Raw genomic sequence first — 115,343 nt, 5'->3', positions numbered from 1 at the left:
GAAGATCTTAAAAGACAACTGACATTCAAACTTAAAGGATATCAAGAATCTATCATAATACTTATTATAGGTATATTATTTTTAGGAATAAAAGAAATGGGTTCATCACTTTCTATAATACTTGCAATACAATTTATCGATGATTTTATAGATATTAAAAAAGATAAATTACTAGGAAATAAAAACTATGTATTAAAATTTGGTAAAATAGAAATTTTTATATTCACATTAATACTTATATTGATATCAATAAAGTTAAGTTTAGTAAAAGCTGTCACTTCTTTTGTAGTATTTTTCGTATTTCAATACTTAGAAAAGTTTGTATCATGGGGGAATCCTAATGAGTATAGTGACTAATGGTATATATATGCTTATTTGTATGTTAATAGGATATGGGCTAGGCAGAAGAATAGGTATAAAAGAAGGAGAAAAAAAGGGACTATTAATAGCCCCTCTAGAACTAAGAAAAGATATGCTAACTACAGGGAAATGCCCTATATGTGACCGATACAATTGAATATACTAATCGTATATGATAAAATACATAAGACAAATTATTAGTAGAGGTGGATAAAGTGATAGAAAATACTATAGAATTATTGGCGAAACAATTTGATATAAAAAAAGAGATAATAAACTACGTAATAGAAAGCGAAAAAATAGTAAAAGATAAGTATTTTAATATAATTGATGAAACTAAAGAATATAATCAATATAAAGTTATAGCTGCTATGCAAAAAGCTAAGTTAAATGCTACTCATTTCAACTGGACTACAGGATATGGATATGATGATGTAGGTAGAGAAAAGGTGGAAGAAGTTTATTCTTATATATTCGACACAGAAGACGCGTTAGTAAGACCTACAATAGTTTCGGGAACACATGCTTTAACATTAGTATTGTCAGGAATATTAAGGCCAGGAGATGAGTTAGTTTACATAACTGGAAGCCCTTATGATACTTTGCAAAAAGTAATAGGAGTAAAAGGAAACATGCCCGGAAATCTTCTTGAATATGGCATAAAATACAAAGAAATTCCTTTAACTAAGAGTAAAGAAATAGATTTAAAAAATGTAGTTAATAGTATATCTAAAGATACTAAAATGATAGCAATTCAAAGATCCACTGGTTATAGTGATAGAAATGCCTTTACAGTAAATCAAATAAAAGAAGCCATAGATTGCGTAAAAAAATATAATAAAGATATTATATGCATGGTGGATAATTGTTATGGTGAATTTATAGAAAAAATTGAACCTTCAAATGTAGGAGCAGATATAATGGCTGGCTCTTTAATAAAAAATCCTGGTGGTGGATTAGCTCTTACAGGAGGATATGTTGTAGGTAAAGAGAATTTAATAGAATTAGTATCTAATAGAAGTACTGCTCCTGGAATAGGAAAAGAATGTGGTCTTACTTTTGGTATGACAAGAACTGTACTACAAGGACTATTTTTATCTCCTCATATAGTATCAGAATCATTAAAAGGTGCTATTCTAACAGCTAATGTATACAAGAGTTTAGGCTTTAAAGTAATTCCAGATGTTGATGACAAAAGAAGTGATATAATACAAGGAATAGAATTTAAATCTAAAGATAGAGTCGTTAAATTCTGTCAAGGTATTCAAAGTGCCTCACCAGTTGATTCTTACTTCACACCAGAACCTTCAGAAATGCCAGGATATGAAGATGAAGTTATAATGGCAGCTGGAGCATTCGTTCAAGGATCTTCCATAGAACTAAGTGCAGATGCTCCTATAAGAGAACCGTTTTTTGCATATTACCAAGGTGGATTAACGTACGAGCATTGTAAGCTAGGTATCATGAAAAGTTTAAACAACTTATATGAAAATAATCTAGTGAGTATTTAATTTAGAATCCTATACTAATGTTATATCTTATTCTGAGATAAAATTAGAAAGCATCACGGAAGAGAATTTAAGTTTTGAATTAATCGGTAGCTAAGTATTGTTTCAAAAGAATAAAATGATATACTATAAATATTTTATGTAAACTTGTTTTAGTACACAACTCTAAATTTATATTGATAAAAACAATCCCCTAATAATATCATCAAAAGTAAAGAGGATTGTTTTTTATTACATTTTTCGAAATACTCCTACTACCTTGCCTAGGATAGTAACCTCATTGCTAATTATAGGAGCCATATGATCATTTTCAGGTTGAAGTCTTACATAATTTTTTTCTTTATAAAACCTTTTAACAGTAGCTTCTTGATTTAATAAAGCAACTACTATATCCCCATTAATAGCAGTATTCTGCTGTTGTACTAGTATATAGTCTCCATTCAAAATACCTGCATTTATCATACTTTCTCCTTTTACTTTTAACATAAAAGAAGTAATATTAGGAACAAAATCTACAGGTAAGGGAAAAGTATCTTCTATATTTTCAACTGCTAGAATTGGCTCTCCAGCAGTAACACTTCCTACTATAGGTATATCTACTGTTTCTTTCTTTATAACTTGAAAATCACTATATTTATCTAGTACTTCTATAGCTCTAGGCTTAGTAGGATCTTTTCTTATATAGCCTTTTTTCTCTAATTTTTCTAAGTGACCATGTACTGTAGAAGTAGACTTTAATCCAACAGCTGTACAAATCTCTCTTACAGCAGGAGGATAGCCTTTTTTTTGTATTTCATTTTTTATAAATTCTAATATTTCTAATTGCTTAGTAGATAAATCTTCATACATACTAGCACCTCTCTACTTTATTTTACATTATTATACCATATAAAAAAACCATAATCAAACACTCGTTCGTTTTTTTGCCAAAAACTATTGACAGGAACACATGTTCTTATTATAATGTTGTTATCGAACAGAAGTTCGGAACGAGTGTTCAAGGGAGGACTTATTATGTACATAAAAAAGATGAGGATAATTAGTAAAACTAGATTTACTATTTTTCTTACTTTATCTAGTTTAATATTATTTATATTATTGTCAAATATCTTTAATATAAATGTTTATAGTAAGAAAGTAGATAAACACAAAGAAGTCGTAATATCAGATGGAGATACAGTATGGCAAATAGCTAAAAAGTTTAATAATAATAATGAAGATGTAAGAATTATGGTTAATAGAATAATAAGAGCTAACGATTTAAAGAATCAATTCATAAAGCCAGGAGATACTATAAAAGTACCTTTATATTAGATTTAGAATTTTTTAATAGTTTATATAAAATTAGCATGATTAAATCTTTTAAAGTTCTTTAGTAATACTACTTAATTATAAAACATCATGATATTTAAGTTCATTTAGTTTTAATTCTCACTATGATAAAATCTCTTATAAACAAATAAACAAAATTGTAAAATGCAGAATACTAAATACTAATTTCTTAATCTTTAATTTTAGATGAAGTTTAAGGAAAATTTATTTATTTTTGTTAATTTTCAATGTGTTTTAACCCTCTTATAATATAACATACTCTTTAAAGCCTATAATAGGCTTATATTTAAAAGATACATGTTTAATATACTAATTATATTCTTCATGTTTTTAAAATAGCAGATAAGGGATTTTGAGAGGTCATTTTTTATTAGTCATAGCTTCTAAAAATAATATTATTTCATTTAAATAAAATTCTTTTCTAAAACAACGCCAAATTATTATTTGGCGTTGTTTTAGTTATGGAATTATGATAATATTCAAGCATTGAAAGAATTATCTGTTATTATGTCTATTCATACGACATATATAAAACATAATATAAGTTTTATTATAAAAGGAGGGAATTAATATTGGCAGTTCCAAAGATATTAAAAGACTTTTTAATATATACAACAGTAGTAAGAGGTAAATCTAAAAGAACTAGAAAAGAGTACGAATACGATATACTATTGCTTTTTAGATTTTTAAAAATGATAAGAGAAGATATAGATAATATAGAAGATACAAATGTAGATAACATTAATATAGATTTTATAAGTGAAACTTCATTAGAAGAACTTTATGCTTTCTTAGAATATTGTGAAGAAGTAAGAAATAATAGTCCTCATGCTAAAGCTAGAAAAGTAGCATCTATAAAATCTTATTTTAAATACCTATATAATAAAAGAAAACTCTTAGAAATGAATATAGCAGATGAACTAGAAACCCCTAAGATAGGAAAAAGATCCCCTGTTTATATGAATATAGATGAAGTAAAAGATTTCTTAAATGGCATAAATAAGAGACATTATTATAGAAACTATTGCATTATGATGCTATTTTTAAACTGTGGCCTTAGGGTATCTGAGCTATGCAACTTAGATGTCTCTTCTATAAATGAAAATATATTAAGAGTTATAGGGAAAGGGAATAAAGAAAGAATAGTTTATTTAAATGAAACTTGTTTGAACTCTATAGATGAATACATAAGGAAAGAAAGAAGTAAGTATCCTAACATTAAAGATAGCGAAGCATTATTTATATCTCAAAAGGGGAATAGGTTAAGTCCTAGAACTGTTCAAACTATAGTAAAAAAAATAAACAAAAACTCGATAAATAAAAAGAATTTGACACCACATAAGCTAAGACATACCATGGCTACAATGCTATATCAGAATGGTGCAGATTTAAGAAGTTTACAACAAATACTGGGTCATTCTTCAGTCTCTACCACAGAGATATATACTCATGTAAGTAACGAAAGAATTAAAAAAGTTATGGAGAACAATCCCTTAAATGAGAATTGAAGTTTATTATAAATGTATTATGTTAACTAAACTGCGGATTATTTTTTATTATTCACGATTTATGGAACTATATATAAGGGTAGTACCAGCGAAGTATTATTAGGGGCAAAGTAGTTGCCATATAATAAAAGTGGACTCCCGAATACCAGGAAGCCATTTTTATTTACTAGCTTGCCAATATATCAATAGGTAATCATAGACAAAGTGATAAGAACTTTGATAGTCTTAAATATCAAACCCTCAAAAGAAGTATACAATCAGGAAACCTGATGTTTATTAAATCACTAGATCGATTTGGCAGGATAAGATAGAAGTCGGAGAAATTATTTAATTCCTCCGACTTCTATTATACAAAAGAGATTTACTTTATATTTTCTTTATAGTATTTATATAATTCACCTATATCCGTACTAGATAATATATCTATAGCATTGTTAATATCTTCTTCTTTCCAGTCCCACCATCTCATTTCTAGCAACATCTCAATTTGCGCTTCAGTAAATCTTTTTTTGATGAATTTTGCAGGGTTTCCCCCTACGATTGTATAAGGTTCTACATCTCTTGTAACCACTGATCTTGAAGCAACAATTGCACCGTCACCGATTTTTATTCCAGGCATAACCATAGCTTCAGATCCAATCCACACGTCATTACCTACAATAGTATCTCCTTTAGATTTATATGATTCGATAAGTTTTTTCTTGAACGGATACACTGTAATCCAATTAGTATTATGATTTTGATTACCCCCCATCATAAATACGATTCCACTCGCTAAACAGCAATACTTACCAATTTTTATTTTATCAACGACCCATCCGTAATCATTAACCGGGTTATACATTTTTTGAGATTCTTCATCTCCCCAGATATATCGAACACAAATATCTTCAAATTTTCCTCCTGCATAATACCCTGAATAATAAGAGTAATCACCAACTTCAATAAGTGGATTTTTTATTTCTTCTTTTAAATATTGGATTTCCGTCCAATGTTTAAATGGATTTTTTCTCATTAATTTTATACCTCGTTTCTAAATAATTTTGTTTAACTAATGAATAAAATTATTTAGAAGTAATTTAAACAGCTACATTTTTTAATGTTTTCAATCGTTTAATCATTATAAGCATCCTCCTAAGTATGAATTATATCATAATTTCTTTTTTTATCTATTTTAGGAATCTATTTTAAATTCATTTAAATCTATAAATAAGAAATAAAACTCTGCGAATCAAATTGCAGAGTTTTATTTCTTATAACATTTCAGCTATATTGTATATAAGTTTTTCTGTCTTTTCCCATCCAAGACAAGGATCTGTTATAGACTTTCCATAAACTTCTGACGCATCTTGTCTTCCATCAACTAAATAACTTTCTATCATAAATCCTTTTATCAACTTATTCAAAGAAGCGGAGTATTGTTTGCTTTTCATTACTTCCATAGCTATTCTAGGCTGTTCATCAAATTTTTTCATTGAATTCGAATGATTAGTATCAACTATTATAGCTGGATTTGGATATCCTCTTTTTTCATATTCTTCAGATACTAAAGCTAAATCTTCATAATGATAATTTGGAATATTTTCTCCATGCTGATTTACAGCTCCACGAAGTATACTGTGAGCTAATAAGTTCCCCGAGGTCTCTACTTCATATCCATTATATATAAAGTTATGTGATATTTGCGCTGCTTTTATAGAGTTAAACATTACACTTATATCACCACTAGTAGGATTTTTCATACCAGCAGGTATATTCATACCACTTACAGTAAGTCTGTGTTGTTGATTTTCTACTGATCTAGCTCCTATAGCTACATAGCTTAATAAGTCTTCTACATAAGGATAATTTAAAGGATACAACATCTCATCTGCAGAAGTTAGCCCAGATTCTTTTATAGATCTTATATGAAGTCTTCTAATGGATTTTATACCTTCAACCAAATTAGGCTTTTCATTAGGATTCGGTTGATGCATCATTCCTTTATATCCTTCACCTGTAGTTCTAGGCTTGTTAGTATATATCCTTGGAATCATTATTATTTTATCTTTAACCTTTTCTTGTACTTCAGCCAATCTAGATACATATTCACATACTGAATCTTCAAAGTCAGCAGAACAAGGTCCTATTATAAGTATAAACTTATCACTTGTTCCTTCAAATACTTCTTTTATAATTCTATCTCTTTCAGCTTTTTTATCTTTAAGAGATTTTTCTAAAGGTATCATGTCTATTATTTCTTCCGGATTAGGGATCTTATTTATATATTTAAAACTCATAATTATGCCTCCATAACTTTTTATAGTATAACATTATAATTTACAATAATTAGATAAATGTTATTCATTAAATTATAATAATTTTCTGAAAACTTTGCAATAGATGTTAATTTAAATTGATAGAAAAGTGGATATATATTGAAACTTTCTACAGTATTTGATAAATTATAATTAATAACATAAAGATGAGGAGTGTTGTAATGAACGAAGTAGAAATTCTTTTAAACTATTTTAAAAAATTTAGGGTAGAATGCCACTTTAGACTCGATATGGTTGGAGGACCTATGAAAGATTTCCCTATGCACATTTATGAGGCAGCGTACAAGCAAGCTAAAGAAGATATAATAAAAGAATATAACCTTTCTAATGAAATGTCTGATAACATAGATAAAGTAAACAACTATTTTATAAAAACTTTAAAAGAGACAGATCACTATGGTAAAGCAGATGATCTTACCGTAAAGCTTATTGAATCAAAAGAAATATTTAACATATAAAAATAAGACCTTAGTTCAAGGTCTTATTTTTATATGTTGTTTTGTTTACATAATATATTTATAGTAAATTTATATATTTATTAATCACGACTTGAAAGAGGATTACTTTTAACGGCTGATCTCAATCTTTCATCATCAACATGAGTATATATCTGAGTAGTAGAGACATTTTCGTGTCCAAGTATTTGTTGTAAAGCTCTAATATCTACATTTCCATACTTATACATAAGAGTAGCAGCTGTATGTCTTAATTTATGAGTAGAGTACTTTTCTGTGTTTAATCCAGCTGATTGTATATACTTTTTAACCAGATACTGAACAGTTTTATCACTAATTCTATTTTTTCTTTTGCTTATAAACAATGCGTTAGGATCTTTTAATCCTTCTGTAGGCCTAACCTTCAAGTATTTCTCTATAGCATATAAGCAAGCTTCATTTAAGTATATAGTTCTTTCTTTATCTCCTTTACCTATAACTGTTAGTATATCTCCTTTTATTTTATCTATATCTATACTTACTAATTCCGATAAACGCAATCCACAATTTAAAAATAGAGTAATTATGGCATAGTCTCTTTCTTTAAAAGGACCCTCTATAGCATCTAATAATCTTTCAGCTTCATTTAAGGAAAGGTAAACAGGATGTCTAGTATTAGTTTTAGGAGATTCTAACTCTAAAGCAGGATTCTCATCTATAACTTTTAGCTTGCTATGCAAGAACTTGAAGAAGGATCTTATACTAGCAACCTTACGAGCTTTAGCATAATTTTTATTATCCCTATTTCTGTCTACAAAAGATATGAAGGCATAGAGGTCTTGAAGATTAACTTTTCTTATTATAGATTCATCTATGTCCAATATATCTATATCATCAAAAGGGGTATCCTTATCAACTAACCTATATCTTATTTTCAAAAATCTAAAGAAGGTTCTTAGGTCAAAATAGTATTCCTTAGCTGTATTTGGAGACTTACCTTTTATAGTTTCTATGTATACGAGAAAGTCTTCTAGCAGTAATGGCATATCTTCCACTTGTTTTCACTCCTTATTATACAAAATATACATTTTGTATAATAAGATTCTAGATATTTTCTTAAATTCCTGCTTTTAAATAAACTTTTTTCTACTTTTATATTTTTTGACCACGTATTTTTGATTGTAAGACTTTTAAAATCAACTTAATATACATTTATATATGCTTAATACTAAAACTTAATTTAAAGGCTTTTTCGACAGTTTAAACAACTCATTACTCATTAGTTGTAACTATATAATATAATTTATATAAAATATTTGTACTTTAGACATTTTTAATCATAAATCTATGTCTTAATTCTTTGTTGAATTTTGCTTCTCAATTAGACTTCTATAAACTTTAGAAAATTGTCGTTTATAAATAATACATTTATTTTTGTAATATGTTTTTCCTTTATAATGAAATTTGTTATATCTTGAATCACCCTTTCCCCCACCACCTCCTCTCGTAGCTTTATTTACAATAAATTTATTATGTAAAGTTTTCTGCGTTATATATGTTTATATGATAAAAATATCCTCTATTATAATATGTATATTTAATCTTATATATTTTTATTTTAATAGTTTTAAATTGTATCACTTTTTTATTATCTTTAAATTTAATAAATAATTTTTTCTATATATTCTTTATCCCGCTATATATTGAATGAATACTTTAATATTCATTATTTTTTTATTAGAATAATTTAAATCAAAGTATTCATATTTTGAATTATAAATACAGTTAAATGCTTTAGAGTCATTAAACAAAGTTTTCTATATTATTTTTATCTACGTCGCTTATCTCTTCCTCTATCTCTAAAACATTTCCATAAAGTGTTTTACCATTTTACTATTTTTCATTGTTTTGTAATACATTTTCCAATTTTGTTTCTATTTTGTAATTATTTGTTTGAATTTTCTTCCACATTTTGATATACTTAAAAATAAGGAATTTTTATCATGTAAATTAATTAAGGAGGTAACGTCTTGATTATTAATAAGATCAAAAATACTAAAGATCAGAAAGTAAAGTTATGTAAAAAAGTTCTAAGTATTTCAATAGCATGCTTATCAGTTATCACATCTTCGGTATTAGTTAATAACACAGTATATGCATCAAATTCAAAAACTGTACAAGCTGTAAATAGTGAAAGTAATGCATTTACATCTAAGATTAAAAATGAAGCTCTTAAATATTTGAATGTTCCCTATAAGAGTGGCGGAATTAGTCCTAATGGATTTGATTGTTCAGGATTTACTAAATATGTATTTGGTAATTTAGGAATCAATCTACCTAGAAGAGCTAGTGAGCAAGCTAATATGAATAAAACTGTTATTAATAGAAATAATATACAAACAGGTGATTTGCTGTTTTTTGAAAATACACCTGGTAAAGTAGGACATGTTGCTATTGCTTTAGATAATAAAACTTACATACACGCTAGTACCTCTAAGAAAAAAATTATAATAACTAATATGAGTAATACTTACTTTGTTAATAACTTTGTAAAAGCCATTAGAGTTCAATAGATATATTGTTTTATAATAAAAAGCCAACTTATATATAAGTTGGCTTTTTTTACTTTACTTATACTTCAAAAGCATTTTAAAATAAACTTCTCAATGCACTTTTATACTTTCTAAAATCAATCTTTATTTAATTAGTTTAGTTAAAAACAGTCTCTTTTCATCACACATTTTATAACACTTCTATATTTATCCTTTATATTTATATTTAAGTCTATCTACATTATATATTCTAAAAAGCATTAAACACCAATTAAATACTCCCGTCTATTTAATAATTATGTATTTTCTTATACTTCGACTAAGTATCGCAACCCTCAATATTCTACTATACAATTATATTCATTTATTATAAGATAACTATGATTCATATTTCTATCCAAAATAAACATTTAACTCTATAAAATTATTTTTTATATAATAGACTATCAAATAACTATTTATATTTTGTTGTTTTCATATTTAGTTATTCAAAAGGGAATTTTAAACTATATGTTACACGAGAAGAATCATAAATATGTGTGAGCCTAAACGAATGACTCCAAATGAAGCACTGAAATTATTAGATAAATAAAGTAAAGGAAAATTAAAAATCTTCTTAGGATATGCTCCAGGTGTAGGTAAAACTTTTGCTATGTTGGATGAGGCTAATGGAAGATTAGAAAGTGGCGAAGATATCATTATAGGTTATATAGAATGCCACGGTAGAAAAGAAACAAATTACCAAATTAAAAATTTAGAAATTATACCTAGAAAGCAAATAACTTATAATGGAATATCATTAGAAGAAATGGATACCGAAGCCATAATAAAAAGAAATCCCGAATCAGTATTAGTTGATGAATTAGCTCACAATAATGTTCCAGGTTCAAAATATAATAAAAGATATAAAGAAAATATTCAACGTAATAAGTACTTTAATATACAACATTTAGAAAGCTTAAATGATAGCATAAAGCATATAACAGGTATTAGAGTAAATGAAACTGTACCTGATTTAATTATAGAACTAGCTGATGAAGTAGAAGTTATTGATAATTGTAGCCACAGTTATAGGATTATCTCCTGTACACATTATTATCTTTATTCCCATAGATCTTAGTTTTTCAAATCTTTCTCTCATACCTGGTTTTACTGTATCCTTAAGATGGATAAGTCCATATATTCTATCGTCTACAGCAACAGCTAAGGGCGTTCCTCCTTGGGATGCTATTTTATCACTTTCGGCTTGAAGATTATATGGTATTTCTCCTCCCTGCTCCTCTACCCATTTTCTAATAGCATCTACTGCTCCCTTCCTAACTTTACGTCCATCTTTCAAATCTATGCCACTCATACGAGTTTCGGCTTTAAACTCTATAAATTCCCCATTCTCAGTAATTGACGCATCATATCTATTTTTCTTTTCTCTACTAGTTTAATAATAGATCTTCCTTCTAGAGTATCGTCATATATAGATGCTATAGCTGACCATACACTTATTGATTCAATATTTTCATCTCCTACTGGTACAAACTCATAAGCCATACGATTACCAAAAGTTATTGTACCTGTTTTATCTAAAATAATGGTATTTATATCTCCAGAAGCTTCTACAGCTTTACCTGACATAGCTATTACATTGAATTGAGTAACTCTATCCATTCCTGCAATTCCTATTGCGGGTAAAAGTCCTCCAATAGTAGTTGGTATCAAGCATACCAATAAAGAAATAAGCAATGGTATCTCTATCTGAAATCCTATATATTTTGTGAAAAAGGTAAAGTAATCACTACTATTAAAAATATAATTGTTAAACTTACTAATACAGTATTTAAAGCTATTTCATTTGGAGTTTTCTGTCTTTCCGCTCCTTCTACTAAAGATATCATTTTTTCTAAAAATGATTCTTCTGGATTAACACTTATTTTAACTTTAATTTCACCACTTACAACCAAAGTTCCACCTGTAACAGAAGAGAGATCCCCACTAGCTTCTTTAAGAACCGGAGCCGATTCTCCAGTTATTGCTGATTCGTCAATAGATGCTAGTCCCTCTATAATTTCTCCATCACCAGGTATCAACTCTCCTTTAGAAACTATAACTATGTCATTTTTCTTTAGCTTGTTGATGGTATCTTTTCTACGTTACCATTTGGCAATAATTTATTTACTATTATATCTTTCTTTGATTTCTTCAAAGAATCAGCCTGAGCCTTTCCTCTACCTTCAGCTATAGATTCTGCAGAATTAGCAAATAGAATTGTAAAAAATAATATTAAAGATATAGTGAAACTTAAAGAAGTATCTAATTTACTTGTTATAAAGTTAGGAAATATAGATGTTACTAAAGTTATTAGAAATCCTATTTCAACTATAAACATAATAGGATTTTTAATTATAAGCTTAGGATTTAGCTTTATAAAAGATTGTTTAACAGCTTCTTTTAAAATTTTATTACTTATGACTCGAGTAGATTTACTCATTTTAAATCCTCCCTAAACAATAATTAAAACTATATGGTTAGAAATTCAGCAATAGGTCCTAAAGCTATACTTGGAAAGAATGTTAATGCTCCAACTATAAAAATTATCCCTATTAATATACCTCCAAACAAAGCAGTATCTGTTCTAAAAGTTCCAACAGTATTAGGAACTGTCTGCTTATTCAGCATTGAGTAAGATACAGAAAGTAATGTTATCATAGAAAAATATCTCCCTATATACATAACTATTCCTGTTGTAATATTCCAAAATAATGTGTTATCAGCAAGTCCTTCAAATCCAGACCCGTTATTTACAGCTGAAGATGTAAATTCATAAAGAATTTGTGTTATTCCATGAAATCCTGGATTAGAAATACTTTCATTCCCTATATTCAAGAATAATGCTAGTGCTGTAAATTCTAGTATAAGTAGCGGATGAATTAATATAGTAACTGCTATTAGTTTCATTTCTTTACTTTCAATTTTCTTTTTCAAAAATTCTGGTGTTCTTCCTACCATTAATCCCGACATAAATACAGCAATCATTACATACATTAACACATTCATGAATCCTACTCCTCCAAATACCGTGTTAAGTAACATATTAGAAACTGCTAACATCCCTGTTATTGGAGTTAAAGTATCGTGCATGTTGTTTACTGCTCCTGTTTCAGCAGCAGTAGTAACCATAGAATAAAGAGTTGACATTCCAGTTCCGAATCTTACTTCCTTACCTTCCATACTTCCTATAGACTGATCTATTGGTAAAGATGCAAGAGCTGGATTTCCACTATATTCGACTTTGATTGCTATAGATACAAATACTATGAAAATTAATAGCATTGATATAAAAAGCACTCTACCTTCTTTTTTTGTTTCTGACCATTCTTCCATAAGTGAAAGGAAGAGATGTAGGTAAAAGAAACATAAGTAACATTTGAAGTAGGTTACTTAATGCATTGGGATTTTCAAAAGGACGAGAAGAGTTTCCTCCAAAAAATCCTCCTCCATTATTCCCTAATTCTTTTATAGAAAGAAATGAACCTATAGGTCCACGATTTATAACTTGTTTTGCTCCTTCTATAGTATTAGCTGTAACAGATCTTTCAAGTGTTTGTGAAACACCTAAAGCAATAAATATTAATGAAGCTATAACTGATACTGGTACGAGAATTCTAGTAATACTTCTTATAAAATCAACAAAAAAATTTCCTAAAGGTTTACCTGATAAACCTCTTATAAATGCAATAGCTACCGAAATTTCTGTAGCTGTTGCTGTAAACATTGTAAATATTATAACTATCATTTGCGAAAGATAACTTAGTCCTACTTCTCCACTATAATGTTGTAAGTTGGTGTTAGTCATAAAGCTTATGGCTGTATTAAAAGCTAATGATGGTTCCATATTCCCTATTTCATTATGATTTAAAGGTAAAAATCCTTGAGTTCTCAATATTAAATATATAATTCCTATCATTATTGTGTTTGTTATCAATAAAGATATAATATAGTTTTTCAAACTTTGATCATCTTTGTTTATATTACATATCTTATATATAAAGTTTTTAATAGGACTAAACACTTTATCTATCTTTGATGGACTAAGTGTAAATACATTATAAATATAGCTACCCATAGGTTTAGCCATTAATATTACTAATAATAAAGTTACAATAGTTGATAGTACCACAAATAACACTTTAATAACCTCCCTAATCTCAACTAAAATTTTTCAGGATATATCAATACATAAATTAGGTATATAACTATAAAAATTGATATTAAAAATAATAAAATCAAAATCTTCACTCCTTCTTGCTATTTATGAAGTTTAATGTTTCTTGTATCATTTTCTACTACTGCAGATGACCAGTTAATTAACCCATGCATAGCCGCATATAATATTAAAATTATGAAAATCATAACTATATCTATCATTTTTTCTCCTACCTCCTCATAAATAATGTAGTGATGTGATTTATAATGAAGCTTATTATAATACCAAAATAAAAAAACTAAAATACAATGGTATTTCATATAATTTTTTCTCTATACTATCAGGAACAGTTGTTTCAATTTATCTAATTTGGACATATGTTTTTTTCTTAAACCTTTCTTTTATCTTAGGTAGATAAGTTTGAACAAGATATATAGCTCATATATACTAATATTTAAATTATTTATATAAAAAAATAAGAAACAAAGAAGGCGATATTAATGAAGCTTCTAAAACAAAAAATATCTTTAGTTTATTTTTCATTAATTATAATGTTAGCTATTGTAGGAATTGTATCTGTTATAAATCTTTACGGTCTTACAAAGTCAATTGATGGATTAATAACAGACAATTATGAACGTCTAAAAATGGTAAGTAATATGATAAGTACACTTGAGAGACAAGACAGTGCAATCTTGACTTATATAAGTGGTGATTATGATACTAGAATAAAAACATTCAACAATAATGTAGACGAATTCTTCAAATGGTATTATAAAGAGTTTAATAATGTCACAGAAAACGGTGAAAAAGAGCTAGTTCAAAGTATAAAAAAAGATTATTTAAAATATATAGATTCTTTTAGTAATTTAAGTCAATATGGTAATGATAAAGTAAAATTAACTGAAAAATACACATATGATGTAAAACCACTTTTTTTAAAATTAAAAAAAGATTTACAGTCTATATGGAATGTTAATGAAACAGCCATGTTTCAAAGTAAATCTTTAGCTACAAATAATTCAAAAACGTCAATGTATGTAATATTAGTATTATCTATTTTTTGTGTTGTAGGTGGTTTTTTTATTTCTAGATTTTTTGCGAATAAGTTTACTAGACCATTAGAACAACTAATCAAATTAATGAAAGAAGTTAAAAATGGAAATATAAACAAGCAAATTGATATTGAATCTAACGACGAAATAGGACAGTTATCAATGGAGTTTAATAGAATAACAGAAAGGTTAGCGTTATTTGAAGAAAGTACTCTTGGAGAAGTAATAACAGAAAAGAATAGATCTTTAGCCATAGTAAAGAGTATATCTGACCCTTTAATGGTTTTAGACAAGGATTATAGGATTGTTCTTATAAATAAAGCCTTCGAAAGTTTCTTTAATACCAAGGAACATGTTGCATTTAAAAAACATTTTTTAGAGATAGTGAGAGAAGGAAAACTATATGATTATATATCATTAGTACTATCCAAATCCAATGACTATCATACAGAAAACATATTTTATATAAACTCAAATGAATCAAAATATTACTTTAATGTAGTTGTAACAAAAATAGAGGATACAAGTTCTAATTTAAATGGTGTCGTAGTTTTGTTTCAAAATATAACAGAACTTAAAGGGCTAGAAAAAATGAAAACAAACTTTATATCTACTATATCTCATGAATTTAAAACTCCTTTAACATCTATAATGATGGGATCTAGTCTTTTAAAAGATAAGACATTAGGCAATTTAAATACTGATCAAGAGAATACTTTGTTATCCATAGAGGAAGAATGTCAAAAGCTAACTAGTTTAATTAATAATTTATTGAATTTATCTAAGTTAGAATCTACAGATTTCGCTTATGATATGAAACTTACTTCTTTAGCTAGTATTATTGAGCATTGTATTAAACCGTTCTATATCCAAGCTGAAAATAAAGGCGTAAATCTTTATTATTTAGTTGGTGAAAATTTACCAAAGGTAAATATAGATAAAGAAAAAATAATATGGGTACTAAACAATTTAATTGGAAATGCCTTAAAGTATACTAATGCTGGGGATGAAATTTTGGTTCAAGCTTACATGTATAAAAATAAAATGCATGTCTCAGTTAAAGATACAGGAATAGGCATTCCAAGTGAGTATACTAAAAATATATTTCAGCAATTTGTCCAAGTGGAAAATTCAGAAATAGAAGTAAGAGGAGCTGATCCAGGGTTATCAATTGCTAAAAATATTGTAGAAGATCATGGTGGAGAAATTTGGTGTGAAAGCGAGTTGGATATAGGAAGTAATTTTATTTTTACTTTACCAGTGTAGTTAAACATTTTTTATTTTTTCTAATAATATTTGAAGGGAGTAATCTTATGAAAAAAGTGTTAGTTGCAGATGATACGAAGAATATTAGAAACTTATTAACCACATGTCTTAAACATGAAGGATTTGAAGTAACAAGTGTAGAAAACGGAGAAAAGGCTCTAGAGATATTTGAAAATCAGATTTTTGATTTAGCTTTTTTAGATATAAAAATGCCTAAAATTAGTGGTACAGAAGTATTAAGAAAAATTAGAGAACAAGGTGTTCAAACTCCTGTAGTTATAATAACAGCTTTTCCAACTATAAAAAATGCAATAGAATGTACACAAATGTGAGCTGTCGCATACTTGCAAAAACCTTTTACTACAAACAGAATTAAACAAACTTTAAAGAAAATTTCAAACTCTGTTGAGCACAACAAAGAATCTACCAACCTATTAAAATTAGCTGAAGAGAAAATTAATAAAAATGATGTAGATACAGCTCTAGAACTATTAAAAAAATCTCTATCGATAGATCCTTCTAATCCTTATGTCTATTATTTAATTTCTAAATATATATAATAAAAAAGGAGATTACTTAGAAGCTCAACGTTTTCTTGATGTATACAATATATTTAAAAAGAACACATAAATATTCCATTTTAATTTTTCATATTATTCCCGAATAGTATATGTAGCATTTTTTTAAATAAAAAGAACAACACTATGAATAGTATTACAAATGAAACTATCGCTATAACAGTGTTAACAACATTCAAGGACTCTGCTTTCATTAATACCTTATTGTTTGTAGTAGGAACTATATCCCATTCTAGTACTTTTCCGTCTTGTTTAACTATAGACGCATTATGTTCACTAGGCTTTATAGGCAAATCTAATATTAGTTTTAACTTTACGTCAGATAATATAGAATTTATCAATATTTCTTCTAGTCCATTAGAACGTATATTTTCTGTAACATTAATATTAGCATCTAAAGTATATTTAGTTTTAAACCACCCCTTTTCTACCCTAAACATTTCATTCTTCTTGTTATTACTGTTTTCGCTTGCAAATACTTCCATATTCTTAAACAAAGATAATTCCTGCTTTACATTTTCTACATGTTTAGTAGCATGAATACCCATCTTTTCTTCTCTTACTAAGTTACTTACCTTAAATCCCTTTTCTTCCAGCTTATCTTTTATAATATATATAGGATTATTATTATCATTAAGAAAACCGAAAGATTTTTTATTAGCTAATATATCTAAGTTTAAATCTACCGTGCCATTTATATTTACTTTAGCTTTTAGTGTCCCTTCAGCTCCTATATTCGTACAGCCTGATAAAATAGAAATTAGACACATAATAATCATAATTATAAATGCCCTATTATATTTTCTCATAATAACCATCCTTTCTTTTATATAGTATTATATCTAAATTTGAGTTTCATTAAAACAATATTATATATTTATTAATTTACTATCCTCATAATTAAAAAAGAATCTTTAATTAATTAAAGATTCTTTTTTAATATAATTCTATAGTCTCTAATATACATTTTTCAATACTACTCTCTTCTTAAAACCACCCCGTTGATTTTTCTTTTCTTCTCTTTTTTTCAATAAATCATCTATTGTATGTCCTAAATTTTCAGTTAATGCATACACTACTTCTAAAATATCTGCTAATTCTTCCAAATTTTCATCTTTATTAAATTCATCTACTTCTTCTATTAATTTTTCTTCTAAGAATGAAAGATATTCTGTTCCTGAAACTATTTCTATTTCGAACTTTTTACCACCTTTTTTCTATTATCTCAGGTATTTTATCTCTGACTAATTTATTATAGATCTTCATTTGTCTTTCCGAACCTTTCCTTTTATCTCTTAATATATAACTTATTATGTTTTTAAGATACTTTATCAAATAGTAAACAACTCTACAGTTTCTTCAATATAAATATATTTAAGAGACGATATTTTCTACTATAAATTTTAACATTTACTAATAATATTAGTTTTGATTGTTTGATTCTTCTAACTCTTTTAATTTTCCTTTTAAAAATTCTCGATTGTGTTTTACAGAAGGATGGTCTGGTACATATTTCGCTGCTTTTTCATTAAAAATATTAGCTTCTTCAAATTTATTTATTTTTGAATAACATACACAAAGTTGTAAAAGAGGTAACCAAGTGTATGTGTGATGGCTAACTAGGCCAAGGTTATCTTCACTAGGCTTATTACTAATTGCTGACAGATACCAAAATATAGCTGAATTTATATTATTCTCATTTAAGAACTTATATCCCAATCTACAACAAAAATCAGATCTAGGAACATCATATTCAAATGATTTGAATATATATTTCAACTCATTTTCTTTGTCACCTATACTATAATAATATTCAGATAAATTACTACATGCAGTTTTTATATCTTCTACCCAACCATCATTAGTGTCCAAAAATTTCTTATATTGAATTGAAGCTTCTTCTTTATAATCATTGTAATATAGCTCGTTTGCGTAGTAAAATATATCTCTTGTACTAAAAGGTACTTTTTCTTCTATCATTTTTTTGAATATTTTCAAGTTTCTATCTGTATGTGGCTTATTTTTCATATGAACCACCGATATATCACAATTGCGAATATTTCCATAAACATTCAAATACTCGTGTATTTTCCCTATCCATATAAAATTCTTTTCTCTTTTTACCAATCTATTCCTTCTTAAAGAACTAGTAGCATTATTGTTTTCATCTAGTCCTAAAATATATTTCATTGTTACAGAATCTACAGATCTATCTAGATTTGACTTTAACTCCTTAAATTTTTCAACGTCATCAGGACGCATAACATCATCTGCATCTAACCATAATATATAATCTTTAGTAGCTTTACTAAATGAATAATTTCTCGCCTTTGCAAAGTCATCTACCCATTCAAATTCATATACCTTCGCACCATATTGTTTAACCTTTTCTACAGTTGAATCATTAGAACCTGTATCTACTATTATTATTTCATCTACTATATCTTTTACAGAGTCTAAACATCTAGTAATAACATCTTCTTCATTCTTTACTATCATACACAAACTTATAGATATCATTTAAACACCTCATTACAGAAATTTCTCGGGTATAGTATATGATATGTTTTTTAAAATAATGGTTCCACTTTTCTTTAAAATTCATATTATGTTATTGTCACAGATACTAGACAAGCTCAAAACTTTTTAAGCATAATAATCTAATTCAATTGAAATCAAATATTCTTTAAATAATCATTCCACTTTTCTTTAAAAATTTATATCATGTTTGTCTTATATCTAGGACACATCAAATAGTAAAAAATTAGGAGTGAATCAATTTGAGTGATAAAAATATAACCGATCTAACTGACCAGGTTATTATAGCTCAAGTTGGTCCGACCGGTCCAACCGGTCCGACTGGTCCAACTGGACCGACTGGTCCAACCGGTGCTACTGGTCCGACTGGTGCTACTGGTGCCACTGGTCTAACCGGTGCTACTGGTCCGACTGGTCCGACTGGTGCTACCGGAGCCACTGGTATAACTGGTGCTACTGGTTCTACTGGCCCGGCTGGTATAACTGGTGCTACTGGTTCTACTGGTCTAACTGGTGGTACTGGTCCGACTGGTCCAACTGGTGCTACTGGTCTAACTGGTGCTACTGGTCCGACTGGAGCTACTGGCCCAACTGGTACCACTGGTGCCACTGGTCTAACTGGAGCCACTGGATCTACTGGTGCTACCGGAGCCACTGGTATAACTGGAGCTACTGGCCGTACTGGAGCTACTGGTCCAACCGGATCCACTGGTCTAACTGGTGCTACTGGCTCTACTGGAGCTACTGGAGCTACTGGTCCAACTGGACCGACTGGTCTAACTGGTGCTACTGGTCCGACTGGAGCTACTGGAGCTACTGGTCCAACTGGTCCAACTGGTCCAACTGGTATAACAGGTGCTACTGGACCGACTGGTTCTACTGGCCCTGCTGGTCCAACTGGACCGACTGGTCTAACTGGAGCTACTGGTGACATTGGTCCGACTGGTCTAACTGGAGCTACTGGTGACATTGGTCCGACTGGTCCAACTGGAGCTACTGGTGATATAGGTCCGACTGGCCCAACTGGTGCTACTGGTGACATTGGCCCAACAGGTCCGACTGGCCCAACTGGTGCTACTGGTGACATTGGCCCAACAGGTCCAACTGGTGCTACTGGTGACATTGGTCCAACTGGCCCAACTGGCGACACTGGTCCAACAGGTCCAACTGGAGCTACTGGTGACATTGGTCCAACAGGTCCGACTGGCCCAACTGGAGCTACTGGCGACACTGGTCCGACTGGTCCAACTGGAGCTACTGGTGATATAGGTCCAACTGGTGCTACTGGCGACACTGGTCCAACAGGTCCAACTGGTGCTACTGGTGACATTGGTCCAACAGGTCCAACTGGTGCTACTGGTGACATTGGTCCAACAGGTCCGACTGGCCCAACTGGTGCTGCTGGAAATGGAGCTATTATTCCATTTGCATCTAGTTCACCAGTTTCATTAACATCTATTGACGGAGGATTAGCAGGTCTGCCAGCCTTTATAGGTTTCGGAAGTTCTGCTCAAGGGCTTGCTGATTTAGGTTCTTCTATTGACCTTACAGGGTCCTCAGCAACATCAATTAACTTTGCATTCTCAGCACCTAGAGATGGTGTAATAACTTCTATAGCTGCGTATTTTAGTACGACTGCACCACTATCACTTGTTGGATCTACTGTAACAATTAATGCTCAGCTTTATTCTTCGTCTACACCAGATAACACATTCACACCTGTTGCTGGCACAAATATAACACTTTCACCAAGCTTAACAGGTGTTGTAGCAACTGGTACCATTTCTAATGGTATTCTTAGGGGATTAAATATCCCTGTAACCGAAGAAACTCGCTTGTTGTTAGTATTCTATATTACTGCTACAGGAGCATCACTAATCAACACTGTAGAAGGATATGCAAGCGCAGGATTAACAATTGTATAATTGATATAAAGGCTGTCGATAATCGACAGCCTTTATATTGTCAAAAATTTTTATTAAGATAAAATTCTATTTTAAAGTCTTGTATTTTATGCAAGTAATAATGTCTTCAATATTACAGTTTAGATCTTTATAAAAGTCAATTCTAAATATCTTTATAATGTATACTTTTTACATATTTTGTTTCCTGAATTTACTAAAACATTTTTATAATTGTGTAATGCAACATATTTATATAATAAAATATATCTTTTGCAATAAAATTTGTATTCTATCATCTGTTTTGTATAACTATAATATATAGTCTTTAATAAACTTGCAAAACAAATGATTTCCAAATTGTGGAAACTTGTCTACCCATTCTAATTTATATGCTTTTACACTATAATGCTCGACTTTTTCTTGAATAATTAGGATATTATATATACAACTATTATTTCATTTACTATCTTTAAAATAATTCTATTACCTCGTATAATATTACCTCATTTTTTATATCATATACAAACTTATGTATATCTTTTAAATATCTCACTCCCGAAGTGTCTTAGGTTATTATACAGTATGTCTTTAAAAAACTTGTTCCACTTTTGTTTAAAGCTCATATTATATATTGTCATAACTATAAGACAATCTTTTAAAGACTTAAAAATAATGTAATTATATATGCTAGTTCATCTTCATATATATCTAGTTTTCAGCCCGAAACTAATTTTGGTAATTCTAAAACTATATCTACTGGTTCGAGTAATATAGATTGTTATAAACGTAACATTTATAGAACATTAATTAAATTTGATATAAGTAAAATACCCTTCAATTTTGAAAAAATATTTTTATATTTATATGTTGAAGAAGTAAAATACCAATGTATAAACAACGTTATATCTATATACAAAAATACAGAAAACTTCGATGCTTTAACTGTAACTTGGAATGACGCTCCAAACTTTATAGAAACACAAATAGAATTTAAACTCGATAATTCAAGTTTAAAAAAATATAATGAATTTAATATAACTGATCTCGTTATAGAATGGATAAATAGTCCTGATCCAAACTTTGGTATAACCATTAAAGGTGGGGAATCTAATAATAACTTATCTTCTAGTACATATTCATCTATAGCTAAATTTTCATCTGTTAATGGAAGAAATTCTCCGTATATTTCATCTATAGCTTGTTCATGTGTTTGTCCAACTGGCCCTACCGGCTCGACTGGTCTGACTGGAGCTACTGGGGCCACTGGTCCCCAAGGTGCCAGGGGAATTACGGGACCTACTGGTGTTACTGGATCTCAGGGTAATATTGGTCCTCAAGGTGCTATTGGACCTACTGGATCAACTGAACCTATAAGTGGATATGGCTTCTTTGCCAACACATCACAATTTGTAAATGCCAGTGTGCTAGGGGCAAATATAACCTTTCCGAATGTTGATGTTAGTACTGCTAACATCAACATAAATGGAACTGGAGATATTATAACATTAACTGAAACTGGTGTATATCAAGTTGACTATAACCTGTATTTAGGAACAGGAGTATCTCTCCTTACTACTATACAGTTAAGATTAAATGGAACTGTTATACCTGGTTCTCAATCATTTATTTCTGTAGGATTATCCGCTGAATCAAATATCGTAGGTCAAGCAATATTCCAAGCTAATACTGGGGCACAACTAACACTATTCACTACAGGTATATTAACTCTTGGTTTAGTAAACACTAACTCAGCTGCTATAACTATAACTAAAATTGTTTAATATAAAATAAATTCACCAAAATTTTAGTATTGAATTAGTAATAAAAAATAGAAAATCTCCTTATGTAAATCATAAGGAGATTTATTATTAAGCTACAACTTAATAATAATCTTTTATAATATAGTAAATATTTTTATAATTTTCCTCTAGATATTATCAAAAACAGATATGATTGTTTTCTTTTCATTTGTATGTTATCAGAAACTAATATTATTATAATGATTTTCTTCTAACATTTTACGTACTTTTTTCATTACTCTAGTAACATACATTTTTGATACATTTTTTTATCAGCTATTTGACTCTGATTAAGTCCCTTTAAAACTATTTAAGTATATAGTAATTAATATTAAGTATCTTCATAAATATTTTTAATTGTGTTATAATTATACATAAAATAATTTCTTTATTTTGATACTTTATATTAAATTTAATATTTTTAGTTCTAATAAAATTTTTAATATACTCTTTACTAGTTTAAACTTTAAAATTTACTATATACTGGAGAGATTTTTATGACAAAAACTGCAAATATCGATTGGGATAACTTAGGATTTGATTACATTAAAACAGATCTTCGCTATATTTCAACATGGAAAGATGGAAAATGGGATGAAGGAAAGTTAGTTGAAGACAATAATCTAACCATAAGTGAAGCTTCAACTGCACTTCACTATGGTCAACAATGTTTTGAAGGACTCAAAGCTTATCGTAGAAAAGATGGCAAGATTCAGCTATTTAGACCTGATCAAAATTCTAAACGTTTAAATAGAAGTTGCAATCGTTTACTGATGCCAGAAATTCCAGAAGATAAGTTCATAGATGCATGTATACAAGTTGTAAAAGCAAATTCTGAATATGTGCCTCCATATGGAACTGGTGGAACGCTTTATCTGAGACCATTTATAATAGGCACTGGTGATAATATTGGAGTAAAACCTGCTCCTGAATATATTTTCTGTGTATTTTGTGTTCCTGTAGGTCCTTATTTTAAGGGGGGAGTTACACCTGTTAATTTCTTAGTTTCTGACTATGATAGAGCTGCACCTTTTGGAACAGGAGCTGCAAAAGTAGGTGGAAACTATGCTGCTAGTCTCTATCCTCATAAAGTAGCTTCAGAGGAAGGATTTGCTGACTGTATTTATCTTGATCCTATGACACATACTAAAATAGAAGAAGTAGGTTCTGCTAACTTCTTTGGTATTACTAAAGATAATAAATTCGTTACTCCAAAGTCTCCTTCTATACTTGCCAGTATAACTAGAATTTCACTTATGAACATAGCAAGTATGTATCTAGGAATGGAAGTAGAAGAAAGAGATGTATATATAGATAAGTTAGATGAATTTAAAGAAGCGGGAGCTTGTGGAACTGCAGCAGTTATAACTCCTATAGGTGGTATAAAGTATAAAGATAATCTTCATGTTTTTTATAGTGAAACAGAAGTAGGTCCTGTTACTAAAAAGCTTTACGATACTCTTTGTGGAATTCAATTCGGAGATGTAGAAGCTCCAGAAGGATGGATTGTAGAAGTAGAATAAATCTCACAAAATCATAAAACTTGCTAAGAATTAGCAAGTTTTTTTATATTTATATAATTTATTACTTCAAATAATTTTATTATATACTAAAATTAAAATTTATTAGTTTACTGAAATCTCTTTATCATTTATGATAACATTTTGTATGATAGTTTTATTTATATTTCACTCTAATATTCTACTAATTCAAAAATACACTCAAAGTCTTTCGATAAATATATCCCATAAATCTATTTTTTATGTAATTAATACTATTAAATAAATATTTACAATAAAAAACTCCTCTAGCAAAATTAAAATTCTCATTACCAAAGGAGTCTTAAAATATATTAATTTTATAAATATCTTTAAATATTACCTTTACACATTAAGCTCTATTTCTAGTCCCAGTACATCTTTATATTTACTTAAAATAGGATTTATACACTCTTCTATAAATTCTACAACTTGTTCTGGAGCTCTTCCTACAAAGTTTTCTGGCTTTAATACATTTTGTATTTCTTCTTTACTAAGGTTAAAATTACTGTTATTAAGTAATCTATCTATAAGATCATTTCTTTTTCCTTTTTCTTTAACTTCTTTACCAGCTTCCATAGATAATTGCCTAATAATCTCATGTAGTTCTTGACGATCTCCACCTTTTTTTACAGCTTCCATTATAATATTCTCTGTGGCCATAAAAGGAAGTTCGTTATTAACATGTTCTCTTATAACATTTTCATAAACTACTAAGCCACTAAATACATTTATAGCAATTTCTATTATAGCATCACATGCTAAGAATGTTTGTGGTATAGTTATTCTTCTATTTGCTGAGTCATCCAGTGTCCTTTCAAACCATTGAGTTGAAGCTGTCATAGCTGGATTTAAATTATTTGCAATTATTAATCTCGCTAAAGATGCTATTCTTTCACTTCTCATTGGATTCCTTTTATATGCCATTGCAGATGATCCTATTTGATTTTTTTCAAAAGGCTCTTCTATTTCCTTAAGATGTTGAAGTAATCTTATATCATTAGTTATCTTATGAAGAGTTTGAGCTATACTACTTAATACATGTAAAACATCTGAATCTAGCTTTCTGGGATATGTTTGACCAGTAACTGGATATGTTTTATCAAACCCCATTTTCTTAGACACAATTTTATCTAATTGTTTTACTTTTTCATGGTCTCCGTCAAATAAATTTAAAAAGCTTGCTTGAGTACCTGTTGTACCTTTAACTCCTCTTAATTTTATATTAGATTTAGTATATTCTAAGTTTTCATAATCCATATATAAATCATGTAGCCATAAGGTAGCTCTTTTACCAACTGTAGTTAATTGTGCCGGTTGAAAATGAGTAAAACCCAGTGTAGGTAAATCTTTATACTTTATAGCGAAGCGAGACATTTTATCCATAAAATTTACTAACTTTTTCTCTAAAATTTCAAGAGCTTTTTTCATTAATATAATATCAGTATTGTCTTGAACATATGCACTAGTTGCTCCCAAATGAATTATAGGCATAGCTTTAGGACATTGTACTCCGTAAGCGTGTATATGAGCCATAACATCATGTCTAAATTCTCTTTCCTTTTGAGAAGCTATATCATAATTTATATTATCCTTGTATAATTTCATTTCATCTATTTGTTCTTCCGTTATATTTAATCCTAATTCTTTTTCGCCTTCTGCTAGAGCTATCCAAAGTTCTCTCCAAGTTCCAAATTTTGAATCTGAAGAAAATAGTCTAGCCATTTCTTTGCTCGAGTATCTTGTTATCAATGGATTCTCATAAGTATCGTTCATATATTTATAAGTTACTCCTTCCAATATATTATAGTATCTATTCCAAAATACGCTCTATTCTTTCTAATCCTTCCTTTATATTATCTATAGAAGTGGCATATGATAGTCTTATAAAGTCATCTGCTCCAAATGCAATCCCAGGAACTATTGCTACATTAGCTTCTTCTAGTAACAATTTAGTAAAATCTAGAGAATCATTTATTAATCTACCTTTTATAGTTTTTCCTTTTACTTGAGATATATTGGCCATTATATAGAAAGCCCCTTTAGGATTCTTACATGATAAATATTTTATTGAATTTATTTTATCTACCATAAAATTTCTTCTTTCTTCAAAATGCTTTTTCATTTCTCCTATTACTTCTTGATCTCCCTCTAAAGCTTCTACACTTGCATATTGAGATATTGAAGTAGGGTTTGATGTCATATGACTTTGTAAGTTAGTCATTACTTTTACTATATCCTTATGTGCAGCAGCATATCCTATTCTCCACCCTGTCATTGCATATGCTTTAGACATACCATTTATTACTATCGTAAGATCTTTAATCTCTTCGTTTAATGAAGCTATGCTTATGTGATTTTCGTTATCATAAATTAGTTTTTCATATATTTCATCAGAAATAATAAATATATTATTTCTAACTGCTAAATCAGCTATACTTTCTAATTCCTCTTTAGTATATACAGTCCCTGTTGGATTACTAGGGCTATTTAGTATTATAGCTTTAGTCTTCTTTGTAATAGCCTTTTCTAGTTCCTTTATATCATACTTAAAGTTGTTTTCTTCTTTAGTTTCTACATAAACAGGTACGCCATCTGAAAGTTTTACAAACTCCGGATAGCTTACCCAATAAGGTACAGGTATTATTACCTCATCTCCTGGATTTAATATAGCATAAAAAGCATTAAAAATAGAATGCTTAGCTCCACTTGAAACTAATATATTCTCTGGCTCATATTCTAGTCCATTCTCAACTTTTAGTTTATTACATATAGCTTTTTTAAGTTCAGGTATTCCAGATGTTGCTGTATATCTTGTTTTTCCTTCTTTTATGGCTTTTATCCCTACATTTTGTATATTATCAGGAGTATTAAAGTCAGGTTCTCCTGCCCCAAATCCTATAATATCTATCCCCTTACTCTTAAGTTCTTGAGCCTTAGCTGTTATTTCTAAAGTAACAGATGGTGATATACTTATTGCTTTTTTTGATAGATTAAAACTCATTTAATAGTCCCCCAATCATAAAGTTTATATAAATATCAAAATTAGTGTTCTTCCTCTATATATTATAAATATCAGATAATGTGTTTTTTATTATAGTCATAGAATCTTCAAAGTTAGATTTATACATTAATTTTATTCTTTGATAGTGCTCATATCCTGTATCTGTTAATCTATAGTGTCTAATAGATCTCTTATCTGGTTCTTGCCACCATCCACTAATATAGTTATTTTCTTCAAGCTCCCTTAGTAAAGGATATATCATACCCGGACTTGGCTCCCATTTGTTGTGTAATCTAGATCTTATTTCTTCTATAATCTCATTTCCATAATAGCTTTTTTCTTTTAAAAGATGTAATATATAAAGTTTAACAAAAGAGGTCGTGCTTATTTTAGTAGGGAATTGCCTATTTCTTTCATTTTTATACGTTGTCATATTAATACTCCTTTGTATTTTATCTATATGATTCTGCCTTTTGTTTTAACAACTCTACTTGTTTAAAACCAATACAAAAATCTCCTAAAATAGGTTTTCCATCAACCATATACCCATGACAATCTGATCCTGCTGTTTGTATTAAATTAAGTTTATCGGCTAATTTCATGAAATTATATTTTTGTTCTTGTGAATGTGTGGAGTGTATAACTTCTACTCCATCTATCCCAAATTTTATTATTTCATCTATATACTCACTATTTTTTAACAGCCCAGGATGTGCAAGTACAGCTGCTCCACCTATAGAATGTATAAGATCAACACTTTCTTTAACAGATATCTTATATCTCTCTACATATCCAGGGCACCCTTTTCCTAAATATTTATTAAAAGCTTCTTCTACACTTTCAACTAATCCCTTATTTATAAGTACTCTAGCTATATGAGGTCGTCCTATCAAGTCTCCTTCAGATACATCTTTTACTTCTTTTATTGAGATATCTATGCCCTCACTCTTTAACTTTTCTACAATCTTAATCCCTCTATTTAACCTAGACTCTTTCAATGTATTTGTAAGTTTTAATAGTTTAGAAGATTTATAATCTATAAAGTATCCTAATATATGAACTTCTTCATCCTTAAATAAGCAACTCATTTCAATACCTGGAATTACTATAATATCATATAACTTTGCTCTTTCTATAGCTCTTTCTATTCCTTCAACAGTATCATGGTCTGTTATCGCAATAGCTCTTAATTTCTTTTTAACTCCCCAGTCTACAACTTCACTAGGTTCTAACATACCATCTGAAGCTGTAGTATGTATATGTAAGTCTGCATTAGGCATATTAACATCACCTCTCTATAGTTGTATTTATATTTTAACACATGAATCTATTTTTCTAAAATAGATTATATGATATATTATGCTATATTTTTTATTTTCTATATATTAGATATTGTTATCATTTATGATAAAATCAAATATGTTTTAAATTTTATAAATAAAAAAACCTGCACAATAAAACGGCAGGTTTTTTTCTCTTAATTGAGTCTATCTAGGCTCTACTATTAACTTTATAGCAGTTCTCTCTTCACCATCAATCTCGATGTCTGTAAAAGCCGGTATGCAAATTAAGTCAACACCACTAGGAGCTACAAAACCTCTAGCAATAGCTACTGCTTTAACTGCTTGATTTAGAGCACCTGCGCCTATTGCTTGAATTTCTGCAGCACCTTTTTCTCTTAATACTCCAGCTAATGCTCCTGCAACAGAATTTGGATTTGATTTTGCTGATACTTTTAATACATCCATTGAAAAAAGCCCCCTTTAATAATTGTATATATTTATATATATTTTTATATATGTATTTTAATATTCTACAAATAACAAAGAAATCCTCTTCTAAATTGAAATATTTTTAATAATTTTCCTATATTTACTATAGAAATGAAATTTTCTATCTATAATTATTTATATTAAAAAAGAGAAGACAAATTAATTATGTCTTCTCTGTTATTTTGCATATTCAATAGCTCTCGTTTCTCTTATTACATTTACTTTTATCTGACCAGGGTACTCCAATTCATCTTCAATTCTCTTAACGATTTCCCTAGCAGTATGAACAATCTGATCATCATTAACAGACTCTGGTTTAACCATTATACGAACTTCTCTACCAGCCTGTATAGCAAATGACTTTTCTATTCCATCAAATGAGTTTGCTATCTCTTCAAGCTTTTCTAATCTTTTAATATATGCTTCTAATGTTTCTCTTCTAGCTCCTGGTCTAGCTGCTGATATAGCATCTGCTGCTTGGACTAAAATTGCTTCTATAGTTTCTGGCTCTACATCACCATGATGAGCCTCTATCGCATGTATAACTTCTTTAGATTCTCTATATCTTCTAGCTAAATCTACTCCTATAGCAACGTGAGGACCTTCTACTTCATGATCTACAGCTTTTCCTAAATCATGTAAAAGACCAGCTCTCTTAGCTATCTTTATATCAGCTCCTATTTCAGCTGCCATTAATCCTGCTAAATGAGAAACCTCTATAGAGTGCTTTAATATGTTTTGACCATAGCTTGTTCTAAAAGTAAGCCTTCCTAATAATCTTATTAATTCACTATGAAGTCCATGAATACCTGTTTCAAACGCGGCTTGTTCCCCTTGTTCTCTTATATAATTCTCTACTTCTTTCCTAGCTTTATCAACCATCTCTTCTATTCTAGCTGGATGTATTCTACCATCTACTATAAGTTTTTCTAGAGCTATTCTCGCAACTTCTCTTCTTATTGGATCAAATCCTGAAAGAATAACCGCTTCTGGAGTATCATCTATGATCAAATCTATCCCAGTTAACGTTTCAAGAGTTCTTATATTTCTTCCCTCTCTACCGATTATTCTACCTTTCATTTCGTCATTAGGTAGTGAAACAACTGTTACAGTAGTTTCAGCAACATGATCTGCAGCGCATTTTTGAATAGCATAAGCGATTACTTCTCTTGCTTTCTTCTCAGCTTCCTCTTTTGCTTTAGTTTCTATTTCTTTTATCATCATAGCTGATTCTTGAGAAATTTCTTTCTTGATATCATTAAGTAATATCTCTCTTGCTTCATCAGAAGTAAGTCCTGAAATTTTCTCTAGTTCTTCAACTTGCTTTTGGTATAGTTCATTAATTGAAACTTCTCTTTCTTCTAAATCTTTTATCTTCTTAGATAAAACTTCTTCTTTTCTTTCTATAGATTCACTTTTTCTATCAATAGTTTCTTCTTTATGAACCAATCTTCGTTCCTGCTTTTGAAATTCTAGTCTTCGCTCTTTATTTTCTCTTTCTATTTCGTTTCTCATCTTATGAATTTCTTCTTTAGCTTCAAGAAGCATTTCTTTTTTCATTGTTTCATTTTCTTTTTTGGCATCATCAATAATTTTAGCTGCAACTGATTCTGCATTATTTATCTTGCCTTCTCCAATTATCTTTCTTATATAAAAACCAGCTAAAATACCGACTATTATACCGATTATAGTTATTGCAATTATACCTGCAGTTGAAATAATAAAGCACCTCCCCATATTAAGTTTTCAAGATTCGTTATCTTATTTCCAAGTCAAAGTTTTTAACTTTAAAATAGCTAATAAAAATATAAACCGAGCAATCTAAGAGTCGGTCTATGAAATTCTACATATCTTTTTGTAGAACTGTATAATTGTGGCAATATTAATTATATCTATATATTTCCACCCGATTTAATTGTATTACTTTTTATTTTAGATGTCAAGTTCTTTTGGAACACTTAAGAAAATAATGGTTAATATGTATATATTAATTTTATAATGATTTTTTTTACAAACAAAAAACTAGCTTGCAATAGCTAGTTTTCTTTTTTTGAATCATCTTTTTTATTTTCTTCCTTTAAAGTATCGTTTTTCTTAGATTCTGTATTAATATCTGTTGCAGATTCTTTTAGTTCAAATTTTTCTCTTATTTTAGTTTCGATTTCTTTTGCTATATCAACGTTTTCTCTTAAAAACTCCTTAGCATTTTCTCTACCTTGACCTAATCTGTGAGTTTCATAATTATACCATGATCCAGATTTATTTATGATATCTGATTCAACTCCAACATCTAACACATTACCTTCTCTAGATATCCCTGTTCCGTACATAATATCAAATTCAGCTTGTTTAAATGGTGGTGCTACCTTGTTTTTAACTACTTTGACTCTAGTTCTACTACCAATAACCTCATCACCTTGTTTCAATGATTCTATTCTTCTAACATCAAGTCTTACTGATGCATAGAACTTAAGAGCTCTACCACCTGTAGTAGTTTCTGGATTTCCAAACATTACTCCAACTTTTTCTCTTAATTGGTTAATAAATATTGCCAACGTATTAGATTTTTTAATAGCTCCTGCTAGTTTTCTTAAAGCTTGTGACATAAGTCTTGCTTGAAGACCAATATGACTATCTCCCATTTCTCCTTCTATTTCTGCTTTTGGAACTAATGCTGCAACCGAGTCTACGATTATTATATCAACTGCACCACTTCTAACTAAAGCTTCTGCAATTTCAAGAGCCTGTTCTCCTGTATCTGGTTGAGATACTATTAAATTTTCTGTATCAACTCCTAAATTTTTGGCATAAGCAGGATCAAGAGCATGTTCAGCATCTATAAATGCTGCTGTACCACCTATCTTCTGTGTCTCAGCTATAGCGTGTAACGCAACTGTAGTTTTACCTGAAGATTCTGGACCATATATCTCTACTATTCTACCACGTGGAAGTCCCCCTATACCCAAAGCTATATCTAATTCTAAAGCTCCAGTAGAAATTGCTTCAACATTTAACTTAGAGTCTTCTCCTAGTGTCATTATTGATCCTTTTCCAAATTGTTTTTCAATTTGACCAATGGCCATTTCCAAAGCTTTCTTTTTTTCTATCATACTCCCCCCAGTTATACTGGGAATCACCACCTTCTTTAATTGTTCGAACATTTGTTCCATATAGGTATTATAAACCAATTTTTAAATATAGTCAAATATAATTTTAATCAGATTTACAATAGTTATATCAGGTTTAATAGGTATTTTCTTAATAAGTTAAAAGCTATGTTTGAAGATTTATTCTGTATACTTTGTCTATCCCCTATAAGAAAATTTTCTTTAACTATATAGTCATCTTTATGTGCTAAACATATATAAACTAGTCCTACCGGCTTTTCTTTAGTTCCACCAGTAGGACCAGCTATTCCAGTCACTGATATTGCTATATCTATACTTTCACATTTTTTTAGTAATCCTCTTGCCATCTCTTTTGCAGTTTCTTTACTTACTGCTCCAAATGAAGATATTGTCTCCTCATTTACGCAAAGTTCTTGTATCTTAGAATTATTGCTATATGTAATTATCGATCTTTCTAATACCTTAGAAGCTCCTGATACCTTAGTTAACCTAGATGATATAAGTCCTCCAGTACAAGATTCACAAAAACCTATCTTTAGATTCTTATTTACTAGCATATCAAAAACAACCTCTTCTATACTTCTTTCATCAAAAGTATATATATCATCTTTTAATATATCTGTTATTTTCTTAGTAGCTTCTTCAATGTACTTATTACTATAATCCCTATTTTTATTCTTTGATGTAACTTTTATATCAACTATTCCATCTTTAGCATATGTAGCTATTTCAAGATAATCCTTATAACTTTTAATTACATCTTCTATTAAATTTTCAACCGTTGCTTCAACTATCCCAATGATTCTTAAAGTTGTAGAAGTTATCTTATCTGGTGACAAATATTCTAAAATAGGAATAACTTGATTTTCAAACATTCTTTCCATTTCATTAGGAGGCCCTGGAAGTAATATTATTTTCTTATTAATATACTCAATATATAATCCAGGTGCCGTTCCTATTTCATTTTTCAAAGGCTTACTTTCCTCTAATATAAATGCTTGTTTTTTATTATTCTCAGCCATACATATATTTCTTTTTTTGAAATAGCTTTCTATATTATTAAAGATATTTTCATCAAAAACTAATTCTTTCTTTAAGACTTCCCCGAACATTTCTTTGGTAATATCATCATGTGTAGGACCTAATCCACCTGTACATATTAAAATATCACTATTTTCTATAGAATTTAATATAGTTTCTCTTAAAATATCCTTATCATCACTTACCGTTATATGTCTATTTACACTTATTCCTAATTCCATCAATTTATTTGAAATATATTTAGAATTAGTATTCAGAGTATCTCCAGAAGAAAGTTCTGTTCCAACGCTTATAATTTCTGCTTTCATAAATCCTCCTTTAAATATTTAAAGAATTACTTATTGCCAGAAAGGAAAACTTCTTTATTTTTATATATATAATCTACTCCTGATACAATTGTAAATATTAGTGCAAGTGCTATAGCTATCTTATCAAACGGAAAATTTATCATCGAAAATGGAAAATTATCTAATAGTAATGATACTATAGCAACTATTTGAGTAATTGTTTTAAACTTTCCCCACCAACTTGCTGCTATAGTAATTCCTTCAGAGGCAGCAATAACTCTAAGTCCTGTTATAGCAAACTCTCTAGCAATTATAACAACAACTACCCAGGAAGACAATTTATTCATTTCAACAAGAGATATAAGGGCAGCTGACACTAATAATTTATCTGCTAAGGGATCCATAAATTTACCAAATTTAGTTACTTGATTTCTACTTCGTGCTATATATCCATCTAAGCTATCAGTAGTAGCAGCTAATATGAAAATTCCTACCGCTATATAATCTCCATAAGGTATGTTAACTAGTAAAAAAAACATGAAAATTGGAATCAAAAAAATCCTACCAATAGTTAACTTATTTGCTAAGTTCATCCAAAACATCTCCTATCAAATCGTATTCCAAGTAGTCTCTTACTTCTACATCAACAAAAGAACCTATTCTTAATTCTTTATCACTATTAACATATATAAGTCCATCTATTTCAGGACTATCCATATAAGTTCTTCCTAAGTATACAGAATCCTCTATTTTCTCTTCTATCAGTGATTTGAAGACTTTTCGAACTTTGTTCTGATTTTTTTCTATTGAGATTTGTTGTTGTAGCTTCATAAGCTTTTCTTGTCTTTCTATTTTTAAATTTTCATCCACCTGAGGTGTTAGAAGTGCTGCTGGTGTTCCCTCTTCCTTCGAGTAAGTAAATACTCCTAGTCTATCAAATCTCATATTTTTTATATAGTCATATAATTCATTAAACTGCTCTTGAGTTTCTCCTGGAAATCCAACTATAATTGTTGTTCTTATAATAATGTCAGGTATTTCTTTTCTAAGTTTAATTATTAATTCACTAATCATCTCTTTACTAGTATTTCTATTCATCCTTTTTAACACCATATTATTTATATGCTGTATAGGAATATCTACATACTTTACAACTTTTGAATTGTCTCTTATACTTTCTATAAGTTCATCAGTAAAGGTATCAGGATACAAATATAATATTCTTATCCATTCTATACCATCTATTTTATTAAGCTCGTTTAATAATTCAGGAAGCTTATAATCGCCATATATATCTTCTCCATATTTTGTTGTATCTTGAGCTATTAGTATTATTTCCTTGGTACCGTTATCAGCCAAAGCTTTAGCTTCTTTAATTATAGACTCCATTTTTCTGCTTCTATATTTCCCTCTAAGTTTGGGAATTATACAGTAAGTACAAAGATTGTCACATCCTTCTGCTATTTTTATATAAGAACTATAGCTTGTGGATGTAGAAGAAATTCTTACAGTATCTTCATCATAATCTACATCTATATTCCCTATCTTGATTACTCTATTCCCTTCTAAAGTCTCTTCTATAATTTCAACTATTTTATTTATATTTCCTGTTCCTACTATTCCATCTACTTCCGGTAACTCTTTTAACAATTCTTCTTGATACCTTTCACTTAAACATCCTGATACTATAAGAACCTTACACCTTCCTGTTTTTTTGTATTGGGCACATTCTAATATAGTATCTATAGATTCTTCTTTAGCCTTATCTATAAATCCGCACGTATTTATTATTATTATATCCGCATCTTCACAAGTCTCAGTAAGTCTATAGTTATTATCTTTTAATATACCCATCATTAATTCTGAATCAACTAAATTTTTAGAGCATCCTAGGGAAACTATTGATATATTGTAGCTCATATATTAACTCCTTTCATCTGTCACGAATATTAATAAAGTCAGTTAGTTTATCCACTGCTTCATTAATGCTTTTATATGAAATTATTTTATCATATCGTTCAAATTTATCAATAGAATACTTATATAGAGGATCATAATAATTTATCATTAACTCTCTTATAACGTATTCATAATTTTCATTTTCCAGTTCACTAACTAACTCCTCTGCTTTTTTAAGTCCTATTCTCTTTTTTAATAAATATATGCATTTTTTAATTTTTTCATTTTTATCTACTGAAGGTATATTGATATAATCATCAGTTATATTTTTTATTCTATTATCTATATCTGTTTCAATTAAGACACGAATGCCTTTTGCCATTTTATTATATAAAAAATCTGGTAATATAACTTTTCCTATCCTCTTACTTTCACTTTCAATAAAAACATTTTTTCCATTCGCCTTACTTATATCTATCAATTGATTTGCCAATAATGATTCAAAAGCTTTTTGAGAGCTAGATTCTTCATCATATCCTATGCTTCCAAATACAGATCCTCTATTTTTAGCTAGAAGCTCTAAATTTATAACTTTGTATCCTTTTTTACTTAATTCTTCTAATATTTTTGTTTTCCCTACACCTGTATATCCATGTAAAACTACATATTCGTGCTCATCCTTAAATTTTTCTAATGTATTTACTACATATTTTCTATAACTTTTGTAACCACCATCTATTAAAAATACATTTAACCCCATTACATTAAGAATTGTTGCTACAGATTGGCTTCTCATGCCTCCTCTGTAGCAAAATAATGCAACTTCTTTTCCTTCATCTATTAATTCTCTAACTTTTAAATATATATCAGCAAGTTTGTATGAAGCATATCTTAATCCTTTTTCTTTTGCCTTGTTGTGACTTACTTGTTTATATATATATCCTATTTCTTCTCTTTCTTCATCATTCAGTATTGGAAGATTTATAGCATTAGGAATTGTATCTTCTTTATATTCTTTTGGACTTCTAACATCTATAAATACTATATTATCCTTTTCTAATAACTCTTCCACATTTTCTTTAGTTATCATTGTTGATTTCACCTTCTTAAAACATTTATTACTTATATTATTGCATATAATATTATTCTAAATCCCCTTTTTCAATTAATACTTTTCTAGGTTTACTTCCTTCATATCCCCCTACTATTCCTCTTGCCTCCATTTCATCTATCATTCTAGCTGCTCTTGCATATCCAACTTTTAATCTTCTTTGTAATAAAGATATTGATGCTTGTCCTTCTCTTACTACCATTTCTATTGCATCTGATAGTAAATCATCTGTATCATCTGAACTTAAATTTACCTCTTTTTCAATTTCATCAATTACTTCTTCTTTATATTCAGCATTCCCTTGATCTTTTAAAAATCCTACAATTTTTTCTACTTCATCTTCACCAATATATGCTCCTTGAATCCTTAAAGGTTTCGATTCTCCTACCGGATAAAATAGCATATCTCCTTTGCCTAAAAGCTTTTCTGCTCCACCCATATCAAGAATAGTTCTTGAGTCTGCTTGAGAAGATACAGCAAAAGATATACGTGAAGGAATGTTAGCCTTTATTGTTCCAGTTATTACATCTACGGAAGGTCTTTGAGTAGCCACTATTAAATGTATTCCTGCTGCTCTTGCCATTTGAGCTAATCTACATATATAGTCTTCTACTTCCGAAGCACAAACCATCATTAAATCAGCAAGTTCATCTATAATTATTACTAGTTGAGGAAGTTTTTCTATTTTATCTTCAACTTTATTATTATAGCTAGCCATGTCTCTAACACCAGTTTTGGCAAATAAGTTATATCGCTTTGTCATTTCTTGAACTGCCCAATTAAGTGCATTTGCCGCTTTCTTTGGATCAGTAACTACTGGTATTAATAAGTGTGGAATACCATTATAAACACTTAACTCAACCACTTTAGGATCTATCATAAGTAGTTTTACTTCATCTGGCCTAGATTTATATAATATACTAGATATCAATGTATTGATACAAACACTTTTACCAGATCCTGTAGCTCCTGCTATTAAAAGATGTGGCATTTTTTCTATATTCGCTATAATTGGTTTACCAGCTATATCTTTTCCTAGAGCAATTGGTATCTTACTTTCAACCTGCTGGTATTCTTTAGATTCTAATATTTCTCTTAAATTAACACTAACTTTATATTTATTAGGAATCTCTATACCTATTGCTGATTTACCTGGAATAGGAGCCTCTATCCTCAAATCAGATGAAGCTAGACTTAAGGCTATATCATTGGATAAACTAACTATTCTACTAACTTTAACTCCAGGAGCTGGCTGAAGTTCATATCTAGTTATAGACGGTCCAATACTAGCTTGTATAACTTTAGCTTCTATCCCAAAGTTAGATAAAGTTTCTATAAGCTTGTTAGCGTTTGATAGAACAAGCTCTTCTTCATTATTATTTCCTTTAACTGCTCTTTCTTTTAGCATATCTAGTGTAGGAAATTTATAGTTTTCATAGTTTTCATTAACAGTATTTATTATACTTATACTGTTCTGATCTTCTTCATTTATCTTGTCTTTAGTATTAGTATTTAGTTTGTTATTTTCTTTTATGCTATCTCCATTTTGAGTATAATCTAAAATTTTTATTTTTTCTTCAAATTCATTGCTATTTAATTTTTTGCTATCAGTAGCAGCAATATCTCCACTGGCACTCGTTTCTTCTAAATCATTATTATGATTAAATATCTTAGGTTTTTTATTTTTTGAAAAGTCGCCAGTTGAAAGTTCTTTTACAATACTTGCTATACTTGATATTATTTTTCTAGTTCCTATAAAAAATGTTCTTAGAAATTTGGCAAGGCTAGTATCAGTTAAAACTAAAATCGATAGTAGTATTATAAAAAATATAATAACATATGACCCAGTACTTCCAAACATAGTTAAAAAAATATACGAAAAAATAGACCCTAATAGGCCTCCTCCGAATCCATTTTTACCAGAACTTATTGCTAAGTTTGCTCTTTCTAAGAAACTTGACTTTTGAGTAAGTGGAAACAAAGTTATGTCAAGTACAATTAGCAATCCTAGATATATGGTTGCTATAGAAAAAAGCCTTTTATGAAAATTAGCTTTCTTCATAATATATAATGTAGACATAATTAATATAAGATAAGGTAATATATATCCACCAAATCCAACTAGAGCAAGTAAATTATTACGAAGTATTTTTCCAATAAATCCTGGAGAATCACTATGTAAACTAACAATAGATAATATAGATAAACCTATAATAACTACTAAAATTATTTCTTTTTTCAGTTCCTTATTATTATGTTTTTCACTTCTTTTAGAAGTTCCTCTTTTAGTCTTAGTCAATTTAGAATCACCTCATACGAGTATTTCTAGATGCAATTAAAAAATCCTCTAGTTAAAAACCAGGGTTTTTAACTAGAAGAATAATTCCTTAACTATTACAAATGTACCTAATATCCATACATAATATGAAAAATAGTGTAGCTTTCCTTTTTGTAATAATTTTACCAAAAACTTAATCGCTATTATTCCAGTTACAGCGGATAAAGCCATTCCTAATAGTATAGGCCCTGTAAATGCAACATTAGAACTTGAAGATATAAATATATCCTTTAGTTCTAGTAATCCAGCTCCTAAAACAGCTGGTACTGATAACAAAAATGAATATTTAGTTGCAGACTCTTTATTAAGTCCTCTAAATAAGGCACCTACTATTGTTGAACCTGATCTTGAAATACCAGGTGTAATTGCTAATCCTTGAAATATCCCTATAGTTACAGCATCAACTGTTCTCATACTTGATATATCTTTACGTCCACTAGATGTCTTCTCAGATATCCATAATAACAAACCTGTAATTAAAAAAGATACTCCAATAACCATCATTGAGCTATAGAAGCCTTCAAATGTATCTTTAAGTAAAATTCCTATAAGTCCTGTAGGAATAGAACCTATAATTATCATTAGACCAAGTATCCTATGTTCGTTATTAAAATTTAGTTTTCTAGTTCTAAACAATTCTGCTATCATTGCAAAGAATTCTACTACAAGCTTTGTTATGTCCTTAAAATATACTACAAATATTGATATTAAAGTTCCCACATGAAGCATTTCTGTAAAAAATAAGTTTCCTTCCTTTATATCAAAAAAGTTTTGTAATAAAACCAAATGTCCTGAGCTACTAATAGGTAGAAATTCTGCTATCCCTTGAAAGATTCCTAAAATTATAGCTTGAATATAAGTCATAAAAGCCCCCCTTTTATTCTGATAATTTAGTTTTATTTTTTAAGTTAAGTATTTAATACTTATCATCGCTTAGACATTTAATTATAGCATAAATTAAATTATTATACTATTTATCTTCTTCCTTATTATTTTTAGAAATAAGCTCTTTAAGTTTATTTAAAGCTTTATTAAATCCACCAACCTCATTTATCAATCCATAGCTTACCGCTTCTTCTCCTATAAGTATAGTTCCAACATCATTTGCAATCTCATCAGTATCGTACATTAATTTTAATAAAGTTTTCTTATCTATATCAGATGTTCTTAAAATGAAGTTTACAATTCTTTGTTGCATTTTTTCAAAATATCTAAATGTTTGAGGAACCCCTATAACAAGTCCAGTCGTCCTTATAGGATGTATCGTCATAGTCGCTGTTGGAGCTATAAAAGAATAATCACTACATGTTGCTAAAGGAACTCCTATACTATGTCCTCCTCCTAATACTAGTGAAACAACAGGTTTGCTCAAGCTATTAATCATTTCTGATAGTGCGAGCCCTGCCTCTACATCTCCTCCCAAAGTATTTAGTATTATAAACAATCCTTTTATTTCTGGATTTTGTTCTGTAGCTACCAATATAGGTAGTATATGTTCATACTTTGTAGCTTTTTTGGTAGGAGGTGATGAAGCATGCCCTTCTACTTCTCCTATTATAGAAATAAACTGTATATCTTGAGGTGGAGCCATTACATTTGGTGTCCCAAAATCTTTTATATTTTCACCTGTATTATTTTCAGTTTCATTCTCATTATTTTCTTCATTACTTGAAAAAAGAGTATTATCATTTAAAATCTTATCCATAAAAACACCTCTCTATATTTATATATTCATTTAATCTTTATATATTTTTTACTAATAAAATTTTTATATGCCTAATTTCTCTATAAAAAATAATCATATCTTGATTTAATAATTAAAATGAAAAAGCTTTTGAATTATTAATAATTCAAAAGCTTTTTTAAAACTTTATAAAACTAAATTATAAAATTAGTATTATCTCCCTAACTGAAACTCTTCATGTAATACCTTTAATGCATTATCTCCATCTTCACATCTTACTAAACACCATATAGTCGTATGAGAGTCTGCTGATTGTAATATTTTTATATTATTATCAGATAGAGATTTGTATATTCTAGCCATTACTCCAGGAATTCCTCTCATACCATGACCTATTAAGCTTAACTTACAACAATCTTCTATTATTTCATATTCATATTCTTCTTTATTTAGTATATCTTGAATTATGTTTAAATCTTCATTATTTATAGTAAATATTTTTTTATCTGTAAAAATATTTATAAGATCTATACTTACATTTTGATCTGATATTGAAGTTAAAAGATCGTCATTTTCCTCTTTAGTTTTAACTATAATTTGAACTCTTTCTTTTTTATAGGTAATAGCTGATATTACATCTTGATCATACTCACCAATTGACTTATCTAAAGAATTATTTGTACCAGCAATTATTGTTCCTTCACAGTCACTAAGAGTATTTCTTACTATTAACTTTATATTTGATCTTTCTGCTACTTCCACTGCTCTAGGATGTATTACTTTTGCCCCTTCTTCAGCTAGTTGATATACTTCTAAATAACACATTCTTTTAAGTAACTTTGCATTAGGTACCACTCTAGGATCTGCTGTCATTATTCCATCTACATCTGTATATATCTCTACATATTCAGAATTTAGAGCTTCACCAATTATTACTGCACTTGTATCACTTCCACCTCTACCTAATGTTGTTACTTCTCCGTTTATAGATGCACCTTGAAATCCTGTTACTATTACTATTTTCTTTTCCTTTAAGTTATTTATTATTCTTTCTGGAGATACATTTAATACCTTAGCATTTCCGAAATTCTCATCTGTCATTATTCCAGCTTGATAACCATTTAACACAATATTTTTATATCCCTTTTTAGTTAATAGATTTGACAATACTACTGCTGAAATTGTTTCTCCACATGTCATAAGTAAGTCTATTTCTCTTGATTTAGTGATTTTTTTATCTATTAAACTTAATAATGAATCTGTTGAATAAGGATCTCCTGATCTGCCTATAGCAGATACAACAACTACAACACTATATCCTTCATTATATTTGTTTATAATCTTTTGAGCAACTTTTTCTCTATTTTGATCATTGGCTACAGATGTTCCTCCAAATTTTTGCACAATAATATTCATATTTTCACCTCAAAATTAAAGTTCTTTATATATTTTATCATTTGTTTATTATATGTCCATGTAGTTTAATATGTGATTCTATCTCCTATATGTCCTCTTACCTGCATCTTCTTCTTCTATTTCTATTATCATCATATCATTTCCTATTTTTTTTACACTGTTCCAAGGTATCTCTACTTCATCTCTATCTCCAAAAAATCTAAACTGATTTTTGTCAGGAACTAATAACGCTAAAATTTTACCACTTTTTTTATCAATAAGCAAATCCGAGTCCCCTATTATACCTAATCTTCCTCCATTATTTAAATTGACTATTTCTTTCCCCCCTAAGTCACTTAATTTCATTTTCTCTTCTTTTAAGTTGCCTAAAGTCATTTTCTCTCCCCCAATAATGATTTTATTATTATTTTATGTTTCGTTTTTTTTAATTATGTTTTTATCATTTATGATAATATTTTTTATAATAGTGTTTTACAGCTTTACACATAAAAAATTTAAATATCATTCACCAAAAGGGTATATAGGAATACTATGTTATCAGGTGAAAAGACATCAGTAGATATTGTCATCATAATAAGTTTAAAAATCAAAATATCATTCACCAAAAGAGCATATAAGAATATTATGTTATCAGGTGAAAAGACATCAGTAGATATTATCATCGTAATAAATTTAGAGGAGGAAATTATTTTGAATAGAGTTAATTATAATGTAGACAATGTACAGGTTTTTAATAATCCTTGTGCTGCTAATGGTGGTGCTAAAAAAGCTGACTCAGCAAAATCAAAAAAATGTGTTGATGTTAAAGGCGGAGTTATAGATACTTGTGATAATAGTCCAGTACCGTTAACTCCAATTGAAACAGGCGCTGTAGCAAAAATACCTGTTGTTTTAGCTGAATTAACAGTTCAATTTAATGTAACATCTAAGATTGATTTACCTGAACCAGCACTTGAAATTAAAGATATTAAGAAAAGAGTAAAAATAACTCAATGTTTGCTTTTACAAAACACTAACGTGTTATTTATTAAAGGATTCGTTCGTAAAAATATTCAGTTTGCTACGAAAGACTGTTCAAATAAAAAAGGTGTATGTGGTGATATCCGTCACTGTACAGTTGATGTTCCTTTTGAATGTTCAACACCTGTTACTTTTAATGGTAACCAGCCACTACCTGTTATTAATAATACGTCAAATGAATTTGAATATTTTAGAGTTGAAAAATTACCAAACAATTTTGCTGAAAAAGATAAATTATTATCAGGAGATTTTTCAGAATTCAATCAAACAAGTACGGAATTCTTCAATGAACTTCCATTCTGTGAATTAATTTGCAGTAGAATCGTTGAATTTGATGAATTCTTAGATCGTTATCGTCCATCTAAAGGAGATCTTCCATTTGAGGAAAAACTATTCGACAAAATTGAAGAAAAAATGGTTATATTCCTTACACTTAAGATCTTGCAAAAACAACAAGTTGCAATTAGCCCAACAAATGGTTAGTTAGCATTTTATTACTAGGATATGTAGATTATATCTATATATCCTAGTTTTATTTTTAATATTAAAATATTTTACTTCACTTGTATGAACTATATAAATTTTGTTTATTAACATTACTTTAGTATTACCATTTTATAGATATGAGTACTTCATCTTACTTAGATTAAAAAACATTCTAAAAATTATTGCCGTAATATTTTTTCTGATGTGATTTGTCTTAGTTCATCTATATTTTTTTACACTATTCCATGGTATTCTTACTTTATCTCTATTTTACAAAATTCTAAATTGATTTTTATTAAAAATTAGTAATAACAACATTTTACCACCTTCTAATAATAATCAAATCTGAATTTCCTTTTCATATCTGATTTCTTTATTGTTTAGGCGTACTATTTTTTCTCTTAATAATTTCACTTAATTTTATTTTCTCTTCTTTTAAATCATCTAAGGGCATCTTTTCAATAATAATTTTATTATTTATTTTATGTTTTGTTTTTTTATTATGCTTTTTATTATTTATGTCATCACTTAATAGATATAAATATTATTCACCAAAATAAAATAATAGAATATTATAAATTAGATGCCAAAATCTTATTATTGTTAACATTATAAAAATTTAAAAGGAGGAAACTAGTGTGTCCAATAAGCAAGTTACTTATAGAGCAAATCGTATATACCCTTATGATAACCATTGTAGAAATTCTGTAGTTTCTTGTAATAGTTCTAAAAAATCCGGATCATCGAAGTTAAATAATTGTGTTAATGTTGAAAGTAGAGTTATAGACACTTGTAATAATATTCAAGTACAAATAAATCCAATTACAACAGGTGCTATAGTTAAGATACCTGTTGTTTTAGCGAAATTAACAGTGCAATTCAATTTAGCTTCTATTATTGATTTACCTGAACCAGCACTTGAGATTAAAGATATTAAGAAAAAAGTAAAAATAACTCAATGTTTACTTTTACAAGATACTAATGTCTTATTCATTAAAGGATTTGTTCGTAAAAATATTGATTATTCTACAAAAGTATGTTCAAATAAAGAAGGAATATGTGGAGAGATACATCATTGTACAGTTGATATTCCTTTTGAATGTTCAACACCTGTTACTTTTAATGGCAACCAGCCGCTACCTATTATTAATAACACATCAAATGAATTTGAATATTTTAGAGTAGAAGAATTACCAAACGATTTTGCTGAAAAAGATAAATTATTATCTGGAGATTTTTCAGAATTCAACCAAACAAGTACTGAATTTTTTAATGAACTACCGTTTTGTGAATTAATTTGTAGTAAAATTGTTGAGTTCGATGAATTTTCAAATCGTACATATTCATCTAAAGGGGATCTTCCGTTTGAGGAAAAATTTTTCACAAAAATCGAAGAAAAAATGGTTATATCTCTTACTCTTAAGATTTTACAAAAACAACAAGTTGCAATTGGTCCAGTAAATAGTTAATTAATACTTTATTGCTAGGATACGTACATTAGATGTGCATATCCTAATTTTATGTTCTATATTTAATATTTTATACTAATAATATATTTTATTAGTTATTTACTTAGCATACAAAGTTCAATATAGTTATTATATTTAAACGTAATTTGAATAAAAACTCTTTAATCTATATTAATTCAATTATATGTAAATATTTATTTCTTGTTGATCAATATTTTTTTAATACAATAAACTTCTTAAAACAAATCCTTTATCTCCTTAAAACTATAAGAAATATTTTTAAACTTTTGTTATAATGTTTTTTATAGTGTAATCTTATTTTAGTTAGGAGAGATATCTTTATGAAAGAAATAGAACTTATAGCTACTTCAACATTTGGACTAGAGTCTGTAGTAAAAAGTGAAATAAAAAATTTAGGTTTTGATATTATTAGTGTAGATAATGGTAAAGTTGTTTTTAAAGGAGACATATCAAGTATTCCAAAAGCCAACTTATGGCTAAGAAGTGCTGATAGAGTATTATTGAAAATAGGAGAGTTTAAGGCCTTATCTTTTGAGGAACTATTTGAAAAAACGAAAAAACTACCTTGGGATGAATGGATATCTGAAGATGGTAAATTTACAGTAGAAGGTAAATCTGTCAAATCAAAATTATTCAGTATATCTGATTGTCAAGCAATAGTAAAAAAATCAGTAGTAGAAAAGTTAAAATCAAAATATGATACTGAATGGTTTAAAGAAACAGGTCCAGAATATACTATACAAGTATCAATACTTAAAGATATAGCAACTTTAACTATTGATACAAGTGGAGCAGGTCTACATAAAAGAGGCTATAGGATAAAGAACACTGAAGCTCCCATAAAAGAAACTTTAGCAGCAGCTATGGTTATGTTAAGTTTCTGGGACAAGAATAGAATTCTCTTAGATCCTTTCTGTGGGTCTGGAACTATACCTATTGAAGCAGCTCTAATAGGTAAAAACATTGCTCCTGGACTTAATAGAGATTTTGCTTCAGAATACTGGCCTTGTATAGATAAAGATATATGGAAAAAAGAAAGAGTGAAAGCTTTAAAATCTATAGATCAAGATACTGAACTCAACATTTATGCTTCTGATATTGATTCTAATGCTATTGAAATTGCTAAAAATAATGCCTATGAAGCTGGAGTTGACGATTGCATTAACTTTGAAATTAAAGATATTCTTAAGTTAAATGTAAATAAAGATTATGGAGTGCTTATATGTAATCCACCTTATGGAGAAAGGTTAAGTAATATTGATAAAGTTATAGAGTTATATAAAATTTTAGGTAAAAAGTTTAATAAGTTAGATACATGGTCTAAATATATATTAACTTCTTATGAAAAGTTTGAAAAAATATATGGCAAAGATTCAGATAAAAAAAGAAAGCTTTATAATGGAAGAATAAAAGTAGATTTTTATCAATATTATGGATTAAAACCACCTAGATAATTTATAATTAAATTTAGCTTCTAATTTCTATATGATACTATTGACATTAACTGCCTCAATAGGTTAACTTAAATATTTATATTAGTTCTTATACTAGCTTGTTAAATAATTTATGAAATCAAAAAAGTATACAACCATTAGTTACTTTTTAAGTTTCTATTGTATAATAGAATTTTTCTAGTTATTCAACAAGCTAAGTTTAAAGTTTAGATTCCTTTTGACTATATCATAAATATATACTTATCTTAATTGTATTATTAATACAATTAAGATCTTAGTATTTATTGTGTTTATAATTCTTGCTTTTATTGTCACTTATGATAAATATAGACATAATACATAGTAAACCTAAGATTACTATAACATTATAGTAACCTTAGAAAAATATATGTTCAAGATCATTTTTTAGTCTTTCTTCATCTTTTATATTTCCTACAAAAGTTATACTATACTTACTATTATCAAATACTTTTTTAATAACTCTCTCTATATCATTCAAAGATACATTGTCTATTTTATCTAGAACTTCCTGTGGTGAAGTTATCTTGCCAAGTAAAAGCTCTGACTTTCCTATTGAAGTCATTCTGCTAGATGTACTCTCAAGCCCTAATATGTAGTTTCCTTTAAGTTGTTCTTTAGATTTTAATATTTCTTCTTTACTCAACAAACTTTTTTTAATAGTTTCTATATTATTTTTTATGATTTTTGATGCAGTTAGTAAGTTGTCAGGATTTAATCCTGCATATATAGAAAATAATCCTGTATCTTTATAAGTACTTAAATATGAATATATAGAATATACAAGTCCTTTTTCTTCTCTTATTGTTTGAAACAATCTTGAACTCATACCTCCACCAAAAACATTATTAGCTATTAAAAGAGGATATAAATCGTCATCTCCATTTGGTATACCCTCCATCCCTAAGCAAAAGTGTAATTGTTCAATATCTTTTTTCTTACTTATAATCTTAGGATATAATTTCAATTTGCCATTATCTTGAACATACTTTTTTTCTGACTCCCAGCTGTCAAAATAATTCTTAATTAAGCTTATAGCTTCATTACTATCAAAGTTGCCTACTAGAGATATCACAGTATTTTCAGGTGTATAATGTTTTTTATAGTAATCTATTATATCATCTTTATTTAAACTACTTAAAGTTTGGTTACTTCCTAGTATAGGTAATCCTAAAGGGTGATTTTCAAAAAAAGTTTCAGATAATAAATCATATACTAAATCTTCTGGAGAATCTTCATACATTTTTATTTCTTCAAAAACAACACCTTTTTCTTTAAGTATTTCTTCTTCGTCAAATTTAGAATTAAAGAACATATCAGATAATACTTCTATTGCAGTAGAAAGATGTCTATCTAAAACTTTTGCATAGTAGCAGGTACATTCCTTGCTAGTAAATGCGTTTATTTGTCCTCCAATATTATCTATAGATTCTGCTATATCTTTAGCTGAACGACTTTCAGTTCCTTTAAATAGCATATGTTCTATAAAGTGCGTAACTCCATTATTTTGTGTTTCTTCTTTACGTGATCCTGCCTCTACCCATAATCCTATAGATACTGATTTTACATGAGGTATATATTCAGTCACGATGCGTAGTCCATTATCCAGTGTAATTTTGTTATACATGATTTCCTCCTAAGTCTAGTCTAATCACTTTTATTAATTATAGAATAAAGTACATTTAATTACAACTTGTTAAATTCTATTAATCTATAATATCACTTATCTTCCCAATTTTATATCCTTTTTCTTTTAATGACTGTATCATTATAGGTAATGCTTTCACTGTTTCTTCTGTAGGATGCATTAATACTATTGCCGAATTGTGTGCTTTACTTACTACTCTATCTACTATTATATCCCTTGTACTGTCTTTTCTCCAGTCTATAGTATCAACACTCCACATAATAACATTGTAATTTAGCTCTTTAGCTGCTTTTACTGTACTATCATTAAAGGCACCTGAAGGAGGAGCGAAGTGTTTAGGCTCTACCTTTATTATACCTTTTATAGTATCATGGGACTTTGATATTTCCTCTTTATTTTGCTGATAATCCAGTTTATCATAGTCTCTATGTGTAAATCCATGGTTACCTATTTCATTTCCGCTTTTATGTATATCTTTTAATAAATCAGGATTTTTTTCCGCCCATCTTCCAGTAGGGAAAAAAGTTATATTAATTTTATTTTCTTTAAATATATCTAACATTTTAGGTATATGCTCTTCCCCCCAGTCAATATTGCAGGCAAAGGCTATGGTCTTTGTATCTTTTGTCCCTTTATATATTACATCATCATTATAAAATGTTTCCTTTGAAGACCTACTTTTAATACCAATAATTGAAAATACTAGTATTACCATTAATATTACTAATGCTAAAACTACTTTATACAAAGTTTTATATCTTATGTAAAATAACTTCATTATTAGAACCCCCTTTAAAATAAACTAAATAATCTCTCAATATATTAATATTCTAATATTTTAAAAATATAATTAAATTTATTCAAAAAATAATAAAAGACACAAACCTTTTATGGCTCATGTCTATTTCTCTTCTTTGTTTTCGTTTTTATCTTCCTTAGGTAAAAGTTCTTTTCTAGATAAGTTTACTCTTCCTTGGTTATCTATTTCAGTAACCTTAACTAGTATTTCATCTCCTATAGATAACACATCTTCAACTTTATTTACTCTTTCTCTTGAAATATTAGATATATGAACTAATCCTTCTTTTCCATTTAATATTTCAACAAATGCGCCAAATGATACTATTCTTGTAACTTTACCTAAATATATATCTCCTACTTCTACTTCTTTAATTATTCCTTGAATAATCTCTATAGCTTTTTCACCCATTTCAACAGTTTCTGAAGCAATAGTAATTTTTCCATCGTCTTCTGTATCTATTTTTACTCCAGTCTCATCTATTATCTTCTTAATTGTTTTTCCACCAGGTCCTATTATATCTCTAATTTTATCTGGGTTTACGTTTATAGTAAATAACCTAGGTGCATAAGGTGACAATTCTTTTCTTGGCGTTGAGATCACTTCATTCATTTTATTTAGTATAAAAAATCTTCCTTGTTTAGCTCTCTCTAAAGCTTCTTTCAATATTTCTCTATCTATACCTGCTATTTTTATATCCATTTGAATTGCAGTAATTCCTTTTTCAGTTCCAGCTACTTTAAAATCCATGTCTCCTAAGAAATCTTCCATTCCTTGTATATCTGTTAATATAGCAACCTTGTCGTTACCTTTCATAAGTCCCATAGCTATACCAGCAACTGGTGATGATATAGGAACTCCTGCATCTAGTAACGCTAATGTACTACCACAAACGCTAGCTTGAGAAGTAGATCCATTAGAACTTAAAACTTCTGAAACTAATCTTATTGTATAAGGAAACTCTTCAACACTAGGTATAACAGGTTCTAAAGCTCTTTCTGCTAAAGCACCATGACCTATTTCTCTTCTTCCAGGTCCTCTTAAGAATCTAGCTTCACCTACACTATAAGGTGGGAAGTTGTAATGATGCATATATCTTTTAGATTCCTCTTCTCCTAGTCCATCTATTATCTGTACATCACTTGCAGCTCCTAGCGTTGCAACTGTAAGAACTTGAGTCTGACCTCTTGTAAATAGTCCTGAACCATGTGTTCTTGGTAGAATTCCTACTTCACTAGTTATCTTTCTAATTTCATCTACCTTTCTGTTATCAGGTCTTATACCTTCCTCAAGAATAAGTCTTCTTACTTCTTCTTTAATTATGCTATAAAGTACTTCTCCAATATCTTTTTCGTTTTCTGGATACTTTTCTATGAAGTATTCAATTACTTCTTCTTTCACCTTATCCATATTATCTTGTCTTTCTTGTTTATCTACTGTTTGAATAGCTGATGTCATTTTCTCAGTAGCATACTCTCTTACTTCTTTTTCAAGTTCTTCTTCTACCTTAAAAGCCTTATATTCTTTCTTTTCTTTTCCTACTTCATTTCTTATATCATCAATAAATCTACATATCTTTTTTATTTCTTCATGGCCTGTCATAATTGCTTCTAACATAATTTCTTCTGAAATTTCATTAGATCCAGCTTCAACCATCATAATAGCATCTTCAGTTCCTGATACTACTAAATTTAGATCAGTTATTTCTCTTTCTTCGCCAGTAGGATTTATAACAAATTTACCATCTATTAATCCTACACAAACTGATCCTGTTGGTCCTCCAAAAGGTATATCTGATATTGTTAAAGCAATAGACGATCCTATCATAGATACTATGTCAGGAGTACAATCTTGATCTACTGATAAAACACACGCTATTACTTGAACATCGTTTCTATAATCTTTTGGGAATAACGGTCTTATAGGTCTATCTATAAGCCTTGAAGTTAAAATAGCCTTTTCACTTGGTTTACCTTCTCTTTTTATAAATCCACCAGGTATTTTTCCTACTGCATATAATCTTTCTTCATAGTCAACACTTAACGGGAAAAAATCTATTCCTTCTTTTGGCTCTTTAGAAGCTACTGCTGTAACAAGTACTACTGTATCTCCATATCTTACTAGACAAGCTCCATTTGCCTGTTCAGCAACTTTATTAATAGTTACAGAAAGCTTTCTACCAGCAAGCATACATTCAAAGGTTTTCTCCATACTTTACCTCCTTTTTTAATATCTTTCATATATTATTCTTTCCTTAAAAATATAAAAAAAACTATATTTTATAAGTTATTTTATAAATTAATAGAGCGGGATTCCCCCGCTCTTATTAACGTCTTAATCCTAATCTTTGTATTAGGCTACGATATCTTTCAATATCAGTTTTTTCTAAGTAGTTTTGAAGACCTCTTCTTTGTCCTACCATTTTTAAAAGTCCTCTTCTTGAATGATGATCTTTTTTATGAACTTTTAAGTGTTCATTTAACTTATTAATTCTGTGAGTTAAAATAGCAATTTGAACTTCTGGAGAACCAGTATCTCCTTCATGAGTTTTATATTCTTGTATTATACTTGCTTTTTCCTCTTTACTTAAATTCATTATTTATTCCTCCTTAATTTTTGTGTACACCTTAAGCCAAGTATATAGTCGAAGGTACAATAAACTTAGCATAAGGAACCTAACAAGGGTTATTGTACCATATACATAATATTTTGTAAATAGTTATTTATTTACTCTAACCGTATCAATATCACTTATAACCTGACTTATAAGTGCTTGTACATTATCAAATTTCTTTTCATCTCTTATAAATTCTATAAATTTAATCTGTATTTGCTCTCCATATATATCCATATCAAAATCTAATATATGTGTTTCTATACTGAAAATTATATCCTCAAACGTTGGATTACGTCCTACATTTGTTATACTCAAATATTCTTTTCCCTTATACACTGTATAAGTTTTATATACTCCAAACTTTGGAGGTAAATAGTCTATTTCACAATCAATATTTGCCGTTGCAAAACCTAATCCTTTACCTCTTCCTTTTCCTCCTATAACTGTGCCTCTCATTGTATATGGTCTTCCTAATAACAAGTTTGCCTCTCTTATATCTCCATTTTTTATTAAATCCCTAATATGAGTGCTACTAATCACTTGTTTATTGTTAGTTATAGGTTCAATAACCAAACATTCAAATCCATACTTTGAAGCAGCTTGCATTAAGTAATTACTATCACCTTCTGCTTTGTATCCAAATCTAAAGTCAAATCCAACAACTACAAGTTTAGCATTTAATTTTTTAACAATTATATCTCTTATAAAGTCCTCAGGAGTCATACGTCTAAATTCATCGTCAAAGTTAACCATATACAAAACGTCTACTCCTAAATCATCTATAATTTCAGCTTTTTGTTTATCACTTATAAGGGTATTACATTTATTTTTTGTCTTCATTTGAGTGCAATTATTATTGAAGGTAAAAACAGCAGGAACTAAATTTCTTTCCACACTTTTCGATTTCATGGTTGAAATTAAATGTTTATGACCTATATGGATACCATCAAAATTTCCTAAGGCTACACCAGTTCTATATTCTACATTTTCATCTTTATTTAGTATAATTTTCATCAATAATCACCTTTATAGCAGTACTTTTTCCATTTTTAAGAGAATACAATTATCACTTTCTCTTATTGTACCAATTCCTATGAAAGTTTCTCCAGCATATACTCTTAATATTTCATTTAGCTTATACCCTTCTATAATATCATTATTTAGTGTTATTTTCCCTCCATTTTTAACAACACTAAGAAGATTTTCCTTTAATATTATCTTCTGATATTGTAATAAAGCACTATCCAAAGGTTTCATAATAGATTCAATTTCATTTTTACTCGCTATTTCAGATATTTCTTCTAATGTAAATGCTTCTTCTATACTAAAGTTTCCAACACCTGTTCGCATTAAAAAAGACATATGGCCAAGAGTACCTAGTTCTCTTCCTATGTCCTCACACAGAGTTCTAACATAGGTTCCTTTTGAACATTTTACATCAAATAATATCCGTCTATTTTCATAATTTTTTAGAATTTTCAAATCGTATATAGTTACTTCCCTTGAGTCTCTTTCTATAGTTTTTCCTTCTCTTGCAAGTTCATAAAGTTTTTTTCCCTTATATTTTAAAGCAGAATACATGGGTGGTATTTGATTTATTTTACCAGTAAACTTGTTAAATACATTTTTGATTTCATCTTCATCTACAAAAATGTCTTCGTTTTTTTCTATTATAGTACCATATTTATCTTGTGTATCAGTAGAGTATCCCAGTGTAAGTTCTCCTCTATAACTTTTATTAAAATCATTGAAGTATTGAGATACTCTAGTAGCTTTTCCAACACAAATAGGAAGCACACCAGCTGCATTAGGGTCTAAAGTACCAGTGTGCCCAACTTTTTTAATATTTAACTTTTTTCTAATAAAACTAACAACATCATGTGATGTCATGTTAGAAGGTTTTAAAACATTAATTATACCATTCATATTATCACCTAAATAGCCTCTAGTATCTTTTTTAAAATTTTTTCTTTAGCTTCTTCTATATTAGAAAATATGGTACACCCTGAAGCTTTAGAGTGTCCTCCACCTTCAAACTCCGTAGCTATCTTAGATACATCAACATATTCTTTGGATCTTAAACTTATTTTTATTTTTTCATAGTCAACTTCTTTTAATACACATGCAACTTCTACTGTACTTATATCTCTAATGAAATCAACTATTGAATCTGCATCTTTTTTAGATGAATTACATCTATCAAACATGTCGCTAGTTAAAGATACTATTGCAACTTTGTCATTATTTAGTAGTTCCAAATTATTTAGTGATTCCATTAAGAGTTTTGTTCTTCCTACACTTCTTTTTTGATATAGTTCTGTATTAATTTTACCTATATCAATACCTTTCTCTAATAAGTTTGAAGCTATTAAATGTGTTCTAGAACTAGTATTTCCATATTTAAAGCTACCTGTGTCTGTTGATATTCCTACATATAGACAAGTAGCAATATCAACAGTTAAGCCTATATTCATTTCCTCTAGTAACTCATAAACAACTTCACAAGTCGAGCTGGCATTGTGATTCACTATATTAATATCACCAAAATTAGTATTAGTCACATGATGATCTATATTTATAATATATTTTATGTTATTAAGAAAGTCTTCTTCAAATCCTAATCTACCTATATCAGCGCAATCCAAAGTTATTAATAAGTCTATTTTATCATTGCTATTTATTTTACCTATATGTTTGATTGGCAAAAACTCAAAATTTGATGGTATATCATCATTTACAGCTATGTTTATGTCTTTATTTAAAATTCTATTTAGAGATAATCCTAATCCTAAAATAGAGCCTATACTGTCTCCATCAGGATCTATGTGGGACATAATATATATTTTATCGCTAGTTTTTATTTTCTCTAATATATCATTTTTTACACTATTAAACATATTATTCATAGCACAAAATTCCTCTTTACTTTTTATTTATATCATCTAAAATCTTTGATATTTTTATTCCATATTCTATAGAATTATCCAATTCAAATACTGGCTCTGGAGTATATCTGAGGCTTAAGTTTTTTCCTATTTCTTTTCTGATAAATCCACTTGCTGACTCAAGTCCTTTGATAGTATTTTCTCCACTTTTTTCATCTCCAAGTACGCTAATAAATATTTTAGCAAATCTTAAATCCTTAGTTACTTGAACTTGAGTTATACTAGTCATTGAAGAAATTCTAGGATCTTTTAGTTCATTCATTATTATATTACTCACTATTTTTTTGATCTCTTCTCCAATTCTTCCGAGTCTTTTTTCACTCATAAACTCCACCTCTATTAACTTAATATTCGTTTATTTCTTTACTTCTTCTAGAATATAAGCTTCTATTACATCGCCTTCTTTTAAATCGTTGTACCCATCTATTCCTAAACCACCTTCGTAGTTTGTTTGGATCTCTTTTACATCATCTTTGAATCTTTTTAATGATGATATTGAGCCTTCATGAATAACAACATTATCTCTTAAAAGCCTTATACTAGAGTTTCTTGTAACTTTACCTTGTATAACATATACTCCTGCAATAGTTCCAGCATTAGGTACTTTAAATGTAGCTCTAACTTCAGCTCTACCTAATACAACTTCTTGATATTCAGGATCTAACATACCTTCTATAGCTGCTTTAATATCTTCTATAGCATTATATATTACTCTATAATTTCTAACATCAACTTGTTCTCTTTTAGCCACTTCTATAGCACTAGTCGTAGGTCTAACATTAAATCCTATTACTATGGCATTTGAAGCAGACGCTAGCATAATATCACTTTCTGTAATAGCTCCTACTCCAATATGAATAGGATTTACTTTTACTTCTTCCGTACTTAATTTTACTAAAGATTGTTTAATAGCTTCAGTAGTACCTTTAACATCTGCTTTTATAATTAGATTTAAATCCTTCACTTCACCTTGTTGTATTCTTTCAAACAAGTCATCTAAAGAAACTTTTTGAGTGGCCTTTAAGTGTTCATCTCTATTTTTTATTCTTACTTTTTCAGCTATATCTCTAGCCTTCTTATCATCGTCAACCATGTATAATCTTTCACCTGCATTTGGAACTTCTGAAAGTCCTAATATTTCAACAGGTGTAGATGGTCCAACTTTTTTTACTCTTTTTCCTTTATCATCTAACATAGCTCTAATACGTCCATAAGAAGATCCTGAAACAACTGCATCTCCTATAGATAGAGTTCCTTTTTGAACTAAAACAGTAGCTACTGGTCCTCTACTCTTATCTAGTTTTGCCTCTATAATAGTACCTACTGCATTTCTATTTGGGTTAGCTTTTAGCTCTTGCATTTCAGAAACTAAAGCAATCATTTCTAATAGTTCATCTATACCTTGTTTCTTAAGTGCAGATACATGTACAAATATAGTATCTCCACCCCATTCTTCTGGCATTAATCCATGTTCTGTTAATTCTTGTTTTACCCTGTCAGGATTTACTTCTGGCTTATCCATTTTGTTAACAGCAACTATTATAGGAACATCAGCTGCTTTAGCATGGTTTAACGCTTCTACAGTTTGAGGCATTACACCGTCATCTCCAGCTACCACTAATATTGCTATATCAGTAATCTGAGCTCCCCTAGCTCTCATAGAAGTAAAAGCCTCATGTCCAGGTGTATCTAAAAATACTATCTCTTTATTTTTTACATTTACAGTCGATGCTCCTATGTGCTGAGTTATACCTCCAGCTTCTTTCTTTGTAACACTAGTTTCACGTATTGCATCAAGTAAAGATGTTTTACCATGATCAACATGCCCCATAACAGTTACTACAGGTGGTCTTAATACTAAATCTTCTGGACTATCTTCATAATCAAGTTCCGCTATCAGTTTTTCTTCAATCTCTTCTGAACTAGATAATGGCATTACTAATTCATAATCAAATTCTGCAGCTATTATACTAGCTGTATCAAAATCTATATCTTGATTTAAACCAGCCATAATTCCTAAAGAAATAAGCTTAGTTATAACTTCATTTGGGGAAATATTCATTTTTTCCGCTAATTCTTTAACCTGTATAGTTTCTTCTACCTCTATCTTATTAGTATTAGATTCTTCTTTTTCTATTGTATTTTCTTCAACTTGTGTACTTTTATTTGTAGTATTTTTATTATCTTTAATAAGCTTTTCCTCCAGTTCTTTCGAATCATTTTCTATGTTTTCTTTATTATTAACCTCATCTTTTAATAATTCTCTTAAAAGTTCCGCTTCTTCATCTTCTATGGCACTCATGTGGCTTGCTACCTTTAGGTCTAGCTCACTTATTTTTTCCATTAAGTCTTTGCTTGTTAGCCCTAATTCTTTTGCTAATTCATATACTCTTAGTTTTGTCAAACTATACACCCCCATATTATTTACAGGTGATACATCATCTAGCATCTATATCAATTATATTCAAAACAGCTTTTGTAAAAGAATCATCTGTTATAGAAATAGTTGCTGCAATATCTTTTCCTATAGAACCTCCTAGTTCATGCTTCTTACCAATTATAACATACTTTATTTTTTTTCTGTTACATAAACTAATAAACTTATCCTTAGTATTATCCGAAGCATCAGATGCTAAAAGAAGTAGCTTACATTTGTCTTTCTTCATATTCTGTATGCAACCTGTTTCACCAGATGTTATAAATCCTGCTTTCTTACCAATTCCTAACATCGAATAAAGTTTATTCATCATTTTTTATCTCCTGTAGCAGTTGTTCATATACATCTAAAGGTATTTCAGTCTCTAGTGCTTTTTCAAGTTTTTTACTTTTTCTAGCTTTTTCAAAGCATTTTGCATCATTACAAATATATGCTCCTCTACCGTTTGCTTTTCCCTTTAAATCTACTGTTATCTCATTTTCTTTGTTTTTAACAACTCTTATAAGCTCCCTTTTAGGCTTGCTTTCATTACAGCCCACACACTTCCTAAGGGGTATTTTTCTTACTTTCATTAATACCACCTTCCTTCAACATTAATTATCTATAAAAAGTTATTATCACTTTTTTCTATTTCATAACTATCGTCAGTTAAACTTATTCCAGTTTCCTGTTTATATTGGCTTTCGCTTTTTATATCTATTTTCCAACCTGTAAGTTTCGCAGCTAGTCTAGCGTTCTGACCTTCTTTTCCTATAGCTAATGATAATTGATAATCAGGTACTACCACTAAAGCTGATTTTTCTTTTTCATCTATTTCAACTTTTAACACCTTCGCTGGACTTAAACTATTCGATATAAACTCTGTATCATCTTTACTCCAAGTTATTATATCTATTTTTTCTCCATTTAGTTCATCCACTATAGCTTTAACTCTTGCCCCTTTAAATCCAACACAAGCACCAACAGGATCAACATTTTCGTCATTAGAATATACTGCTATTTTAGTTCTTGAACCTGCTTCCCTAGAAATACTATATATATCTACAACACCCTCTTGTATCTCAGGTACTTCTAACTCAAATAGTCTCTTAACAAGTCCTGGATGAGTACGTGAAAGTGATATCTGAGGTCCTTTAGTTGTCTTTTTAACTTCTAGTATATATGTTTTTATTCTTGAGGCTTGATTATATGCTTCTCCTTGTATTTGCTCACTTGGAGCTAATATTCCTTCTGTTTTTCCCAAGTTAATTAATATATTATTTTTACTAAATCTTTGAATAATACCTGTTATAATTTCGTTTTCTCTATTTATAAATTCATCAAAAATTATTTCTCTCTCAGCTTCTTTAATTTTTTGAGTTACTACTTGTTTTGCAGTTTGAGCTGCAATTCTTCCAAAGTTTCTAGGTGTAACTTCAATTTTCACTACATCATCAATATCATATTTATTATCTAAAGATCTAGCATCCTCTAAACTTATTTCTAATAGCTCATCCTCTACTACATCTACAACTGACTTTTTAGCATATACTTTTACTTCTCCTGATTCTCTATTTATATCAACTTCAACATTCTGAGACGAACCAAAGTTTTTCTTGTATCCTGATATTAGAGCCAACTCTAGCGCATCGAATATAGTATCTTTCGATATACCTTTCTCTTTTTCGATTTCTTCTAAAGCCTCTATAAATTCAGCCTTCATCCCCTTTACCTCCTTTAGAATATAATGGCTAAGTTTATTTTAGATATACTTTCTCTTTCTATAGCAATTTCACCAATAGTATCATCTTCAATATAAACTTTTTCATTATCAAATTTTAATAGTTTTCCAGCAAATTTCTTCTTTCCATTCAAAGGTTTGTATAAGCTTATTTCCACATCTTTTCCTATACTACTTTGAAAATCTTTTTCTTTTTTTAAAGGTCTATCTAATCCTGGGGAAGATACTTCTAAAAAATAGTTCTCTTCTATAGGATCTTTTTCATCTAATAGTTCACTTACCTGCTCACTTACTTTTTGACAGTCATCTATATTAATTCCACCTGGCTTATCTATGTATATTCTTAAATACATATTAGGTCCTTCTTTAATATATTCAACGTCTACTAGTTCAAAATTTAGTTCTTCTAATATAGGATCTAACATTTCTGTTACCATGTTCTCTATATCACTTCTTTTCATACATTCACCTCCAGAGTATTATATAGATTATTTTCCCATAAAAAGTATTATTTATTCTATAAGTTATTCTCTATAAAATAAATCAAGAGTGGGTATTCCCACTCCTTAAACTCGTCAAAACTTTTAGTTACATTAAGCTTATCATATTTTTTTCCAAAAATCAAATGTTAAATAGAGTTAGCTGATTACTTTCAGGCATATTACCCAAACAACCGTGTACCCTTAATGCTTCTATTACTGTTTTTGTAACCTTAGCTCTTGTAACCAAATCCTCTACAGATAAAAATACCCCTTGTTCTCTTTCCTTAACAATATTTCTAGCAGCATTCTCTCCTACGCCTTCAAGAGACTTTAATGGTGGAATTATTCCTTCGTCTCCTATAAGAAATTTATCACTATCAGATTTATATAAATCTACTTTCTCAAATTTAAATCCTCTAGCATACATTTCTAAAGCAACCTCTAAAACTGTTAGGAGATTTTTTTCCTTAGTTGTTTTATCATTGCCTAAAGCTTCTAGTTCTTTAATCTTGTTTTCTACAGCACTTCTACCCTTTACTATAAGTTCTGCATCAAAATCCATTGCCTTAGATGTAAAATACGTTGCATAAAAAGCTTCTGGATAGTGAACTTTAAAATAAGCAATTCTAAAAGACATCATAACATATGCAACTGCATGAGCTTTAGGGAACATATATTTTATCTTTTTACAAGATTCTATGTACCATTCTGGTATATTATTTTCTCTCATATAATTCTCTTCATCTTCTGAAAGTCCCTTACCTTTTCTTACTTTTTCCATTATCTTAAAGGATTTCTTTTTATCTAATCCATTATAAATAAGGTATAGCATAATATCATCTCTGGTACATATAACACCACTTAATTTAGCTACTCCATCTCTGACTAATTCTTGAGCATTATTTATCCATACATCAGTTCCGTGTGAAAGACCACTAATTCTAACTAATTCGGCAAAAGTAGTAGGTTTCGTATCTATAAGCATTTGTCGAACAAACTTAGTTCCAAATTCCGGTATACCTAAAGTCCCTACTTCTGAATTTATATCTTCTTTAGTTATTCCTAAAGACTCAGTACTAACAAATATATTCATTGTTTCTTTATCATCTAACGATATGGACTGTGCATTAAGTCCTGTTAAGTCTTCTAACATTTTTATTATACTGGGAACATCGTGTCCTAGTATATCTAACTTCAGAATTCTACCACTTATAGAATGATAATCAAAGTGAGTAGTTATAACTCCTGATTTTACATCATCAGCAGGGTATTGTATAGGAGTGAAGTCATATATATCCTTATAGCTTGGGACTACCATTATTCCTCCTGGATGTTGGCCAGATGTTCTTTTTATTCCAGTACATCCTTTTACCAATCTATTTATCTCTGGAGGATTTACTAGTTTGTTTCTTTCATCAAAATACTTTTTAACAAAACCGTAAGCTGTCTTTTCCGCTATAGTTCCTATTGTACCTGCTCTAAATACATATCCTTTTCCAAAAAGCTCCTCAGTATATTGATGTGCAACAGCCTGATATTCTCCAGCAAAGTTAAGGTCAATATCTGGCTCTTTATCTCCTTCAAATCCTAAAAATACTTCAAAAGGTATGTCATGACCATCTTTCTTGTACATAGTTCCACATTTAGGACAATTTTTCTCCTTTAAATCTGCTCCTGATCCTATAGATCCATCTGTAATAAATTCACTATTTTTGCATTCAGGACATACATAATGTGGTGGCAAAGGATTAACTTCAGTAATATCACTCATAGTAGCAACAAACGATGATCCAACTGATCCCCGTGATCCTACAAGATATCCATCACTTAAGGATTTTGTAACTAATTTTTGAGCAATTATATACATAACTGCATATCCATTACTTATAATTGAATTAAGTTCTCTGTCTAATCTAGCTTTAACAAGCTCAGGTAATGGATCTCCATATATACTTATAGCTTTCTCATAATTTATTCTTCTTAATTCATCATCTGCACCTTCAATAACAGGTGCAAACGTTCCATCAGGTATAGGTATTATTTCTTCTATCATATCAGAAATTAGATTCGTATTATATATAACTACCTCTTTTGCCTTTTCTTCTCCTAAATAACTAAATTCTAATAACATCTCGTCAGTAGTTTTTAAGTAAAGAGGTGCTTGATTATCTGCATCCGAAAAACCTTGACCAGACATAAGTATTCTTCTATATACTTCATCTTCTGGATCTAAAAAGTGAACATCTCCTGTAGCCACGACAGGTTTATTATGCTTTTCTCCTAAATCAACTATTTTTTTATTTATAGACTTTAATTCGTCATAGTCTTTAACCATTTTATTCTGTACTAAAAAGGCGTTATTCTCTATTGGCTGTATTTCAAGAAAATCATAAAAACTTACTATATCACTAATTTCATTATAATCTTTATTTTTTAAAATGGATCTATATAGTTCTCCTGCTTCACAAGCAGATCCTATTATTAGATCTTCCCTATATTTTGTAAGGAGGGATTTCGGTATTCTTGGTCTTCTATAAAAGTAATTCAAGTGAGATTCAGATATTATCTTATAGAGATTTTTTAATCCATTTTGGTTTTTTGCAAATATTATAATATGAAAAGTTTCTTCCGATTTTATATTAGTATTATTAGAAGAAAATACGTTAATGTCTTCAAGCTTATATATCCCTTCCTCTTTTAATTTGTCTATGCATTTTAAGAGAATTTCAGCTGTAGCCTCAGAATCATCTACCGCTCTATGATGATTCTCTAAACTTATACCTAAGTGCTTTGCTACTAAATTAAGTTTATGGCTTCTCAGTTCTGGAAACAAAACCCTAGTTAAAGACAATGTATCTAAAATAGGATTATCTAAAGTCTCTTCTATTTTATATAAATTTTCTTTTATAAAGCTCACATCAAAAGATGCATTATGAGCAACTAATACACTGCCGTTTATAAACTCTAAAAAATCTGGTAAAACTTCTATTATAGACGGTTTATCCTTTACCATATTATCATTTATTCCAGTTAGTTCAACTATCTTATCTGGTATATTAACACTTGGCTTTATTAATTGACTATATCTATCTACAATATTACCATCCTTAACTTTTACTGCTCCTATTTCTATTATCTCATCATTTCTGCTTGAAAAACCTGTAGTTTCTATATCAAAAACTACATATTCACAATCAATATCTTCATTACTAACATTTGTAATAATCTGTTTGGAGTCATTTACTAAATATCCCTCAACTCCATAAAGAACTTTTATGCCTAAATTTCTGGCTGCATCCATTCCTTCTGGGAAACTTTGTACTATCCCATGATCTGTAATAGCAATAGCTTTATGACCCCAATCTGAAGCCCGTTTCGCTATTGCACTAAAACTTGTCATTCCATCCATAGAACTCATCTTAGTATGACAATGAAGCTCGACTCTTTTTTCAGGATGGATATCTTTTCTAGTTTCTTTTTTTAGAGTCTGAATATTTTTTAACATTACTACAACTTGTCTAGAAAAATTATCGTATACTACATCTCCTGACAGCCTCACAAATATATTCTCTTTTAAAGTCTCTTGTAACGTTTCTTCGTTTTTCTTATTTGTAAATACCTTAACAGTTATAGAGTTTGTATAGTCCGTTAAACTAAATGTATATAGCTTTCTATCTCCTTTTATTTCTTTGGATTCTACGTCAAATATCTCTCCTTCTATAATTACAAATCCAGAATGCATATTTATTTCAGATATTTTTGTAATATCTCCTTGAATTTTCTTTATAATACTTGAAGAATTAGATTTAGATCTAAAACTATTTTTTGATGGTTCAAAAGATTTACCTGATTCAGGCTTTGAACTATTATTAGACTTAGAATTATTGTTATTTACTATAAGCTCAGTTAATATTTTTGATTCTTCTAATTCTTTTTGTTTTAGATAATCTTCTTCATTTTTGTTATTTTCCTCATACTCAAATTTTATATATACATCATTTCCAAATTCATTTTTTATTTTATCTTCTAATATTTTATTCATTGATTTTGCTTCTAAAGTATATATAGCTATTTCACTATCTAATATAAAATTTATAACATTATTTACAATTTTATAATTTATATTATGTATCCAAGCACAGCTTGAAGGTATCATCTTATTTATTTGATATATTATATTTTGTAAATATTTATCTATAATTCCGTCTTCATTGATACTTAATTCTTTGTATTTTACATTTAGACTTATATTACTGAACTTTGAAAATTTTTCTTCAAATAATTTTCTCAGCTTTTCTAAATTCCTATCATTTATGATATTCTCAGCACTTAATATTAATTTTAACTCTTTATTTTTGTTATTTACAATTACTTTATCTATTTTGGCCTGAAGTATTTCAGAACTAGTTATATCTATTTTTAAACTTTTTATTATATCTTCCACTTTTTTCTTAGGCAAAGTCATTTTTACAACTTTCCTCCTATTTCTCAGTTACTTCAATTACTCCTTCTTTTTTGGCTATTCCATCTATAATCTCACTTTTCATATAAAAATTAGGAATTTGAATTATTATATTAATTATTATAATATCTTCATCTCCTTCATTTTCTTCATCAAACTCTAGTTTTGTTATTTTTAGACCTTTACTTCCTATTTCTTGACATACTATTGCTATTTGTCCAGGTCTATTATTAGCTATTATTTTTAGTTGCATATATTTCTTATTTTCTCTCATACGCTTTTCAACGCCACCAAAAGTCATTAGAGTAAATAGTACTAGTATAGTTGTTATTATTCCTCCTGCATAAAATCCTGATCCTACAGATAGTCCTATACAAGCAACTGCCCATAAACTTGCAGCAGTTGTTAACCCTTGTACACTACTACCTTGCCTTATTATAGTACCTGCGCCTAAAAATCCTATTCCACTAATTACTTGAGCTCCCAATCTATCAGGTTGTAATGTTGTAAATTTTTCAAAAGAATGAAACATATATATAGAAGTAAGCATAACTAACGTAGACCCTACACATACTAATATGTGGGTTCTAAATCCAGCAGGTCTTTTCAAACTTTCTCGCTCTATGCCTATTATCCCTGAAAGAAATATAGAAAGAACTAGTCTAAATATAATCTGATTTATTGAAATCATTAGATCACCTATTTTAAAATTTTAAAAGTTTTTACTACATCCCAATACATTTTTATCCTTTCAGTAAAACCTTTAAATACTCCAAATTTTTCTTCTTTCATCATGTGTGTAAGATTTTCTAAGCAAATATCCTTCGTTCTGATATTATTTTCTTTAACATATTTAGTCAGTGCGGCTTCTACTCCATATCTTGTAATGTCTATATGAGATATATTTTCTATTACATATCTCTTAACAGCTCTTTGCCCAGATAGATAGGGAGTAACTTTTTGAGCCAAGTCTGTAGCAAACCTACCATTATTAAATAATCCTATTGTCATATCAACTTCATTATTTATAACTGGTGTAATTAAATTTACTATATGCTCTACCTTCAATCCTATTAAGTCTGCATCTAAAAATAAAAGTGTTTCTGAATTACAGTTTTCTAGACCTCTTTTAAGAGCTCCACCTTTTCCTACGTTGTCTTTAAGTTCTATAACATCTATATGATATAGCTTTGCTATTTCAGCTGTTTTGTCCTCTGATCCATCGCTAACAACTATTATATTATCAATTAAATCTACTTCTTTTACTACACTTATAACATTTCCTATCGTTTTTTCCTCATTATAAGCCGGTATAATAGCGGTAATGGAGTGCATGTTAAACTCCTCCTTAACATCAAGTCTATAATTTGTCTATTTCTCTTACTAATTCGTCTAATAGATCCTCTTCTTTAACTTTCTTTATTATTTTTCCTTTTTTAAAGATAAGACCACAGCCTTTACCACCTGCTATGCCTATATCTGCCTCTCTAGCTTCTCCTGGACCATTAACAGCACAGCCCATTATTGCAACTTTAATTGGTTTATAAATATCCTTAAGTCTTTCTTCTACTCTATTTGCCAAATTTATTAAATCAATTTGAGTTCTTCCACAGGTAGGACAAGATATAATCTCTATCTTGTCTTTTAATATTCCCAAAGTCCTCAATATTTGTTTTCCTACTTTTACTTCTTCAACAGGATCGCCTGTTAAAGAAACTCTGATAGTATCTCCTATTCCTCTAAGTAAAAGAGATCCTATTCCTATTGAAGATTTTATTGTTCCACTCCATGGAGTTCCAGCCTCTGTTATACCTACATGTAATGGGTAATTCACCATATTTGATATTTTTTCATATGCTTTTACTGTAAGTCTCACATCTGTCGCTTTCAAAGATATTTTTATATTAGTATAATCTAACTCTTCAAGTATTCTTACATGTTCCATAGCACTATATACCATAGAATCCTCATTTACTCCACCAAACTTTTCAAGAACCTCTTTACTTATAGATCCAGAATTAACACCTATTCTTATAGGTACTTGTCTTTCTTTACAAGCTTTTACTACTTCCTCTACCTTTTTCTTATCTCCTATATTTCCTGGGTTAATTCTCAATCCATCTACACCACTTTTTATGGCTTCTAAAGCTAATCTATAGTCGAAATGTATATCAGAAATTATAGGTATATTTATCCCTTTTTTTATATCTTTTATTGCAATTGCGGCATCATTATCTAAAACAGCGACTCTTATTAAGTCACATCCTTCTTTTTCTAATCTCTTAATTTGATTAATAGTAGATTTAATATCTCTTGTATCAGTATTTGTCATTGACTGTACAGATATAGGAGAATCTCCTCCTATTCCTACTTTTCCATAAAAAAGTTTCTTAGTCTCTCTTCTCATAGTTTATCCCACCTGCCTAAAGTATATCAAACCTAATTAAGTCTTTATAAGCAACAAACACTCCTAATGCTAAAAGAAGTACAAGTCCTATAAAGTGAACAAATCCTTCTTTTTCTGGATTTATAGGTTTTCCTCTTAACAGTTCTATAAATAGAAACACTAATCGTCCACCGTCTAAAGCAGGAATAGGTAATAAGTTGAAAAAACCTAAATTGATACTAATAAATCCTGCTAAATATAATACAGATAACCATCCTGACTTTGCAACTTCTCCAACTGCATAAACTATTCCAACAGGACCTGATATATCATTAGATCCAATATTTCCCTGGAAAAGTTTTGCTATAAATTGTATCATCATTCCGAGAACAAATATTACATTCTCTACTCCACTTTTTAAAGCTCCTATAAATGATTTTTCTGTTGTAGGGGTAATTCCTATTATAAGTCTTTTATCTTTTTCGTCTACTATAGGTTTAATCTTAAAATTAAGCTTCTTATTATCTCTTAGTACTGTAACATTAGCTTCCTTTCCTTTTGATTCTCCTATAATAGTTTTTATGTCTTCCCATTTTTCAACTTTTTTATCATTTATATTTATTATTTTATCATCTTTTTTTATACCCGCTTGTTGAGCAGGTAAATTATTCTCTACACTTTTTATTGTAGTAGTAGGAACTCCCATGCTGTAAGCGTATATTGTAAATACAATTATTGCAAGTATAAAATTCATAATAGCTCCAGCAGATATTATAGCTATTCTCGCTCCTATTGATTTCTTTCCAAAGCTTTTTTCATCTTCTGAATCTTCATCTTCACCTTCCATTTTTACATATCCTCCTATAGGAAGGATTCTTAATGTGTAAACCGTCTCCCCTTTTTTTATTCCAAATATCTTAGGTCCCATACCAATAGCAAATTCATGTACTCTAACCCCTGTCAATTTTGCTACTACAAAATGTCCAAGTTCATGCACTACAATAATCAAACAAAACACAAATATAGCTGCTAATGCAGTTTGCATAAAATACACCACCTATTCTTATCTAGTTAAATATGATTTAGCATTATTCCTCGCCCAATTATCACTTTGTATAATTTCTTCTAATGAAGGTTTTTTTATCGTTTTGTGTAAGCCCATTAACTTTTCTATTATACATGGTATATCCAAAAATCTAATTTTATCATTTAGAAACATATCTACAGCTATCTCATTAACTGCGTTTAAAACGGCAGGCATAGTTCCTCCAATTTTTATTGCCTCTATAGCTAATTGTAAACAAGGAAAATCTTTTGTACTTGGAGGCTCAAAACTTAGCGTTCCTACTTCTGTTAGCTTTAGTTTATTAACATCATTACTTAATCTGTCAGGATAAGTTAAAGCATATTGAATAGGTACTTTCATATCAGGAGCTCCCATTTGAGCTATTATACTTCCATCTCTAAACTCTACCATAGAATGAACTATACTTTGTGGATGCACAACGACATCTATCATATCTACATCTATATTAAACAACCATTTAGCTTCTATTACTTCAAGTCCTTTATTCATTAAAGTAGCAGAATCTATAGTTATTTTTTTTCCCATTGACCAATTAGGATGCTTCAAAGCGTCCTCTTTTGTTACTTTTTCTAAAAATTGTTTATTTTTTCCTCTAAAAGGTCCTCCTGAAGCTGTCAATATAATCTTTTCTATTTCTTCATATTTTCCGCTTTGTAGACATTGAAAAATAGCTGAATGTTCACTGTCTACTGGTATTATATTTACGCCTTCTTTTCTTGCCTCTTCAATTACAATTTCTCCTGCTGTAACAAGAGTTTCTTTATTTGCAAGAGCTATAGTTTTACCACATTTAATAGCTTCTAAAGTAGGTAAAAGACCAACCATACCTACAACAGAAGTTATAACAACATCTGCGGTTTGTTCTGTAGCTACAGATATAAGTCCATTCATTCCTATCTCTACTTTTATATTATGTCCTTTTAGTCTATCTTTTAAAATTTTTCCTTTATATTCATTTGCTACTGCTACTATTTTAGGTTTGAATTCTAATGCTTGCTTCTCTAGTAATTCTATATTTGTATTTGTTGATAGTGCTACTACTTTAAATCCTTTATTATTTCTTACTACATCTAAAGACTGAGTTCCTATAGAACCCGTCGATCCTAGTATGCTTATATTTTTCAAAGTATTCACTCCTAATGTTCTCATTCTAAACGACTATATATCCTATAGTTTCTTTTATAAATATTATAATAATAGGTCCTATAATAATACCTGTAGCCCCGAATATTTCTATTCCTATGTAGATAGATATCAGCATAATAATCGGATGTATTTTAAATTGCATATTTAGTAACTTTATTTGTAAAATCTGTCTAATCAAAATTAATATTATAAACAAAATCCCTAAACCTATTGCTTTGTATATTGCGCCACTTATAATTAAATAAGCTATCCAAGGTATGTATATTATAGCAGGCCCTATAAAAGGTATAAAGTCTAATAATCCAGTAAGTATTCCCATTATAATACTGTATTTCATATTTAGTATTTTAAAACCTACTATAGTAATAATAACCGATAATAATATTATTATCAATTCTCCCAATATTAATTTATTTAAAGTTGTTATAAGATTATTTTTTATTTTATTGATTATAGTTATATATTTATCATTATAGTTTAAATATTTGTTAACATATCTATCTTTATCCTTAAGTAGAAAATAAGTTGTAGAATATACTATTATCCAAAATATAATTATTTTAGGAAAAGAGTATAAAAGATCTAATAAATATTTTCTAACAAAATTTAATATATTTAAGATTTCTGTTGATAATTTTAAGACATTATCCTTTAACAAACTCACCATATCTATATTAATAGAACTTTGAATGTTAAAATAGTATACTTTGTTTTCTAAATAGTCTGTTGCTTTTTCAATTATATACGGTAAATTATCTATAAGCTTCATACTTTCTGTAAATATATTATACATTAATATGTAACAAAGAGTAACAAGTAAAATAGTTACTCCTGTTAATATAAATATAGTAGCATATCCTGTTTCCATCTTGAATTTTTCACTTATAATACTTACTATAGGCTCAAGCATTATAGAAAAAATATATGCTAATAAAAAAGGAAAAATTAAATTAAACATGTGTACATATACAAAGTAACTTATCAAAGTAATCAATATACTATAACCTATGTATACAAATAATCTTTTCAAAATTCACACTCCTATAATAAATAAGTTATATAATAATATACTATAGGAGTAGTGAAAAGTATGCTATCAAATCTATCTAAAATGCCTCCATGTCCTGGCATTATATTACCATAGTCCTTTATTCCTGCAATCCTTTTTATTCTAGATGCTGTTAAATCTCCTATTTGAGACATTATAGAAGCTATTACACTTAGTATTAACAACAAATGGATATTTTCTAATTTAAAATAAATTGAAAAGATTAGAGTTACTAATAAACTTCCTATTATCCCTCCAATAGAGCCCTCTACAGTTTTCTTGGGGCTTAATGTAGGATAAAGCTTCCTTTTACCAAATAAAACTCCTGAAAAATATGCGAAGGTATCAGTTCCCCATGCTATTATGAAAACCAACCATATGTGAACTTTTCCATTTAATAGATACATATGAGAAAGGAAAAATGATACATACATTGCTCCAAATATTGTTATAGCTATATCATTAACATTAAACTTTGTTTTTAAAACTAATGAACTTAATATTATTATAAGATATAAAAATAATAGTCCTTTAAAGTACATATTCTTATTTATAACTGTTAGCAAGAATATCCCTATAGTGAATAAGTAGTTTACAAATTCTAAAGGCTTTAAGTCATTTATCTTTTTAACAGCATTATGAAATTCATAAAGACCTACTAAAGATATTATTAAGATAGATAAGTCTAATAGAATACCACCCTTTATAACTACTGCCAGTAATAATACAAATCCTATTGCTCCAGATATTATTCTAGTTTTCATACTTCATCACCTAAATTCCTCCAAATCTTCTTTTTCTATGTTGAAATTCTATTATACACTTATAAAATATTTCTTCTTTAAAATCCGGCCAAAAAACATCAGTAAATACAAATTCAGTATAAGCCATTTGATAGAGTAAAAAATTACTAATTCTTTCTTCTCCACTAGTTCTTATAAGTATGTCTGGATCTGCCTGATTAGCTGTATATAAATAATTTCCAAATAATTCCTCATCCAAATCTTCTATCTTTATTTTATTATTATTTATATCTGTAACAGTCCTTTTTATACCTTCTAAAATTTCTTGTCTTCCTCCATAATTTAAAGCTATATTGAATACCATTTTAGTATTATTTTTTGTTTTCTCAATAGATTTTTCAACCTCATCTCTTACCCTTAATGGCATTGATTTTAAATCTCCTAGAACTTTTATTTTTATGTTATTTGAATGCATTTCTTCTAGTTCCTTATTTAAAAATTCTATTAATAAAGTCATAAGTGAATTCACTTCATCTTTAGGCCTTTTCCAATTTTCTGTAGAGAATGCATAGACAGTTAGATATTTTATTCCCAAATTTCCTGCTGCCTTTACTATGTCTTTTACTCTTTCAACACCTTTTCTATGTCCCGCAGTTCTAGGCAAAAATCTTTTTTTAGCCCATCTACCATTTCCATCCATAATTATAGCAATATGCTCTGGAAGTCTATCCATATCTATTTTCTTTAGAAGACTGTCAACAGTTTCACCTTTTTCAAGCTCTATTTTACCCATATTTTACCTCCAAGTCACTTGCATCCGCTAAAAAATCAAAACCCCTTCTTAATAAAGAAGGGGAGTTCTAAAAGTAAGATACTATAATGTTTAACACATTATCTGACTGTATAACTTTTAATATTCTAGCTTCTGTCAATCTTATATCTTGTTCTTTATTATATGCAAAAGTTTCTCTAATGCTTATTTCACATTCATTATTTTTCAGGTCTTTTATTTCTTTAATTCCTTCTTCTAAAGTTAGACCAAGAATGTCTAGTTGTTTCAAGATAATATTAAACCTCCATAAGCTCTTTTTCTTTTTGAGTCATTAGTTTATCTACTTCTTCTATATACTTATCTGTTATTTTTTGAATTTTCTCTTCTGCCTGCTTACTCTCATCTTCAGTAATCTCATTTGCTTTAAGCATTTTCTTTACAGCATCATTAGCATCTCTTCTTTGGTTTCTAACAGCTATTTTAGCATTTTCTGAAACCTTTTTTACTACTTTTATTAATTCTTTTCTTCTTTCCTCAGTAAGTTGTGGTATTATTAATCTTATTATTTTTCCATCATTTGTAGGATTTAATCCTAAATCCGATTTTTGTATAGATTTTTCAATTTCACCTAAAATATTAGCATCCCAAGGTTGTATTACAATCATTCTAGGTTCAGGAGCTGATATATTAGCTACTTGATTTAAAGGCGTTTGTGTTCCATAATATTCTACTGTTACTCTATCTAACAAAGATGGATTAGCTCTTCCTGCTCTTATACTAGTTAATTCATCTTTACATGCTTTTAAGCTTTTTTCCATTCTCTCTTCAGTTTCTTTATGAATATCTAAATACATTTATTATGCCTCCTTTACTTGAGTACCTATTTTTTCGCCAGAAATAACTCTTACAATGTTATCTGAATCATCTATTCCAAAAACTACTAGTGGAATTTTGTTATCCATACAAAGAGACGTAGCCGTAGAATCCATTACTCCTAGCCCCATATTTAAAACATCTATATAATTCAAGTGATCTAACTTTTTAGCACTTGTATTTATACGAGGATCAGAGTCATAAACTCCATCTACTCCCTTTTTAGCAAGTAAGATTACTTCTGCTTCTATTTCTGCAGCTCTTAATGCTGCTGTAGTATCAGTTGAAAAGAAAGGATTACCTGAGCCTGCAGCAAATATAACTACTCTACCTTTTTCTAAGTGTCTTATAGCCTTTCTTTTTATATAAGGTTCCGCTATTTGTCTCATTTCTATAGCTGTTTGAACTCTAGTCATAACTCCTATTCTCTCAAGAGCATCTTGGAGTCCTAGTGCATTTATGGTTGTCCCTAACATTCCCATATAGTCAGATGTAGCTCTATCCATTCCTTCAGTACTTCTACCTCTCCAGAAGTTACCTCCCCCAACTACAATAGCTACTTCAACATTCATTTCCTGAACTCTTTTTATCTGTTTTGCTATACCCATGATAGTTTCTTCATCTATTCCAAATCCTTTTCCACCTGATAAAGCTTCTCCACTTAGTTTAAGTATTACTCTTTTATATTTAGGCTCATTCATGTAAACACTCCTAGCTTATATATTCTTCAATATAGTAATAAACCCTTCAAACTATTTTCTTATTTCCAATAATTTATTCAAATGGAGAACACTTAGTGTTCTCCATTTGAATAAATTAGCCGTTAATTTGCTTTGCTACTTCTTCTGCAAAGTTTTCTTCTCTTTTTTCTAATCCTTCACCAACTTCAAATCTTACAAATCTTCTTATTTGAATATTCTCACCTATTTTAGCTACTTTTTCTGCTAAAAGGTCTTTTATTACAACATCTGGATTTTTGATGAAAGTTTGTTCTAATAAACATACTTCTTTAAAGTATTTTTCTATTCTACCTTCTACCATTTTATCAACAATGTTTTCTGGTTTTCCTTCATTTAATGCTTGTTGTCTTAATATTTGTCTCTCTTTGTCTAGTTCTTCTTCACAAACTTCTTCTCTAGAAACATATTTTGGATTAGCCGCAGCTACTTGCATAGCCATGTCTTTAACGAATGCCTTAAAGTCTTCATTTTTAGCAACAAAATCTGTTTCAGTATTAACTTCAATTAATACTCCTATTCTGCCTCCATGTATGTAAGAGTCAACCACACCTTCTGAAGCAATTCTTCCTGATTTTTTAGCAGCTTTTGATAGACCTTTTTCTCTTAGTAAGTCTATTGCTTTTTCAACATCTCCATTAGTCTCTTCTAACGCTTTTTTACAATCAAGCATTCCTGCTCCCGATCTTTCTCTTAACTCTTTTACCATAGCAGCTGTTATCGCCATTTCATTCTCCTCCTACATTTCTGTTTTTTAATTAAATAAAAAGGTAAGAGCAGTAAGGGATAAATCCCTCATAACCCTTACCCATTTTGTTCTAGTTTTCTACTTGTTCGCCTTGCTTACCTTCTAAAATTGCATTAGATATAGTTTCAGTAAGTAGTTTTACGGCTCTTATTGCATCATCATTTCCTGGGATTACATAATCAACTTCATCTGGATCACAGTTAGTATCTACTATACCAACAACAGGTATACCTAATATTTTTGCTTCTTTAACAGCAATTTTTTCTTTTCTTGGATCCACAACAAATAAAGCATCTGGAGTTTTCTCCATATCCTTTATACCACCTAAGAATTTTTCAAGCTTTTCAGCTTCATTTTTTAATTTTATAACTTCTTTCTTAGGAAGTACATCAAAAGTTCCATCTTCTTCCATCTTTTGAAGTTCTTGAAGTCTCTCTATTCTTTTTCTGATAGTTTTGTAGTTAGTTAACATACCACCTAACCATCTTTGATTTACGAAATGCATTCCACATCTTTTAGCTTCACTCTCTATTGATTCTTGAGCTTGTTTTTTAGTTCCTACAAATAATATTTCTCCACCGTCTTCTGCAATCTCTTTTATAAATTGATAAGCAGCTTCAACTTTCCCAACTGTTTTTTGTAGGTCAATAATGTAAATTCCATTTCTTTCTGTGAAGATATATTGAGCCATTTTAGGATTCCATCTTCTAGTTTGATGTCCAAAATGAACACCTGCTTCTAATAAACTTTTCATTGTTATTACTGACATTTTTTACACCTCCATTGTTTTTACCTCCACCCTCATCAACTCTCTAAAGGACCTTTTGGCACATCTTTAGAAATCAAAGAGTGTGTGTAGTTTTACCTCTAGTAGTATAACATACCACTTATTTTTTATCAATGTTTTTTACCAAATTTAAAATTAATTTTATATATTTAATAAAATAATGCTACAAAGTACATATAATTTAGATGTAAATTGTAAAATTAGCTATTCTTTTTTGAACTTCTAATTTTTAAAATTATATCAACTTCCCTAATTCCCTTATTAAGTTTTTTTGCTATCTGTTGACTATTCATTCCTTTCCTTGATAGCTCCATTATCTCATTAAATATATCTTTTTCTAATTTTTTATTTTGATATACTATTTTATCCTTTGTTTTTTTATTATTCCCTTTTTCTTCACTATAAGACAAACCTTTTTTAATATTTTTTTGATTTTCTATATTTACATTTTCTATATCAAATATTTCTTCAAATGAATGATCTTGTTCATTTTCTACATTTTTATATTCTCTTTGATCTTTCATAGTTTCAACATCATTTAAATGCTTTTCATCAGAAGTACCATGTATAGAAAGTAATATTATTGATACTATTATTAGTATAACTCCTAGTAGCAATATTGCTATATTCATAGCCCACCTCTTGTCATATTTTTATATCAATTCTACTTCCTAAAATATCTTTTTTAACCTTTAGCTCATCTTTTGGTTTCTTATTGTCATTATCATCTGAGTTTTTATTTTTACTCTCCTTTTGATTATCTTTAGTTTCTTCATGACTTTTTTCATTATTTTTTTTATCATCTTTATTTATTTTTCCATGTGAAGCTTTTTTAGCATCTTTTACTCTTTTTAGTTCCTGTTCAAATCTTTTAGACTGATCAGTACTTTGATTTTGCATAATAACCTTTTCCCTGTCATTTTTAAGCTGTTCATTTTTCGATATTTCCTGAACTTTAGGCATTGTTATTTTCATGTCTATAGGCCTAACTGCCATATAATCACCCCGTTATTATCTATAAGGGCCTATCTTTATTTCTCCTTCGTCTCGATATATGGTACAGTGTTTTGTTTCTTCTTTTAAAAGCATACTAGTATTTCCAATTACTATTTTTACTCCAGGATATATAACGTTTTCAACTATTATTTTACCCTTAGCTAGATATTCTATTTCCTTGTCTATTCTTTTTAATTCTTCCCTTAAATTTTTTATTTTTTCTTGTAGGTATAATTTTGTTCTTAATGCTCTTGTAAGAGTTTCTTTTTTATCTTCTGGTAAATCATTAAACTTATTTAATCTAGTTAATAAGCTTATAGTTTTTTCAAGCTTATCTATCTCTTTTTCTACATCTTTGATTTCTTTTTTCATTAATTCTTGGTTATTTCTAAGGTTAGGATCTGATCCTACTTCTAATACTGTAGATGTAGCCATACTAGAACCTATAGTCTTAGCACGAATTTCCTTTGTAGCCCTACAAGCTCCACCTACTATAAGTCCCTTTTTTCCTCCTACCACTATTGCCCCTTTACTAGTTATATCACTATGCATTATAGCTTCTGCATTTACATCATTTTCAGAATACACCTTACTGTTTTCAATATATTTAGCAAATATATCACCTTCTGCTGATATCTCAGAGTTATTGTATCCTTGTATCCCCCTTTTTACGATTATACTTCCACCACTCTTTATATTTGCTCCTTCTACCACTCCATTAACTTCTAAATTTCCATCTAGTCTTATTTCAAATCCTGTTAAAACACTTCCATTTACCTTAACACTTCCATTAAAGTCTATATTACCTGTTGAGTTATCCACATTATTTTTTATTTCATAAAGTTCAAGTACTACAATTTTTCCTTTTTCTAAAGATACTTGACCATCAATATCAGATATTAATTTTAAATTATCTTCAGAAATACTTATATTTTTACCATATTTAAAAACATCAACTTTTCCTTTTTTATGCTTTATTAATTCACCTGTAACAGTTACTCCATCTGTTCCATCTTTAGGTGGCACTAACTCCGCAAGGATATCGCCTTTCCTAACATTAGTTATAAGATTTAAATCTCTAAAGTCTACACTTCCATCTTCTAATATCTTTGGAGCTATATTCTTCTCCATACTGAATTTATAGTCAACATATCCATCCACTCCATCTATTGGATACATCCCATGTGCTATCATAATTTTTTGATTATAGACCTTATCTTTAAATACCTTTTCTACTTCTTCAATGTTTAATCCTATTTTTATTGTCTCTTTAATTAAAGTTAATCCTTCAGCAAAGTTTATTTCTTTTCCACCATCTGGAGATGTCAGCGTTATATACGCTTCCATCTTATCAGAAGATATATCAATTATAAGCTCTGAATCTATACATATTTCCTCTTGCGCTGGTGCAATTTTAACCTGTATTTCCTCTGCTTTATCTACTGCTTCTCTTATCTTATTGTAGTCACAATTATGTATTTCTTTTCTTTTTATCCGATTTATTACATCATCATAACTTACTTTTATTGTATCTCCGTTATACACTATTAGATATACGCCGTCTTCTTTGTATTTAAGTTCAAAATATCCAATGCTATCTTTTAAATCATACATTATTTCTTCAATTTCTTTTATTGCTTCATCACTAATATCTTTTAAAGCTACTGCATCACTGTCTTGAGGTTCTTCAGATAACTTTTCTTTAATAGTTAACTTTATCTTATAGTTTTTAGAAAATAGTCCCAATACTTTTTTGCCTTTTTCTATAACTTCTATATCTACTTCTTCTTTGTCTTTACCAAGTATATTTAAGCCCTCTTTTATCAAGTCATCTAAGTCCTTCCCCTCCAGTAAAATATAGTTCTCTTTCATACTTATAACCCCCATCAAAATTAATAACTATGAATCCCTAGCTTGTTTAAGCTATTTTTTATAGTTATAATAGCCTTACTATGTATCTGAGATATTCTGGATTCAGAAAGATTTAATACAGTTCCTATTTCTTTATAAGTCAATTCATTAAAATAGTACATAGATACAACAAGCTTTTCTCTTTCACTTAATAAGTTTATCGTCTCAGATAATACTTTCTTTATCTCTTTATTTTCATAAACCTTTTCTGGATTATCTGAAGTTCCAGTCTCTAAACTTGCTTCACCTTTAGATGTTAAAGTTTCTTCTAGAGATATAACATTAAGTGTAGATATTTCAGATAGAGTTTCTTCTATTTCCTTTAAGCTTATTTTCATTTCATCAGCTATTTCCTGATTTGTTACACTTCTACCTAACCTATTCTCTAATATATTTATGACTTTCTCAATTTCTTTAGACTTTTTTCTTATACGCCTAGGAACCCAATCCAATTTCCTTAAATTGTCAATAATAGCACCTCTTATCCTTATTTGAGCATAAGTTTCAAATTTTAAGTCTCTTGTTAAGTCAAATTTCTCTATGGCGTCTATAAGTCCAAATACTCCAAATCCCAATAAATCATCATATTCAATATTACCTGCATAAAAATTATACATTCTACCTGCTATTATTTTCACTAGAGATACATATTTAACAATCAAGTCCTGCTTATATTTTTGTTCGTTAGTTTCCTTATACATTTTCCATAGTTCTTCTGTAGTCATTTTACCACCTCCAGCAAGGTGTTCCCATATTATTTATATTGTTTTAATCCCATGCCCTATAGTTTTTATAAGTAGACTACCATCTTGAGAATTTAATTCTATAGTTCTTCCAAAGTTTCCTCCGGTGTCTTCACTAATAATAGGTATCTTATGTTCTAAAATACCATTTTTAGAAGCTTGTACGTTTCTTTCCCCGATTCTCAAAATGTCGTTTTTTGAAGAAAAAGAAAACATCTGAGATCCGCCTGCTAATTTAGCTACAATATTTCTTTTTGTTGCTCCAAGTGATATCATTTCTTTGATCAGTTCATTTATTGCAGTATCTGCAAACTTTGCCTTATTTGAATTATTTTTTATTTCTAAACTAGATGGTAACATGATATGAGCTAGCCCTGCTATCTTGGTGTTTCTATCATACAAAGCTATTCCAACACATGACCCTAATCCCAATGTTACCAATATACCTGGTGATTTTGTGGTTTTATAATCTGCCATTCCTACTTTTATCACTTTCATTATTGTACTACCCCTAAGCTTTTTAATAATTTATCAAAAGATGAAATTTCAGGTATTAAAAATAGATCCCCAGTTATTTTATTATTATCTTCTTCAAATTGAGTCTCTATAAATATTACATGATCTCCCATCTGTCCAAATTGAACAGCTGGAACACTTAATATAGCTCCTGCCATATCAATACATACAGAAGGTATAGTAATTTTAAGAGTAAGCCCTGTTAAAGCACTCAAAGAATTTATATAAGAGCTAGAAATGATATTCCCTACTTCAGATAAAGCAGATATGTCCATATCATTCAAATCTCTGTCGTCGTTTGAACTTCCATATAACATATTTACAAGATTTTTTGCTGATTGTAAATCAAGAATAAACATCATATTACCTTCTATGTCACCTTCCATACCAAAGTATATTCCAACTACAGGTTTTTCACTATCACCTAATATGTTGGATACCTCTTTAAACTCTAGTATCTTAACTTGAGGTACATCCATATCTATCTTACGATTAATTATTGTAGCAAGAGCAGTTGCAGCATTGCCCGAACCTATATTACCTAATTCCTTTAAAACATCTAATAATACATTATTCAACGTATCTATTAACAATCTATATCACACCTTTAGCAATTTCATTCACTAACATCAATCCCAACTACATTCTCTAAATTTAAAAGTACAATGAGTTTGTTATCTTTTTTCCCAATTGATTTTATGAAGTTTTCCGAAATATTTTCTTTTATACTAGGAGCGCTATCTATTTCATCTTCAGTAAAAGTCATAACCTCAGAAGAGCTATCCACTAGTAACCCCACCTGAATTTCACTAACAAACACTATTATTATTCTTGAGTTAGTATCTATTTCTTTTTCATTTAATCTAAATCTATTTCTTAAATCTATAACTGGAATTACTTCTCCTCTTAGGTTTATAACCCCTTTTATATAATTAGGAGAGTTGGGAACTCTTGTAAAATCCTGTGCCTTTTCAATTGACATTACATTATTTATATCTATACCATAATATTCTTCTTCTAATTTAAAAATAACATATTTTAAATCTTGATTTTCATTATTTAACGAACTCATAATTCTCCCCCTATTTTAAAATAAAGAGTTAACATCTAATATTAATGATATTTTACCATTTCCAAGTATAGTCGCTCCTGACAAGTAAGGAATATCAGATAAAAACTTGCCAAGTGATTTTATAACTATTTCCTGTTGACCTATTAAATTATCTATTATTAATCCTGCTTCTTTATCTCCTTTTCTAACTATAACTATAGTTCTTTCTTCATCATCTTCACTATCTTCTATGCCAAGTACACTATTTAACCTTATTATAGGTAAAGTTTTATTTCTAAATAGTACAACTTCTTGATTTTGAATTTTTCTTATTTCGTTATTTTTAATAGAACTTATCTCACTGATAGAACTCAAAGGTATTGCGTATATCTCTTCTCCTATATTTATTAATAGGGCTTGGATAATAGCTAAAGTTAAAGGAAGTCTAATTATAAATTTAGTACCTATACCTTGTTCAGTTTTAACCTCTACATTCCCACTAATAGATTCTATCTTTGTTTTAACTACATCAAGTCCCACGCCTCTGCCGGATAAATCAGAAACAGTTTCAGCTGTACTAAATCCAGGTTTAAACAGTAAATCTATTGCATCTTCTTTCGACATTTCATTTAACTCATACTCAGAAATTAATCCTCTTTCAACTGCCTTTTTCTTTATCTTTTCTAAATTTAAACCACTTCCATCATCATCTAACTCTATAACAACGTTATTTCCATCTGCATAAGCCTTTAGATCTAATATACCTGTTTTATTTTTTCCTAGTTGTTCTCTTATTTCGGGACTTTCTATTCCATGATCTATAGAGTTTCTTATTAAATGTATCAAAGGATCTCCAATTTCATCTATAATTGTTCTATCAACTTCTGTTTCTTCTCCTGACATTACAAGTTCTATATCTTTTCCAAGATCTTTAGTTAAATCTCTAACCATCCTTGGAAATCTGTTAAATACCCTTTCTATAGGAACCATTCTTACTTTCATAACAGCATCATGCAAACTTGTAGTAATTCTTTCAAGATACTCTATAGCTTCATTCATATCTCCTTTTTGAGTATTACCTGTATCTTCTAGTCTAGTTTTTATGATTATAAGCTCACTTACTAGATTCATTAAATTATCAAGCCTATCTATATCTACCCTAACTGTTTTTCCTATTTTATTAGAAGATTTAGTAATATTCTTTTTCTTATCTTGAGTAGCAGTCTTAGAACCTTGAATTATCTCAGTTGGTTTAACATCGATAGATGCTGTTTCTTGTTTCATTTTTTCATTATTATCAAATGATTGTGAAGTAATCTCTACTTCTTCTATATCTACACTTGCTATTTCAGATATTGATAATAGCTTATCTCTTATTTCTTTTTTATCATCAGATGATACTACAACTAATGTAAATTCCAAGTCGAACTTTTCATCTTCTATATCTTCAGCAGGTGGATTAGAATGGAGGATTTCACAACTTTCCTCTAATGTAGTAAATACGATAAATGCCCTGGCAGATTTGAGCATACATTCTTCACTAATTTTTACATTTATTTGATAAGCATTTAAATTATTTTCATTTCCAGATTTTATAGCTTTAATGGTATATTCATCAAGTTTAAGTGTTTCTTTATCTTGCTCTTTATCATTTGCTTGTTGTAAGTCAATATCTCCATTTAATATACTGTTTATTTCTCCTACTAGTCCTGTACTATCTAGCTCTCCTTCTTGACCCATTTCTATAATATTGTTTAGATATTCATCTAAAGAATCAAAGCATCTAAATAATATGTCTATTATATGACTATTAGCTGCTACTTTATCATTTCTAAGAGCATCCAATAAATTTTCCATTTCATGCGTTAAATTAGCTATTCTTGTAAACCCCATAGTTCCTGACATACCTTTTAAAGTATGTGCTACTCTAAAAATTTCATTTAATAAACTTTTTTCATTAGGATTTTTTTCTAAGCTAAGCAAGTGTTCATTCATATATTGTAAATGTTCTCTTGATTCTTCTATAAATATGTCTAAGTATTGATTCATATCCATAATATCATCCTCCCAGTATATTCATTATTTCGCTAGCTATCTGATCTAATGGAAGTATTTTCTTTATGACTTCAATGTTTATTGCAGATTTAGGCATTCCGTAAACAACACAAGTCTCTTCATTTTGGGCTATAGTATATCCTCCACTTTCAAATATTTCTTTCATTCCTTTAGCTCCATCTGAACCCATTCCAGTTAAAATAACTCCTATTTTGTTTATATCTTTTAATTTAGCTACGGATTGCATCATAACATCAACTGATGGTCTATGTCCTGATACAGGCTTTTCTTTACTTAGATTTATATAAATATTTTTATTTTTTTCTATTATACTCATGTGATAGTCCCCAGGAGCTATATAGCAATACCCTTTTTTCACTATTTCTCCATGTTCAGCCTCTTTTACTGTAATATTAGAAATTGTATTTAACCTTTCTGACAAAGATTTTGTGAATCCTTTTGGCATATGTTGAACTATAACTATGCTACAGTTAATATCTTTTTTTATTAAAGGAATAATAGACTGTAATGCCTTTGGCCCACCAGTAGAAGTACCTATAGCTACTAAGTTATCTTTATTAGCCTTTATCTCTCCATCTACTGATTTAATCTTATTAATCATATTTATCAGTCCTTTTCTAGTTATTTATTTAAATATTAGCTATGTATTATTACTATATATTCGTATGATAAATCTCTTAATAATAATTCAGGATTTATTAATACCAATACTTTTTAATAAGATTAATATTTATAATTTCACTATATTATCAACAATTTTTCTTACTTCTTCTATAGTTTTAGAACTTATATCATTTAATGTAGTTAAATTTTGGCCTTTTAAATGATTCAATATTTGTAAGTCACTACTCATATATCCAATTTTTTCGATACGCTTTCCTAAAAATTGATCAGTTGCTGATTCTAATCTATTAAATATCTCTGTCAATATAGAAAAATCTTTTACTCTATTAAACATTATTCTTAAAGTCTTATAGTTGTTAATTGAAAATAAATACTTTATAGCACAATAAGCCTCTTTTAAATTCTTATTATTAGGATTACATGTTATGACTATGTTACTTTTATCATCTATCAAGTAACTTCTCTCATTTAACAAACTATAGTCTATATCTATTAAAATAAAATCAGCATAATTTAAAAGTTCATTTATCTTACTATTTAAAATATTATGATTATTCGTATATCTTTCAACATCTCTTATAATTTTACTAATATAAATTACGTCAATATTTTTATTTACATTAGTTACAATATCTTTTAATTCATAGTCTTCTGTTAAAAGTAAACTTGTATCATAATTAGGCCTTATTTTAAATAGTGTATCAGTAGTAATAAATCCTGAATTACAATCTAATATTATAACTTTATACCCTAAGTTACTAAGTATATGAGAAATATTAACTATAGCAGTAGTATTTCCTACTCCCTCACTTACACCTGTAAATATTATTTTTTTAGGATTCATACATTTTTTTTCATTACTCTCATTTTTTTTATGCTGTACTAGTTCCCTCAAATTTTTAGCTTGATCATGATTCATACTTTATTTCTCCAACTAATAGTTTTGTTATTTTTTCTATATCAACAACTTCAATGTCATCTGGAACATTCTGTCCAGTTGTTATGTAAGATAATTGTTTATTAGAATAGTATTTAGTATTTAATATATTTCCTACATTTTCACACTCATCTACTTTAGTAAATATAATTTTATAGTCTTGAATAAATTCATATTGCTTTAATATAGAAGTAATAGTACTAATATCCGTTCCTAAGTTCAGTATTAAATAAACTTCTTTATTTTTTACAGTATTTATTAAATCTTTTAATTCTGCCATTTGTTCCTTGTTTTTATGACTTCTTCCTGCAGTGTCTATCAAAATAATATCTTTATCTCTTAAATTCGATAAAGCTTCATAAATTCCTTTTATTTCATATATGGTATTTACAGGTATTTCTAAAATTTCAGCATAAATTTTTAGCTGATCTACAGCACCTATTCTATATGTATCTGCAGTTATAAAACCTACTTCACAACCTTCATTTAATGTAAAATTAGCTGCTATTTTAGCTAATGTAGTTGTTTTGCCAACTCCAGTAGGTCCAATAAAAAATATGACTTTCTTCTCCCCATCAAATTTTATCGGAGATGGTTCTCCTAGATAAGATTTTATATTATGCTTTATAATCTCACTTATAGTTTTGTGATCCTTATCTTGTAAATTTAACCTACTATTTATTTCTCCTAAAATCTCAACAGCTATTTCTTCTCTTACCCCATTATCTTTTAATATTTTTAAAAATTCCTCTAATTCTTCAAGGTTATTATTTGAATCTTTATTCTTTAACTTTTCAACTATATAGTTAATTGAACTTTTAAGCTCTTTCATTTCTTCCGAGATACTTTGTTCAGTATTATTCTTAATACCATTATTTAATTTGTTGTTTATGTTATTTTGTTTTACCTTACTTTTTATTTTATTTTTTTCATCTACAGCTGCCACTATTTCTATTAAATCTTTATGGAAGAGCCCAAAGAAGCTTGGTTTCCTAATCTTTTTTGTATGTAATATTACAGCATTAGATCCAAGCTCTGTTTTTATTTTATTCATAACTTCTTGCGTAGTATTCCCAACATATTTCTTTACTTTCATTATAAGGCCACCATCCCAATTGATTGCACTTCTATACTAGATTCTATTTCGTTATATGAAAGCACTATTAAGTCCTTTATAGCTTGTTCTGTTAATCTTTTAAAATAAATTCTTAATACTGGTGCAGTAAGAACTATCGGTTGCAATCCTACAGATGTAAGTCTTTCAACATTTTTTAACGTACTATGTAGTATATCTTGTGCTTTATTTGGTTCTATAGATAAATAAGATCCTGTTTCAGTTTGATTTACAGAGTTCATTATTAATTGTTCTAACTCACTATCTAAAGTTATTACTTTTAAGTAGTTGTTATCTGCATATTTTTTAGTTATATATCTTGATAATTTTTGTCTTACATATTCAGTAAGCATATCAGTATCTCTAGTAACTTGAACATTATCAGCTAATGTTTCTAATATAGAAACCATGTCCCTTATAGAAATCTGTTCTTTTAATAGATTAGATAACACTTTTTGAATTTCTCCAATTGAAAGTTGTTTAGGAACTAATTCATCTACAAGTGCTGGATGTTCTTCTTTTACATTATCAATTAAGCTCTTAACATCTTGTCTACCTAGTAAACTACTTGCATTACTTTTTATAACTTCTGTCAAATGTGTAGCTATTATAGAAGGTGGATCTACAACAGTATATCCCAATATTTCAGCTTTTTCTCTGTCTTGCTCAGGTATCCACTTTGCAGGAAGTCCAAATGCAGGTTCAAAAGTATCAATACCTTCTAAATCTGTTTGTGCAGTCCCTGGATTCATTGCTAAAAAGTGATCAAAAAGAAGTTCTCCTTTTGATACCTCAACACCCTTTATTTTTATCACATATTCATTTGGATTTAGTTGTATGTTGTCTCTAAGTCTTACCATTGGAACTACCATACCTAGTTCTATTGCCAATTGTCTTCTAATCATAACTATTCTATCTAATAAGTCTCCCCCTTGATTAGCATCGGCAAGAGGAATTATTCCATATCCAAATTCTAACTCTAATTCTTCTACCTTTAATAGATTCATAACGTTTTCTGGTTTTCTGATTTCTTCTACTTCTGAAACCTCAGCTATTTCTTGTTCTTCTTCTTCAGTTTTCTTAATAGTTGAACTCATTATAAATCCTGTTATCAAGAATATTAATGCAAGTATTGTATAAGGTATTGATGGTAGTGGAGTTAACCATCCTAAGAATATTAAAACTCCCCCTATAATGAACATTAATTTAGGATTATTCCCAAATAACTGTCCTAATAAGTCTTGTCCTAAATTTGCTTCTGAAGCAGCTCTTGTTACTACAAGACCTGTAGCAGTAGAAATTAATAATGCAGGTATCTGGCTAACTAGTCCATCACCTACAGTTAATAAAGCATAACTTGATACTGCTTCTCCCACTGTAAGACCTCTTCCTATAACCCCTATACCTATACCAGCTGTAAGGTTTATAATTGTAATTATAATCCCTGCTATAGCATCTCCTTTTACGAACTTACTTGCTCCATCCATAGCTCCATAAAAATCTGCTTGTTGTTGAATTTCTTTTCTTCTTATTTTTGCTTCTTGTTCTGTTATTAAGCCTGAATTGAGATCAGCATCTATAGCCATTTGCTTACCTGGCATAGCATCAAGTGTAAATCTAGCAGCTACTTCTGCAACCCTTTCTGAACCTTTTGTAATTACTATAAAGTTAATAATAACTATAATTAAAAAGATTACTAATCCTACGAATATATTACCCTGTATAACAAAGTTTCCAAATGTTTCAATAACACTTCCAGCATTACCATCTTTTAATATGTATCTAGTAGTAGATATGTTAAGGGCTAACCTAAATAAGGTTGTAAGCAACAATAACGATGGAAATATTGAAAATTGGAGTGCATCTTTAGTATACATTGATATAAGTAATATTAATAAACCAAGGGCTATATTAAGACTTAAAAATATATCTAATGCACCTAAAGGTATAGGTATTATTATCATTACTATTATGCCAATAACAGCAATTGCAATACTAATATCTCCAAATTTCATGACAATAGCAATCCTCCTTTTATGATTTTAAGCTATATACATAAGCCAATACTTCAGCAACTGTTTGATATAACTCTTCTGGTATAACTTGTCCTATATCAGCTGTTGCATGTAAAGTTCTGGCTAAAGGTTTGTCTTCTACAATAGGTATAGAATTATCATTAGCTATATCTTTTATTTTTTGAGCTACAAGATCCTGTCCTTTTGCTAAAACATATGGAGCATCGTAAAGATCTTTATCATATTTTAATGCAACTGCATAATGAGTTGGGTTTGTGATTATAACATCTGCTTTAGGGACATCTTGCATCATTCTTCTCATAGCTATTTGTCTTTGTTTTTCTTTTATCTTAGATTTAATTTGAGGATTTCCGTCTGTTTGTTTGAACTCTTCTTTTATTTCTTGTTTACTCATCTTAAGGTTTTTTTCATAGTCCCACCATTGATATAGGTAATCAAAAGCTGCCAACACTACAAGAACTCCACCGGCTCTAAATGCCACATTAGTTACTGTATCCCCAAGATATTTTGTAATTCCTTGAACATTATTATCCATTAAATTTAAAATTTTAACTACTTGTTTAATACCATAAGAATATATTACATATCCTATTAAGAAAATTTTTATAAAAGATTTTATTAATTCTACGATAGACCTCTTAGAAAACAATCTCTTAAATCCTTCTATAGGATTTAGTTTACTTAATTTAAATTCTATTGATTTCATAGTAAATAAAAATCCTACCTGCATATAGCTAGTTGCTACTCCTACTACAAGTGCAACTAAAGCTATAGGTCCTACTATAATGAATAGTGTTACAACGGATTTGAGCATTATATTACTTACTTCAGTCATTGTGATAGTACCTGATCCTGAAGCATAGTCTTTAATTGTATTTACTGTAAAAGCCATAGTTTTATTTAGTATGCCATATCCAAACATCTTTAGTGCTAAAAAGACAAATATTAGTATTATTGCTGAGTTTATTTCTCTACTTTGTAATACTTGTCCTTTTTCTCTTGCTTCTCTTCTTCTTTTTGGAGTAGCCTTTTCTGTTTTCTCTTCTGAAAATAGCTGAAGATTTATTTTAAAGTCCAAGCTCACATCTACCATCCTTTTTGTATTACCTTTAAAAAGTTAAAAATCTCCTCATACATATTATTGAATATATGTTGAAGAGCAGTAAAGAACAAAGGTAATGAAGCTATTATAATGGAAATACCTATAATTATCTTTAATGGCAATCCAACTATAAAAACATTCATTTGAGGCATAGTCCTAGCTAGTATACCTAATAAAGCATCTACTAAAATTATTGTAACTAGTATAGGGCTACTAATTTTAAATGCTATAATAAATATTTTTCCTATAATAAATATAAACTGTTTTAATAGATTATCGTTGAATATAGCTGTTCCTATTCCAACATACTCATATGATTTTACTAAGGCTTCTATTAAAAAGTGATGTCCATTTACTATTAAAAATATTACAGTTGCTAACATGTAATAAAAGTTTCCCATTATAGGTACTTGGGTATTACTTTGAGGATCTAATACATTAACCATACTAAATCCAACTTGCATGTCAATAATTTGTCCAGATAAATAAAACAATGTAAAAAACAAATATGATATAAACCCTATCATTAAGCCAATTACAAGCTCTTTAGTGCATACAATAAGAAACTCTAAATCATTAAAAATAGTTTGCTCAACATTGACAACATTAACTAATATAATAGACATTATAAAAGAAAATCCTATTTTTAATATATTAGGAATATTATTTCTGCTAAATATAGGAGATATTATAAATATTCCTGTTGTTCTAATTAATATAAATATAAAAACCTGATATTTATTCATTAAAATATCTAATATAGTATTTTCCATAATTCGTCACCATCTAATTATTTAAGATAACTATTCATAGCCATGAAAAGATTTTGGGTAAATTCTATTACTACTCTTAACATCCATGGTCCAAATATTAAGAAAGATACTAAAACAGCAACTATTTTAGGAACAAATGCTAAAGTTGCTTCTTGAATTTGGGTAGTAGCTTGAAATATACTGACTATTAGCCCTACCAATAATCCAATTCCTAGCATAGGTGCAGATACCATAAGTATAGTTGTCATAGCCTGTTGCGCAATATTTAAAACATCTCCTTGACTCATAAAATATCTCTCCTTAGCTACTTAAAGCTTGTAATTAATTGTCCTATTATAAGATTCCAACCATCTACCATTATAAAAAGTAGTATTTTAAATGGTAAGGATATCATTACTGGTGGTAGCATCATCATCCCCATAGACATGAGTGTACTTGCAACTACCATGTCAATAACTAAAAATGGAATGAATATTATAAATCCTATTTGAAATGCAGCTTTCAGTTCACTTATCACAAATGCTGGTATTAACACTTTTGTAGGTATTTGATCTAGCTTTTCAACATTTTTTATTTTAGCAACTTTAAGAAAAAGAGCCATATCCTTTTCTTTTGTTTGCTTAAACATAAACTTTCTAATTGGATTCATAGCTTTTTCTAATGCTTGATCTTGTGTAATTTCCTCTTTCATATATGGCTGTATAGCCTCTTTATTTATTTGACTTCCAATAGGTGCCATAATAAATAAGGTTAAAAATAAAGCTAGTCCAATTAAAACCTGATTAGGAGGTATCTGTTGAGTTCCTAATGAGTTTCTAGTAAAAGATAATACTATAATAATTCTAGTAAAACTAGTCATCATTATTAAAATGGTTGGTGCAAGAGTTAAAATAGTAAATAATATTAATAATTGAATACTTGTAGTATAACTTCCTGGATTACCAGCATCCTTAATTTCTATAGTTTTTCCAAACAAAGACAAATCACTTTGTGCAAACCCTAAATTTCCTAAAGTAAAAAAAATTAATGTTGATATGATAATTATTTTCCATATTTTTTTCATAGTCTCATTCCTTATCATACGGGTTATCCTTATCTTTTTTAGTCTTTGATACTAATGTAGTTTTTAAATTTTTAAGTTTGTTACTCATTTCATTAATTTTATCTTTATTCATTAACGCTTCAAGATACTTATCAAAATTTTTATTTGTATTTATGTTCTTATTTCTTATACTTTCAATTGATATATCATCTTCATGAAACTTATCTATTAAAGTAGAAGTATTATTTCCTACTAGTAGTACATAGATATAATTTTGTATTTTTATAATAGATATTTTTGTGCCGCCATTTCCATCTAAGCTAATAGAGTCTAGTAGTTCTATATTTTTACTTTTTGCTAAATAGTTCGTTTTTTGAGCTATAAATTTAGTACAATAAAATGTAAGTAATATTATTATTCCAAATACAATTAGTAGCCCTATAATCTTGAAAAAAGCTAGAAATATACTCGAATCAGTATTAGTTTCTTTACTAAAGGCAAATGATATATTATTTACACATAACATTGTAACTAAATTTATAGCCAAAACAATGGTGTTCTTTCTCACATTAACACCTTTTCCATAAAGTTTTTATCCAAGTACTTTTTTTATAGCTTCTACGACTCTATCAGCTTGGAACGGCTTTACTATAAAGTCTTTAGCACCAGCTTGTATGGATTCAATTACCATAGCCTGTTGTCCCATAGCAGAACACATTATTATTTTGGCATTATTATCTATTGTTTTTATTTCTTTTACAGCTTGAATTCCATCTACTTCTGGCATAGTTATGTCCATTATAACTAAGTCAGGCTTTAGTTCTTTATATTTTTCAATTGCTTTAGCTCCATTTTCAGCTTCTCCGACTACATCAAAGCCATTTTTAGTCAAAATATCTTTAATCATCATTCTCATGAAAGCAGCATCATCAACTACTAAAATTCTGTTTGCCATATATAATCCTCCTTTTATTTTCTATTAATTCTTTTTGATGGACTAACTATTTCTGTTATTCTAACTCCAAAATTATCTTCAATTACTACAACCTCTCCTTTTGCTATAAATTTTCCATTAGCGAATACGTCTAATGGTTCTCCAAGAACTTTGTCTAATTCAATAATAGTTCCTGGACCATACTCTAATATTTCGCCAATTTTCCTCATAGTCCTTCCAAGTTGTACAGTTATTTCCACTGGAATTTCTTGTATAATGTCAATACTCTCATTATATTTAGGCTCTTCAATATTTTCAAATTGTTCAAATTCCAGATTTTTAACAGTAACAGTTTCTTGTTGCATTTTTCTATGTATTTCGCTATTTTGAGCAATATTTTGCATATTACCTGAACTTACTTCTTTATATTCAGTTTTATTTTTTATTTCATTATCATTATTATTCATATTAGCACCTTCTGATTTATTACTCTCAATTTTATCACCATCAGCTTTTAATAGTTTTGTTACCATTTCTTGAGCAAAATTCAAAGGAATAAGTTGCATCATTTCACTATCTATAAGGTCTCCAACTACCATTCTAAATGAAACCTTTACAATTTTTTCTTCTGATTCAAATATATCGAGTTTATTATCTTGTAGACTAATTTCAAAAGATCTTGGAGGTTCAATATCTATCATCGTTCCAAACATTTCTGATAGAGAGGTGCATCCTGAACCTACCATTTGATTCATAGCTTCTCCTATAGCACTTAAATCTATTTCAGTAATATCTCCTGAAACATCTCTTCCTTCTCCACCCATCATTAAATCGGCTATAATTTTAACGTCTTCTATTTTCATTATTAGAAGATTCATACCTTCTAATCCCATTTTGTATCTAACGTCTATAGCTACAAATGGTATATTATATAATTCACCTAATTCTTTTATAGTTGTAACAGTTACCCTTGGAGTAGTTATTGTTACTTTTTGTCCCAATAAAGTAAATAGGGTTGTTGCAGCTGTCCCCATACTTATGTTTCCTATCTCTCCAAGTGCGTCTTTTTCTATATCACTTAATATTTCTACTTCCTCAGATTCTTGAGAATTATCACCTAGTAGTACATCTATCTCGTCTTGGTTTAGTAATTTATCAGTCATCTGATTCATCACCATCCTTATATGCTCTAGTAATTTTTACTGCCATTCTATTTTTATTAGTTCCAGGTTTACCATAGAACTTTTTATATGGTCCTATATTGATTTTTACTTCATCACTTGATGTATCACTAAGTTTAATGACATCACCTATTTGTAAATCTAATAGTTCTCCTACAGTTAGAGTTGTAGAACTCAATTCTGCATTTATAGGAACATATGTATTTCTTATTCTTTTTTGTAATGCTTCTTTATCTTTTTCTGTTGTTCCTCTATTAGTTGAAGAAAACCATAGCTTTGTACTTAATTTATTTAGTATAGGTTCTATAACTAAATGAGGTATACAGACGTTTATCATTCCTTCTGTTTCTCCAATTGTCATGTTCATAGTTATAAGAGTTATAGTTTCATTCGGTGAAACTATTTGAGCAAATTGTGAATTAGTTTCTATTTTTTCAAGTGAAGGATTTAAAATAATAACATTATCCCAAGCTTGAGCTATTAAATCTACTACTCTAGTCATAACTCTTCTTAATAAAATAAGTTCAATTTCAGTAAAACTTCTTGCTTCTCCTACTTGATCTCCATTTCCACCTAATAGTCTATCTATTATTGTAAAAGCAATATTGGGTGAAGTATCTAAAACAATTTGCCCACTTAAAGGATCAAAATTTACTACACTTATGAATGCCGGATTTGAAATAGCATTACTAAATTCACTATATGCATATTGATCTACTGTTAATACTGAAATTTTTACAGGAGCCCTCAAATATCCTGATAAAAAAGTCTGAAGAAGTCTAGCTAAATTTTCATGCATAATTTCTAGTGTTCTTAACTGATCTTTAGCTATTTTTTGAGGATTTCTGAAGTCATAATTTCTTATTCTCTTTTCATCACTTTCCTCTTTTATATCTTTAACATCCACTTCTCCAGAACTTAATGCATTGAGTAGGGCATCTATTTCATTTTGTGATAGAACCTCAGTCAATATGGTTACCTCCCTACTGTACTATAAATTCGTCAAAATAAATATTTACTATACTTTTTGTATTAAATGCTTCATTTATCTTACTTAATATTTCTTTTTGAAGATCTTGCTGTCCTTTACTACCTTCTATATCTTCTTCTTTTTTATTTCTTAAAATTTTGTTTATTTCATCTTTAATTATAAAGCTTTTCTTTTCTAGTGATTTAACAAGTTTTTCATTTGTTGTTTCAATAGTAGTATTTATTTTAATTATTCTTTTACTCTCTGATAAGTTACAATACATTTCACCTATATTAAACTCATATAAAGAGTCACTGCTAGCTTCATAAGCCATATCTTTAGATGACTTATCTTTGGACATTTGTATTCCAAATATAGCTCCAAATACTAATACTACTATTGAAAGAAATGAAAATATACCTATCATTAAGACTTTTTTAGTGCTCATTTCTCATGCTCCTTTTTAATTAGCTTTTGGTTCAGTTTCACTATACATTGATTTTAAAATAACTAAATCTACCCTTCTATTTTTTGCCTTGTTTTCTGGACTATCATTTGTAGTTACTGGTCTATAATAACTATATCCAGCAGATGAAATTCTGTTGCCATCTATTTGTTCATTTTCAACTAAATATCTTAGTACATTCGTTGCCCTAGTAGCTGACAACTCCCAGTTAGTAGGATAATTTTTATTCTTTACGATAGCATCTGAGTCTGTATGTCCTTCTATTTTTATATGATTTTCTTTGAATTCCTCCTTCCTTAATATCTCTCCAACAAAATTTAACACTTCTATTGTTTCTGGCTTTATTTCTGCTTTACCAGAGTCAAAAAACATGTTATCTAACATCCTAATAACTAGACCTCTTTCATCAATTTTTGCAGTTAACTTATTATCAAATCCTTTCTCCTCACTGTAGTCTTTTACTATTCCTTCTAGTTTAGCTAAATTCTCCATTTCTTTAACTTCCTCATCTGTCATACCTCCTTTATTTATAAAAGAAGTATCTTCCATTGACTTGCCACCAGGCATAACACCAGTAGATCCTTGAAATGAATTCATAATGGCTTTAAACTTCTGAGCATCTATACTAGAAAATGAGAACAACAAAACGAAGAAGCAAAGAAGAAGTGTAACCAAATCACTATATGTAACAATCCATTCACTAGTATTCTTTTTTTCTTCTTGATTCCTTTTTCTTCTCATTATGCTTCCTCTCCTCCAGCTACATTTTTAAATCCAGTCCTTAATTCAGGAGATAGGAATGTTTTAAGTTTTTCTTCTATTATTCTAGGGTTTTCACCTGCTTGAATAGAAAGTAACCCTTCTACTACAATTTCCTTTAAAAGTATCTCTTCTTTACTCCTTACTTTTAGCTTATTAGCTATAGGTAAGAAGAACAAGTTAGCTAAAACAGATCCATAGAAAGTAGTTACTAAAGCTACTGACATCTGTGGTCCAACAGTACTAGGATCCTCTAAAGTTTTTAGCATGTTTATAAGTCCTATAAGTGTACCTACCATCCCGTATGCTGGAGCAAATGTTCCTAACAGTTCAAATAGTCCTTGTCCCTCAGAATGTCTTTCTTCTAAGAAAGTCAACTCTGTTTCTAAGATATTTCTTACTAATTCTGGATCTGTACCATCTACTATAAGCATTATTCCTTTTTTAAGAAATTCATCATCTATTTTTTGAGAAGCTTCCTCTAATGCAAGTAGTCCTTCTCTTCTAGCAATATTAGATAGATTAATAAGGTCATCTATAGTTTTTGTTGGTAACTCTTTTCTAGTTGTAAAAGCTATTTTAGTTATTTGTAATGCCTTTTTAAGCTTCTTACCATGATAACTTATAAGAGTAGACCCTATTGTTCCACCAAGTACTATTAAAATAGATGCAAAATCATAAAAGTTCATAATTGAACCTGATGATAAAATTCCAAATAGAACAAATCCTGTTCCTGCTACAAGTCCAATTAGTGTTACTATGTCCATTAGCTACACCTCTTTTCCTAAAATCTCACTATGTATAAATATTTGGTTTTTGTATTCAATGACTTTCTCAATAACCTCCTCTATTGTATCTTTTACTACTATTTTTTTACCTGTAGTAAGAGTTATAACTACATCTGGTGTTTCCTCTATAAATTCTATTAAATCGCAGTTAACAACAAACTCTTTATCATTTAACCTTTTTACTCTTATCATAAATAATCACCCTTTTTTAACAGTTCCGGATAGTACATACTATCCAGAACTATTAGTTTATGTGCTATCTTTTAAGATTTACTAACTCTTGTAACATCTCATCACTAGTTGTTATTATTCTAGAGTTTGCTTGGAAACCTCTTTGTGTAGTTATCATTTCAGTAAATTCTTGTGATAAGTCTACATTTGACATCTCTAGTCTTCCAGCATCTGTACTACCAGTTCCTCCGCTACCTGCACCTACTATGTTTGGTTCTCCAGAGTTTCTAGTATCTCTGAATAAATTTCCACCAATTTTTTCAAGACCTGGATTATTATCAAACTTTGCGAGAACAATTTGTCCAATTGCCTTTCTTTCACCATTTGTATAAACTACTTCTACAACTCCTTTTGGATCTATAGCTACTCCATCAACTTTTCCTGATCCATAACCATCTCCCCTATATGGCTTAGCATCCATTTCTGCCCCATACTGAGTAAGTCCACTAAAATCTATTTTTATTTCTCCATTGTCACCAATGTTTGCTCCCTTAATAATGTCTCCTATGTTAAAACTTGCATCTGTAGTTCCTGTTATTTTACCATCTTTATCAAAAGAAATTTCTTGGTCAAAATTTATTCCATCTGATCCTTCTACAATATTGCCATTGCTATCTTTTATACCTGAAATGGATACATTCCATGTGTTACCGTCATCTTCAGCTACTTTTTTAGTAACGTTAAACTCCACAGTATATTTGTTACCTAAGCTATCAAATATATCTGTGTCCATTTTGAAAGGCTTATCTATTTCAGTACTAGCTTTTAAGTTTCCTCCAAAATTTATTTTTGTACTAGCTTGTGGTGGTACAGTATCTGTCTTATCTATTCTTATGTCTCCTATTTGACTAGAAATATTCCCATTATCATCAGCTGTATATCCTAATACCTTTAATCCCTCAGCAGTTGTTAAATATCCATCACCATCAAATTGGAAGTTTCCTGCTCTTGTAAAGTATCTATTTAAAAAATTAGGATCATCTGATACTACAAAGAATCCATCTCCATTTATCATTATATCTAGTCCATCATCTGTCCTTTGAGCTGGTCCTTGTGTATGAACAGTACTTATTGCTCCAACATCAACCCCTAATCCTACTTGTTGAGGATTAGTACCTCCTTTTCCACCTTGACCTCCTGATGCGCCTTTTAAAGTTTGATAAAATACTTCTTGGAAAGTAACTTTTCCTTTTTTAAATCCAACTGTATTAACATTTGCTATATTGTTTCCTATAACATCCATCTTAAGTTGGTGAGTTCTTAATCCTGATACTCCAGTATACATTGATCTTAACATTTGTTGACCTCCTATCTTTTTTTAAGAGCTTTAGTATGTTATCCATCATTCAAACATACATAGCCTCCTTGTTAAAGGTCCAGCTATATAATTACAGCTCCATCTATATTGGTAAATAAATTTTCTTTTAAATTTTCCGAAGTAATAGTAGTTATTATAGTTTTATTTTTAGTACTTGCTATAAGAGCTATATCTTTTTTTATTATAAGAACCTCTTTTACACCTTTTTTTTCTGCTTTATTAATAGCATCTTCTATTTTATTCATGTCTTCATTATTAAAAGATATATTTCTGCTATCTATTCTTTCCTTAGCATGTTTTGAAAACTTTACACTATTACTTCTTTGAGCATCATTTAGAAAACTTTCAAAATCATTTGATAAATTATTAGTTAAAGTATTATTAATTTTATTTTTGTGTACATTGTTTTTTATTAAGCTATTAATACTTACTTGATGCAAGTTTATCTTATTCACTTTTATCACTCCGTAGTATTTTCAGGTTTATCTGGTGTTTCTGGCTTTGTTTCCTCAGGCTTTTCTCCTTTGCCATATGCATCCAAAGCTTTCTGTATAGAATTTAATGAATCTACTATTTTTGATTGATTTTCTGCAAGCTTTTTGATGGCATCATCTATTGTTAATTTTATTCCTAATTGCGATAATTGAAGATGCGAGTCCAAGTTTTGTATTTGTTCTAATGTACTAAATTGAGCCATTTGAGCTATAAAATCCTTATCTTCCATAGGACTTAGTGGATCTTGATTTCTAAGTTGTGTAACTAATATCTGAAGGAAAGCATCCTTCCCAAGTCCATTATCTTTCCCAGTTTTCTCATTATTTTTTTCATTTTCAAATTTATAAACTGGTTGATTATTATTAATACCATTTAATGATGACATATTATTCCCTCCTATACGGTAACGTCTAAGCTTGATTCTGAAGATATTAGTGGACTTAATATTTCCTCAGAATTTTCATATAGTTCATTCGCTTCTAGTGATTCTACTTTATTTTTTTTCACTTTTACTTTCTTATTCTGATTCCAATTATTAGAGCTTTGTTTTTCAAATGCTGAGTCTTGTCCTACATACACATCTAACGTATCAAAATTGATCCCTTGACCCTTTAAACTATCTTTAAGTTGATCTAAGTTTGATTCCATAATTTGCTTTACATTATAGTTCTCAACTATTGCTCTAGCATTAACTATTCCTCTTTCAAGAGATATTTTTATAGTTAAAGCGCCTAGGTTTTCTGGTTTTAGGTTAATTTTTATTTCTCTTAATTTGTCATTATAAGTTGCTTTCATCTTGTCAGTAATCTGGTTTATGATGTCATTTTGATTTATTTCAATATTATCATCTCTTAACAAGGTAGCTTTACTTATAATTTGTTTAAAATTCTGTATTCCTTCTCCTTCTTTTACAACTTCTCCAATTATAACTTGATTGTTAGAATTGTTTTTTTCAACAGTAACTTTTACTGTCTCCCCTTCATCTGATGATACAACTTTTGTTATAGTATCTTTTACTATGTCCTTAACATTTAGATTATCAGTATCTTCTGAATCAGTATTTTTAAAAATATTAGTTGTTTTTTTATTTGTATCTTCAAGTTCTTCAGCTATTTGTGTTACATTAGCTTCTTTATTTTTGACACTGATATTTCTACCATCATTTTCTGTTTTTTCATTTGACTCAGTATTTTTAGCTTCTTTTCCTAATGCTTCTTCTAAAGCTGATTTAAACTCCTTCAAGACTTCTTCTTGTTCTATATTTAGTCCATCTTTTTCTGATAGTACATCTTGTAACTTCAATTCCAACTTTTCTAAAATCTTTATACCATCTTCAAGAGACTTTATTTCTGTACTATCACTAAGATTTTTAAATTCATTTAATAGCTTTTTAAAACTCTCATTGAACAATTTACTTAATTCATTAACTTGTTCTTGTGTAATATTTAAAGCAGATATATTGATTTTTTCAAAGTCAATGTCTTTTAATAAATCAATATTTAGCTGGCTATCATCAGATTGTTCTTTATCTACTTCTAAATTTGTTTGGTTTCTAATAAAGTCTATAAGAATTTGAGCAAAATATTTTAAATTTTCAATACTTTTAATTATTTCTTCAACTTCTGAATCTTCTAATATTTCATTGTTTGATGAATCTACTTTATTTATGTTTTGCGTGATTGTCTTGTTAGTTGTTTCAGTAGTAGCTGATATGTTGTTGTTATTATTCGACTCCTGTCTCACGTCATTTATTTTAGATTCATCTTTTATAATTGGTCTACTTATTTGAGCTACTGATCCTGCATTACTCTTATTTTTATTGTTTCCCAATTCATTGTTTCTTTTTTGCTCTAATATTTTGTTAAATCCATCTTTAAAGTCTCTTGTACTTTGCTTTGAGTTAGAATTTACTGTAGTCCCTGAATCTTTAAAAAACATATTTACACCTTGACTTATCATCTTATTTCACCTCCTTTCAAATGCTATTCTATAGCTAACACTCTAGTTATCTGCGCTACTTTTGCAGGTTCTAAATTTCCTAATATCTTTGATACTTTTGGTTTTTTCATTTTCTTAAGAATTTCCATTGCTATTTTATGGTCAGAAAGTTTATAACCGCTTTCTTCTTTAATACTAAACACAGTCACCTCTTGTTTATTTTCTAATAACTTTTCTATAGCTTTAGCTGCATTATCTGGAGTCATTTTTTCATATAGAACTACTAAATCATCTATTTTTTTATTGTAATCTTGTAAAAAATTCATCACATTTGTTATATCTACGGTAACAGACTGATCTACTCCCCTTAATTCTTCTAAGCTTATAATTGACTCAAATAATTCATTATTAAATTTTTCATCTTTAGAATGAACTAGTATCTCAGCTGACTTTTTAGGGTCTAAGTTCATATATAATCTTGTAAGTACATCCATAGATAACTTTTCAGTATTTGCTATTTCTTCTGAAGCTTTTATAGGATCCTTTACGCCATAAACTTTAGCTAAATTTTGAGCTGATATTTCTAATTCTTCTTCTTTTCTTCTCTTTTCATTTAATAGACCTTGTAACTCATTTTTTCTTTTCATATCTATATTGGATAATTTATACATTATTTCGCTTCTTGTACCACCATCTATATAATGTAATATTTCAACAGCTGCATTGTTACTTAAATATGTAAATATCTTTTCAAGCTCACCTTCTTCTATGCTTGTCCGATCCATTATTTCATGGATAGCAGCTCTAGTTCCCATACTTTCTAAATTAGAAGCTTTTGCCTTTACCTTTTTATCTTTTTCTGTTTGAATTTCTTCATATAAAGTTGATACTAAATCTTTTCTTAATTCAAGATTTCTAATTTCTTTAACTATATCTTGTGTCTTTTTAGAAGATACTGTATTCATTTTTTTTATTATAGTGTCATATACTTTTGCGTCATCTTTCTTTATTATGTATAATTTGTCTGCTGCACTTTCTTTATCAAGTTCTTCTATATAATATCTAGCTATAGATAGTTCTTTATCATTTACTTCTGTCTTAGTAGGATATTTACTTATTATCCCCCCTATAATAGGTGCATTTTTTAATACACCATTAGCCTTATCTCTAAATGTATCACTAGCAAAATATAATAAAGTCATAATAGCTAGAGGTATTAAAATGAATACCGTTAATAATATAGATTTAATTTTAAAAGGTCTTTTAGTAATTCTTTCATTTTCACTTGGCATATTATTCCCCCACTATATTAGTAGAACTACTATAACTTACAAATTGATCATTAAGTTTGTCTTCTTCTCTTTTTAAGTCGTATTGATATATGTCAAAATCTCTTGATTTTAAGTTCTGTAATATTTTCTTTTCCTTAGTTGACTCTACTAATTTATCTCTAGCAATATTTACGTTCTCTTCAGTTCTCTCTACTACATCACTTTGAGCTATTATTTTTGTTGTTATATCATTTAAAAAAGAATTATATATTTTTAGCTCATTAACAGTAGTTTTTCTTTGAACCAATTCATCTCTCTTTCTCTTCATAGTTTCTTTATACGATACTATTTTTTCTAATTTATCTTTTTCAGTTTCTAACTGTTGTTTTACTTTTCCATATTCTGATTTCTTTATGTCTTCAACAGTTTGTTTATATTCTAGTACCTTTTCTAATCTAAAGTTAAACTTTACCAAATAACCAGCCTCCTAATAGATTAGTTGTTATTCATCAAACTTCCTAAGATATTACAAGTTTCCTCAAAGTTATACTTATCAAGTATCCCCTGTTTTAAAAAGTTTTGTACTTCATCTATAACTTCAATTGCATTGTCTATTTTTTTATTTGAACCTTTCTTATATGCTCCTATATTTATTAAATCTTCTGATTCTCTATAGGTTGCTAGTATATCTTTAATTTGGTTTGACAATATCACATGTTCTTTAGTACATATATTTGACATTACCCTACTTACACTTTGCAGTACATCTATTGCTGGATAATGATTTTGACTTGCAAGTTTTCTAGATAACACTATATGTCCATCTAATATACCCCTTACCGTATCTGTAATTGGCTCATTCATATCATCACCATCTACTAATACTGTATATAATCCTGTTATAGTTCCTTTGTCAGAAGCTCCTGCTCTTTCTAGTAACTTAGGAAATATAGAGAACACTGAAGGTGTATATCCCCTTGTTACAGGAGGTTCACCTATTGCTAGTCCAATCTCTCTTTGTGCCATTGCAAATCTCGTCAAAGAATCCATTAACATCATTACATTATTACCTCTATCTCTAAAGTATTCAGCAATAGCAGTTGTAAGTAGTGCTCCTTTCATTCTGACCAAAGCAGGCTGATCTGAGGTTGCTACTACTACTATTGATTTTTTTAGTCCTTCTTCTCTTAAGTCATTTTCTATGAATTCTCTAACTTCTCTTCCCCTTTCTCCTATCAGACCTATAACATTTATATCTGCCTCTGCATTTCTAGCTATCATACCCATAAGAGTACTTTTTCCAACACCACTTCCTGCAAAGATTCCTACCCTTTGTCCTTTTCCGCACGTTAGTAATCCATCTATAGCTTTAACTCCAAGAGGCAATACTTCTGAAATCTTTTTTCTATTAAGTGGATTAGGAGGAGAGTTAGATACTGAGTAATATTTATCAGTTTTTATTGGACCTTTCCCATCTATTGGGTTTCCGAGTCCATCTAATATTCTCCCAACTAATTCTTCACCAACATTTACCCTTAGTGAGTGTCCACTAGCAACTACAGTACTACCTGGCCCCATTCCCTCCATTTCTCCAAATGGCATCAGTAGTATTTTTCCATCTTTAAATCCTACAACTTCTGCTGAAACTGGTTCACATTTATTAAACGGATATATGTAGCATAGTTCTCCTATGCTAGCAAACGGGCCTTGAGACTCTATAGTTAATCCAGTAACTTTAGTAATATTTCCACTATATCTTATAAAGTCATTATTGCTAACAGCATTTATGTATTTTTTTATATTTATTTTATCCATAACATCACTCACCATTTAGTAAGCCTTTTATCATTTTTTTCATCTCTTCTACTTGTAACCCAACACTTACATCTGCATTTCCTTGAGAAGACTCTATTATACAGTCTCCCTTTATTAAGTTAGCGTCTAACTTAATATCTACATCTTCGATCAAGCTTGCTTTTGCAAGTATTTGTTGCCTTGATTCAAAAGCTGTATTGAAATCTTCCTTTGATACTCTAATTACTAAACTATCTTTACTATTTAAACTGTTTATTCCTTTAATAATTACATCTATTATAGTCTCTTTTTCATCTAATTCTTTATTTATTATTTTTTCACAAGTCTGAATTACTAAATCTATTACATCTGGCTCTATACTTTTTAATATATGATCTCTTTCTTGAAGATAGTTCTTTTTTATTTCATTTGCTTCTTCTATTAATTTATCTGTTATTTCTTTTCCTTCACCATATCCAATTTCATAGCCTTCTTTTTTACCATCATCATGTCCTTTATTATAGCCTTTATCATAGCCTTCCTGGTGCCCTTCTTCGTATCCTGTTTCTTTAGCCTTCTTTTTAATTTTCTCTGCTTCTTCATTTGCATTATGTAGTATCTTTTCTGACTCGTTATTTGCTTTTTCTATTGTCTGTTCTATGATTCGTTTAGCTTCCTCTTTAGCCTTGTTTAATATATCATCTTGTTGTTTTCTTGTATCGTCTATGATATTTCGTGCTTCTTTATACACATTAGTTCTATCTTTAATTTCTACTATTTGAGAAGATTTTATTATACTAGACAACTACTTCATCTCCTCCTCTAGGAGTTACAATTTCGCCCTCTTCTTCAAGTTTTCTTATTATATTAACAATATTTTGTTGAGCTTCTTCTATATCTTTTAATCTTACAGGGCCCATGAACTCCATGTCTTCTTTAATCATTTCAACTAAACGTTTAGACATATTTCCAAATATAGACTCTTTAACTTCATCACTTGCACCTTTAAGAGCAATAGCCCATTGATTATTATCAATTTCTCTAATGAATCTTTGTATAGATCTATTATCAAGAGTAATAATGTCTTCAAATACAAACATTCTCTTTCTAATTTCTTCACTTAGTTCTATATCTTGTAACTCTAGCTCTTCCATGATATATTTTTCAGTTCCTCTATCCACTGCATTTAAGATAGCAACTATAGAATCTATACCTCCAGCTGTAGTATAGTCTTGTGATACCATTGACGAGAATTTTGCTTCTATTACTCTCTCTACTTCTTTTATAACTTCTGGAGATGTTCTATCCATAGTAGCTATTCTCTTTGCTACTTCGGCTTGTTTATCTGTAGGTAATTTTGCAAGTACCTGAGCCGATTGACTTGAACCTAAGTAAGCTAAAACAAGAGCTATTGTTTGTGGATGCTCATTTTGCATATAATTTAATAGCTGATTAGGATCTACTTTCCTAGCAAATTCAAATGGCCTTACTTGTAATGATGCTGTTAGTCTGCTTATTATATCAACTGCTTTATCTGAACCTAATGCTTTTTCAAGAATATCTTTTGCGTATCCAACTCCACCTTCTGAGATATATTCTTGAGCTAAGCATAATTCATAAAAGTTCTCTAACACCATTTGTTTTTCTTCAGGAGAAACCATTCTCATATTTGCTATTTCTAACGTTAGTTCTTCTATTTCTTCTTCGTTAAGATGTTTAAATATTTCAGCAGATTTTTGAGATCCTAGAGTGATTAATAATACTGCTGCTTTTTCTTTTCCACTTAATTTTTGTTTTCCAGACATGGTTTCACCTCTATTCTTCATTTAGCCAAGTTCTTAATAATTGAGCTACCATTTCAGGCTTTTTATCTATAAACTTAGAAATTTGTTCTTTCATTTGTGATTTCTCTGAACCAAAATCTATTTCTTCCATTTCTGGTATTTCAGAAATTGTATCTTCCATTATGTTCTCTAATTCTTCTTGTTCTAATTCTTCTGCTTCTTGTAGTTTCTTTCTTCTATAAATTACTGCTCCTGATACTCCTGCTAGAGCTAATGCTCCTACTAACATCCATGCCCACAAAGGTAATCCCCCATCACTTTCAGTAGATTCTTCTGATTTCGCCTGTCCATTATTAAAGCTTATAGCACTTACTTCAACCTGCTCAGTTCTAGCACCAGCTGTAGCATTAGAAACTAAATTAGTTATTTCTTTTTTCTTCTCATCTGTTAATCCTTCCCCTATTACATCCTCATTTATAAGAACTGCTACACTTACAGATTCTATTTCTCCAGGTCCTCTTTTAACTTGTTTGTTAGTTTCATTTATTTCATAGTTAATTGTTGAGTTATTTTTATTATATTTATTACTTCCTGTTTCAGTTTGAACATATTCTGGTGCCTGATCTTGTGCATTTGTTTCTGTTCCTGGAACTTGTCCACCTGAGACATTATCCATGCTTTCTTCTGATTCCTCTTTACTTCTAGGTATTCCTTCTTCAGAACCCTCTATAGGTGGTTTAAATTCTTTTACATTTGTAACTTCTGTATCAAAATTCATTTTTATACTAGTTCTTATATCAACATTTCCAGGACCAAATGCTTTTTCCAAAAACTCTTTTATACTTGTATTAAGTTTTTCTTGCATAGCTTGTTGAATAGCTAGTTGATTATTCAAATCATCTATCTCATCGTTCCCTTTGTTATCACTTAATAACTTTCCTTTGTTATCAATTATAGAAACATCTTGTGCTTCCATTCCACCTACTGCATTAGCTACTAAGTGCTGAATCCCTTTTATTTTGCTAACCTTTATAGGTGTATTCTTATCTAGTGTTAGATATACAGATGCTGTAGGCTTATCTGTTTCTTTTATTACATATCCACTATCTTCTGGAACTTTCATATGTACTTCAGCACTTTCTATACCATCCATACTTGATATATCTTTTGCTAATGAGTTTTCCAATGCATATTTCATTTTTTGCTTCTTATCAAATTCAGTAGTAGTCCAGTCTATATCGCTAAAAGCATTGTCAAAACTATATCTTTCTTTTGGAAGTCCTTCCACAGCTAAATCCATTTTAGCCTTGTCCCTCATTTCAGTAGGAACTAGTAGGGTATTTCCTTTATTTTCCTGTTTCCATGTTATACCTTGTTCATCTAGCTTTTTAGTTATTTCTCCAGCTTCTTTTGGTGTTAAGTTATCATATAAAACTTCATATTTAGTTCTAGTAGTAAAATATATGATTCCTGTTATACCTACTATTAATAATAAGCTAGCTACTCCTAGTTTAATTTTCTTGCTTTTATCAAGCCCTTGCCAAAATTCATTTAGCTGGTTTCTGATTCGTTCAAATGTCTCCCCCACTCAATCACCTCACCTCTACTGCATTTAACTGTTAGATTTGCATTCTCATTATTTCTCTATAAGCATCTACAACTTTATTTCTTACAGCCATAGTCAAATCCAATGCTATTTTAGCTTTTTCTGATGCTATAGTTACATCATGTATGTTTTCAACTTGACCTGTAGCTAAAAGTAGGTTCTGATTATCTGCTTCTAATTGTAAATCATTTACTTTATCTAAAGCTTGTTTTAGATAATCGCTAAAATTAATATCTGTATTGCCTTGTGTTACATTAGACTTAGAATTTATGTTTCCAAAATCATTAATTATATTATTTACTTTCATTATTTTCCTCCTTATCTACCTATTTCTAAAGCTTTCATTGCCATAGATTTTGCTGAATTTATTGCTGTCATATTAGCTTCATATGCTCTAGTAGCTGTTATCATATCTACCATTTCAGTAACTATATCTACATTTGGCATTTCAACATATCCATTTTGATCTGCGTCTGGATGTCCTGGATCATATACCTTTTTAAATGGAGTTTTATCTTCAATTATTCCAGATACTTTTACTCCGTTTTTGTTAAATAATTTATCAGATTCTTTTGATAAATATGATGAAAAAGATTCTCCTTCTCTTTCTTTAAATAAAGGCATTTGTCTTCTATATGGCTTTCCACTACTTGTCCTAGTTGTGTTAGCATTTGCTATATTTTTAGATATTACATCCATTCTTGTTCTTTCTGCAGTTAGCCCAGAAGCACTTATGTTAATTGAACTAAACATTCCCACACTACTTTCCTCCCTCACTTATAACTGTTTTTATTGAATTAAACTTTCTCGATATCTGTGTAATTAGAGCATTATACATTATTGTGTTTTTTGCCATTTCAGCCATTTCTACATCCATGTTTACTCCATTTTTATCTCTTTTAACAGATATATTTTTATATTGTTGAGTATTAGGATTAAAATTTTCTATACTATTATTATCTCCTATGTGACCTTGATGAGTTTTCTGTAGTTGTAATTTTCCTTCTGTAGTTAGTATTTTTTTTAACTGTCCTTCAAAATCTACATCTAACCGTTTATATCCTGGTGTATTTACATTAGACATATTGTTTGCTATTGCTTTATCTTTTGCTGACGAACCATCTAGTGCTGCTTTTAAAATATTTGTCTGACCATAGATTTTACTTAGCACTTTATCACCTCCATAAATAAATATTAATTGTCACTTATCATATGGTATATATACCATAAGTAATTTACTGATAAGAAAAATTTTAAATTATATGTATTGCTTTTCATGTTTTGTTATAATTTTCTTTAAAGCTTTATTTTCTACGTTTCCTGTCAGAATCCTCTATATTTTTTTCTTTTTACCACATTTAGTACATGAGTCCTAACAAAAACTGAGCTTTTTTACATAGAAAAACGACAAAACATAAAATGTTTTGTCGTTTTTCTATATACTTTCTTTAATTTAAATTTTTTAATTCATCTAATAGCCTATTATTTAATACTTTTATATGTGTCCCTTTCATTCCTAACGATCTTGACTCTATAAGTCCTGCACTTTCAAACTTTCTTAATGCATTTACTATAACCGATCTTGTTATACCCACTCTATCTGCAATTTTACTAGCTACTAATAATCCTTCATTTCCATCTAATTCTTTAAATATATGTTCTACGGCTTCTAGTTCTGAATATGATAGTGTTCCTATTGCCATTTGAATAACAGCTTTTTTTCTAGCTTCTTCTTCTATGGCTTCATTCTTAGCTCTTAGTATTTCCATGCCTACGACTGTAGCACTATATTCAGCTAAGACCAGATCATCTTCTGTGAATTCTCTTCCAAATCTGGCTAATACTAAAGTTCCTAGTCTAGTTCCACCACTTCTTATAGGTATTACTGTAGCTATTTTATTTGGATATGGACATTGTGATATTTGATCAAATACACATTCAGAAATTTCTTGTATATTCTCACTAGTTTCTGAAACTTTTAACAACTCATCATGATACTCTTTAGGAAATCTTTTTTCTTTAACTATTTCGCTTTGAAGTATTCCACAATCAAATCCTTCATGTAATGCAAATCCTAAAACTTTTCCTTTTATATTTGATATATATACATTAGCCTCTAGTATTTCACTAAGAGTATTACTTAGTTCCTCAAAAGATACAGGTTCTGATCCTGAGTTTTGTAGAATTTTATTTAATCTTCTTGTTTTTTGGAGTAAGCTTTCTCCCATGTTTATCCTCCTCTATATGATGTATTTTGATACATCTTTCCCTTGTATATTCGGATTTAACTTTTGTCTTACGTAATTTTCATCTATAATTATATCTTTATTTTCAATATCTGGTGCTTCAAACGATATATCCTCTAATAATTGTTCTAATAAAGTATGAAGTCTTCTAGCACCTATATTCTCACTTTCTTGATTTAGTATGAATGCAATTTTGGCTATTTCATCTAATGAGTTATCACTAAATTTTATGTTTATACCTTCAGTTCGTAGTAATAATTCATACTGTTTTGTAAGAGCATTTTGAGGCTTAACTAATATCTCCTTAAAGTTCTCTTCTGTTAAGTTCTCAAGAACAACTCTTATTGGAAATCTACCTTGTATTTCTGGTATTAAATCAGTAGTTTTAGCAACATGAAATGCACCTGCTGCAATAAATAATACATGATCTGTTCTAACAGGACCATATTTAGTCATAACAGTACATCCTTCTACTATAGGAAGAATATCTCTCTGTACTCCTTCTCTAGAAACATCTGGTCCTGAACTTGATCCTTTTACAGCAATTTTATCTATTTCATCTATGAATATAATACCATGTTCTTCTGCTCTTTTTATACCCAGTGTTGTTACATCATCCATATCAATTAACTTTTGAGCTTCTTGATCTGCTATTATTTTTCTTGCTTCTTTTATAGTTACCTTTCTCTTTTTAAGTTTAGTTGGTATTAATCCTCCAAATAAGTCATTAAAGTTTATATTTAATTCTTCTAGTCCTGCTCCACCTAACATATCCATAGCATTATTTCTATTTTCCTCAACTTCGATTTCTATTATTTGATTGTCTAATTCGTTATTTAGAAGTCTTTCCTTAAACTCTTTTCTTTGCTGTTGAATATTAAAATTATTAGTATCTTCTGTATTATCCTCAGAATTATTTAAACTACTACTAAAAAAAGCTTCTAGCGGATTATTGAAATTATTCTTTTTAGGAGAACTTGGAATCAAAATTTCAACTATTTTATCATCTGCTAATTTTCTAGCTTTATCATAAACTTCCTCTATTTTTTCTGTTTTGATCATTCTAATAGAAATTTCAACTAAATCTCTTATCATAGAATCAACATCTCTACCTACATATCCAACCTCAGTAAATTTTGTAGCTTCTATTTTTACAAATGGAGCTTTTACTAGTTTGGAGAGTCTTCTAGCTATTTCAGTTTTACCTACTCCGGTTGGTCCAACCATTAGTATATTTTTAGGTTTAACTTCTTCTTGAAATTCCTCATCTAAAAGACTTCTTCTATATCTATTTCTTAGTGCTATTGCAACTGATTTCTTAGCGTTTTTCTGACCTATTATATACTTATCTAACTCAGATACAATTTGTTTTGGTGTTAACTCTTTCATATTATTTTACACTCCTTTTACAACTCTTCAATGGAGATATTATTATTTGTATATACACATATAGAAGAAGCAATTAATAAAGCTTCTTTAGCTATATCACTTATATCCAAATCAGAGTACATTATAAGTGCTTTTCCAGCAGCTAAAGCATAGCTACCACCTGATCCTATAGCAACTACTCCGTCATCAGGCTCAATAACTTCTCCTGTTCCAGATATAACTAAAAGGTTTTCCTTATCTGATGCTATTAACATTGCTTCTAACTTCGCCATTACTTTATCTCTTCGCCATTCTCTAGCAAGTTCTACAGAAGCTCTTTTCAAGTTTCCACCATTTTGCTCTAGTTTTTCTTCTAGCATTTCTGCAAGAGTAAGAGCATCTGAAACAGATCCCGCAAATCCAATTACAACCTTATCATTATATATCTTTCTTACTTTTTTAGCTGAATGTTTCATAACCGTCTTATCTCCAAATGTAACTTGTCCATCACCGGCTATAGCAGTCCTTTCACCTTTTTTAACTGCAATAATAGTAGTTCCTTTCAACATCACATCCACTCTCCTAAAATAAATCTGTAGAAATCATAATGATTGTTTCTATACATTAATTATTACTATAATATACCCTCTAAATATGACTACTTATTTTAATCTGTTTGTTTTTTATAATCACATTCATTATTTATACACTTAATCGTCTTACCCTTTTTGGTGTTTTTCTCCATAAGCAAATTATTGCATTTAGGACATTTTTCATCTATAGGTTTATCCCAAGATACAAAATCACATTCAGGATAATTACTACATCCAAAAAACTTTCTTCCTTTTTTAGATCTTCTCTCTACTATTTTACCATCACATTTAGGACAATCTATTCCTAAGTCTTCTACAAATGGTTTTGCATTTTTACATTCTGGATATCCTGGACAAGCTAAAAATTTTCCGTACCTCCCTAGTTTCACCACCATATTTCTTCCGCATTTCTCACATAAGACATCTGTTTCTTCTTCTTTTATTTCTATTTTACTTATCTCATTTTCTGCAATTTCTAAATCTTTTTTAAAGTTATTGTAAAAACTTTCAATAACTTTTTTCCACTCTAGTTCACCTTCTTCTATTTTGTCTAGACTCTCTTCCATATCAGCAGTAAACTCTTCATTTATAATGTTTTTAAAATAATCTATTAATAAATCTGTTACCAAACTACCCAATTCAGTAGGAACAAAGCTCTTTTTTTCAAGTACTACATATCCCCTACTCAGTATAGTGCTTATAGTAGGAGCATATGTACTAGGTCTTCCTATTCCTAATTCTTCTAATGTCTTTACTAATGATGCCTCTGTATATCTCGGTGGCGGCTGTGTAAAATGTTGTTTTGGATCTAATTTTATTAATTTTGATTCTTCTCCAACCTTAAGATCTGGTAGAATAATATCTTTATCCTCATCAGTAATATTATAAACCTTTAAAAACCCTTCGAAAACTATTTTTGATCCACTGCATTTAAATATATAGTCACCTGCGCTAATTTTTATAGTTAAAGTTTCATATAATGCTGGACTCATTTGACTAGCTACAAATCTATCCCAAATAAGTTTATAAAGCTTATATTGATCTTTACTTAAAGATTCTTTTATGGATTCTGGTGTTCTAAACACAGATGTAGGTCTTATAGCCTCATGTGCATCTTGTATATCTTTTTTCTTTGATTTTCTTTTTTCTGTTGAAACATATTCTTTTCCATATTCATTATTTACAAATTCTTTTACATTCTTTATAGCTTCCTCTGATATTCTTGTTGAATCTGTTCTTATATATGATATAAGACCAATACTTCCTTCTCCTTTTACATCTATACCTTCATATAATTGTTGAGCTATTATCATAGTTTTTTTAGTAGAGAATCCTATTCTTTTATGAGCATCTTGTTGCAAACTACTCGTAGTATAAGGTAAATAAGGATTTCTTTTTCTCTTACCTTTCTTAACATCTTCTACTATAAACTTTTCCTTTGAAACTAAAGATATAATATCGTCTACTTGTTCTTTTGTACTAAGTTCAACTTTTTCTTCTTTGTTATTTGTTTTTTTACCATAAAAGGAAGCAACATATTTACTTTTACCCTTTGATAAAGTTGCATCTATAGTCCAGTATTCTTTTGGCTCAAACTGTTCTATCTCTTTTTCTCTATCACATACTAATTTAGTTGCTATAGATTGCACCCTACCTGCACTTAGTCCTTTTTTTACCTTTTTCCATAATAGAGGACTTATTTTATAACCAACTAATCTGTCTAATACTCTTCTAGCTTGTTGTGCATCAACTAAATCTTTATTTATCTTTCTAGGTTTCTTAATAGCATTTTGTATTGCATTTTTTGTTATTTCATTGAATTCTATCCTAACTTGCTCACTATCATCTATTTGCAATATATTAGCTAAATGCCAAGATATAGCTTCACCTTCTCTATCAGGGTCAGTTGCTAAGAATACTTTATCTACCTTCTTTGCTTCACTTTTGAGTTCTTTTATTACAGGACCTTTCCCTCTGATAGTAATATATTCTGGCTCAAAATATTCATCTATATTAATACCTAATTTACTTTTAGGTAAATCTCTTACATGTCCTACAGACGCCTTTACTTTATAATTTCTTCCTAAAAACTTTGATATCGTCTTTGCTTTTGCCGGTGACTCGACTATAACTAAAGATTTTGCCATATAATTCACCTCCGAATCATAATGTTTGTTATTATATCAAAAACATAGATATTAGTCTATTATGTTGCTATTTAACTGAAAATAGCTTACCAGGCAATTGTTTTATTATACCTTTTATTTCTAATATTGTAAGTATACTAGTTACACTAGATATATTTATTCCCGTTTTATATGATATCATATCTAGATGAATAGTTCCTTCTTGTATACATTTAAAAATTTGCACTTCTTTTTCACTTAATTCTTCATAATCAATTATGTTCCTATTATCTACATTTATTTTCTTACTTATATCTTTCAATTCAATAATTTCTTCAATTATATCATCTAAACTTAGAAGTAACTTTGCACCATCTTTTATTAACTTGTTCGTTCCAATACTATAAATACTATTTATATTTCCAGGTAATGCAAATACATCTTTACCCTGTTCCAATGCATGTTGTGCTGTAATTAAAGATCCACTTTTTTCTCCTGCTTCTATAACTACTACTCCTAAAGATAACCCACTTACTATTCTATTTCTTTGAGGAAAATTATAAGCGAAAGGTTGAGTACCTAAAGGAAACTCTGACATAACACATCCATTATATATTATCTCTTCATATAAATTTTTATTCGATTTTGGATATATTACGTCAAGACCGCTTCCTAAAACAGCTATAGTTCTTCCATTTGATTTTATCGTACTTCTATGAACATCAGTATCTACACCTTTTGCCATTCCACTTATTGTAGTTACCCCTATTTTCGCTAATTCAGTAGCAAACTTTTCAGCTGCCCATTTTCCATAAGCAGTTACTTTTCTTGACCCCACTATAGCTATAGAAATATGATCCTCTATTAGTAGATCACCTTTTATATAAAGTACTTTAGGACAATTATATATATGCCTTAACCTATTAGGGAAATTATTATCATAAATTGTAACTACTTTAATACCTAGCTTATCTACATTCTCCATTATTCTTTCATAATAGCTGTAATCTTTTAGTTTTATTATTTCTAATTTAGTCTTTTCATTTATTCCTTGTATTCTTAAAATGTCATCATTAGAACTATACCATATATTTTTTATATCTACATAGTATTTTTCTAATTTTTCTATTATTTTATTACTAACTCCTCTTATATTATTAAGCCAAATAAGTGTATCTCTATTATCCATATTATTACCCACCTATTTTTTATAATATTACCAATATTTCTCACATAAGTCTCTGTCCTATGTTGCTTCAGCTAAATGTTCTTGTCCTATTATCTTAGATTCATCTAAATCAGCAATAGTCCTAGATACTTTCATACTTTATTTAAGCTCTATCACTAAGTCCAATACTAGAAAAGACATCTTTTAGTAGTTTCTTTCCTTCATTGTCTAGTATACAATACTTATTTATATTTCTAGCAGATAATTGAGAATTTAAAAATATTTTTTCTTCTTTATATCTATCAAGCTGAATATCCATAGCTTTACTTATTCTATTTCTAATCTGACTAGATGTTTCATAATGTATATTTCTTTCTTCTAAATCTTCATATTTAACAGGTTTGACTTCTATATGTATATTTATACGATTTAGTATAAGACCACTTACTCTAGCTAAATACTTTTCTATACTATTTTGACTACGATTGCATTTCTAGAAATCACTGCAAAAAATCCACAAGGATATACATATAAATCCAAGATATAAAACTATAACTATATACTATGTGTATGATAATATAAAAGCTTACCTTGAAAATAAATTAGGAGAAAGAGTTAAGAAACTAAGAATAAGCAAAAGAATGACTCAAAGACAACTAGCTTCTAAAACTAGCTAACTCTACTATAGCAAATATAGAACATGATAGAGTAAACCCTAATATAAAATCTATAAATATATTAGGTAAGTTACTAATAGCTATCTATTAAACACAGACTCATGGGCTGAAAATACTCTTCGGAAAATAATAAAAAATATAGGTACATTAAAGGTCTGTCACAAGAAGATTTAGCTTATAAATGTAGATTGTCGTATCATATAATAACTATGAATTTGGTTGACAATCTTCTGCTAACAATACCATAAAAAATATTTATAAATGTCTAAAATATAATAAATAATTTTTAGACTGTATTCACCTTTTTTTAGAATATTCCTTCTTTTTTCAACTTTTTTAAAATTTCTTAATAATTTTGTTACCATTTGTTTTTATTCTTAAACTAGTTTCTACCTAATTATATGTAAAAAAATATCTATATCTATAGTAGAATTAAATTATTCTTTTTTATTGATAGAAATAATCTATATACATTTTTAATAATAAAAAAGAAGTGATTACCCACCTTTCAATATTATATCTTTTTAATCGTATGTAATATATGTATTAAAAGTAATCTTTTTCATTATATTATATATAATGTATATGGTTGTATTTTTAGCAAAATAATGCTTGTCTACTTGTTTAAATAAAGTATAATATAAAGTGCCTTCTATATTTACATGGAGAGAGGTGCTTTTACGTTTAAGCAAAACAACTAAGAAACATCAGAGAAACAAGAATCATAAAAAGCATTTTGAAAAGTTGTTTTTATAATAACAGTAATAGACGATTTAGTAAAAATTATAAAATAGTTCTTGTAATGCAGGAAGAGAAGTCTAACCAGTTTCTCTTTTAAAATTGCAAAAAAATAAGATAGATAGGGTAACCATCCCTATCTATCGCCTTCACGTTTGAGCGTACAACGTTTTAAATATATGTTAAAAAAATTTTAACATATATATACTTTTATTATAACACACTGTTGTACTTAGCAAACATATTTTACTTAGTTTGGTATGCTCATTTAAAGTCAAAAAACATCTACCTTAAAACTCAAAATAAAAGACTAACTTTATGCAATAAATAAAAAAGGAGCTGTCTTAAATATGGCTTCTTTTCAATAATCTTATCGATTCTATAACTAAAAAAATTTAACCTATTTAAAAATATAATCATTAAATACATAGACAAAATTGCTTAATAATGTACACCAAAATACATATCCGTCTAAATATACTTAACTGTTTTAATAATGATGGTAAAAGTAAATATAAAAGCAAGTAGTTTTGAAATTTCAAAACTACTTGATGAATTTAGGATTAAGAAAACTTTATTGCGTTAGATTTACTGCAAGACTTCCAATAACCTTTGTCAATTGTTGTAAAATAGCATCAGTTTGACTTGCACTTAATGGTGTACCAGATGTTAATCTAATACATGGTAGCTCAAGTGTTAGCTCAAGCCCTAAAAGCACAATAGTTACAGGGCAAGGAATAGAAATACAAAGTATTTCATCTCCAGTACAACATCCTTCAGGACATTCTGGTTCAGGTTGAGCAAGTTTTTTTTCATCACATGCCATAAATGTTCCCCCCTTTTTCACTATATATTATGTAAAGTTGGATAATGTGTGACGAGAATTTAATGGTCATATTATAAAATAAATAGTGTGGCAATTTAACGGTATTATACTTATTTAAGTAATATAAAAAGACGTTTCTGATCTGAATGGCTCATAATATTATTATTTTATGAACTAAAGGAACCTTCATGGTTCTTTTTTTAATACTGCTATAATATCAACACTATTCTTAAACATGGACTAAAATTATTTTTAAGCGTGAAAAAAGTCATCCATGTCAAAGTGACTGCATAAAGAATTTTTCGTATATTTCGAGGCAAATTATTGTTACAGATAATATATATTTCCTCGTTAAAAATATTTTAATTATCAATTAGCTAATTTTAAAACTGGCATTTATTATTTAATAGTTATTTAAATATTCCTTTAATATTTTGAATATCCATTAATAGTTTGGGAATATATGTGATAATATATTAAGCTTTCCTTGCAGATAATAATTTAAAGGAGTGATAGTAATGAAAGATAATACTATTATAGATAAGCAAAATAATCGTAAAGAACCTCATAAAAATGCAGCATGGGCTGATATTCATAAAGTTCAACCAGAATCTAATGTTCCAATTCCTAGCTTAACTAATGTAATAGAAGCTAAAGAATGGGTTGAACATA

The 115,343-nt window shown here is 29.1% G+C and carries 120 protein-coding genes and 1 pseudogene (2 of these 121 running past the window's edge); 18 read left to right on the top strand and 103 right to left on the bottom strand.

The features are described 5' to 3' along the window. The 3 genes in view from CLPU_RS07320 to CLPU_RS07315 are tightly spaced (at most 58 nt apart) and all read left to right on the top strand, a layout consistent with a single transcriptional unit that may run on beyond the window. Positions 1-357, top strand: the 3' portion of a protein-coding gene (locus CLPU_RS07320; RefSeq protein WP_131701611.1) for a hypothetical protein. Its footprint begins 234 nt before the window's first position; 357 of the gene's 591 nt are visible here — the last part of the coding sequence; its start codon lies off the left edge, out of view; it ends in the stop codon at positions 355-357. After that, on the top strand, positions 341-517 hold the full coding sequence (locus CLPU_RS17200; protein ID WP_157857708.1) for a hypothetical protein: 177 nt from the start codon (positions 341-343) through the stop codon (positions 515-517). The genes CLPU_RS07320 and CLPU_RS17200 overlap by 17 nt, the downstream gene beginning before the upstream one ends. A gap of 58 nt (positions 518-575) precedes the next feature. Then, complete coding sequence (locus CLPU_RS07315) at positions 576-1,871, top strand: methionine gamma-lyase family protein (protein ID WP_050355000.1); 1,296 nt, start codon at positions 576-578, stop codon at positions 1,869-1,871. Between the two features lie 228 nt (positions 1,872-2,099). Here the strand turns inward: CLPU_RS07315 and lexA are convergent, their stop codons facing one another. Next, entirely contained in the window at positions 2,100-2,717 is a 618-nt protein-coding gene (gene lexA, locus CLPU_RS07310) for a transcriptional repressor LexA (protein ID WP_050354999.1), read from the bottom strand. 165 nt (positions 2,718-2,882) lie between these two features. Between lexA and CLPU_RS07305 the strand changes: the two genes are divergently transcribed. After that, positions 2,883-3,182, top strand: a complete 300-nt coding sequence (locus CLPU_RS07305; protein WP_050354998.1) for a LysM peptidoglycan-binding domain-containing protein — start codon at positions 2,883-2,885, stop codon at positions 3,180-3,182. A 590-nt stretch (positions 3,183-3,772) separates the two neighbouring features. After that, the gene (gene xerA, locus CLPU_RS07300) at positions 3,773-4,708 is read left to right on the top strand and encodes a site-specific tyrosine recombinase/integron integrase (RefSeq protein ID WP_050354997.1); all 936 of its coding nucleotides are present in this window, start codon (positions 3,773-3,775) and stop codon (positions 4,706-4,708) included. A gap of 361 nt (positions 4,709-5,069) precedes the next feature. Here the strand turns inward: xerA and CLPU_RS07295 are convergent, their stop codons facing one another. Both CLPU_RS07295 and CLPU_RS07290 read right to left on the bottom strand, forming a co-directional pair. Then, entirely contained in the window at positions 5,070-5,723 is a 654-nt protein-coding gene (locus CLPU_RS07295; protein WP_050354996.1) for a CatB-related O-acetyltransferase, read from the bottom strand. Between the two features lie 238 nt (positions 5,724-5,961). Beyond that, entirely contained in the window at positions 5,962-6,987 is a 1,026-nt protein-coding gene (locus CLPU_RS07290) for a 3-deoxy-7-phosphoheptulonate synthase (RefSeq protein WP_050354995.1), read from the bottom strand. A 200-nt stretch (positions 6,988-7,187) separates the two neighbouring features. Here CLPU_RS07290 and CLPU_RS07285 point away from each other — a divergent pair, with 200 nt between their 5' ends. Further along, entirely contained in the window at positions 7,188-7,484 is a 297-nt protein-coding gene (locus CLPU_RS07285) for a hypothetical protein (RefSeq protein WP_050354994.1), read from the top strand. 80 nt (positions 7,485-7,564) lie between these two features. On the opposite strand, the gene CLPU_RS07280 is transcribed toward CLPU_RS07285, so the two are convergent. Continuing rightward, entirely contained in the window at positions 7,565-8,506 is a 942-nt protein-coding gene (locus CLPU_RS07280; protein ID WP_050355040.1) for a tyrosine recombinase XerC, read from the bottom strand. A 984-nt stretch (positions 8,507-9,490) separates the two neighbouring features. Between CLPU_RS07280 and CLPU_RS07275 the strand changes: the two genes are divergently transcribed. Next, on the top strand, positions 9,491-10,033 hold the full coding sequence (locus tag CLPU_RS07275) for a C40 family peptidase (protein ID WP_050354993.1): 543 nt from the start codon (positions 9,491-9,493) through the stop codon (positions 10,031-10,033). Positions 10,034-10,664: 631 nt separating this feature from the next. Next, the gene (locus tag CLPU_RS07270) at positions 10,665-11,132 is read left to right on the top strand and encodes a histidine kinase (RefSeq protein ID WP_050354992.1); all 468 of its coding nucleotides are present in this window, start codon (positions 10,665-10,667) and stop codon (positions 11,130-11,132) included. On the opposite strand, the gene CLPU_RS17865 is transcribed toward CLPU_RS07270, so the two are convergent. From CLPU_RS17865 to CLPU_RS18225, 7 genes are read right to left on the bottom strand one after another with little or no spacing between them, the layout of a single operon-like run. After that, positions 11,040-11,351, bottom strand: coding sequence for an HAD family hydrolase (locus CLPU_RS17865; protein ID WP_340140966.1), 312 nt, complete (start codon positions 11,349-11,351; stop codon positions 11,040-11,042). The two genes, CLPU_RS07270 and CLPU_RS17865, sit on opposite strands and share 93 nt — an antisense overlap. A gap of 35 nt (positions 11,352-11,386) precedes the next feature. Beyond that, entirely contained in the window at positions 11,387-11,749 is a 363-nt protein-coding gene (locus CLPU_RS17860; protein WP_050354990.1) for a hypothetical protein, read from the bottom strand. Between the two features lie 20 nt (positions 11,750-11,769). Then, positions 11,770-12,093 carry a P-type ATPase actuator domain-containing protein gene (locus CLPU_RS17855; RefSeq protein ID WP_050354989.1) on the bottom strand — a complete coding sequence of 108 codons (324 nt, stop codon included), beginning with the start codon at positions 12,091-12,093 and terminating at the stop codon, positions 11,770-11,772. A gap of 35 nt (positions 12,094-12,128) precedes the next feature. Beyond that, positions 12,129-12,494 (bottom strand): hypothetical protein, encoded by a 366-nt coding sequence (locus tag CLPU_RS17850; RefSeq protein ID WP_050354988.1) that lies wholly within the window; start codon positions 12,492-12,494, stop codon positions 12,129-12,131. A 29-nt stretch (positions 12,495-12,523) separates the two neighbouring features. Next, positions 12,524-13,351: a potassium-transporting ATPase subunit KdpA gene (locus tag CLPU_RS18130; protein ID WP_321169970.1), complete on the bottom strand. Its 828-nt coding sequence runs from the start codon at positions 13,349-13,351 to the stop codon at positions 12,524-12,526. A gap of 1 nt (position 13,352) precedes the next feature. Beyond that, a complete protein-coding gene (locus tag CLPU_RS18125) occupies positions 13,353-14,192 on the bottom strand; it encodes a potassium-transporting ATPase subunit KdpA (RefSeq protein WP_321169969.1) in 840 nt (279 codons plus the stop codon). A gap of 23 nt (positions 14,193-14,215) precedes the next feature. Next, positions 14,216-14,302, bottom strand: a complete 87-nt coding sequence (locus CLPU_RS18225) for a potassium-transporting ATPase subunit F (RefSeq protein ID WP_082154122.1) — start codon at positions 14,300-14,302, stop codon at positions 14,216-14,218. A gap of 408 nt (positions 14,303-14,710) precedes the next feature. On the opposite strand from CLPU_RS18225, the gene CLPU_RS07240 reads away from it, so the two are divergent. From CLPU_RS07240 to CLPU_RS17630, 3 genes are read left to right on the top strand one after another with little or no spacing between them, the layout of a single operon-like run. Beyond that, complete coding sequence (locus tag CLPU_RS07240) at positions 14,711-16,531, top strand: HAMP domain-containing sensor histidine kinase (RefSeq protein ID WP_050354987.1); 1,821 nt, start codon at positions 14,711-14,713, stop codon at positions 16,529-16,531. 47 nt (positions 16,532-16,578) lie between these two features. After that, entirely contained in the window at positions 16,579-16,863 is a 285-nt protein-coding gene (locus tag CLPU_RS17635) for a response regulator (protein WP_200898517.1), read from the top strand. Positions 16,864-16,875: 12 nt separating this feature from the next. Beyond that, on the top strand, positions 16,876-17,091 hold the full coding sequence (locus CLPU_RS17630) for a tetratricopeptide repeat protein (RefSeq protein WP_200898516.1): 216 nt from the start codon (positions 16,876-16,878) through the stop codon (positions 17,089-17,091). 80 nt (positions 17,092-17,171) lie between these two features. Here the strand turns inward: CLPU_RS17630 and CLPU_RS07230 are convergent, their stop codons facing one another. From CLPU_RS07230 to CLPU_RS07220, 3 genes are all read right to left on the bottom strand, one after another. Continuing rightward, positions 17,172-17,918: a hypothetical protein gene (locus CLPU_RS07230; RefSeq protein WP_050354986.1), complete on the bottom strand. Its 747-nt coding sequence runs from the start codon at positions 17,916-17,918 to the stop codon at positions 17,172-17,174. A gap of 147 nt (positions 17,919-18,065) precedes the next feature. Beyond that, positions 18,066-18,296, bottom strand: a complete 231-nt coding sequence (locus CLPU_RS18335) for a nucleoside triphosphate pyrophosphohydrolase (RefSeq protein ID WP_268760457.1) — start codon at positions 18,294-18,296, stop codon at positions 18,066-18,068. A 235-nt stretch (positions 18,297-18,531) separates the two neighbouring features. Further along, positions 18,532-19,629: a glycosyltransferase family 2 protein gene (locus CLPU_RS07220; protein ID WP_050354985.1), complete on the bottom strand. Its 1,098-nt coding sequence runs from the start codon at positions 19,627-19,629 to the stop codon at positions 18,532-18,534. A 260-nt stretch (positions 19,630-19,889) separates the two neighbouring features. Here CLPU_RS07220 and CLPU_RS07215 point away from each other — a divergent pair, with 260 nt between their 5' ends. From CLPU_RS07215 to CLPU_RS07200, 3 genes are all read left to right on the top strand, one after another. Next, on the top strand, positions 19,890-21,572 hold the full coding sequence (locus tag CLPU_RS07215; protein WP_235436124.1) for an exosporium glycoprotein BclB-related protein: 1,683 nt from the start codon (positions 19,890-19,892) through the stop codon (positions 21,570-21,572). Between the two features lie 656 nt (positions 21,573-22,228). Then, complete coding sequence (locus tag CLPU_RS18215) at positions 22,229-23,332, top strand: DNRLRE domain-containing protein (protein WP_082154132.1); 1,104 nt, start codon at positions 22,229-22,231, stop codon at positions 23,330-23,332. Positions 23,333-23,847: 515 nt separating this feature from the next. After that, the gene (locus tag CLPU_RS07200; RefSeq protein ID WP_050354981.1) at positions 23,848-24,873 is read left to right on the top strand and encodes a branched-chain amino acid aminotransferase; all 1,026 of its coding nucleotides are present in this window, start codon (positions 23,848-23,850) and stop codon (positions 24,871-24,873) included. 360 nt (positions 24,874-25,233) lie between these two features. Here the strand turns inward: CLPU_RS07200 and purB are convergent, their stop codons facing one another. The 16 genes from purB to CLPU_RS07120 all read right to left on the bottom strand — a co-directional run bounded on the left by purB (position 25,234) and on the right by CLPU_RS07120 (position 42,943). After that, positions 25,234-26,664, bottom strand: a complete 1,431-nt coding sequence (gene purB / locus CLPU_RS07195) for an adenylosuccinate lyase (RefSeq protein ID WP_050354980.1) — start codon at positions 26,662-26,664, stop codon at positions 25,234-25,236. Between the two features lie 37 nt (positions 26,665-26,701). After that, entirely contained in the window at positions 26,702-27,892 is a 1,191-nt protein-coding gene (locus CLPU_RS07190; protein ID WP_050354979.1) for a pyridoxal phosphate-dependent aminotransferase, read from the bottom strand. Positions 27,893-27,947: 55 nt separating this feature from the next. Next, positions 27,948-28,325 (bottom strand): PadR family transcriptional regulator, encoded by a 378-nt coding sequence (locus CLPU_RS07185; protein WP_050354978.1) that lies wholly within the window; start codon positions 28,323-28,325, stop codon positions 27,948-27,950. A gap of 19 nt (positions 28,326-28,344) precedes the next feature. Next, positions 28,345-29,172, bottom strand: coding sequence for a PHP domain-containing protein (locus CLPU_RS07180; RefSeq protein WP_050354977.1), 828 nt, complete (start codon positions 29,170-29,172; stop codon positions 28,345-28,347). A 207-nt stretch (positions 29,173-29,379) separates the two neighbouring features. Beyond that, complete coding sequence (gene spoVS / locus CLPU_RS07175; protein WP_050354976.1) at positions 29,380-29,640, bottom strand: stage V sporulation protein SpoVS; 261 nt, start codon at positions 29,638-29,640, stop codon at positions 29,380-29,382. Positions 29,641-29,841: 201 nt separating this feature from the next. Beyond that, on the bottom strand, positions 29,842-31,383 hold the full coding sequence (rny, locus tag CLPU_RS07170; protein WP_200898522.1) for a ribonuclease Y: 1,542 nt from the start codon (positions 31,381-31,383) through the stop codon (positions 29,842-29,844). 317 nt (positions 31,384-31,700) lie between these two features. Further along, positions 31,701-32,774 (bottom strand): recombinase RecA, encoded by a 1,074-nt coding sequence (gene recA, locus CLPU_RS07165; protein WP_050354974.1) that lies wholly within the window; start codon positions 32,772-32,774, stop codon positions 31,701-31,703. Positions 32,775-32,896: 122 nt separating this feature from the next. Further along, on the bottom strand, positions 32,897-34,141 hold the full coding sequence (locus CLPU_RS07160) for a competence/damage-inducible protein A (RefSeq protein WP_050354973.1): 1,245 nt from the start codon (positions 34,139-34,141) through the stop codon (positions 32,897-32,899). A gap of 26 nt (positions 34,142-34,167) precedes the next feature. Beyond that, complete coding sequence (gene pgsA / locus CLPU_RS07155; protein WP_050354972.1) at positions 34,168-34,713, bottom strand: CDP-diacylglycerol--glycerol-3-phosphate 3-phosphatidyltransferase; 546 nt, start codon at positions 34,711-34,713, stop codon at positions 34,168-34,170. Further along, a complete protein-coding gene (gene rimO / locus CLPU_RS07150; RefSeq protein WP_050354971.1) occupies positions 34,697-36,040 on the bottom strand; it encodes a 30S ribosomal protein S12 methylthiotransferase RimO in 1,344 nt (447 codons plus the stop codon). The genes pgsA and rimO overlap by 17 nt, the downstream gene beginning before the upstream one ends. Positions 36,041-36,053: 13 nt before the next feature. Beyond that, positions 36,054-37,109 (bottom strand): tRNA 2-selenouridine(34) synthase MnmH, encoded by a 1,056-nt coding sequence (gene mnmH / locus CLPU_RS07145; RefSeq protein WP_050354970.1) that lies wholly within the window; start codon positions 37,107-37,109, stop codon positions 36,054-36,056. Between the two features lie 52 nt (positions 37,110-37,161). Next, the gene (locus tag CLPU_RS07140; protein WP_050354969.1) at positions 37,162-39,429 is read right to left on the bottom strand and encodes an FtsK/SpoIIIE family DNA translocase; all 2,268 of its coding nucleotides are present in this window, start codon (positions 39,427-39,429) and stop codon (positions 37,162-37,164) included. 72 nt (positions 39,430-39,501) lie between these two features. Then, positions 39,502-40,332: an undecaprenyl-diphosphate phosphatase gene (locus tag CLPU_RS07135; protein ID WP_050354968.1), complete on the bottom strand. Its 831-nt coding sequence runs from the start codon at positions 40,330-40,332 to the stop codon at positions 39,502-39,504. A 106-nt stretch (positions 40,333-40,438) separates the two neighbouring features. After that, positions 40,439-41,173, bottom strand: a complete 735-nt coding sequence (locus CLPU_RS07130) for a ClpP family protease (RefSeq protein WP_050354967.1) — start codon at positions 41,171-41,173, stop codon at positions 40,439-40,441. Between the two features lie 192 nt (positions 41,174-41,365). Continuing rightward, positions 41,366-42,568, bottom strand: a complete 1,203-nt coding sequence (gene dapG, locus CLPU_RS07125; RefSeq protein WP_050354966.1) for an aspartate kinase — start codon at positions 42,566-42,568, stop codon at positions 41,366-41,368. 78 nt (positions 42,569-42,646) lie between these two features. Continuing rightward, positions 42,647-42,943 carry a YlmC/YmxH family sporulation protein gene (locus CLPU_RS07120; protein ID WP_235436123.1) on the bottom strand — a complete coding sequence of 99 codons (297 nt, stop codon included), beginning with the start codon at positions 42,941-42,943 and terminating at the stop codon, positions 42,647-42,649. A 315-nt stretch (positions 42,944-43,258) separates the two neighbouring features. On the opposite strand from CLPU_RS07120, the gene CLPU_RS07115 reads away from it, so the two are divergent. The 3 genes from CLPU_RS07115 to CLPU_RS07105 all read left to right on the top strand — a co-directional run bounded on the left by CLPU_RS07115 (position 43,259) and on the right by CLPU_RS07105 (position 47,018). After that, positions 43,259-44,071: a CsxC family protein gene (locus tag CLPU_RS07115; RefSeq protein WP_200898515.1), complete on the top strand. Its 813-nt coding sequence runs from the start codon at positions 43,259-43,261 to the stop codon at positions 44,069-44,071. Between the two features lie 641 nt (positions 44,072-44,712). Continuing rightward, complete coding sequence (locus CLPU_RS07110; RefSeq protein ID WP_200898514.1) at positions 44,713-45,543, top strand: CsxC family protein; 831 nt, start codon at positions 44,713-44,715, stop codon at positions 45,541-45,543. Between the two features lie 341 nt (positions 45,544-45,884). Next, positions 45,885-47,018, top strand: a complete 1,134-nt coding sequence (locus CLPU_RS07105) for a THUMP domain-containing class I SAM-dependent RNA methyltransferase (protein ID WP_050354965.1) — start codon at positions 45,885-45,887, stop codon at positions 47,016-47,018. 376 nt (positions 47,019-47,394) lie between these two features. Here CLPU_RS07105 and CLPU_RS07100 read toward each other — a convergent pair whose 3' ends face one another. The 73 genes and pseudogenes from CLPU_RS07100 to CLPU_RS06755 all read right to left on the bottom strand — a co-directional run bounded on the left by CLPU_RS07100 (position 47,395) and on the right by CLPU_RS06755 (position 114,671). Beyond that, on the bottom strand, positions 47,395-48,663 hold the full coding sequence (locus CLPU_RS07100; protein WP_050354964.1) for a M16 family metallopeptidase: 1,269 nt from the start codon (positions 48,661-48,663) through the stop codon (positions 47,395-47,397). 79 nt (positions 48,664-48,742) lie between these two features. Continuing rightward, complete coding sequence (locus CLPU_RS07095) at positions 48,743-49,462, bottom strand: polysaccharide deacetylase family protein (protein WP_050354963.1); 720 nt, start codon at positions 49,460-49,462, stop codon at positions 48,743-48,745. Positions 49,463-49,585: 123 nt separating this feature from the next. Further along, entirely contained in the window at positions 49,586-51,694 is a 2,109-nt protein-coding gene (locus CLPU_RS07090) for a polyribonucleotide nucleotidyltransferase (protein ID WP_050354962.1), read from the bottom strand. Positions 51,695-51,809: 115 nt separating this feature from the next. Further along, positions 51,810-52,079 (bottom strand): 30S ribosomal protein S15, encoded by a 270-nt coding sequence (gene rpsO, locus CLPU_RS07085; RefSeq protein ID WP_050354961.1) that lies wholly within the window; start codon positions 52,077-52,079, stop codon positions 51,810-51,812. 123 nt (positions 52,080-52,202) lie between these two features. Next, positions 52,203-53,114 (bottom strand): bifunctional riboflavin kinase/FAD synthetase, encoded by a 912-nt coding sequence (locus tag CLPU_RS07080; protein WP_050354960.1) that lies wholly within the window; start codon positions 53,112-53,114, stop codon positions 52,203-52,205. A gap of 12 nt (positions 53,115-53,126) precedes the next feature. Further along, entirely contained in the window at positions 53,127-54,026 is a 900-nt protein-coding gene (gene truB / locus CLPU_RS07075) for a tRNA pseudouridine(55) synthase TruB (RefSeq protein ID WP_050354959.1), read from the bottom strand. Positions 54,027-54,034: 8 nt separating this feature from the next. Beyond that, positions 54,035-55,006 carry a DHH family phosphoesterase gene (locus CLPU_RS07070; protein WP_050354958.1) on the bottom strand — a complete coding sequence of 324 codons (972 nt, stop codon included), beginning with the start codon at positions 55,004-55,006 and terminating at the stop codon, positions 54,035-54,037. Positions 55,007-55,022: 16 nt separating this feature from the next. Beyond that, positions 55,023-55,370 carry a 30S ribosome-binding factor RbfA gene (gene rbfA, locus CLPU_RS07065; protein WP_050354957.1) on the bottom strand — a complete coding sequence of 116 codons (348 nt, stop codon included), beginning with the start codon at positions 55,368-55,370 and terminating at the stop codon, positions 55,023-55,025. A 30-nt stretch (positions 55,371-55,400) separates the two neighbouring features. Beyond that, the gene (gene infB / locus CLPU_RS07060; RefSeq protein ID WP_200898513.1) at positions 55,401-57,449 is read right to left on the bottom strand and encodes a translation initiation factor IF-2; all 2,049 of its coding nucleotides are present in this window, start codon (positions 57,447-57,449) and stop codon (positions 55,401-55,403) included. Positions 57,450-57,483: 34 nt separating this feature from the next. Further along, positions 57,484-57,795, bottom strand: coding sequence for a L7Ae/L30e/S12e/Gadd45 family ribosomal protein (locus CLPU_RS07055; RefSeq protein WP_082154121.1), 312 nt, complete (start codon positions 57,793-57,795; stop codon positions 57,484-57,486). Then, on the bottom strand, positions 57,785-58,054 hold the full coding sequence (gene rnpM, locus CLPU_RS07050) for an RNase P modulator RnpM (RefSeq protein WP_050354956.1): 270 nt from the start codon (positions 58,052-58,054) through the stop codon (positions 57,785-57,787). Before rnpM ends, CLPU_RS07055 begins: the two co-directional genes overlap by 11 nt. 29 nt (positions 58,055-58,083) lie before the next feature. Next, a complete protein-coding gene (gene nusA, locus CLPU_RS07045) occupies positions 58,084-59,184 on the bottom strand; it encodes a transcription termination factor NusA (protein ID WP_050354955.1) in 1,101 nt (366 codons plus the stop codon). A 14-nt stretch (positions 59,185-59,198) separates the two neighbouring features. Beyond that, complete coding sequence (rimP, locus tag CLPU_RS07040; protein WP_050354954.1) at positions 59,199-59,663, bottom strand: ribosome maturation factor RimP; 465 nt, start codon at positions 59,661-59,663, stop codon at positions 59,199-59,201. 160 nt (positions 59,664-59,823) lie between these two features. Next, on the bottom strand, positions 59,824-64,149 hold the full coding sequence (locus CLPU_RS07035) for a PolC-type DNA polymerase III (RefSeq protein ID WP_050354953.1): 4,326 nt from the start codon (positions 64,147-64,149) through the stop codon (positions 59,824-59,826). 16 nt (positions 64,150-64,165) lie between these two features. Next, a complete protein-coding gene (locus CLPU_RS07030) occupies positions 64,166-64,837 on the bottom strand; it encodes an MgtC/SapB family protein (RefSeq protein ID WP_050354952.1) in 672 nt (223 codons plus the stop codon). A gap of 8 nt (positions 64,838-64,845) precedes the next feature. Then, positions 64,846-65,481, bottom strand: coding sequence for a glycosyltransferase family 2 protein (locus tag CLPU_RS07025; RefSeq protein WP_050354951.1), 636 nt, complete (start codon positions 65,479-65,481; stop codon positions 64,846-64,848). Between the two features lie 25 nt (positions 65,482-65,506). Continuing rightward, a complete protein-coding gene (ispG, locus tag CLPU_RS07020) occupies positions 65,507-66,553 on the bottom strand; it encodes a flavodoxin-dependent (E)-4-hydroxy-3-methylbut-2-enyl-diphosphate synthase (protein WP_050354950.1) in 1,047 nt (348 codons plus the stop codon). Between the two features lie 16 nt (positions 66,554-66,569). Beyond that, positions 66,570-67,577, bottom strand: a complete 1,008-nt coding sequence (gene rseP, locus CLPU_RS07015; protein ID WP_050354949.1) for an RIP metalloprotease RseP — start codon at positions 67,575-67,577, stop codon at positions 66,570-66,572. A gap of 18 nt (positions 67,578-67,595) precedes the next feature. Next, complete coding sequence (locus CLPU_RS07010) at positions 67,596-68,753, bottom strand: 1-deoxy-D-xylulose-5-phosphate reductoisomerase (protein ID WP_235436136.1); 1,158 nt, start codon at positions 68,751-68,753, stop codon at positions 67,596-67,598. A 16-nt stretch (positions 68,754-68,769) separates the two neighbouring features. Beyond that, positions 68,770-69,795 carry an AI-2E family transporter gene (locus tag CLPU_RS07005; RefSeq protein ID WP_050354947.1) on the bottom strand — a complete coding sequence of 342 codons (1,026 nt, stop codon included), beginning with the start codon at positions 69,793-69,795 and terminating at the stop codon, positions 68,770-68,772. 11 nt (positions 69,796-69,806) lie between these two features. Continuing rightward, positions 69,807-70,577 carry a phosphatidate cytidylyltransferase gene (locus CLPU_RS07000; RefSeq protein WP_050354946.1) on the bottom strand — a complete coding sequence of 257 codons (771 nt, stop codon included), beginning with the start codon at positions 70,575-70,577 and terminating at the stop codon, positions 69,807-69,809. Positions 70,578-70,587: 10 nt separating this feature from the next. Beyond that, entirely contained in the window at positions 70,588-71,349 is a 762-nt protein-coding gene (locus tag CLPU_RS06995) for an isoprenyl transferase (protein ID WP_050354945.1), read from the bottom strand. Positions 71,350-71,416: 67 nt separating this feature from the next. Continuing rightward, positions 71,417-71,617: a hypothetical protein gene (locus tag CLPU_RS06990; RefSeq protein ID WP_050354944.1), complete on the bottom strand. Its 201-nt coding sequence runs from the start codon at positions 71,615-71,617 to the stop codon at positions 71,417-71,419. Positions 71,618-71,624: 7 nt separating this feature from the next. Then, on the bottom strand, positions 71,625-72,182 hold the full coding sequence (gene frr / locus CLPU_RS06985) for a ribosome recycling factor (RefSeq protein ID WP_050354943.1): 558 nt from the start codon (positions 72,180-72,182) through the stop codon (positions 71,625-71,627). A gap of 3 nt (positions 72,183-72,185) precedes the next feature. Then, positions 72,186-72,902 (bottom strand): UMP kinase, encoded by a 717-nt coding sequence (gene pyrH / locus CLPU_RS06980; RefSeq protein WP_050354942.1) that lies wholly within the window; start codon positions 72,900-72,902, stop codon positions 72,186-72,188. Positions 72,903-73,017: 115 nt separating this feature from the next. Next, positions 73,018-73,665 carry a translation elongation factor Ts gene (tsf, locus tag CLPU_RS06975; RefSeq protein ID WP_050354941.1) on the bottom strand — a complete coding sequence of 216 codons (648 nt, stop codon included), beginning with the start codon at positions 73,663-73,665 and terminating at the stop codon, positions 73,018-73,020. Positions 73,666-73,756: 91 nt separating this feature from the next. Further along, positions 73,757-74,455 carry a 30S ribosomal protein S2 gene (rpsB, locus tag CLPU_RS06970; protein WP_050354940.1) on the bottom strand — a complete coding sequence of 233 codons (699 nt, stop codon included), beginning with the start codon at positions 74,453-74,455 and terminating at the stop codon, positions 73,757-73,759. A gap of 218 nt (positions 74,456-74,673) precedes the next feature. Beyond that, positions 74,674-75,105: a hypothetical protein gene (locus CLPU_RS06965; protein ID WP_050354939.1), complete on the bottom strand. Its 432-nt coding sequence runs from the start codon at positions 75,103-75,105 to the stop codon at positions 74,674-74,676. A gap of 13 nt (positions 75,106-75,118) precedes the next feature. Then, positions 75,119-75,469, bottom strand: a complete 351-nt coding sequence (locus CLPU_RS06960; RefSeq protein ID WP_050354938.1) for a hypothetical protein — start codon at positions 75,467-75,469, stop codon at positions 75,119-75,121. Positions 75,470-75,484: 15 nt separating this feature from the next. Beyond that, entirely contained in the window at positions 75,485-77,341 is a 1,857-nt protein-coding gene (locus tag CLPU_RS06955; protein WP_050354937.1) for a FapA family protein, read from the bottom strand. Between the two features lie 20 nt (positions 77,342-77,361). Continuing rightward, entirely contained in the window at positions 77,362-78,105 is a 744-nt protein-coding gene (locus CLPU_RS06950; RefSeq protein WP_050354936.1) for a FliA/WhiG family RNA polymerase sigma factor, read from the bottom strand. A 33-nt stretch (positions 78,106-78,138) separates the two neighbouring features. Then, positions 78,139-78,621 (bottom strand): chemotaxis protein CheD, encoded by a 483-nt coding sequence (locus CLPU_RS06945; RefSeq protein ID WP_050354935.1) that lies wholly within the window; start codon positions 78,619-78,621, stop codon positions 78,139-78,141. Beyond that, positions 78,621-79,232, bottom strand: coding sequence for a chemotaxis protein CheC (locus CLPU_RS06940; protein WP_050354934.1), 612 nt, complete (start codon positions 79,230-79,232; stop codon positions 78,621-78,623). The genes CLPU_RS06945 and CLPU_RS06940 overlap by 1 nt, the downstream gene beginning before the upstream one ends. A gap of 23 nt (positions 79,233-79,255) precedes the next feature. After that, positions 79,256-79,711 carry a chemotaxis protein CheW gene (locus CLPU_RS06935; protein WP_050354933.1) on the bottom strand — a complete coding sequence of 152 codons (456 nt, stop codon included), beginning with the start codon at positions 79,709-79,711 and terminating at the stop codon, positions 79,256-79,258. A gap of 15 nt (positions 79,712-79,726) precedes the next feature. Continuing rightward, positions 79,727-81,745, bottom strand: a complete 2,019-nt coding sequence (locus CLPU_RS06930) for a chemotaxis protein CheA (RefSeq protein ID WP_050354932.1) — start codon at positions 81,743-81,745, stop codon at positions 79,727-79,729. A gap of 4 nt (positions 81,746-81,749) precedes the next feature. Then, complete coding sequence (locus CLPU_RS06925; protein WP_050354931.1) at positions 81,750-82,367, bottom strand: CheB methylesterase domain-containing protein; 618 nt, start codon at positions 82,365-82,367, stop codon at positions 81,750-81,752. A gap of 129 nt (positions 82,368-82,496) precedes the next feature. Further along, on the bottom strand, positions 82,497-83,309 hold the full coding sequence (locus tag CLPU_RS06920) for a MinD/ParA family ATP-binding protein (RefSeq protein WP_050354930.1): 813 nt from the start codon (positions 83,307-83,309) through the stop codon (positions 82,497-82,499). Continuing rightward, positions 83,299-84,423 (bottom strand): flagellar biosynthesis GTPase FlhF, encoded by a 1,125-nt coding sequence (gene flhF, locus CLPU_RS06915; RefSeq protein ID WP_050354929.1) that lies wholly within the window; start codon positions 84,421-84,423, stop codon positions 83,299-83,301. The genes CLPU_RS06920 and flhF overlap by 11 nt, the downstream gene beginning before the upstream one ends. Then, on the bottom strand, positions 84,423-86,456 hold the full coding sequence (gene flhA, locus CLPU_RS06910) for a flagellar biosynthesis protein FlhA (RefSeq protein WP_050354928.1): 2,034 nt from the start codon (positions 86,454-86,456) through the stop codon (positions 84,423-84,425). Before flhA ends, flhF begins: the two co-directional genes overlap by 1 nt. A gap of 19 nt (positions 86,457-86,475) precedes the next feature. Beyond that, positions 86,476-87,570 carry a flagellar biosynthesis protein FlhB gene (gene flhB / locus CLPU_RS06905; protein ID WP_050354927.1) on the bottom strand — a complete coding sequence of 365 codons (1,095 nt, stop codon included), beginning with the start codon at positions 87,568-87,570 and terminating at the stop codon, positions 86,476-86,478. Continuing rightward, a complete protein-coding gene (gene fliR, locus CLPU_RS06900; RefSeq protein ID WP_050354926.1) occupies positions 87,564-88,352 on the bottom strand; it encodes a flagellar biosynthetic protein FliR in 789 nt (262 codons plus the stop codon). Before fliR ends, flhB begins: the two co-directional genes overlap by 7 nt. Before the next feature lie 17 nt (positions 88,353-88,369). Beyond that, positions 88,370-88,639, bottom strand: a complete 270-nt coding sequence (fliQ, locus tag CLPU_RS06895; RefSeq protein WP_050354925.1) for a flagellar biosynthesis protein FliQ — start codon at positions 88,637-88,639, stop codon at positions 88,370-88,372. Between the two features lie 17 nt (positions 88,640-88,656). Continuing rightward, positions 88,657-89,415 (bottom strand): flagellar type III secretion system pore protein FliP, encoded by a 759-nt coding sequence (gene fliP, locus CLPU_RS06890; protein ID WP_050355035.1) that lies wholly within the window; start codon positions 89,413-89,415, stop codon positions 88,657-88,659. Positions 89,416-89,419: 4 nt separating this feature from the next. Continuing rightward, entirely contained in the window at positions 89,420-89,962 is a 543-nt protein-coding gene (locus CLPU_RS06885; RefSeq protein ID WP_050354924.1) for a flagellar biosynthetic protein FliO, read from the bottom strand. A gap of 24 nt (positions 89,963-89,986) precedes the next feature. Beyond that, a complete protein-coding gene (locus CLPU_RS06880) occupies positions 89,987-90,349 on the bottom strand; it encodes a response regulator (RefSeq protein WP_050354923.1) in 363 nt (120 codons plus the stop codon). A gap of 14 nt (positions 90,350-90,363) precedes the next feature. Further along, a complete protein-coding gene (gene fliY / locus CLPU_RS06875; protein ID WP_050354922.1) occupies positions 90,364-91,491 on the bottom strand; it encodes a flagellar motor switch phosphatase FliY in 1,128 nt (375 codons plus the stop codon). Continuing rightward, a complete protein-coding gene (gene fliM / locus CLPU_RS06870) occupies positions 91,484-92,479 on the bottom strand; it encodes a flagellar motor switch protein FliM (protein WP_050354921.1) in 996 nt (331 codons plus the stop codon). The genes fliY and fliM overlap by 8 nt, the downstream gene beginning before the upstream one ends. A gap of 13 nt (positions 92,480-92,492) precedes the next feature. After that, positions 92,493-92,927, bottom strand: a complete 435-nt coding sequence (locus tag CLPU_RS06865) for a flagellar basal body-associated FliL family protein (protein ID WP_050354920.1) — start codon at positions 92,925-92,927, stop codon at positions 92,493-92,495. A gap of 15 nt (positions 92,928-92,942) precedes the next feature. After that, complete coding sequence (locus tag CLPU_RS06860) at positions 92,943-93,686, bottom strand: flagellar motor protein MotB (RefSeq protein WP_050354919.1); 744 nt, start codon at positions 93,684-93,686, stop codon at positions 92,943-92,945. Beyond that, complete coding sequence (locus CLPU_RS06855) at positions 93,686-94,471, bottom strand: motility protein A (RefSeq protein ID WP_050354918.1); 786 nt, start codon at positions 94,469-94,471, stop codon at positions 93,686-93,688. The genes CLPU_RS06860 and CLPU_RS06855 overlap by 1 nt, the downstream gene beginning before the upstream one ends. 3 nt (positions 94,472-94,474) lie before the next feature. Then, positions 94,475-94,684, bottom strand: a complete 210-nt coding sequence (locus CLPU_RS06850; RefSeq protein ID WP_050354917.1) for a flagellar FlbD family protein — start codon at positions 94,682-94,684, stop codon at positions 94,475-94,477. 64 nt (positions 94,685-94,748) lie between these two features. Further along, positions 94,749-96,020, bottom strand: a complete 1,272-nt coding sequence (locus CLPU_RS06845) for a flagellar hook protein FlgE (protein ID WP_050354916.1) — start codon at positions 96,018-96,020, stop codon at positions 94,749-94,751. Positions 96,021-96,103: 83 nt separating this feature from the next. Then, positions 96,104-96,496: a TIGR02530 family flagellar biosynthesis protein gene (locus tag CLPU_RS06840; protein ID WP_050354915.1), complete on the bottom strand. Its 393-nt coding sequence runs from the start codon at positions 96,494-96,496 to the stop codon at positions 96,104-96,106. A gap of 5 nt (positions 96,497-96,501) precedes the next feature. After that, positions 96,502-96,921 carry a flagellar hook capping FlgD N-terminal domain-containing protein gene (locus CLPU_RS16625; RefSeq protein WP_082154118.1) on the bottom strand — a complete coding sequence of 140 codons (420 nt, stop codon included), beginning with the start codon at positions 96,919-96,921 and terminating at the stop codon, positions 96,502-96,504. Positions 96,922-96,932: 11 nt separating this feature from the next. Beyond that, a complete protein-coding gene (locus CLPU_RS06830; RefSeq protein WP_050354914.1) occupies positions 96,933-98,495 on the bottom strand; it encodes a flagellar hook-length control protein FliK in 1,563 nt (520 codons plus the stop codon). A 23-nt stretch (positions 98,496-98,518) separates the two neighbouring features. Beyond that, positions 98,519-99,766, bottom strand: a complete 1,248-nt coding sequence (locus tag CLPU_RS06825; RefSeq protein WP_050354913.1) for a MotE family protein — start codon at positions 99,764-99,766, stop codon at positions 98,519-98,521. A 1-nt stretch (position 99,767) separates the two neighbouring features. Then, complete coding sequence (gene fliJ / locus CLPU_RS06820; protein ID WP_050354912.1) at positions 99,768-100,220, bottom strand: flagellar export protein FliJ; 453 nt, start codon at positions 100,218-100,220, stop codon at positions 99,768-99,770. Between the two features lie 20 nt (positions 100,221-100,240). After that, positions 100,241-101,560: a flagellar protein export ATPase FliI gene (gene fliI, locus CLPU_RS06815; protein WP_050354911.1), complete on the bottom strand. Its 1,320-nt coding sequence runs from the start codon at positions 101,558-101,560 to the stop codon at positions 100,241-100,243. 4 nt (positions 101,561-101,564) lie between these two features. Further along, positions 101,565-102,344 (bottom strand): FliH/SctL family protein, encoded by a 780-nt coding sequence (locus CLPU_RS06810; RefSeq protein WP_050354910.1) that lies wholly within the window; start codon positions 102,342-102,344, stop codon positions 101,565-101,567. Next, positions 102,337-103,344, bottom strand: coding sequence for a flagellar motor switch protein FliG (gene fliG / locus CLPU_RS06805; RefSeq protein WP_097677545.1), 1,008 nt, complete (start codon positions 103,342-103,344; stop codon positions 102,337-102,339). The genes CLPU_RS06810 and fliG overlap by 8 nt, the downstream gene beginning before the upstream one ends. Before the next feature lie 10 nt (positions 103,345-103,354). Then, complete coding sequence (gene fliF / locus CLPU_RS06800; protein ID WP_050354908.1) at positions 103,355-104,911, bottom strand: flagellar basal-body MS-ring/collar protein FliF; 1,557 nt, start codon at positions 104,909-104,911, stop codon at positions 103,355-103,357. Positions 104,912-104,942: 31 nt separating this feature from the next. Next, the gene (gene fliE, locus CLPU_RS06795) at positions 104,943-105,236 is read right to left on the bottom strand and encodes a flagellar hook-basal body complex protein FliE (RefSeq protein ID WP_050354907.1); all 294 of its coding nucleotides are present in this window, start codon (positions 105,234-105,236) and stop codon (positions 104,943-104,945) included. 11 nt (positions 105,237-105,247) lie between these two features. Further along, positions 105,248-105,682, bottom strand: a complete 435-nt coding sequence (gene flgC, locus CLPU_RS06790; RefSeq protein ID WP_235436135.1) for a flagellar basal body rod protein FlgC — start codon at positions 105,680-105,682, stop codon at positions 105,248-105,250. Between the two features lie 7 nt (positions 105,683-105,689). After that, a complete protein-coding gene (gene flgB, locus CLPU_RS06785; protein WP_050354905.1) occupies positions 105,690-106,100 on the bottom strand; it encodes a flagellar basal body rod protein FlgB in 411 nt (136 codons plus the stop codon). A gap of 277 nt (positions 106,101-106,377) precedes the next feature. Then, on the bottom strand, positions 106,378-107,157 hold the full coding sequence (gene codY, locus CLPU_RS06780) for a GTP-sensing pleiotropic transcriptional regulator CodY (protein WP_050354904.1): 780 nt from the start codon (positions 107,155-107,157) through the stop codon (positions 106,378-106,380). A gap of 12 nt (positions 107,158-107,169) precedes the next feature. Continuing rightward, positions 107,170-108,564 carry an ATP-dependent protease ATPase subunit HslU gene (hslU, locus tag CLPU_RS06775; protein ID WP_050354903.1) on the bottom strand — a complete coding sequence of 465 codons (1,395 nt, stop codon included), beginning with the start codon at positions 108,562-108,564 and terminating at the stop codon, positions 107,170-107,172. A 17-nt stretch (positions 108,565-108,581) separates the two neighbouring features. After that, positions 108,582-109,112, bottom strand: a complete 531-nt coding sequence (hslV, locus tag CLPU_RS06770) for an ATP-dependent protease subunit HslV (RefSeq protein ID WP_050354902.1) — start codon at positions 109,110-109,112, stop codon at positions 108,582-108,584. Between the two features lie 98 nt (positions 109,113-109,210). Next, positions 109,211-111,283, bottom strand: coding sequence for a type I DNA topoisomerase (gene topA / locus CLPU_RS06765; protein ID WP_050354901.1), 2,073 nt, complete (start codon positions 111,281-111,283; stop codon positions 109,211-109,213). 67 nt (positions 111,284-111,350) lie between these two features. Beyond that, on the bottom strand, positions 111,351-112,451 hold the full coding sequence (gene dprA / locus CLPU_RS06760) for a DNA-processing protein DprA (RefSeq protein ID WP_050354900.1): 1,101 nt from the start codon (positions 112,449-112,451) through the stop codon (positions 111,351-111,353). 57 nt (positions 112,452-112,508) lie between these two features. Then, entirely contained in the window at positions 112,509-112,586 is a 78-nt protein-coding gene (locus CLPU_RS18210) for a magnesium chelatase subunit ChlI family protein (protein WP_082154130.1), read from the bottom strand. A 7-nt stretch (positions 112,587-112,593) separates the two neighbouring features. Then, entirely contained in the window at positions 112,594-112,842 is a 249-nt protein-coding gene (locus CLPU_RS17980) for a magnesium chelatase subunit ChlI family protein (protein ID WP_422717873.1), read from the bottom strand. Continuing rightward, positions 112,825-112,911, bottom strand: a pseudogene (locus CLPU_RS18205) (hypothetical protein); the annotation flags it as partial. The gene CLPU_RS17980 and the pseudogene CLPU_RS18205, both read right to left, overlap by 18 nt. A gap of 1,508 nt (positions 112,912-114,419) precedes the next feature. Further along, positions 114,420-114,671, bottom strand: coding sequence for a hypothetical protein (locus CLPU_RS06755; RefSeq protein WP_050354899.1), 252 nt, complete (start codon positions 114,669-114,671; stop codon positions 114,420-114,422). Between the two features lie 518 nt (positions 114,672-115,189). Here CLPU_RS06755 and CLPU_RS16610 point away from each other — a divergent pair. Further along, positions 115,190-115,343, top strand: the 5' portion of a protein-coding gene (locus CLPU_RS16610) for a CDIF630_02480 family spore surface protein (RefSeq protein WP_082154116.1). It continues 11 nt past the right edge of the window; the window shows 154 of its 165 coding nt (coding positions 1-154); the start codon lies at positions 115,190-115,192; its stop codon lies beyond the right edge, outside the window.

The sequence above is a fragment of the Gottschalkia purinilytica genome, assembly GCF_001190785.1.
Classification (GTDB): domain Bacteria; phylum Bacillota; class Clostridia; order Tissierellales; family Gottschalkiaceae; genus Gottschalkia_A; species Gottschalkia_A purinilytica.
Note: the sequence above shows the minus strand (reverse complement) of the source record. Positions and strands in the feature narration are given on the sequence as shown.

Coding starts and splice junctions, on each gene's coding strand:
- CLPU_RS17200 (WP_157857708.1), top strand. CDS start 341: ATGAGTATAGTGACTAATGGTATATATATGCTTATTTGTATGTTAATA.
- lexA (WP_050354999.1), bottom strand. CDS start 2,717: ATGTATGAAGATTTATCTACTAAGCAATTAGAAATATTAGAATTTATA.
- CLPU_RS07305 (WP_050354998.1), top strand. CDS start 2,883: ATGTACATAAAAAAGATGAGGATAATTAGTAAAACTAGATTTACTATT.
- CLPU_RS07295 (WP_050354996.1), bottom strand. CDS start 5,723: ATGAGAAAAAATCCATTTAAACATTGGACGGAAATCCAATATTTAAAA.
- CLPU_RS07290 (WP_050354995.1), bottom strand. CDS start 6,987: ATGAGTTTTAAATATATAAATAAGATCCCTAATCCGGAAGAAATAATA.
- CLPU_RS07285 (WP_050354994.1), top strand. CDS start 7,188: ATGAACGAAGTAGAAATTCTTTTAAACTATTTTAAAAAATTTAGGGTA.
- CLPU_RS07280 (WP_050355040.1), bottom strand. CDS start 8,506: ATGCCATTACTGCTAGAAGACTTTCTCGTATACATAGAAACTATAAAA.
- CLPU_RS07270 (WP_050354992.1), top strand. CDS start 10,665: ATGTTGGATGAGGCTAATGGAAGATTAGAAAGTGGCGAAGATATCATT.
- CLPU_RS17850 (WP_050354988.1), bottom strand. CDS start 12,494: ATGAGTAAATCTACTCGAGTCATAAGTAATAAAATTTTAAAAGAAGCT.
- CLPU_RS07240 (WP_050354987.1), top strand. CDS start 14,711: ATGAAGCTTCTAAAACAAAAAATATCTTTAGTTTATTTTTCATTAATT.
- CLPU_RS17635 (WP_200898517.1), top strand. CDS start 16,579: ATGAAAAAAGTGTTAGTTGCAGATGATACGAAGAATATTAGAAACTTA.
- CLPU_RS07230 (WP_050354986.1), bottom strand. CDS start 17,918: ATGAGAAAATATAATAGGGCATTTATAATTATGATTATTATGTGTCTA.
- CLPU_RS07220 (WP_050354985.1), bottom strand. CDS start 19,629: ATGATATCTATAAGTTTGTGTATGATAGTAAAGAATGAAGAAGATGTT.
- CLPU_RS07200 (WP_050354981.1), top strand. CDS start 23,848: ATGACAAAAACTGCAAATATCGATTGGGATAACTTAGGATTTGATTAC.
- purB (WP_050354980.1), bottom strand. CDS start 26,664: ATGAACGATACTTATGAGAATCCATTGATAACAAGATACTCGAGCAAA.
- CLPU_RS07190 (WP_050354979.1), bottom strand. CDS start 27,892: ATGAGTTTTAATCTATCAAAAAAAGCAATAAGTATATCACCATCTGTT.
- CLPU_RS07185 (WP_050354978.1), bottom strand. CDS start 28,325: ATGACAACGTATAAAAATGAAAGAAATAGGCAATTCCCTACTAAAATA.
- CLPU_RS07180 (WP_050354977.1), bottom strand. CDS start 29,172: ATGCCTAATGCAGACTTACATATACATACTACAGCTTCAGATGGTATG.
- spoVS (WP_050354976.1), bottom strand. CDS start 29,640: ATGGATGTATTAAAAGTATCAGCAAAATCAAATCCAAATTCTGTTGCA.
- recA (WP_050354974.1), bottom strand. CDS start 32,774: ATGATAGAAAAAAAGAAAGCTTTGGAAATGGCCATTGGTCAAATTGAA.
- CLPU_RS07160 (WP_050354973.1), bottom strand. CDS start 34,141: ATGAAAGCAGAAATTATAAGCGTTGGAACAGAACTTTCTTCTGGAGAT.
- pgsA (WP_050354972.1), bottom strand. CDS start 34,713: ATGAACTTAGCAAATAAGTTAACTATTGGTAGGATTTTTTTGATTCCA.
- rimO (WP_050354971.1), bottom strand. CDS start 36,040: ATGAGCTACAATATATCAATAGTTTCCCTAGGATGCTCTAAAAATTTA.
- mnmH (WP_050354970.1), bottom strand. CDS start 37,109: ATGATAACTAAAGAAAATGTGGAAGAGTTATTAGAAAAGGATAATATA.
- CLPU_RS07135 (WP_050354968.1), bottom strand. CDS start 40,332: ATGACTTATATTCAAGCTATAATTTTAGGAATCTTTCAAGGGATAGCA.
- CLPU_RS07130 (WP_050354967.1), bottom strand. CDS start 41,173: ATGGATAAGATTTTAAATGATAATACTCTTTTTTCAAGTAATGAAGAA.
- dapG (WP_050354966.1), bottom strand. CDS start 42,568: ATGAATATTATTGTGCAAAAATTTGGAGGAACATCTGTAGCCAATGAT.
- CLPU_RS07120 (WP_235436123.1), bottom strand. CDS start 42,943: ATGACTTTAGGCAACTTAAAAGAAGAGAAAATGAAATTAAGTGACTTA.
- CLPU_RS07105 (WP_050354965.1), top strand. CDS start 45,885: ATGAAAGAAATAGAACTTATAGCTACTTCAACATTTGGACTAGAGTCT.
- CLPU_RS07100 (WP_050354964.1), bottom strand. CDS start 48,663: ATGTATAACAAAATTACACTGGATAATGGACTACGCATCGTGACTGAA.
- CLPU_RS07095 (WP_050354963.1), bottom strand. CDS start 49,462: ATGAAGTTATTTTACATAAGATATAAAACTTTGTATAAAGTAGTTTTA.
- CLPU_RS07090 (WP_050354962.1), bottom strand. CDS start 51,694: ATGGAGAAAACCTTTGAATGTATGCTTGCTGGTAGAAAGCTTTCTGTA.
- rpsO (WP_050354961.1), bottom strand. CDS start 52,079: ATGAATTTAAGTAAAGAGGAAAAAGCAAGTATAATACAAGAATATAAA.
- CLPU_RS07080 (WP_050354960.1), bottom strand. CDS start 53,114: ATGAAAATTATACTAAATAAAGATGAAAATGTAGAATATAGAACTGGT.
- truB (WP_050354959.1), bottom strand. CDS start 54,026: ATGAATGGTATAATTAATGTTTTAAAACCTTCTAACATGACATCACAT.
- CLPU_RS07070 (WP_050354958.1), bottom strand. CDS start 55,006: ATGAATAATATGTTTAATAGTGTAAAAAATGATATATTAGAGAAAATA.
- rbfA (WP_050354957.1), bottom strand. CDS start 55,370: ATGAGTGAAAAAAGACTCGGAAGAATTGGAGAAGAGATCAAAAAAATA.
- CLPU_RS07055 (WP_082154121.1), bottom strand. CDS start 57,795: ATGATGAATAAACTTTATTCGATGTTAGGAATTGGTAAGAAAGCAGGA.
- rnpM (WP_050354956.1), bottom strand. CDS start 58,054: ATGAAAGTAAGAAAAATACCCCTTAGGAAGTGTGTGGGCTGTAATGAA.
- nusA (WP_050354955.1), bottom strand. CDS start 59,184: ATGAAGGCTGAATTTATAGAGGCTTTAGAAGAAATCGAAAAAGAGAAA.
- rimP (WP_050354954.1), bottom strand. CDS start 59,663: ATGAAAAGAAGTGATATAGAGAACATGGTAACAGAAATGTTAGATCCT.
- CLPU_RS07035 (WP_050354953.1), bottom strand. CDS start 64,149: ATGACTTTGCCTAAGAAAAAAGTGGAAGATATAATAAAAAGTTTAAAA.
- CLPU_RS07030 (WP_050354952.1), bottom strand. CDS start 64,837: ATGATTTCAATAAATCAGATTATATTTAGACTAGTTCTTTCTATATTT.
- CLPU_RS07025 (WP_050354951.1), bottom strand. CDS start 65,481: ATGCACTCCATTACCGCTATTATACCGGCTTATAATGAGGAAAAAACG.
- ispG (WP_050354950.1), bottom strand. CDS start 66,553: ATGAGAAGAGAGACTAAGAAACTTTTTTATGGAAAAGTAGGAATAGGA.
- rseP (WP_050354949.1), bottom strand. CDS start 67,577: ATGCAAACTGCATTAGCAGCTATATTTGTGTTTTGTTTGATTATTGTA.
- CLPU_RS07000 (WP_050354946.1), bottom strand. CDS start 70,577: ATGAAAACTAGAATAATATCTGGAGCAATAGGATTTGTATTATTACTG.
- CLPU_RS06995 (WP_050354945.1), bottom strand. CDS start 71,349: ATGGGTAAAATAGAGCTTGAAAAAGGTGAAACTGTTGACAGTCTTCTA.
- frr (WP_050354943.1), bottom strand. CDS start 72,182: ATGTATTTAGATATTCATAAAGAAACTGAAGAGAGAATGGAAAAAAGC.
- pyrH (WP_050354942.1), bottom strand. CDS start 72,902: ATGAATGAGCCTAAATATAAAAGAGTAATACTTAAACTAAGTGGAGAA.
- tsf (WP_050354941.1), bottom strand. CDS start 73,665: ATGGCGATAACAGCTGCTATGGTAAAAGAGTTAAGAGAAAGATCGGGA.
- rpsB (WP_050354940.1), bottom strand. CDS start 74,455: ATGTCAGTAATAACAATGAAAAGTTTATTAGAAGCAGGTGTTCATTTT.
- CLPU_RS06965 (WP_050354939.1), bottom strand. CDS start 75,105: ATGAATATAGCAATATTGCTACTAGGAGTTATACTAATAATAGTATCA.
- CLPU_RS06960 (WP_050354938.1), bottom strand. CDS start 75,469: ATGGCAGTTAGGCCTATAGACATGAAAATAACAATGCCTAAAGTTCAG.
- CLPU_RS06955 (WP_050354937.1), bottom strand. CDS start 77,341: ATGAAAGAGAACTATATTTTACTGGAGGGGAAGGACTTAGATGACTTG.
- CLPU_RS06950 (WP_050354936.1), bottom strand. CDS start 78,105: ATGACTACAGAAGAACTATGGAAAATGTATAAGGAAACTAACGAACAA.
- CLPU_RS06945 (WP_050354935.1), bottom strand. CDS start 78,621: ATGAAAGTGATAAAAGTAGGAATGGCAGATTATAAAACCACAAAATCA.
- CLPU_RS06935 (WP_050354933.1), bottom strand. CDS start 79,711: ATGAGTTCGTTAAATAATGAAAATCAAGATTTAAAATATGTTATTTTT.
- CLPU_RS06930 (WP_050354932.1), bottom strand. CDS start 81,745: ATGGATATGAATCAATACTTAGACATATTTATAGAAGAATCAAGAGAA.
- CLPU_RS06925 (WP_050354931.1), bottom strand. CDS start 82,367: ATGATTAATAAGATTAAATCAGTAGATGGAGAGATAAAGGCTAATAAA.
- CLPU_RS06920 (WP_050354930.1), bottom strand. CDS start 83,309: ATGAATCATGATCAAGCTAAAAATTTGAGGGAACTAGTACAGCATAAA.
- flhF (WP_050354929.1), bottom strand. CDS start 84,423: ATGAAAGTAAAGAAATATGTTGGGAATACTACGCAAGAAGTTATGAAT.
- flhA (WP_050354928.1), bottom strand. CDS start 86,456: ATGAAATTTGGAGATATTAGTATTGCAATTGCTGTTATTGGCATAATA.
- flhB (WP_050354927.1), bottom strand. CDS start 87,570: ATGGTAGATGTGAGCTTGGACTTTAAAATAAATCTTCAGCTATTTTCA.
- fliR (WP_050354926.1), bottom strand. CDS start 88,352: ATGGAAAATACTATATTAGATATTTTAATGAATAAATATCAGGTTTTT.
- fliQ (WP_050354925.1), bottom strand. CDS start 88,639: ATGAGTCAAGGAGATGTTTTAAATATTGCGCAACAGGCTATGACAACT.
- fliP (WP_050355035.1), bottom strand. CDS start 89,415: ATGAAAAAAATATGGAAAATAATTATCATATCAACATTAATTTTTTTT.
- CLPU_RS06880 (WP_050354923.1), bottom strand. CDS start 90,349: ATGGCAAACAGAATTTTAGTAGTTGATGATGCTGCTTTCATGAGAATG.
- fliY (WP_050354922.1), bottom strand. CDS start 91,491: ATGACTGATAAATTACTAAACCAAGACGAGATAGATGTACTACTAGGT.
- CLPU_RS06865 (WP_050354920.1), bottom strand. CDS start 92,927: ATGAGCACTAAAAAAGTCTTAATGATAGGTATATTTTCATTTCTTTCA.
- CLPU_RS06860 (WP_050354919.1), bottom strand. CDS start 93,686: ATGAGAAGAAAAAGGAATCAAGAAGAAAAAAAGAATACTAGTGAATGG.
- CLPU_RS06855 (WP_050354918.1), bottom strand. CDS start 94,471: ATGGACATAGTAACACTAATTGGACTTGTAGCAGGAACAGGATTTGTT.
- CLPU_RS06850 (WP_050354917.1), bottom strand. CDS start 94,684: ATGATAAGAGTAAAAAGGTTAAATGATAAAGAGTTTGTTGTTAACTGC.
- CLPU_RS06845 (WP_050354916.1), bottom strand. CDS start 96,020: ATGTTAAGATCAATGTATACTGGAGTATCAGGATTAAGAACTCACCAA.
- CLPU_RS16625 (WP_082154118.1), bottom strand. CDS start 96,921: ATGTCATCATTAAATGGTATTAATAATAATCAACCAGTTTATAAATTT.
- CLPU_RS06830 (WP_050354914.1), bottom strand. CDS start 98,495: ATGATAAGTCAAGGTGTAAATATGTTTTTTAAAGATTCAGGGACTACA.
- CLPU_RS06825 (WP_050354913.1), bottom strand. CDS start 99,766: ATGCCAAGTGAAAATGAAAGAATTACTAAAAGACCTTTTAAAATTAAA.
- fliI (WP_050354911.1), bottom strand. CDS start 101,560: ATGGATAAAATAAATATAAAAAAATACATAAATGCTGTTAGCAATAAT.
- fliG (WP_097677545.1), bottom strand. CDS start 103,344: ATGTCTGGAAAACAAAAATTAAGTGGAAAAGAAAAAGCAGCAGTATTA.
- fliE (WP_050354907.1), bottom strand. CDS start 105,236: ATGAAAGTAAATAATATAATTAATGATTTTGGAAACATAAATTCTAAG.
- flgC (WP_235436135.1), bottom strand. CDS start 105,682: ATGTTTAGTTCAATTAACATAAGTGCTTCTGGGCTAACTGCAGAAAGA.
- codY (WP_050354904.1), bottom strand. CDS start 107,157: ATGGGAGAAAGCTTACTCCAAAAAACAAGAAGATTAAATAAAATTCTA.
- hslU (WP_050354903.1), bottom strand. CDS start 108,564: ATGAAAGAGTTAACACCAAAACAAATTGTATCTGAGTTAGATAAGTAT.
- hslV (WP_050354902.1), bottom strand. CDS start 109,112: ATGTTGAAAGGAACTACTATTATTGCAGTTAAAAAAGGTGAAAGGACT.
- topA (WP_050354901.1), bottom strand. CDS start 111,283: ATGGCAAAATCTTTAGTTATAGTCGAGTCACCGGCAAAAGCAAAGACG.
- dprA (WP_050354900.1), bottom strand. CDS start 112,451: ATGGATAATAGAGATACACTTATTTGGCTTAATAATATAAGAGGAGTT.
- CLPU_RS18210 (WP_082154130.1), bottom strand. CDS start 112,586: ATGAAAGTATCTAGGACTATTGCTGATTTAGATGAATCTAAGATAATA.
- CLPU_RS06755 (WP_050354899.1), bottom strand. CDS start 114,671: ATGGCATGTGATGAAAAAAAACTTGCTCAACCTGAACCAGAATGTCCT.